103 protein-coding genes and 4 pseudogenes (2 of these 107 cut by a window edge) are annotated in these 113,716 nt (G+C 71.8%); 49 read left to right on the top strand and 58 right to left on the bottom strand.

Annotated elements, in window-relative coordinates; all coding sequences use genetic code 11:
• Positions 1–2,422: the 3' portion of a type VII secretion protein EccCa gene (eccCa, locus tag ABGB14_RS03190; protein WP_347641983.1), read on the top strand. Its footprint begins 1,574 nt before the window's first position; the window shows 2,422 of its 3,996 coding nt (coding positions 1,575–3,996); the start codon falls outside the window, past its left edge; it ends in the stop codon at positions 2,420–2,422.
• 41 nt (positions 2,423–2,463) lie between these two features.
• Here the strand turns inward: eccCa and ABGB14_RS03185 are convergent, their stop codons facing one another.
• The 8 genes from ABGB14_RS03185 to mycP all read right to left on the bottom strand — a co-directional run bounded on the left by ABGB14_RS03185 (position 2,464) and on the right by mycP (position 7,616).
• Positions 2,464–2,892 carry a YbaB/EbfC family nucleoid-associated protein gene (locus ABGB14_RS03185; RefSeq protein WP_347641982.1) on the bottom strand — a complete coding sequence of 143 codons (429 nt, stop codon included), beginning with the start codon at positions 2,890–2,892 and terminating at the stop codon, positions 2,464–2,466.
• Between the two features lie 25 nt (positions 2,893–2,917).
• Positions 2,918–3,745, bottom strand: a complete 828-nt coding sequence (locus ABGB14_RS03180; protein ID WP_347641981.1) for a hypothetical protein — start codon at positions 3,743–3,745, stop codon at positions 2,918–2,920.
• Positions 3,746–3,757: 12 nt separating this feature from the next.
• Positions 3,758–4,117, bottom strand: coding sequence for a hypothetical protein (locus ABGB14_RS03175; RefSeq protein ID WP_347641980.1), 360 nt, complete (start codon positions 4,115–4,117; stop codon positions 3,758–3,760).
• Between the two features lie 4 nt (positions 4,118–4,121).
• Positions 4,122–5,354, bottom strand: a complete 1,233-nt coding sequence (locus tag ABGB14_RS03170; protein WP_347641979.1) for a hypothetical protein — start codon at positions 5,352–5,354, stop codon at positions 4,122–4,124.
• Between the two features lie 10 nt (positions 5,355–5,364).
• Positions 5,365–5,700 carry a hypothetical protein gene (locus tag ABGB14_RS03165; protein WP_347641978.1) on the bottom strand — a complete coding sequence of 112 codons (336 nt, stop codon included), beginning with the start codon at positions 5,698–5,700 and terminating at the stop codon, positions 5,365–5,367.
• Positions 5,701–5,706: 6 nt separating this feature from the next.
• Positions 5,707–6,006, bottom strand: coding sequence for a WXG100 family type VII secretion target (locus ABGB14_RS03160; RefSeq protein ID WP_347622416.1), 300 nt, complete (start codon positions 6,004–6,006; stop codon positions 5,707–5,709).
• Positions 6,007–6,022: 16 nt separating this feature from the next.
• A complete protein-coding gene (locus ABGB14_RS03155; RefSeq protein ID WP_347641977.1) occupies positions 6,023–6,346 on the bottom strand; it encodes a WXG100 family type VII secretion target in 324 nt (107 codons plus the stop codon).
• A 109-nt stretch (positions 6,347–6,455) separates the two neighbouring features.
• A complete protein-coding gene (gene mycP / locus ABGB14_RS03150; RefSeq protein WP_347641976.1) occupies positions 6,456–7,616 on the bottom strand; it encodes a type VII secretion-associated serine protease mycosin in 1,161 nt (386 codons plus the stop codon).
• A 126-nt stretch (positions 7,617–7,742) separates the two neighbouring features.
• Between mycP and ABGB14_RS03145 the strand changes: the two genes are divergently transcribed.
• The 3 genes from ABGB14_RS03145 to ABGB14_RS03135 are packed head-to-tail and all read left to right on the top strand — an operon-like array spanning position 7,743 to position 11,400.
• Entirely contained in the window at positions 7,743–8,360 is a 618-nt protein-coding gene (locus ABGB14_RS03145; RefSeq protein ID WP_347641975.1) for a hypothetical protein, read from the top strand.
• Positions 8,361–8,383: 23 nt separating this feature from the next.
• A complete protein-coding gene (locus ABGB14_RS03140) occupies positions 8,384–9,607 on the top strand; it encodes a hypothetical protein (protein WP_347641974.1) in 1,224 nt (407 codons plus the stop codon).
• Complete coding sequence (locus ABGB14_RS03135; RefSeq protein WP_347641973.1) at positions 9,604–11,400, top strand: protein kinase; 1,797 nt, start codon at positions 9,604–9,606, stop codon at positions 11,398–11,400. The genes ABGB14_RS03140 and ABGB14_RS03135 overlap by 4 nt, the downstream gene beginning before the upstream one ends.
• 27 nt (positions 11,401–11,427) lie before the next feature.
• Here ABGB14_RS03135 and ABGB14_RS03130 read toward each other — a convergent pair whose 3' ends face one another.
• The 4 genes from ABGB14_RS03130 to ABGB14_RS03115 form a co-directional block, all read right to left on the bottom strand.
• Complete coding sequence (locus ABGB14_RS03130) at positions 11,428–13,635, bottom strand: DUF3488 and transglutaminase-like domain-containing protein (RefSeq protein ID WP_347641972.1); 2,208 nt, start codon at positions 13,633–13,635, stop codon at positions 11,428–11,430.
• The gene (locus tag ABGB14_RS03125) at positions 13,623–14,747 is read right to left on the bottom strand and encodes a DUF58 domain-containing protein (RefSeq protein ID WP_347641971.1); all 1,125 of its coding nucleotides are present in this window, start codon (positions 14,745–14,747) and stop codon (positions 13,623–13,625) included. The genes ABGB14_RS03130 and ABGB14_RS03125 overlap by 13 nt, the downstream gene beginning before the upstream one ends.
• Positions 14,744–16,915, bottom strand: coding sequence for a hypothetical protein (locus ABGB14_RS03120; RefSeq protein WP_347641970.1), 2,172 nt, complete (start codon positions 16,913–16,915; stop codon positions 14,744–14,746). Before ABGB14_RS03120 ends, ABGB14_RS03125 begins: the two co-directional genes overlap by 4 nt.
• Before the next feature lie 106 nt (positions 16,916–17,021).
• Complete coding sequence (locus ABGB14_RS03115; RefSeq protein ID WP_347641969.1) at positions 17,022–17,423, bottom strand: YbaB/EbfC family nucleoid-associated protein; 402 nt, start codon at positions 17,421–17,423, stop codon at positions 17,022–17,024.
• A gap of 187 nt (positions 17,424–17,610) precedes the next feature.
• Here ABGB14_RS03115 and ABGB14_RS03110 point away from each other — a divergent pair, with 187 nt between their 5' ends.
• Positions 17,611–19,632 carry a hypothetical protein gene (locus tag ABGB14_RS03110; protein ID WP_347641968.1) on the top strand — a complete coding sequence of 674 codons (2,022 nt, stop codon included), beginning with the start codon at positions 17,611–17,613 and terminating at the stop codon, positions 19,630–19,632.
• 154 nt (positions 19,633–19,786) lie between these two features.
• Entirely contained in the window at positions 19,787–20,524 is a 738-nt protein-coding gene (locus ABGB14_RS03105; RefSeq protein WP_347641967.1) for a hypothetical protein, read from the top strand.
• Here ABGB14_RS03105 and ABGB14_RS03100 read toward each other — a convergent pair.
• Positions 20,460–21,059: a hypothetical protein gene (locus ABGB14_RS03100; protein ID WP_347641966.1), complete on the bottom strand. Its 600-nt coding sequence runs from the start codon at positions 21,057–21,059 to the stop codon at positions 20,460–20,462. The two genes, ABGB14_RS03105 and ABGB14_RS03100, sit on opposite strands and share 65 nt — an antisense overlap.
• Positions 21,060–21,194: 135 nt before the next feature.
• On the opposite strand from ABGB14_RS03100, the gene ABGB14_RS03095 reads away from it, so the two are divergent.
• Together ABGB14_RS03095 and ABGB14_RS03090 are read left to right on the top strand one after the other, a co-directional pair.
• Positions 21,195–22,463 (top strand): serine hydrolase domain-containing protein, encoded by a 1,269-nt coding sequence (locus ABGB14_RS03095; protein WP_347641965.1) that lies wholly within the window; start codon positions 21,195–21,197, stop codon positions 22,461–22,463.
• A gap of 158 nt (positions 22,464–22,621) precedes the next feature.
• Entirely contained in the window at positions 22,622–23,059 is a 438-nt protein-coding gene (locus tag ABGB14_RS03090; RefSeq protein ID WP_347641964.1) for a hypothetical protein, read from the top strand.
• A 57-nt stretch (positions 23,060–23,116) separates the two neighbouring features.
• On the opposite strand, the gene ABGB14_RS03085 is transcribed toward ABGB14_RS03090, so the two are convergent.
• The 7 genes from ABGB14_RS03085 to ABGB14_RS03055 form a co-directional block, all read right to left on the bottom strand.
• Positions 23,117–23,887 carry an alpha/beta hydrolase gene (locus ABGB14_RS03085; RefSeq protein WP_347641963.1) on the bottom strand — a complete coding sequence of 257 codons (771 nt, stop codon included), beginning with the start codon at positions 23,885–23,887 and terminating at the stop codon, positions 23,117–23,119.
• Positions 23,888–23,892: 5 nt separating this feature from the next.
• Positions 23,893–25,170, bottom strand: coding sequence for a sigma-70 family RNA polymerase sigma factor (locus ABGB14_RS03080; protein ID WP_347641962.1), 1,278 nt, complete (start codon positions 25,168–25,170; stop codon positions 23,893–23,895).
• Entirely contained in the window at positions 25,167–25,499 is a 333-nt protein-coding gene (locus ABGB14_RS03075) for a YciI family protein (RefSeq protein ID WP_347641961.1), read from the bottom strand. The genes ABGB14_RS03080 and ABGB14_RS03075 overlap by 4 nt, the downstream gene beginning before the upstream one ends.
• A gap of 530 nt (positions 25,500–26,029) precedes the next feature.
• On the bottom strand, positions 26,030–26,476 hold the full coding sequence (locus tag ABGB14_RS03070; RefSeq protein ID WP_347641960.1) for a DUF6355 family natural product biosynthesis protein: 447 nt from the start codon (positions 26,474–26,476) through the stop codon (positions 26,030–26,032).
• Positions 26,477–26,887: 411 nt separating this feature from the next.
• Entirely contained in the window at positions 26,888–27,433 is a 546-nt protein-coding gene (locus tag ABGB14_RS03065) for an NAD(P)H-dependent oxidoreductase (RefSeq protein WP_347641959.1), read from the bottom strand.
• Entirely contained in the window at positions 27,430–28,755 is a 1,326-nt protein-coding gene (locus ABGB14_RS03060; protein WP_347641958.1) for an LLM class flavin-dependent oxidoreductase, read from the bottom strand. The genes ABGB14_RS03065 and ABGB14_RS03060 overlap by 4 nt, the downstream gene beginning before the upstream one ends.
• On the bottom strand, positions 28,752–28,916 hold the full coding sequence (locus ABGB14_RS03055; protein ID WP_347641957.1) for a hypothetical protein: 165 nt from the start codon (positions 28,914–28,916) through the stop codon (positions 28,752–28,754). The genes ABGB14_RS03060 and ABGB14_RS03055 overlap by 4 nt, the downstream gene beginning before the upstream one ends.
• A gap of 322 nt (positions 28,917–29,238) precedes the next feature.
• Here ABGB14_RS03055 and ABGB14_RS03050 point away from each other — a divergent pair, with 322 nt between their 5' ends.
• On the top strand, positions 29,239–29,571 hold the full coding sequence (locus tag ABGB14_RS03050) for a putative quinol monooxygenase (RefSeq protein ID WP_347641956.1): 333 nt from the start codon (positions 29,239–29,241) through the stop codon (positions 29,569–29,571).
• 138 nt (positions 29,572–29,709) lie between these two features.
• Here the strand turns inward: ABGB14_RS03050 and ABGB14_RS03045 are convergent, their stop codons facing one another.
• From ABGB14_RS03045 to ABGB14_RS03025, 5 genes are all read right to left on the bottom strand, one after another.
• The gene (locus ABGB14_RS03045; RefSeq protein ID WP_347641955.1) at positions 29,710–31,029 is read right to left on the bottom strand and encodes an MFS transporter; all 1,320 of its coding nucleotides are present in this window, start codon (positions 31,027–31,029) and stop codon (positions 29,710–29,712) included.
• Positions 31,030–31,139: 110 nt separating this feature from the next.
• On the bottom strand, positions 31,140–31,991 hold the full coding sequence (locus ABGB14_RS03040; RefSeq protein WP_347641954.1) for an SDR family oxidoreductase: 852 nt from the start codon (positions 31,989–31,991) through the stop codon (positions 31,140–31,142).
• 7 nt (positions 31,992–31,998) lie between these two features.
• Complete coding sequence (locus ABGB14_RS03035) at positions 31,999–33,090, bottom strand: hypothetical protein (protein WP_347641953.1); 1,092 nt, start codon at positions 33,088–33,090, stop codon at positions 31,999–32,001.
• Positions 33,087–33,626, bottom strand: a complete 540-nt coding sequence (locus ABGB14_RS03030; protein ID WP_347641952.1) for a UGSC family (seleno)protein — start codon at positions 33,624–33,626, stop codon at positions 33,087–33,089. Before ABGB14_RS03030 ends, ABGB14_RS03035 begins: the two co-directional genes overlap by 4 nt.
• 52 nt (positions 33,627–33,678) lie before the next feature.
• Entirely contained in the window at positions 33,679–33,912 is a 234-nt protein-coding gene (locus ABGB14_RS03025) for a hypothetical protein (RefSeq protein WP_347641951.1), read from the bottom strand.
• A 304-nt stretch (positions 33,913–34,216) separates the two neighbouring features.
• Between ABGB14_RS03025 and ABGB14_RS03020 the strand changes: the two genes are divergently transcribed.
• Entirely contained in the window at positions 34,217–35,071 is an 855-nt protein-coding gene (locus ABGB14_RS03020; protein WP_347641950.1) for an IclR family transcriptional regulator, read from the top strand.
• 108 nt (positions 35,072–35,179) lie between these two features.
• Here the strand turns inward: ABGB14_RS03020 and ABGB14_RS03015 are convergent, their stop codons facing one another.
• Positions 35,180–36,019 (bottom strand): SDR family oxidoreductase, encoded by an 840-nt coding sequence (locus ABGB14_RS03015; RefSeq protein ID WP_347641949.1) that lies wholly within the window; start codon positions 36,017–36,019, stop codon positions 35,180–35,182.
• Between the two features lie 78 nt (positions 36,020–36,097).
• On the bottom strand, positions 36,098–37,387 hold the full coding sequence (locus ABGB14_RS03010; protein WP_347641948.1) for an AMP-binding protein: 1,290 nt from the start codon (positions 37,385–37,387) through the stop codon (positions 36,098–36,100).
• Positions 37,388–37,686: 299 nt separating this feature from the next.
• Between ABGB14_RS03010 and ABGB14_RS03005 the strand changes: the two genes are divergently transcribed.
• From ABGB14_RS03005 to ABGB14_RS02995, 3 genes are all read left to right on the top strand, one after another.
• Positions 37,687–38,802 carry a zinc-binding dehydrogenase gene (locus tag ABGB14_RS03005; protein WP_347641947.1) on the top strand — a complete coding sequence of 372 codons (1,116 nt, stop codon included), beginning with the start codon at positions 37,687–37,689 and terminating at the stop codon, positions 38,800–38,802.
• A gap of 17 nt (positions 38,803–38,819) precedes the next feature.
• On the top strand, positions 38,820–39,824 hold the full coding sequence (locus tag ABGB14_RS03000) for an amidohydrolase family protein (protein ID WP_347641946.1): 1,005 nt from the start codon (positions 38,820–38,822) through the stop codon (positions 39,822–39,824).
• A gap of 212 nt (positions 39,825–40,036) precedes the next feature.
• Positions 40,037–40,954 (top strand): ABC transporter ATP-binding protein, encoded by a 918-nt coding sequence (locus tag ABGB14_RS02995; protein ID WP_347641945.1) that lies wholly within the window; start codon positions 40,037–40,039, stop codon positions 40,952–40,954.
• 47 nt (positions 40,955–41,001) lie between these two features.
• Here the strand turns inward: ABGB14_RS02995 and ABGB14_RS02990 are convergent.
• A pseudogene (locus ABGB14_RS02990) lies at positions 41,002–41,073 on the bottom strand (hypothetical protein); the annotation flags it as partial.
• A gap of 180 nt (positions 41,074–41,253) precedes the next feature.
• Between ABGB14_RS02990 and ABGB14_RS02985 the strand changes: the two are divergent.
• The 6 genes from ABGB14_RS02985 to ABGB14_RS02960 all read left to right on the top strand — a co-directional run bounded on the left by ABGB14_RS02985 (position 41,254) and on the right by ABGB14_RS02960 (position 47,415).
• Positions 41,254–41,910, top strand: a complete 657-nt coding sequence (locus ABGB14_RS02985; RefSeq protein ID WP_347641944.1) for an ABC transporter substrate-binding protein — start codon at positions 41,254–41,256, stop codon at positions 41,908–41,910.
• A gap of 218 nt (positions 41,911–42,128) precedes the next feature.
• Positions 42,129–43,340 (top strand): ROK family protein, encoded by a 1,212-nt coding sequence (locus tag ABGB14_RS02980; protein ID WP_347641943.1) that lies wholly within the window; start codon positions 42,129–42,131, stop codon positions 43,338–43,340.
• Entirely contained in the window at positions 43,337–44,146 is an 810-nt protein-coding gene (locus ABGB14_RS02975; protein ID WP_347641942.1) for an ABC transporter permease, read from the top strand. The genes ABGB14_RS02980 and ABGB14_RS02975 overlap by 4 nt, the downstream gene beginning before the upstream one ends.
• On the top strand, positions 44,143–44,916 hold the full coding sequence (locus ABGB14_RS02970) for an ABC transporter ATP-binding protein (protein WP_347641941.1): 774 nt from the start codon (positions 44,143–44,145) through the stop codon (positions 44,914–44,916). The genes ABGB14_RS02975 and ABGB14_RS02970 overlap by 4 nt, the downstream gene beginning before the upstream one ends.
• A 64-nt stretch (positions 44,917–44,980) precedes the next feature.
• A complete protein-coding gene (locus tag ABGB14_RS02965) occupies positions 44,981–45,949 on the top strand; it encodes an aliphatic sulfonate ABC transporter substrate-binding protein (RefSeq protein WP_347641940.1) in 969 nt (322 codons plus the stop codon).
• A complete protein-coding gene (locus tag ABGB14_RS02960; protein WP_347641939.1) occupies positions 45,946–47,415 on the top strand; it encodes a sulfatase-like hydrolase/transferase in 1,470 nt (489 codons plus the stop codon). The genes ABGB14_RS02965 and ABGB14_RS02960 overlap by 4 nt, the downstream gene beginning before the upstream one ends.
• Before the next feature lie 44 nt (positions 47,416–47,459).
• On the opposite strand, the gene ABGB14_RS02955 is transcribed toward ABGB14_RS02960, so the two are convergent.
• Entirely contained in the window at positions 47,460–48,326 is an 867-nt protein-coding gene (locus ABGB14_RS02955) for a fumarylacetoacetate hydrolase family protein (protein ID WP_347641938.1), read from the bottom strand.
• 203 nt (positions 48,327–48,529) lie between these two features.
• Between ABGB14_RS02955 and ABGB14_RS02950 the strand changes: the two genes are divergently transcribed.
• Positions 48,530–49,171, top strand: a complete 642-nt coding sequence (locus ABGB14_RS02950) for a hypothetical protein (protein WP_347641937.1) — start codon at positions 48,530–48,532, stop codon at positions 49,169–49,171.
• Here ABGB14_RS02950 and ABGB14_RS02945 read toward each other — a convergent pair.
• Positions 49,161–50,336, bottom strand: a complete 1,176-nt coding sequence (locus ABGB14_RS02945) for an Ig-like domain-containing protein (protein WP_347641936.1) — start codon at positions 50,334–50,336, stop codon at positions 49,161–49,163. The two genes, ABGB14_RS02950 and ABGB14_RS02945, sit on opposite strands and share 11 nt — an antisense overlap.
• A 155-nt stretch (positions 50,337–50,491) precedes the next feature.
• Between ABGB14_RS02945 and ABGB14_RS02940 the strand changes: the two genes are divergently transcribed.
• From ABGB14_RS02940 to ABGB14_RS02930, 3 genes are all read left to right on the top strand, one after another.
• Positions 50,492–50,887 (top strand): hypothetical protein, encoded by a 396-nt coding sequence (locus tag ABGB14_RS02940; protein WP_347641935.1) that lies wholly within the window; start codon positions 50,492–50,494, stop codon positions 50,885–50,887.
• An 86-nt stretch (positions 50,888–50,973) separates the two neighbouring features.
• A complete protein-coding gene (locus ABGB14_RS02935; protein ID WP_347641934.1) occupies positions 50,974–52,518 on the top strand; it encodes a ubiquinol-cytochrome c reductase cytochrome b subunit in 1,545 nt (514 codons plus the stop codon).
• 723 nt (positions 52,519–53,241) lie between these two features.
• Positions 53,242–54,669, top strand: a complete 1,428-nt coding sequence (locus tag ABGB14_RS02930; RefSeq protein WP_347641933.1) for an alpha/beta fold hydrolase — start codon at positions 53,242–53,244, stop codon at positions 54,667–54,669.
• Positions 54,670–54,883: 214 nt separating this feature from the next.
• Here ABGB14_RS02930 and ABGB14_RS02925 read toward each other — a convergent pair whose 3' ends face one another.
• From ABGB14_RS02925 to ABGB14_RS02905, 5 genes are read right to left on the bottom strand one after another with little or no spacing between them, the layout of a single operon-like run.
• Positions 54,884–57,679, bottom strand: coding sequence for a DUF5682 family protein (locus ABGB14_RS02925; protein WP_347641932.1), 2,796 nt, complete (start codon positions 57,677–57,679; stop codon positions 54,884–54,886).
• Entirely contained in the window at positions 57,676–58,791 is a 1,116-nt protein-coding gene (locus ABGB14_RS02920) for an AAA family ATPase (protein ID WP_132641624.1), read from the bottom strand. Before ABGB14_RS02920 ends, ABGB14_RS02925 begins: the two co-directional genes overlap by 4 nt.
• Positions 58,792–58,802: 11 nt before the next feature.
• Positions 58,803–60,104 carry a VWA domain-containing protein gene (locus ABGB14_RS02915; protein ID WP_347641931.1) on the bottom strand — a complete coding sequence of 434 codons (1,302 nt, stop codon included), beginning with the start codon at positions 60,102–60,104 and terminating at the stop codon, positions 58,803–58,805.
• On the bottom strand, positions 60,101–61,615 hold the full coding sequence (locus ABGB14_RS02910) for a hypothetical protein (protein WP_347641930.1): 1,515 nt from the start codon (positions 61,613–61,615) through the stop codon (positions 60,101–60,103). Before ABGB14_RS02910 ends, ABGB14_RS02915 begins: the two co-directional genes overlap by 4 nt.
• Entirely contained in the window at positions 61,615–62,133 is a 519-nt protein-coding gene (locus tag ABGB14_RS02905; protein ID WP_347641929.1) for a hypothetical protein, read from the bottom strand. The genes ABGB14_RS02910 and ABGB14_RS02905 overlap by 1 nt, the downstream gene beginning before the upstream one ends.
• Positions 62,134–62,350: 217 nt before the next feature.
• On the opposite strand from ABGB14_RS02905, the gene ABGB14_RS02900 reads away from it, so the two are divergent.
• Complete coding sequence (locus ABGB14_RS02900; protein ID WP_347641928.1) at positions 62,351–62,992, top strand: GntR family transcriptional regulator; 642 nt, start codon at positions 62,351–62,353, stop codon at positions 62,990–62,992.
• A gap of 81 nt (positions 62,993–63,073) precedes the next feature.
• Here the strand turns inward: ABGB14_RS02900 and ABGB14_RS02895 are convergent, their stop codons facing one another.
• Positions 63,074–63,421, bottom strand: a complete 348-nt coding sequence (locus tag ABGB14_RS02895) for a luciferase family protein (RefSeq protein ID WP_347641927.1) — start codon at positions 63,419–63,421, stop codon at positions 63,074–63,076.
• Between the two features lie 267 nt (positions 63,422–63,688).
• Here ABGB14_RS02895 and ABGB14_RS02890 point away from each other — a divergent pair, with 267 nt between their 5' ends.
• Positions 63,689–65,389: a glycosyl hydrolase family 18 protein gene (locus ABGB14_RS02890; protein WP_347641926.1), complete on the top strand. Its 1,701-nt coding sequence runs from the start codon at positions 63,689–63,691 to the stop codon at positions 65,387–65,389.
• A gap of 46 nt (positions 65,390–65,435) precedes the next feature.
• On the opposite strand, the gene ABGB14_RS02885 is transcribed toward ABGB14_RS02890, so the two are convergent.
• The gene (locus ABGB14_RS02885; RefSeq protein ID WP_347641925.1) at positions 65,436–66,272 is read right to left on the bottom strand and encodes an aldo/keto reductase; all 837 of its coding nucleotides are present in this window, start codon (positions 66,270–66,272) and stop codon (positions 65,436–65,438) included.
• A gap of 130 nt (positions 66,273–66,402) precedes the next feature.
• Here ABGB14_RS02885 and ABGB14_RS02880 point away from each other — a divergent pair, with 130 nt between their 5' ends.
• Positions 66,403–67,968 carry a M28 family metallopeptidase gene (locus ABGB14_RS02880; RefSeq protein ID WP_347641924.1) on the top strand — a complete coding sequence of 522 codons (1,566 nt, stop codon included), beginning with the start codon at positions 66,403–66,405 and terminating at the stop codon, positions 67,966–67,968.
• 47 nt (positions 67,969–68,015) lie between these two features.
• On the opposite strand, the gene ABGB14_RS02875 is transcribed toward ABGB14_RS02880, so the two are convergent.
• The 5 genes from ABGB14_RS02875 to ABGB14_RS02855 all read right to left on the bottom strand — a co-directional run bounded on the left by ABGB14_RS02875 (position 68,016) and on the right by ABGB14_RS02855 (position 73,431).
• On the bottom strand, positions 68,016–69,377 hold the full coding sequence (locus tag ABGB14_RS02875; protein WP_347641923.1) for a sulfatase-like hydrolase/transferase: 1,362 nt from the start codon (positions 69,375–69,377) through the stop codon (positions 68,016–68,018).
• A gap of 83 nt (positions 69,378–69,460) precedes the next feature.
• Positions 69,461–70,267 carry a carbohydrate ABC transporter permease gene (locus tag ABGB14_RS02870; protein WP_347641922.1) on the bottom strand — a complete coding sequence of 269 codons (807 nt, stop codon included), beginning with the start codon at positions 70,265–70,267 and terminating at the stop codon, positions 69,461–69,463.
• On the bottom strand, positions 70,267–71,148 hold the full coding sequence (locus tag ABGB14_RS02865) for a sugar ABC transporter permease (RefSeq protein WP_347641921.1): 882 nt from the start codon (positions 71,146–71,148) through the stop codon (positions 70,267–70,269). The genes ABGB14_RS02870 and ABGB14_RS02865 overlap by 1 nt, the downstream gene beginning before the upstream one ends.
• Positions 71,145–72,416 carry a sugar ABC transporter substrate-binding protein gene (locus ABGB14_RS02860; RefSeq protein WP_347641920.1) on the bottom strand — a complete coding sequence of 424 codons (1,272 nt, stop codon included), beginning with the start codon at positions 72,414–72,416 and terminating at the stop codon, positions 71,145–71,147. The genes ABGB14_RS02865 and ABGB14_RS02860 overlap by 4 nt, the downstream gene beginning before the upstream one ends.
• Positions 72,417–72,429: 13 nt before the next feature.
• The gene (locus ABGB14_RS02855; protein WP_347641919.1) at positions 72,430–73,431 is read right to left on the bottom strand and encodes a LacI family DNA-binding transcriptional regulator; all 1,002 of its coding nucleotides are present in this window, start codon (positions 73,429–73,431) and stop codon (positions 72,430–72,432) included.
• Between the two features lie 328 nt (positions 73,432–73,759).
• Between ABGB14_RS02855 and ABGB14_RS02850 the strand changes: the two genes are divergently transcribed.
• The 3 genes from ABGB14_RS02850 (at position 73,760) to ABGB14_RS02840 (ending at position 77,351) form a co-directional block, all read left to right on the top strand.
• Positions 73,760–75,190, top strand: coding sequence for a multicopper oxidase family protein (locus ABGB14_RS02850; protein WP_347641918.1), 1,431 nt, complete (start codon positions 73,760–73,762; stop codon positions 75,188–75,190).
• 119 nt (positions 75,191–75,309) lie between these two features.
• Positions 75,310–76,716: an APC family permease gene (locus tag ABGB14_RS02845; protein ID WP_347641917.1), complete on the top strand. Its 1,407-nt coding sequence runs from the start codon at positions 75,310–75,312 to the stop codon at positions 76,714–76,716.
• Positions 76,713–77,351, top strand: coding sequence for a GPP34 family phosphoprotein (locus ABGB14_RS02840; protein WP_347641916.1), 639 nt, complete (start codon positions 76,713–76,715; stop codon positions 77,349–77,351). The genes ABGB14_RS02845 and ABGB14_RS02840 overlap by 4 nt, the downstream gene beginning before the upstream one ends.
• Before the next feature lie 6 nt (positions 77,352–77,357).
• On the opposite strand, the gene ABGB14_RS02835 is transcribed toward ABGB14_RS02840, so the two are convergent.
• Together ABGB14_RS02835 and ABGB14_RS02830 are read right to left on the bottom strand one after the other, a co-directional pair.
• Positions 77,358–77,702: a hypothetical protein gene (locus ABGB14_RS02835; RefSeq protein ID WP_347641915.1), complete on the bottom strand. Its 345-nt coding sequence runs from the start codon at positions 77,700–77,702 to the stop codon at positions 77,358–77,360.
• A gap of 16 nt (positions 77,703–77,718) precedes the next feature.
• The gene (locus ABGB14_RS02830; RefSeq protein WP_347641914.1) at positions 77,719–79,473 is read right to left on the bottom strand and encodes a hypothetical protein; all 1,755 of its coding nucleotides are present in this window, start codon (positions 79,471–79,473) and stop codon (positions 77,719–77,721) included.
• A 316-nt stretch (positions 79,474–79,789) separates the two neighbouring features.
• Between ABGB14_RS02830 and ABGB14_RS02825 the strand changes: the two genes are divergently transcribed.
• Positions 79,790–80,440, top strand: a complete 651-nt coding sequence (locus tag ABGB14_RS02825; RefSeq protein ID WP_347641913.1) for a hypothetical protein — start codon at positions 79,790–79,792, stop codon at positions 80,438–80,440.
• Between the two features lie 32 nt (positions 80,441–80,472).
• Here ABGB14_RS02825 and ABGB14_RS02820 read toward each other — a convergent pair whose 3' ends face one another.
• A complete protein-coding gene (locus ABGB14_RS02820) occupies positions 80,473–81,600 on the bottom strand; it encodes an ROK family transcriptional regulator (protein WP_347641912.1) in 1,128 nt (375 codons plus the stop codon).
• 73 nt (positions 81,601–81,673) lie between these two features.
• Here ABGB14_RS02820 and ABGB14_RS02815 point away from each other — a divergent pair.
• Positions 81,674–81,985, top strand: a pseudogene (locus ABGB14_RS02815) (Gfo/Idh/MocA family oxidoreductase); the annotation flags it as partial.
• Here ABGB14_RS02815 and ABGB14_RS02810 read toward each other — a convergent pair.
• Positions 81,949–82,074 (bottom strand): hypothetical protein, encoded by a 126-nt coding sequence (locus ABGB14_RS02810; RefSeq protein ID WP_347643148.1) that lies wholly within the window; start codon positions 82,072–82,074, stop codon positions 81,949–81,951. The pseudogene ABGB14_RS02815 and the gene ABGB14_RS02810 overlap by 37 nt on opposite strands.
• A 32-nt stretch (positions 82,075–82,106) precedes the next feature.
• On the opposite strand from ABGB14_RS02810, the gene ABGB14_RS02805 reads away from it, so the two are divergent.
• Positions 82,107–82,703, top strand: coding sequence for a hypothetical protein (locus ABGB14_RS02805; RefSeq protein WP_347643147.1), 597 nt, complete (start codon positions 82,107–82,109; stop codon positions 82,701–82,703).
• Positions 82,704–82,706: 3 nt separating this feature from the next.
• On the opposite strand, the gene ABGB14_RS02800 is transcribed toward ABGB14_RS02805, so the two are convergent.
• Genes ABGB14_RS02800 through ABGB14_RS02790 form a run of 3 tightly spaced genes read right to left on the bottom strand, consistent with a single transcriptional unit; the run spans position 82,707 to position 86,189 of the window.
• Positions 82,707–83,819: a 5-methyltetrahydropteroyltriglutamate--homocysteine S-methyltransferase gene (locus tag ABGB14_RS02800; protein WP_347641911.1), complete on the bottom strand. Its 1,113-nt coding sequence runs from the start codon at positions 83,817–83,819 to the stop codon at positions 82,707–82,709.
• Between the two features lie 6 nt (positions 83,820–83,825).
• On the bottom strand, positions 83,826–85,331 hold the full coding sequence (locus ABGB14_RS02795) for a long-chain fatty acid--CoA ligase (protein ID WP_347641910.1): 1,506 nt from the start codon (positions 85,329–85,331) through the stop codon (positions 83,826–83,828).
• Positions 85,332–85,382: 51 nt separating this feature from the next.
• Positions 85,383–86,189, bottom strand: coding sequence for a PaaX family transcriptional regulator C-terminal domain-containing protein (locus ABGB14_RS02790; RefSeq protein ID WP_347641909.1), 807 nt, complete (start codon positions 86,187–86,189; stop codon positions 85,383–85,385).
• A 122-nt stretch (positions 86,190–86,311) separates the two neighbouring features.
• Between ABGB14_RS02790 and ABGB14_RS02785 the strand changes: the two genes are divergently transcribed.
• The 8 genes from ABGB14_RS02785 (at position 86,312) to ABGB14_RS02750 (ending at position 95,102) form a co-directional block, all read left to right on the top strand.
• On the top strand, positions 86,312–87,508 hold the full coding sequence (locus ABGB14_RS02785; protein ID WP_347641908.1) for an ABC transporter substrate-binding protein: 1,197 nt from the start codon (positions 86,312–86,314) through the stop codon (positions 87,506–87,508).
• Positions 87,509–87,511: 3 nt separating this feature from the next.
• Positions 87,512–88,267, top strand: coding sequence for an ABC transporter ATP-binding protein (locus ABGB14_RS02780; protein WP_347641907.1), 756 nt, complete (start codon positions 87,512–87,514; stop codon positions 88,265–88,267).
• Positions 88,264–88,923 carry an ABC transporter ATP-binding protein gene (locus ABGB14_RS02775; protein ID WP_347641906.1) on the top strand — a complete coding sequence of 220 codons (660 nt, stop codon included), beginning with the start codon at positions 88,264–88,266 and terminating at the stop codon, positions 88,921–88,923. Before ABGB14_RS02780 ends, ABGB14_RS02775 begins: the two co-directional genes overlap by 4 nt.
• A 48-nt stretch (positions 88,924–88,971) precedes the next feature.
• Positions 88,972–89,832 carry a branched-chain amino acid ABC transporter permease gene (locus tag ABGB14_RS02770; protein ID WP_347641905.1) on the top strand — a complete coding sequence of 287 codons (861 nt, stop codon included), beginning with the start codon at positions 88,972–88,974 and terminating at the stop codon, positions 89,830–89,832.
• Entirely contained in the window at positions 89,829–90,818 is a 990-nt protein-coding gene (locus ABGB14_RS02765) for a branched-chain amino acid ABC transporter permease (protein WP_347641904.1), read from the top strand. Before ABGB14_RS02770 ends, ABGB14_RS02765 begins: the two co-directional genes overlap by 4 nt.
• A 58-nt stretch (positions 90,819–90,876) precedes the next feature.
• Positions 90,877–91,317 carry a VOC family protein gene (locus tag ABGB14_RS02760; protein ID WP_347641903.1) on the top strand — a complete coding sequence of 147 codons (441 nt, stop codon included), beginning with the start codon at positions 90,877–90,879 and terminating at the stop codon, positions 91,315–91,317.
• A 39-nt stretch (positions 91,318–91,356) separates the two neighbouring features.
• On the top strand, positions 91,357–94,116 hold the full coding sequence (locus ABGB14_RS02755; protein WP_347641902.1) for an AAA family ATPase: 2,760 nt from the start codon (positions 91,357–91,359) through the stop codon (positions 94,114–94,116).
• A 134-nt stretch (positions 94,117–94,250) separates the two neighbouring features.
• Positions 94,251–95,102, top strand: coding sequence for an alpha/beta hydrolase (locus ABGB14_RS02750; protein ID WP_347643115.1), 852 nt, complete (start codon positions 94,251–94,253; stop codon positions 95,100–95,102).
• 86 nt (positions 95,103–95,188) lie between these two features.
• Here ABGB14_RS02750 and ABGB14_RS02745 read toward each other — a convergent pair.
• Together ABGB14_RS02745 and ABGB14_RS02740 are read right to left on the bottom strand one after the other, a co-directional pair.
• Positions 95,189–95,296: pseudogene (locus ABGB14_RS02745) on the bottom strand (restriction endonuclease); the annotation flags it as partial.
• A gap of 387 nt (positions 95,297–95,683) precedes the next feature.
• Positions 95,684–96,853 (bottom strand): transposase, encoded by a 1,170-nt coding sequence (locus ABGB14_RS02740; RefSeq protein ID WP_347643114.1) that lies wholly within the window; start codon positions 96,851–96,853, stop codon positions 95,684–95,686.
• Positions 96,854–96,938: 85 nt separating this feature from the next.
• Here ABGB14_RS02740 and ABGB14_RS02735 point away from each other — a divergent pair.
• Positions 96,939–97,031: pseudogene (locus ABGB14_RS02735) on the top strand (transposase); the annotation flags it as partial.
• Between the two features lie 386 nt (positions 97,032–97,417).
• On the opposite strand, the gene ABGB14_RS02730 reads toward ABGB14_RS02735, so the two are convergent.
• The 3 genes from ABGB14_RS02730 to ABGB14_RS02720 all read right to left on the bottom strand — a co-directional run bounded on the left by ABGB14_RS02730 (position 97,418) and on the right by ABGB14_RS02720 (position 99,925).
• On the bottom strand, positions 97,418–98,314 hold the full coding sequence (locus ABGB14_RS02730; protein WP_347641901.1) for a CPBP family intramembrane glutamic endopeptidase: 897 nt from the start codon (positions 98,312–98,314) through the stop codon (positions 97,418–97,420).
• Positions 98,315–98,493: 179 nt separating this feature from the next.
• Positions 98,494–99,087 carry a hypothetical protein gene (locus tag ABGB14_RS02725; protein ID WP_347641900.1) on the bottom strand — a complete coding sequence of 198 codons (594 nt, stop codon included), beginning with the start codon at positions 99,085–99,087 and terminating at the stop codon, positions 98,494–98,496.
• Between the two features lie 85 nt (positions 99,088–99,172).
• Entirely contained in the window at positions 99,173–99,925 is a 753-nt protein-coding gene (locus tag ABGB14_RS02720) for a class I SAM-dependent methyltransferase (RefSeq protein WP_347641899.1), read from the bottom strand.
• Between the two features lie 193 nt (positions 99,926–100,118).
• On the opposite strand from ABGB14_RS02720, the gene ABGB14_RS02715 reads away from it, so the two are divergent.
• The gene (locus ABGB14_RS02715; protein WP_347641898.1) at positions 100,119–101,285 is read left to right on the top strand and encodes a hypothetical protein; all 1,167 of its coding nucleotides are present in this window, start codon (positions 100,119–100,121) and stop codon (positions 101,283–101,285) included.
• Here ABGB14_RS02715 and ABGB14_RS02710 read toward each other — a convergent pair.
• On the bottom strand, positions 101,246–101,746 hold the full coding sequence (locus ABGB14_RS02710) for an Lrp/AsnC family transcriptional regulator (RefSeq protein ID WP_132508840.1): 501 nt from the start codon (positions 101,744–101,746) through the stop codon (positions 101,246–101,248). The two genes, ABGB14_RS02715 and ABGB14_RS02710, sit on opposite strands and share 40 nt — an antisense overlap.
• 154 nt (positions 101,747–101,900) lie before the next feature.
• Between ABGB14_RS02710 and ABGB14_RS02705 the strand changes: the two genes are divergently transcribed.
• From ABGB14_RS02705 to ABGB14_RS02690, 4 genes are all read left to right on the top strand, one after another.
• A complete protein-coding gene (locus ABGB14_RS02705; protein WP_347641897.1) occupies positions 101,901–105,296 on the top strand; it encodes an indolepyruvate ferredoxin oxidoreductase family protein in 3,396 nt (1,131 codons plus the stop codon).
• A gap of 2 nt (positions 105,297–105,298) precedes the next feature.
• Positions 105,299–106,438, top strand: coding sequence for an acyl-CoA dehydrogenase family protein (locus ABGB14_RS02700; protein ID WP_347641896.1), 1,140 nt, complete (start codon positions 105,299–105,301; stop codon positions 106,436–106,438).
• Between the two features lie 425 nt (positions 106,439–106,863).
• Entirely contained in the window at positions 106,864–107,265 is a 402-nt protein-coding gene (locus ABGB14_RS02695; RefSeq protein WP_347641895.1) for a helix-turn-helix transcriptional regulator, read from the top strand.
• A 587-nt stretch (positions 107,266–107,852) separates the two neighbouring features.
• Positions 107,853–108,071 (top strand): hypothetical protein, encoded by a 219-nt coding sequence (locus ABGB14_RS02690; protein WP_347641894.1) that lies wholly within the window; start codon positions 107,853–107,855, stop codon positions 108,069–108,071.
• Positions 108,072–108,149: 78 nt separating this feature from the next.
• Here ABGB14_RS02690 and ABGB14_RS02685 read toward each other — a convergent pair whose 3' ends face one another.
• Complete coding sequence (locus ABGB14_RS02685; protein WP_347641893.1) at positions 108,150–108,605, bottom strand: hypothetical protein; 456 nt, start codon at positions 108,603–108,605, stop codon at positions 108,150–108,152.
• 254 nt (positions 108,606–108,859) lie between these two features.
• Here ABGB14_RS02685 and ABGB14_RS02680 point away from each other — a divergent pair, with 254 nt between their 5' ends.
• On the top strand, positions 108,860–110,002 hold the full coding sequence (locus tag ABGB14_RS02680; protein WP_347641892.1) for an NADAR family protein: 1,143 nt from the start codon (positions 108,860–108,862) through the stop codon (positions 110,000–110,002).
• Between the two features lie 86 nt (positions 110,003–110,088).
• Positions 110,089–110,826: a phosphotransferase gene (locus ABGB14_RS02675; RefSeq protein ID WP_347641891.1), complete on the top strand. Its 738-nt coding sequence runs from the start codon at positions 110,089–110,091 to the stop codon at positions 110,824–110,826.
• A 28-nt stretch (positions 110,827–110,854) separates the two neighbouring features.
• On the opposite strand, the gene ABGB14_RS02670 is transcribed toward ABGB14_RS02675, so the two are convergent.
• Together ABGB14_RS02670 and ABGB14_RS02665 are read right to left on the bottom strand one after the other, a co-directional pair.
• Positions 110,855–112,384 carry an AbgT family transporter gene (locus ABGB14_RS02670; protein WP_347641890.1) on the bottom strand — a complete coding sequence of 510 codons (1,530 nt, stop codon included), beginning with the start codon at positions 112,382–112,384 and terminating at the stop codon, positions 110,855–110,857.
• Between the two features lie 131 nt (positions 112,385–112,515).
• Positions 112,516–113,565 (bottom strand): Lrp/AsnC family transcriptional regulator, encoded by a 1,050-nt coding sequence (locus tag ABGB14_RS02665; protein WP_347641889.1) that lies wholly within the window; start codon positions 113,563–113,565, stop codon positions 112,516–112,518.
• A 73-nt stretch (positions 113,566–113,638) separates the two neighbouring features.
• On the opposite strand from ABGB14_RS02665, the gene ABGB14_RS02660 reads away from it, so the two are divergent.
• Positions 113,639–113,716, top strand: partial view of an amidohydrolase family protein gene (locus ABGB14_RS02660; protein WP_347641888.1) — the 5' portion only. It continues 1,395 nt past the right edge of the window; 78 of the gene's 1,473 nt are visible here — the first part of the coding sequence; it begins with the start codon at positions 113,639–113,641; the stop codon falls past the right edge of the window.

Below are 113,716 nucleotides of genomic sequence, written 5' to 3'. Positions count from 1 at the left end.
CCTCGGCCTCGACGCGCTGCCGCACGTCTCGGCCGTCATCACCAACCTGGAGGACGAGCTGCCCCTGGTCGACCGCATGCACGACGCGCTCCACGGCGAGATGGTGCGCCGCCAGGAGCTGCTGCGCGCGGCCGGCAACCACGCCTCCCTGCGCGACTACGAGCAGGCCCGCGAGCAGGGCGCCGACCTGCGGCCGCTGCCGACGTTGTTCATCGTGCTGGACGAGTTCAGCGAGCTGCTGACGGCCAAACCGGAGTTCGTCGAGCTGTTCGTGATGATCGGCCGGCTCGGCCGGTCGCTGGGCGTGCACCTGCTGCTGGCCTCGCAGCGGCTGGAGGCGGGGCGGCTGCGCGGGCTGGACACGCACCTGTCGTACCGGATCGGGTTGCGCACCTTCTCGGCGGCCGAGAGCCGGGCCGTGCTCGGGGTGGCGGACGCGTACTCGCTGCCGCCCGAGCCGGGCAACGCCTACCTCATGTTCGAGACCACCGGCATGACGCGGTTCAAGGCCGCGTACGTGTCGGGGCCGCACCGGGCGGACGCGGCGCGCAGGCAGACCGTGTCGGCACGCTCCGGCCACCGCGGGAAGATCGTCTGGTACGGCCCCGAGCGGGTGCCCATGCCGCCGGTGGCCGAGACGCCCCCGCCCGAGGACGACGCGGAGAAGCAGGGCAAGCAGGACAGCCTGCTGGACATCGTGGTCGGGCGGCTGACCGGCCAGGGGCCCGCGGCGCACCGGATCTGGCTGCCGCCGCTCAAGGAGCCCGCCTCGCTCGACCGGCTGCTGCCGCCCATCCAGGCCACCCCCGGGCACGGGCTCACCGCGGCGGGCACCGGGCAGGAGCGGCCTGGGCGGCTGCACGCCGTGGCCGGCATCGTGGACAGCCCGTTCGACCAGCGGCGGGACCCGTACTGGCTGGATCTGTCGGGGGCGGCGGGCAACGTCGCCGTCGTCGGCGCGCCGCAGACCGGCAAGAGCACGCTGCTGCGCACGCTGATCACCTCGCTCGCGCTCACGCACACGCCCAAGGAGGTGCAGTTCTACTGCCTGGACTTCGGCGGCGGCACGCTGTCGGCGCTGTCCGGGCTGCCGCACGTGGGCGGCGTCGCCACCCGGCTCGACGCCGACGCGGTGCGCAGGACGGTGGCCGAGATGAGGACGCTGCTCGACCGCCGCGAGCAGCTGTTCGTGGAGCGCGGGATCGACTCCATGGCCACCTACCGGCGGATGGTCGCCTCGGGCGCCTACGAGGGTGACGGCTGGGGGGACGTGTTCCTCGTGGTGGACGGCTGGGCGATCGTGCGCCAGGAGTACGAGCAGCTCGAACCCGACCTCGCCGACCTGGTCACCCGCGGTCTCGGCTTCGGCATCCACGTCGCCGGCACCGCCAACCGGTGGATGGAGTTCCGCGCCTCCGTCCGCGACCTGCTCGGCACCCGGCTGGAGCTGCGGCTCGGCGACACGTTCGACTCCGAGATCGACCGCAAGGCGGCCGCCAACGTGCCCGAGCGGGCTCCGGGGCGCGGGCTCACCCGCGAGGCGCTGCACTTCCTCGCCGCGCTGCCGCGCATCGACGGCCGCTCCACCGTGGACGACCTGTCCGACGGGGTGAGCGGCCTCGTCGAGGCCGCGGCGGCCGCCTGGCACGACCACCCGGCCCCGCCCGTGCGCCTGCTGCCCTCCCTGCTGCCCGCGCACACGCTCCCGCGCGGCACCGGAGACCCGGCCGCGGACGGAGCCCGCGTGCCGATCGGGATCGACGAGGCCGCCCTGGCGCCGGTGTCGCTGGACTTCGACGCCGACCCGCACTTCGTGGTGTTCGGCGACACCGAGAGCGGCAAGACCAACCTGCTGCGCCTGATCGCCGGCGGCATCGCGAGCACGCACACACCCATGCGGGCGCGGTTCGTCGTCATCGACTACCGGCGCACGCTCCTCGACGCCACCGACACCGAGCACCGCATCGGCTACGCCGCCTCCAGCACCGCCGCCGCCACCCTGCTGAAAGGCGTGCAGGAGGTGCTGCAGACGCGCCTGCCGCCGCCGGACCTCACCTCGGAGCAGCTGCGGACGCGCAGCTGGTGGACCGGGCAGGACCTGTACGTGATCGTGGACGACTACGACCTCGTGGCCACCTCCGGCAACCCGCTCACCGTGCTCGGCGACCTGCTGCCCCAGGCCAGGGACATCGGCCTGCACGTGGTGCTGGCACGGGCCATGGGCGGGGCGGGACGCAGCATGCTCGACCCGGTCGTGCGGCGGCTGAAGGAGATGAACTCGCCGGCCGTGCTGCTGTCGGGGCCCAGGGACGAGGGCCAGCTGTTCGGCAACGTACGGCCGCGCAAGCTCCCGGTGGGGCGCGGCCTCTACGTGGACCGGCGGTCGGGCGAGAAACTCATCCAGACCGCCTACCTGGGCTGAGGGATCCCCTGAGGGCTCGCAGGCTCGGTGTCCGCCGGGGCTCAGCCGTCGAGATCGCGCTGGATGCGGGCCAGCTCGGCCGTCGCCTGGTCCATGGCGGCCTCGTACGCCTCCCGCGCCTCCCTCATGCGCAGGTCGGCGGGGTTGGCCTCGGCGGCCAGGTCGAGCGGGCCCTCCCCCAGGACGTCGCCGAGCAGCTCGGCCGATCTGGCCTCCATGTCGGCCAGCGCCTCGGCGATCAGGGCCAGGATCGTCTCGGAGAGCCGCTGCGAGCCCCACCGCATGGCGCGCGGGTCGATGTCGAGGCCCGTGACGCCCCGCGCGGAGCACTCGACCGTCACCAGCTTGGCCTGGTCGCGCGCGATGCCCTTGACGGCGAGCACCTGCTGGTAGAGCTCGTCCATCTCGGCGGCGGGCCGCTGCGCCTCCGCCACCAGCCGGTCGATGGCCTCCTCGTCGAACGCCGCCATCACCCCGTCATCCTTTCCCGTGCCATCATGCGCTCTCCGCGGGCCCGGTCTGATGCTCAGTCCCGGATCCGGGCAGACCCGCGCTCCCCGTAGATCCAGGCAGACCCGTCCCCGTGGACCCGGGCAGACCCGCGGTTTCCGCGGATCCGGGCAGGCCCGTGGTCACCTGCGGTGAGGTCTCCAGCCGGGTGTCGCTGAGCCGGCCCGCGACCGCCGACTGCCCCATCGTCCCGGCGGTCACCGCGACCGTGCCGCCCACCAGCGCCTGCTTGGCCGGAGACATCCCCGCCAGCTTCTGCGCCACCTTGCCGAGCACGCCCTTGCCGCCCTCGGCGAACGTTCTCGCCCTGGCCGCGATCGTCGCGGCCTGGTGGTCCGCCCTGCGGCCGAACCCGGTGGCGGCCACCTCGGCGGCCACCCTGGTGAACGGGTTCACCGTGGCGACCCTGTGCATCACGCCCGCCGCGAGGATGCCCGCGCCGGTGGCGAAGACGGCCTTGCCGAGGACGTCGTACACGTTGGCGGTGACGCGCAGGGTGTCGGCCGTCGCCCTCGGCGAGGCGACCTTCTGGGCGGCGTCGTCGGAGTAGGCCAGCACGGTGTTCTTGTACAGCTCGGCGCTGCGGGCGGACCACTCGACGCCGCGGGTGGAGGAGTCCACCACGCCGGGGTGCCGCTCCAGCGCCGCGGCCAGCCGCTCCCACCCGTCGGCCGCCGCCTGCTGCTGGGCGGTGTCGCCGTACATGAGGGGCAGGATCAGCGTGGCGTGGCGGGCGCGGTTCCAGCCCAGGAGCGTCGAGCCGGTCATCGCCATGGCCGAGCCCTCGATGACCGACCACGGTTGTTCAAGCACGGGGTCTCGCTTTCACGCCTGGGTGCCGGGCTGGGTCTGGGATCGCGGGCCGGCCGGCATGCCGGCGGCCAGCCGGGCGGCGCTCGCGTCGCCGTCCGTGTAGCCGTTGGCGGTGCTGTACGCCTTGTCGTGGATGTCGGCCACCTGGTCGCGCTTGGCCGACAGGTATCCGCGCGCGGCCGCCTTGACGTCGTCCAGGGCCTGCCCGAGCGACCCGCCGAGCAGCCCGAAGGCGCCGTACGCCCCGGAGGTGAGCTCGACCTGCCCGATGGCCCGGCTCATCTCCTCCAGGTCGTGCATGGGCGCGGCGGCCATGTTCCGGCCCATCGCGCGGATGGACTCCACCTGGGCCGCGACCGAGTCCTGGCTCATGCTCTCACCCCACCACCGGAGGGCCGCCGTCGATCGCCGGCCGGAAGAAGTCGTCGTCGCCCTTCGGCGCGAGCGAGCGGCGGCCGGCCCGCCCGTCCTGCGGGACCGCTCCGCCCATGGGCATGAACGGCACTCCGCCGCCCGCCGTGACGCCCGCCTCGCCTCCGGCCACGGGTGCCCGGATCGCCGGCGGGGTGGCGCCCACGACCGGCACGGTGCCCGGCCGCACGGAGGGGCCGGTCTCGGCCGCGACGCTCCTGGCCCGCGCCGGGTCCCCGGTGGCGGACGGATCGTGGCCCGTGGCAGGGGACGGCCCGCCGTCGCGCCTGAGCGCGGGCACGGAGGCCGTGACGGGCGGGGGCGTGCCGAACGCGGGCGGGTGTCCCGCCTGGCGTCCGTCCTGGCGGGCGACCGCCGGAGCCGCCGTGCCCGGCCGCGCGGCGCCCGCCCCGGCCGCCGTCGTGGTGGGGGCGGCGTACGGCGCGCCCGCGTTCGCCGGCGGCCCGCCACCGGTGCTGCCCGGCACCGGCCCGCCGCCCGGGTGGCCCGCCGGCGAACCGGCGGGCGCGGGCCGGGAGCCCGGCGTCGCGGCCAGGTCGGTGGCGGCCCGCCCCGCGCCCTCGTACGGCGGGACCCCGTGGTCACCGCTCCGCAACGGCGTCGCCACCTGCTGGGAAGGCGGCAGGTACGGCGCCGGCGAAGCCAGTTCGGCGTCCCAGGGCAGCCGCTCCGGCAGAGCCGTGTGCGCCTGGTGGTAGGCGCCGTTCAGCTTCGTCATGAACTCCCGCGCGTCGGCGTCGGGATCGTTGGCCGGCATCGACTGCCCCGCCCCCATGCCACTGGCCTCCACCCAGTACGTGCGCTGCTCCGTGGCCTGGTCGTAGCGTTCCTTGGCCGAGACCAGCTCGCGGCTCACCAGATCGAGCGAGGGCGGCACGCCGTCGACGCCGTCCCGCAGCGCCTGCAGGTACGTCTGGAGCCGCTTCATCCGGGCGAGCATGGCCCTGGCCGACTCCCCGCCCCAGCTGCCGTCGGCCACCAGGCGGGCCGCGCTGTCTCCCAGCGTCGTGATCGTGGTGGTGAGCAGCTCGGAGGCCGCCCTGTAGGCGTCCGCGACGGGCCCGAACTCCTCCGGCCTGGTCCCCATGACCATCCGCCGGATCTCCTCGCGCCCGCCGTACCCGTGGACGTTCCCGCCCTGGAGGCAGCCGTTCCTGATCGGCTTCGGTTCCGGCAACGCGTTTCCTCTATTCCTTGCCCGGCGCCGCGCCGGCCCGCTGGTCGGCGTCCAGCACGGTGCCGGCGGTCTCCGCCAGGTCGTCGACGACCCGCTGGACCTGCTCCATGACGAAGTCGAGCGAGTCGCAGGTGGCCACCCTGGCCCGGACCACCGTGCCGGCGTACCCCTGGGCGATGTCCCAGTCGCCGGGAGCCGCCGGGGAGAGATCGGGCACCTGGTGCTTGGCCGCCTCCAGCCGGGGCAGCAGCTCCCTGGTCAGTTTGCCGGCCACGTCGAGGAGCACCTCAGGCTTGCACCTCACCGTGTCACCCGCGGTGGCCGGGTCGATGAGCGGCTCGTCCACCGTGGCTCAGGTGCCCCAGCGGCGCATGTTGGCGTGCTCGGCGTCCCGCATGATCTGCGTCGCGTCCTGCAGCGCGGGACTGAAACGCTGCATGGTGTCTCCCATGGACACCACCGCGCTGTTCCACTCGCTCTTGGCCGCCAGGTAGACGTCCTTGGCGGCGCCGTCCCAGGTCTCCAGGATCTTCAGGTCGCTTTCCAGGTCGGTCAGCTCGCCGGTCAGGTTCGCGTAGGCCCGGCCCAGCTCCGCCGCGATCTCATCCATCTCGTCGAAGTTCGCGAGGATGATCTCTCCGCCACCGGTCATGGTGATTCTCCGTTCGTCAGACTTGGCCGGCGCTCAGCGCGGCCTTGAGCCGGGCTGCGACGTCGCTCGCGTTGGTGTTGGCCTCGTCGTACTGGATGCCCGAGCCCTTCAGGTTCTCCGCGATCGTGTGCAGCGCGTCGATGACCCTCTTGAACTGCGGGTTCCACTCGTTGAGCACCTGCGTGAAAACGGTCGCCGACTGGCCCTGCCAGGCGCCGCCGAGCGTCGCCGGGATCTGGGTGAGCCGGTTGTGGATCTGCATGATGTTCTGGTGGGCGATCAGCGCGCGTTCTGCGGCGCTGTGCTGGCTGCCCGCCTCATAACGTGTGGGCTCTGGCACGTGCACCTCTCGGTCTCGTGGCCCGGAAATCGACCGGGTTCCCGTACTTTCCGATCAACGTAAGTTGGGGCGGACGAGGCGGGCCACCCTTTCAACTTTCCTGTAAGTGTCACTGTGCTCCCCGCGCGTTCCCCGCGCGCCAGCCCCGGCGACGGGCTCTGGGCAGCATCAGCGCCAGGAAGACCACCAGCGTGGTGGCGCCGAGCGCGCTCGCGGCGATCCCGATGGCGATGGCCTGCTTGCGGGCGTCCGGCACCGGCGCTCTGGCCAGCACGATCGGCGGCGCGGCGGCCCTTTCCCCGGTGGGCGGGGTCACCGAGGTGACCGCCAGCAGCGGGTTGATCAGGCCGGCTCCGGTGCCCGCCGCGCCTCCGCCCTCGGCCGTGCGCTCCAGCCTGCGCTTGATCTGCCAGTGGTCGAGTTCCGGGTGCCTGGCTCTGACCAGCGCGACCACGCCGGACACGAACGGGGCGGCGAAGCTGGTGCCGTCCAGTTCCGTACGGTAGCCGCCGCCGGTCCAGGCGCTGGTGATCCCGGCTCCCGGGGCGGTGACCGAGATGCGGGTCACGCCGTTGGAGAACTCCGACTTCGCGCCGTCGGGCGAGGCCGAGCCAACCGCGATCACTCCGGGATACTCCGCCGGGTAGGCCGCCGCGACGGCGCCGTCGTCCTGCTTGACGTTGCCCGCGGCCGCCACGATCACCGCGTCTTTGTCCTGCGCGTACGTCACGGCCGCCTTCAGGTCCGGGTGGTCCTGGGCCTGCACGGACACGTTGATCACGTCGGCGCCGAGGTCGGCGGCCCGCCGGATGCCCCTGGCCAGCCTCGCCACGTCGCCGGAGCGTCCCTCCGTCTGCTTGATCGACAGGATTCTCGCGTCGGGCGCGACCCCCATCACGGGCACGCCGCGCGAGGTGAGGTCACGTCCGGCGATGATCCCGGCGACGGCCGTGCCGTGGCCGACGCAGTCGCGCCTGTCGGTGCCGGTGAGATCCTCCTGCCGGACGACCACTCCGGACAGCTGGGGGTGCGTGGCGTCCACGCCGCTGTCGACCACGGCCACCGTCACGCCTTCGCCCCTGGTGAGCCGCCACACCCGCTCGAACCGCAGCCGCTGCTGCGGCCACGGCTCGCCGGTGACCTCCGCCACGCCTGGCTCGGGTTCGCAGCGCACGACGGGAGTGGTCGCGGGGGTGGGGGCGGGCGAGGGGGTGGGGCTGAGGGCGAGTGCCAGGCCGATGGCCGTGGCGCCGGTCCAGGGAAATGGCACAGTACGGAGTCTGGCGATATTTCCGTTTTGTGGTCACTCTCTTATAAATATCTTGAAATAAGGCCTTGCCAGGTCGGGCCCGGGATAGGCAGGTGTCGGCAGGTTCGTCGACGTGGAGAGTGAACAGTGGGGACACCTCAGGCCGAGGGCGGCGACGCGCACGGCGACCCCAGGGCGGGCCTGGGCCTGTCGGCCGAGCAGCGTGACGTGCACAGCTACACCTCCCCCAAAACCGGGCTCACCACGGAGCGGACCGAGGGCCCCGGCAACGTCGAGGAGGCGTACGCCGACCACATCCACTTCCGCCGCAACGGCGACTACCCCGCCGAGCCGCCCGCCCCTCCGGCCCAGCAGGAGTACGCCGACCTGCTCGCCCGCAACCGCATCGACCCGGGCACGGCGAAGGACGAGCTCTTCATCGAGGTCGGCGCCTACGAGGACCCCGCCTCCGGGAGGACGCTGCCGACCTCCCCGGTGGAACAGCTCCGGCGCGATCTCGAACGCCTGCAGGGCGAGACGGGCGGGCAGAGCCTCAAGGTGCGCCTCACCCTCGCCGCGCTCAGCGAGCGCGACCTCGGCGCCTGGCAGGCCGCCGCCGACTTCAAGGCGACCACCGACAGGGCGCAGCTCACGCTGGGCTCGGCCGTCGAGCGCGTCTACTCGGTGTACGCCGCCGTGCTGCAGGCGCTCGACGAGACCGTCAAGACCGCCAAGAACGCCGACCAGGCCGCCACCGGCGGCTGATCCCGCGCAGCGACGAGGGGACGATGACCGACTACTACGTCGAACCGCTCAAGGACACCAGGGCGCCGCAGATCGAGGACACGATGCCCGTCGGCGGCGACGGCAACGGCGACGCGGAGAGCAGCGACGGTGTCTCCGCGCTCATCCAGAGCACCGAGCCGGACCGGGTCGCCGAGGCGGGCCGGCAGTACAAGGCGATCGCCGACATGTGCGAGGAGTCCGTGGAACTGCTGCACAAGCAGGCCGGGTCCATCGCGGAGACGCTCGGCGGCGAGACCCTGGAGCAGGTCTTCAAGACCGTCGGCGAGCTGCAGAAGGACCTCGCGCGCATCGCCTTCGCCGCCCGGTCCGTCGGCGAGCCCCTCCGCTGGTACGGCGAGGAGGTGCTCCCCTGGTTCCACGACAACGTGCCGAGGACGGGGGGCGTCGGGCTCGACGACTCGGTCGGCGACTTCTTCGGCACCGACACCAACGCCCACGCCCTCGCCCGGCACCACCTGCGGCAGCTCAACCGCTTCATGGGCGAGGCGTACAACGCCATGGGCGATTACGTCGAGCAGCGGTCCAGGGCGCCGCAGACCGGCATGACCGGCGAGTACGGCCCGTTCGGCCAGCAGCCGGGCCTGGGGTCGATCGGGGGCCCGTACTCGGGTCTGGGCTCGCCGTACGAGTCGCCCGGTCTCGGCGGCACGCCCGGGCTGGGCGGCCCGGACGTCCCCGGCCTCGACGACCCGTCCCTGCGGGACCCGTCGCTCAAGGACCCGTCCCTGCAGGATCCGTCCCTGCAGGATCCGTCACAGCAGGATCCGTCACAGCAGGATCCGTCGCTCAAGGACCCGTCACTGCAGGACCCGTCACTGCAGGACGCCGCCCGGAACCCCGACCTCAGGACTCCGGACCTGAAGACCCCCGAGATCAGGTCGCCGGACCTGCCCCAGACCCCCTCCCCGACGGACCTGTCCGCGGTACCGCAGACCTCGCCCCAGAACCTCGGGAGCACCCCCGCCACGGGGCCGAGCGCGCCCTCCGGCAGCGCCCCCGCCACGCAGCTCGGGAGCACGACGGCGCCGCCCCCGGCCGGCGGGCGGGCCGGGGCGGCCGGCATGCCGATGGGCATGATCCCGCCCCTGATGGGCGGCGCCGGGCAGGGCGGCCAGGGGCGGGATCGGGAACGCGCCACGTTCCCGCTGGTGGAGGACGAGGCCTTCGAGACCGATGACATGGGCGGCCCGTCCGTGATCGCATGACGGTGATCACCGAGCGCGTCCGCGGCTACCGGCTGCTGGAGCGGGCCGGCCAGGACGGCCCCTGGGCCGTGCACCTGGCGCGGCCCGCGGCGGCCGGGGCCGACGTGCTGGTCAGGACGCTCGCCTGCCATCGGGTGGACAGGCGGGCGCTCAAGCGGATCGTCCGCGGATTCGGCTTCCCCGAGGCGCTGGCCGCCCACGCGGGCGTCATCCCGGTGCTGGAGGTCGGGGCGACCGGGGACGGGCGGCCGTACCTCGTGACGCCGGTGCACGAGGGTCTCACGCTGGCCGAGCGGCCCGGACGGAGCCTGCCGATGCCGCCCGCTCAGGCGGCGGGGCTGCTGCGGTCGGTGGCGGGCGCGCTCGCGGCCACCCACGCGGTGGGCGGCGTGCACGGGCGCGTCAAGCAGGAGAACGTCATCGTGACACCCGGCGGGGTGGCACTCACGGGGTTCGCCATGTCCGCGCTGATGTCCATCGTGGAGCTGCCCGACGGGACCGTGCCCTCGGTGCACGCTTCGCCGGAGGAGCTCGAGGGCCGCGCGCCTTCGCCCGCGTCCGACGTGTACGCGCTCGGGTCGATGGTGTACGAGCTGCTCGCGGGGCGGCCCGCGTTCCCGCTGGACGGGCCGGCGAGCACGGCCAAGTTCACGCTCGGGGTACTGACGGAGAGCCCTGCGCCGCTTCCCGCCGGGGTGCCGCGCGAGCTGGCGGATCTCCTGGCCAAGGCGATGTCCAAGGACCCCGCCGCCCGCCCGGCCGCCACGGACCTGGCCGCCTTCACCGTCGGCGCCACGGGACGAGCGCCCGCGTCCGCCCCGGCCCCCGGCCCTCCGCCCGCGCCCGCCGGAGGTGCCGGGGCGCCGCTCAGCGGGGGCCCGTCCGGTCCGGGGCTGGACCTGCCGCTGCCCCGCCGCCCCGCCGACCGGCCGTACGCCGTGGCGGCGGATGGTGAGGAGGACCCGGAGAGGTTCGAGCGCTCGGCCCCCCGCGAGCTGGTCTGGACGGTGGACCACGACCGCTCGCAGGTGAGGCCGCCCGCCGGTCCTCAGCCTTTCCTGCCGCCGCCTCCCGACGTCCCCTCGGAGGAGGCGCCCCCGCAGGAGCAGCCCGCCGGCAGGAGGGCTCCGCTGTTCGTGGCGGGCGCGTCGGCGCTGGCCGTGCTCGTGGGCGTGGGCAGCGTGGCCCTGGCCATGAGCGGCGGCTCCGGCACCGAGGTGCAGCAGCGGCAGCGCGTGGCCGCCACCGCCCCCGGCGACCCGGACCCCGTCACCCCGCCTCGGGCTGACCGGCAACCGTCGGCCGTCCCGCAGACCTCCCATCCGGACTCACAGCCGGACTCACAGCCGGGCCGGACCTCGCAGCCGGAGGAGTCGCGCGCGCGGTCACGCCCGGCGACGTCGCCGCCCGCCGACCGGCCGGTCACCGACCCGAAGGACGTCGCCGGGTACCGTCCGAAAAGCCTCAAGGTGGTCGCCGACAACGGCACCACGGTGACGCTGGCCTGGAGGGCGGTGCGCAAGAGCGGCTACCCCACGGTCGTGCAGCAGGCCCCTGGCGATCGCCTGATGTCGGCGACCGGCGACGCCGGCACGTACACCGTCGGCGGCCTCGACCCGGCCACCGGCTACTGCTTCAAGGTCGGCGCCGTGGTCGCCCTCGGCCAGCCCTCGTCCGTCGCCTGGTCGCCTGCGCTGTGCATCCGCGGGGCCACGGAGGCGGACCCGCGCGGGCATGACGACGAGACCCAGCCTCCCATCGTGCTCCCCCCAGCCACCCCGCCCCCATCCTGACCGCGCTCCACCGCCCCGCCGGCAGCCTCAGCCGAGCAGGGATCGGGGAGACAGGCGGCGGGCGAGCCGGCCCGGCAGCCAGGGCCGCTTCCTGACCAGCCGGTCGACCTCCGCGCAGTGCCGCCAGGCCAGGTCGGCGTCGGCTTCGTCCACGGGCGCGTCACCGAACGTCGCGAGGTTCGCCAGGTCGGCGAGCGCCGTCAGCGGCTCCCGCGCCGGCTCCCCCAGCACGGACTCGGCCCGTACGGCCACCTCGCGCGCCGTCAACGCGCCGGAGCGCGGGATCCCGGCTCCGCGCAGCCGGAACACGGTTTCCCGCCACGCGCCCGTCACCCGGGCCGCGGGTGAGGAGCCGCGGCGGCGGCGCATTCGCCGCACGGGCGGCACGACGGCGACGGCCAGCAGGTACGCCAGTGCCACGCCTGCCGCCACCGCCACCCAGACGAGCGGCCCGGCCGGGGAGTCCCGTTCCGCGGGCTCCGGGGTCGGCGCCGGGGTGGGCCGTCCGGCCGCCGTCGGGGTCGGCTCGGGTTCCGAGGCGTCGCTGTTGATCGCCTGCTCGATCTCCTTGGCCTGCTTCGGCGTGCCCTCCGCCACGTCGCCGCCCCCGCCCGAGCGCGTACGCGAGGGCGTCGGGTAGAACGGCACCCATCCGATCCCCTCGAACCCGACCTCGGCCCAGGCGAGCACGTCCCCGCCGCGCACCTGCCGCACGCCGCCCCCGGCGGCCCTGCCGGGGCGGAAGCCGACGACGATCCTGCTGGGCAGGCCGATCGAGCGGGCCAGCAGCGCGAACGACGCGGCGAACTGCTCGGTCGTCCCCCTGCGCGACTCGGTCAGGAAGAACTCGATGGCCCGGTAACCGTGCCCGGGCGGCGCGGTGACGTCGTTCTCGGCGTGCTCGCGCAGGTAGGTCGCCAGCCGCGCGGCCTGCTGGGCCGGGCCGCGCGCCCCGGCCGTGGCGCGGCGGGCGATCTCGGCGAACCGTGCGCGCTGCGGCGGCGTGCTTCCGCCGGGGCCGTCCGGCAGGCTGACCAGGGCGGGGTCAGCGAGCGGGGTCACGTTCCGCAGCTCGCCGGAGACGTAGCGGCGGACCCCCGACGTCACCTCGTACGTCATGCCCTCCCCCGCCTGCGCGCTGGCCAGCATGCCGGTGGCCGGGTCGACCACGATGCCGGCCCCCTTGGCCAGCAGGGGACGGTCGGCCGCGGGCAACCACGGGCCGGGGAGCCGCTGCAGGGTGAGCCGCTGGCGTACGGTGTCGCGGGCGCCGTCCTGGCCGGGCACGCGCCCGCCCGTGGGGACGAACCCGGCGTTCGACGCCCAGGTGACGCCGTCGAACGTGTCGAGGACGGCCAGCCGCAGGTTGGCGTCGGAGTCGGTGCTGACGGTGAACAGCTCGCGCTGGGGGTGCTGCAGCCACGCCGACACCTGGTCGAGGGCGCTCACGCCGGAGATCGGGCGCGGCGGGGGCTGTTCGACGAGCCGGCGCACGTCGAACGGGCGATCCGCCATGGGCAGGACGGGCGCCGTCACGACGGCGGCCGGCACCAGGCAGGCCACCAGCAGCACGCCCACCGCGCAGGTCCACGCCGGCCGGCCCGCCCTGACCAGCGCGAGCAGCAGCGCGACCCCGGCGAACACGGCCGCGTACGGCACCACGGAGCCGGTCCCCGCGACGCCGAGCACGACGGCGGCGGCGAGCACGGGCAGCCCGGCCACGGCGGGCAGCAGGACGGCCCCGGACCGCAGCGCGAGCTCGCACCCGGCCGTCGTGCCCGCCCACACCAGGAAGCTGACCAGCACGATCGCCGGGCTGTCCGGGGCGGCGGGAAGGATGGTGGTCAGCAGCCAGCCGGTCGCGTCGCGCACGCCGAGCAGCGCGGCCCGCGCACCGGCCGGGCTGGGCACGACCCCGAGCCACGCCTCCGCCCGGTAGAGCGTCGCCGACACGGCCACCAGCCAGGCCAGCACGTTCACCGGGATCGTGCCCCACAGCGGCAACCGCCCGGACAGCAGCAGCGACAGCATGCACGGCGCCACGGCGGCCAGGGCGACGACGGGGAGCAGCGCGGCCGGCGGGAACACCCCGTCGAACGCCAGCCCGGCCGTCGCCACGAGCAGCGCCACGACGACCGCCGACCCCGCCCTGCGCGCGGGCGATCCGGCGGCCGCCGGGGCCGGTGCCGCGTCGGGGGCGGAGGACGTCCGTGGCGGGGTGGTCAGCGTGGCCATGCGGCCGCCAGCTCGTCGAGGTCGCCGGCTTCGAGGACGGTCACCCCCGCCGCGGCCGGCGGCCCGCCGTCGCGCGGATCCCCGACGCGGACGAACACCACCCGGTCGAAGCGCCGCCGCACCGCCGCCGCGTCGGCCAGCGCCGCGTACGTGCCGCTGACCAGCACCAGCGCCCCGCCGGAGCCGGCGCGGCGCAGGGCCTGCACGGGCGGCTCGGCCCGCGGCTCGCGCTCCACCAGCGCGAGCCGGTCGAGCACCTCCTCCGCCTCTCCGGGGGAGCCCTTGGCGTGCAGCAGCTCGCCCGCCCCCGTGAGCAGGCGCACGGGGAAACGGTCGCGGGTCACCGCGCACGCCACCGACGCCGCGATGTCGACGGCCAGCTCGAACTCGTCGTCCCCCTCGTACGCGGAGTGCCGGGTGTCGAGGACGGTCACGGTGCTGGGCAGGTTGACGTCGGTCAGTTCCTTGACCATGAGCACGCCGGTGCGGGCCGTGGAGCGCCAGTGCACGTGGCGCAGGTCGTCGCCGACCACGTAGTCGCGCAGCCCGTTGAAGCCGGCCGCGCCGTTCGGCGCCGACCGGGAGGCCAGGCCGTCCAGGTGGCGCCGCCGCCCCGAGGCCGGCGGCCGGAGCGGCACCGTACGCGGCCGGACGAGCAGCAGGTCGGGGCGCCCGTACGCGACGGAGCGGCGGGCCAGGCCGAACGGGTCGGTGCGGTCCAGGCGCAGGGGCCCGACGGGGGTCTCGCCGCGCCGCCGGGTGGGCAGCCGGTACGACACCGTCCGCGCCGTGTCGCGGGCCAGCGCGGGCACCTCCACGGCCACCGCCGTGCCCCGGCAGGTGTCGCGGGCCACCAGCCCCGCGTGCCGCCACCGGCCGGTGTTGCGTACGTGCAGGATCGCCACGGCCGGTTCGCCGCGCGCCACCTTCGCCGGGGTCACCTCCCGCCGCACGTCGAGGCCGGCGCCCCTGAGCGTCCACAGCGCGCCCGCGCCCACGGCGGCGATCCCGGCCACCGCCAGGACCGCCGCCTGGGCGTACCCGAACGGCGCCCCCACGGCGTAGACCAGCGCCGAGGCGGCGGCCAGGCCCCAGCCCGCCCTCGTGATCACTCGCACTCCCAGAGCGGGGCGGCGGGGAAGCCCCCCTTCGGCGTGTCCATCAGCACGTCGTTCAGCCAGCCGCTGCCCCTGCTGGACTCGACCTTGTTCCAGACGTTGCTGCTCATGCCGGTGTCGGTGTCGGTGTAGGAGGCGCCTCTCTGCTGGCAGACGACGGTCATGGTGATGTACTCGCCCTTGGGGATGCGCCCCGCCTCGCCGCCCGGGCCCGGTCCCGGCCGGATGAGCGTGTTCCTGTGGTCGTTGTTGGCGTTGCGGAACTGGGCGGGCGGCGGCCGCAGGTCGGCGGTCGCCTCCGCGCGTTCCTGGCTCTCGCCCGCTTCGTTCCTCGCCCGCAGCGTCCACGTGTAGGACTGGCCGTTCTTGAGCCCGGTGACCTCGGCGCCGGTGCCGCCGGGCTCGGCCGGATGGTCGCCGGGGCCTTCCAGCGTGTACGTGACGCCGCCGTCCCTGGCGTTCTCCGGAGCCGACCAGGTCAGGTCGGCGCCGTGGTTCTTGCCCTTGGCGGTGAAGCCGGCCGGCCTGCCGGGCGCGACGCAGGGACGTACGGGGATCGACGGCTCGGACACCGCCTCGCCGCCGTCGTACTCGGCGGCGACCCTGAACGTGTACTCCTGGTCGCACCGGCCGCCGGTGATGCGGAACTGGAAGGGACCGTCCGGCCCGGCCTCGGCCGGGGTGACGTCCGCCCCGGGAGGCGCCCCCTTCAGCGAGTAGCCGGTGACCTCGCCCTGGCCGGGGGGCGTGAAGACGACCTCCATCCAGCCGGGCCCCGAGTCGGCCGTGACCGACCTCGGAGGGTCGGGGGTGCGCGTCGGGGTCGGCGTGGGCGTCGGGGTCGGGGTCGGCGTCGCGGTGGTCTCGGTGGGGGTCGGCCTGGAGGTCGGGGTCGACGTCGGGGTGGCGGTGACGGTCACGGTCGCCTGCGCCGTCCCCGACCTGGTCGGAACCGACGTCGGCGTGCCCGTGGGCTGCTCGGCCGACCGGGTCGGCTGCGCCGCCGTGGGCGTGTAGGTGGGGATCGGCAGGGGCGTGGGCGTGTCCTTCTGACCGAGCGCCTCGTCGTACTTGCCGACCCGGCGGCCGCTGCCGTCCTTCTCGATGACCAGGGCGGTCTCGCTGAACTGGTCGTTCACCCAGAGCAGCCCGTCCTTGACGAACACCTCCAGCGGCCCCGCCTTGCCCGTGACGACCTTCTCCGGCTCGAACTTCTTGGCCACGGTGTCGTACACGATGAGCCGGCCCGTGCTCTCGTTCGGGATGTAGATCCGCCGGCCGAGCGCCTGCGGCGGGCCGAGCTTGCCGCCCTTCACCGCGACGGTCGTGAGGGCGCCGCTGGAGGTGTTCACCAGGACGAGCGCGCCCTGCGCGGGCGCGAGGACGGGCACGATGTCGCTCTCGGCGACGGCGGGCACCAGCAGGCCGGCGGTGCCCGCGTCGGCGACGGTGCTGGGCAGGCTGACCTGGAGCCGGGTGCCGGTGGAGCCGATCACCATGGCGGAGGCGGCGGCGGAGTTGGTGACCAGCGGCACGCCGTTCGCGATCGTCAGCGTGAGCGGGTCGCCGGGCTCGCCGACCTTCACGGCCTTGCCCTTCTGGGCGCCGTTGACCTGGACGAGCGTGCCCTCCTCGGGGACGGGCACCCAGAGTGTGCCGTTCCTGTCGATGCCCGCCTGCCCGAGCGGCGGCTCGAGGCTGATCGGCGTGCCGATCGTGGCCACGGTGAGCGGGTCGAGCTGCTGGACGGTGCCGCCGCGCGGGTCGACGGCGTACGCCTTGCCGGCCGCCATCACGACCTCCGTCCCGGCGGCGCTCAGCTTGCCGGTCTGGGCGACCTCCAGCTGGGTGGAGTCGACGCGGCTGACCTTGCCCGTGGTCTCGTCGACGACGAGCACGTTGTCGCCGTCCTGCACCACCTTGAGCGCGTCGCCCTCGGCGGAGGCGAGGTCGACCCGGCCGTCCACCTGCCCGGACAGGCCGTTGGCGTGCACGACCTCGCCGTTGAGCGCGCTGGCCAGCCAGGCCCCCACGTCGGAGAGCTCCGGCCGGGCGCTCGACACGCCCGTGCCCAGGAACAGGCCGGCACCCACCAGCACGGCGACGAGCGCCGACGCGACGACTCCCGCCGCGCGCCGCCCTGCCGCGCTACGCCACCTCATGGCCACTTGTTCACATCCCGCGAGATTCCGCACATACGTGTCCGCGGACACACTAGGGGCGGGCTCGTACCGTGTTCCGTCCCTTCAAACAACCTGGAAATGTCGCTCAGCGCGCGTCGCGCTGCCGGTCCTCCAGCGCGCGGAGCTGCTCCTCCATCGACGCCTCGTACGACTCCAGCAGATCGTTGAAATGCTCGTCGGGGAGGTCGGAGCCGAGCGTGCCCGCCATGACCGCCTCCACCTTCCGCGCCACGTCGTCCTGGGCCTCCTGCGCGGCCCGCAACATCGCCTCGGCCAGCCGCCGGCTGTCCATGCGCATGGCGCGCGGCGCCAGCTCGACCTCCGTCAGGCGGCCCGAGGCGCCGACCGTCACGCGCACCTGGCCGTCCGCCGCCGCGCCGTGGCCGACCGCCACGTCGATCTCGCTCCTCAGCTCCTCGACGCGGGCCAGCATCTCCTCCGCCCGCGCGGTGATGCGTTCCAGGTCCTCGGGGTCGAAGTCGTTCACCGTACCTCCCGGCTCTCTGCGGGGAGAGTACGGCGGGCGGACTCCACTTCGGAAAAAGTTGAAGAGTGCAAGAAGTCGTTGCATTTATATCCACATCAATGGAACATTTCCCCGGAGTGGCCGGCAGGGAAAACGCCTCACCGAGCGGCGTGCGCGCACCTGCTCCAGGCGTCGGAGAGGTGTTCGTGTGAGTCAAGGGTTCGTGTCCGTCGGCCCCGGCGGTCTCGACGAGCTCGGCAAGGCGGGAAAGGCGTGCGCCGACACGGCCGCCGCGCTGTCCGGGATTCTCCGCGGCTTCCAGGCCGGCGCCGCCCCTGACGTGGACACGTACGACCTCATCGAGGAAGGCGCCGCCGAGTTCGCGAAGGGCTACGAGGCGTTCCTCAACGGCCTGTCGTCAGCCCTGTGGCAGCGCGAGACGATCATGCGGCAGCTCGGGGAGGGGCTGCGGGCGGGCGCCGTCTCCTACGACGCGGCCGACAGCGGCCAGGCTGGGGCGCCGCCGGTGGTCCAGGCCGTCGAGCCGCCGTCGCCCGGCACGGTGTCGATCATCTGGAACGCCACCCTGGACATGCTCGGGATGGGCGGCGCGTACGAGGAGCGGCTCGCCCAGATGCGCGAGAGCTGCCTGGCCACCGCAGAAAGCCTCAGGAGCATCCACGACACGCACGTCTCCGCGATCGAGGCGCACGTGCAACGGGCGGACTGGCGCGGCGACGCCGCCGACGCCTTCCGCGAGACCTGGCGCACCCGCGTGAACCCGCCCGAGGGGAACGCGGAGACGCCTAGCCTCGCGGCCCTGGCCGCGCGCGGCGACGAGGCGGCCGCGATCGTCGACAACGCGATCAAGGCCACCCAGGAGACCAAGAAGTACGTCACCCTGCTCATGGCCAGTCTCGGCGTGGCCGTCGGGGCCGGCGCGGCGCTGAGCCTGGGCGCGAGGGCCATCAACAGGCTGGCGGCGCGGCAGGCCCTCGGCAGGGTGGCGCTCCTGCTGTCCGGCCGCCACGCCAAGCTCGGCGCCATGCTCGTCCGCGTCGCCGAGAAACTGGCCTTCCGCTCGGGCACGAGGCTCCTGGGCGCCAAGGAGGCGGGGCGCGCGGCGCTGTCGGCGTACGCGAAGAACTCGGCGCTCGTGGCGGGCACCAACTACGTCAACTCCAGCCTGGCGAACACCCTCAGAGGGAAAGAGGACCCGTGGGGGGTGAACGTCAAGATGGCCGGCACCCTGGCGGGCCTGTCGGTCCTCGGCGGAGGGGTCGGCTTCGTGAAGGGCCTGGCCCCCGTGGCGCGGCTGGCGCAGAACCACCCGATGGCGTTCGCCGTCGGGCTCGAAGGGGCGCTCAACGCGGGCGCCAGCACCGGCCTCAGCCTGCTGTACGACGGCAAGCCGCTGGGGGCGGCGCTGAAGGACGGCCTGACCGTCGGCGCCGTGAGTGCGATCTTCGGCGGCGGCTACGCGCGTCTGCTGCGCGACAGGACCGGCCTGCGGCACCACGCCTTCCACAAGGCGGACAAGTGGGATCTCAAGCTGTCGGCGGCGGACCCGTCGAAGCCGCTGACGCCGATGAACGCGCGCTTCACCCCGCGCCACCTCTTCTCCTGGATGGACCCCGCCAAGCACGGGTACGTGCCGGTCGTGGGGAGAGGCGCGGGCGACCCCGCGACCGTCTGGGCGCCGAAGAACAGCGTGTCGGCCAGGGCGCGGGAGTTCCAGCTGTGGAATCCCCAGCCGGCGCTGAACAAGATCAGCACCTGGCCCAGGGCCGTGCAGGCGCCCGCGCAGGGGCTGCTGAACTTCAGCTCCAAGCCGGTCAGCGCCTTCCTCGACGGCTCGCCGTTCGTGAAGGGCCGCCTGCTGGGCCTCCTGCCCGGAACGATCTCCTACAGCCTGGTGCCGCGCGGCCAGGTCGACACGCCGGCACTGTCCGTCCCCGAGCACGACGACTGGACGTCCGGTGCTCCCGCCCCGCAGCCGGAGCAGGCCGTCCCCGAGACGCCGCCCACGCTGGGCGGCGGGGAGCGCGTCGTGGCGCCCGGCGACACGCTGGGACACATCGCCGTGGACGAGTACGGCGACCCCCGGCACGCGCGGACCGTCTACGAGGCCAACGACGACATCGACGGCATCACCCCTGATCACATCGAACCCGGATGGCGGCTGGACATCCCCGAGATCCCCACCGGCGAGAGGCCTTCCGGACCGTAGGAGCACGCTGATCCGGATCGAGCCGCAAACGCTGCTGACCGCCGGCGCGCTCTGCCACGAGGCCGTGCCCCGTAGGCGCCACCACCCCGCTTTGACAATTAGCCGTTTCTTGAAGTGATACCTCCCGTCAGGGATGGCCGCTAGCCTCGGCCGAATGTTCTCCGCTATCAGGAAGTCCGCGATGGCCGTGGTGGCGCTGGCCATGGTGTTCGTCGCCGGCGCCGCACCCGCGAACGCCGCCGGTCTGGGCACGTACGGCGATTTCTCCCGCATGTTCGACAAGAGCGCCGGCCAGTTCTGGTCGGGCTCGTGGCGCAACCAGTGGGCATGGGAGCCGAAGGGCGGCAACGTCTCGCACATCAGGTGGGGCGACCCGGCCAAGTGGCCGCCGGCCAACTACGAGAAGTTCGAGCGCGTCGGCGACTGGGTGAAGCTCGACGGCTACGGCAACAACGAAGGCATGCTCAAGCAGCGCGTCACCAGGGAGCAGATCGGCGACGTCAACTGCAAGAACATGAAGCCGCTGCTGTCGCTCGACGGCAAGCAGCACTATGTGAAGTGGACCATCCAGCCGGAGGCGTACTGCCTCGAGGCCTGGGGGAAGATCCTCATCCCCGGCGGCACCGACGTGGACTTCTACCACAAGCAGGTGTGGTTCCCGCCGTCCGGCCCCACCTGCGCCAACAAGTACTTCGCGGGCCGGACCTGCATCAAGCAGTTCGAGATCTGGAAGGACAACAACCGGGGCAACGGCGACGTCGGCGGGCCCCTGGAACTGCGCCACCAGCGGGACAACATCTTCGCCAAGGGCATGGGGCCGGCGTTCATCATCCACAACTACTTCCCGAACAACGGCTGGCAGGCCGAGCTGCGCCAGGCCTGGACCTACTGACCCCACCGACCCCCGCGATCCGGCGCTCAGCCCGTGCGGCGGGCGACCAGCGCGAACCGGCGCGCGGTCGCCCGTAGCGGGCGGCCGCGCGCCATGTCGTCGTGCAGGGCGCGCAGCCGGCCGCCGCGTCCAGGTTCCAGTGCGCGTCCTCGTGCGGGGGCCCGCCCAGCGCCGCGTTGAGCTCCTCCAGGTCGCGGCCCTCAACCTGCTGGGTGACGAACGTGCCTCCGGGTGCCAGGAGGCGGCGGACCTCGTGCGGGTCGTACGCCTCGTGCCGGTTGACGATCAGGTCGAACGCCCCGGTGGGCAGCGGCAGCGCCCCCTCCCCGCCGGCCGCCACCACCTCGACGCCCAGCGCTTCGAGGCGGCGGCGGGCGACCGGCACGTTCGGCGGGTGCCCTTCGGTGGCCACCGTGCGCGGCGACAGCGGGGCCAGCGAGTCGCCCGCCGTCGTCATGCGGCCGTCGAACACGGCGAAGTCCCAGCCCTCGAACGGCGTGGCCAGCGCATCCTGGATCAGCTCGTCGTACCCCATGCCGCGATCATGCCCGCTCTTCCGTCTCGCCCCGGGTCAGGGCCGATGTCATGACGCCGGGATGACGCGTGTCATATCGAGGCGGTGACTCCCCTGACTGCCGGCCACCTGCCCGGATCCACCAAGATATTGCTCATGATCTCCCCTCGAATGCGACACACCAGGCGGCTGGCCGCCGCAGCCGCGCTGCTCACCACGGCGACCCTGATGGCCCCGGGCACGGCCGCGGCCGCTCAGGATCCCGCGCTCGACCGGCAGGCGCTGCAGCAGTCGCTGGACGCCGCACACAAGGCGGGGATGTACGGCATGCTCTCGACGGTCCGCGACGGGAACCGTACGTGGCAGGGCGCCACCGGCGTCGCCGACGTGACCACCAAGCGGCCGATGAACCCGAGGATGACGCACCGGGTCGGCAGCATCTCCAAGACCTTCGCCTCCGTGGCCGTGCTGCGGCAGGTGGAGCGCGGCACCATCGAGCTGGACGCCGCCATCGGCCGCTACCTGCCCGGCCTCGTCCCCGGCGAGCGCGGCGAGCAGATCACCGTGCGGATGTTGCTCAACCACACCAGCCACATCGCCGACTACTTCGCCCCGGCGTTCCCGTCGCTGCTGGAGGGCAGGACCGACAGCCTGGACGAGCACCGTTTCCGCTCGATCAAGCCGGCGGAGCTGGTGCGGATGGGCCTGGAGGGCACACCGACGGGTGAGCCCGGCGCGACGCCGGGCTCCTACTCCAACACCAACTACGTGCTCATCGGGCTGCTGCTGGAGAAGGTGACCGGCGAGAGCGCCGAGCGCCACATCACGCGCAACGTGATCCGCAAGGCGGGCCTGCGGCACACGTCCTACCCGCGCACGCCGCGCATCCCCGGGGCTCACTCGAAGGCGTACGAGTCGTGGTACGGGCTGATCGACCCGCCGCGCGACTACAGCGTCTACGACATGTCCTATGTGCGCACCGCCGGTGACGTGGTGTCCACGATGGACGACCTCAACCGGTTCTACCGGGAGCTGCTGCGCGGGCGGCTGATCGGCGCGGAGCAACTGGCCGAGATGCAGAAGACGGTGCCCGTGAGCGTGGGCGGCGGATACCTGATCTACGGCCTCGGCCTCTACGCCGCCGACCTGCCGTGCGGCCGGTTCTGGGGGCACGACGGAGCCGTCTTCGGCATGGGCGCCCAGTCGCTGTCCAGCCCGGACGGCAACCGCCAGATCTCGTTCGGCATGAACCTCATGAAGTACCAGAAGATCGGCGATGACGGCCAGCTGGAGCCCAGTGAGATCGACACCGCGATGGCGAACCACCTGCTCTTCGCGCTGTGCGGGAAGGGCGGCGCGACCGCGAAGTCGGAGAAGAAGCCGTTCGTGCCGCTTCCCACGAGCCGGATGGCCGTCAAGCGCTGACCGCCCGCTTGGGCACGGCCAGGCCCACGCAAGGTGCTTCATTTGTGGATTTGTCCACACACGCTTCATGTGTGGATTTGTCCACAGATGATCGCGGCGAGTCTCCGTAATGTCCCTGGTGCCGGGAACGACCGGCACACGACACGGGGAGGAACCCAATGCGTAAGACCCTTGCGATCGCGACCCTGGCCGGCTCGATGGCCGTCACCGGCATCGCTCTCACGCCCGCCGCCCAGGCGGCCACGCAGTCCACCTCGTCGACCACGGTGTCGACCACGGTGCCGACCACTGGCGCCTCCTACGGCGGCAGCTGGGGCAAATTCTTCTCCAGCGACCACAAGGCGTACACCTTCGGGAAGACCTGGAAGCGGCACGGCAAGGTCCACACGAAGTGGTACGGCGTCGACAAGCGCGGCGGCAAGAAGGCCTGGGTCTGGTTCGAGGTCTACCAGAACGGCCACTGGAAGAAGTTCAACAGAGCCTGGGACGGCAAGGTCGCCGGCAGCTGGAGCGGGCGGGGCATCACGAGGGCCTACACGTTCACCTGCTGGGCGGGCAAGTTCGACAACTGCGGCCGCAAGTACCGCATCTACTAGACACTGCCACAGCGCGATCATCGAGGCCCGGCGGCCACCCGCCGGGCCTCGACCATGTCAGGAGAGGAAGGACCGGAGGTGCGGGGCCAGCACCTCCCACGAGACGTTGTGGTCCTGACCCTGCAGCACCGTGTGCCGGGGGGACGGCAGGAGGTCCACCAGCGCCTCGGCCGCGGCCAGGCTCCACGCGCCGGTCCCGGAACCGGTCAGGATCAGGGCAGGCGCCTTGACATCGGCCAGCTCGGCCGGCGGGCGGCCGTCACCCATGATCGCGGCGTCGTAGGCGAGGGTCGGGGCGATCGCCTCCATCGACGCCCACATGGGCGCCTGCCGCATCTGGCCGATCATGCCCGGCGGCATGCCCACGGAGCTCAGGAAGAGCGCCATGGCGTCCCCGCGACGGCCGTCGGCCAGGCAGGCGGCCAGCTCGGCGGCGTACGCGCGGGCCCGCTCGGGGGCACCGGCGTCGAGCTGGAACGGCGGCTCCCACAACGCGAGCCGGGTGATCGGCACCCCCTCGGCCGCCGCGCGCAGCGCCAGCACCGCGCCGGAGGAGTTGCCGAACACGGCCGCGGAGCCGCCCGTCGCGGCTATCACCGCGGCGAGGTCCTCGATCTCGCGCCGCACGTCGTACGGCGGGGTGTCGCCGCTGTCGCCCCGCCCACGCCGGTCGTAACTGATCACCGTGTGCCCGTCCGCCAGCAGCTCGGCCAGCGGCGCGTGGACGCCCCTGGCGCAGGAGGCGCCGCTCACCAGGACGACCGGGCTGCCCGAGCCCAGCAGGTCGAAAACGATCTCGGTTCCGTCGGCGGAACGTGTGGAGGTCATGGTCACTACCCCTTCCGGTGGTCCGTTTCGCCCTCCCCACGAACGGCGGGCGCCCCGGCGGACACCTCGCCGCAAGAAATCCCGGCGAGACGCCGGGCGAGGTAGCGGCGTTCCGGCTCGGTCGGGGCCAGCGGCAGGGCCTCGCGGTAGGCGGCGGCCGCCTCGGCACGGCGGCCCTGGCGGCGCAGGAGGTCGGCGCGGGCGGCGGGCAGCAGGTGGTAGCCGCCCAGCTCGGGCGCGAGCGCCTCGACGAGGGCCAGCCCGCGCGCCGGATCGGCCATCCCCACGGCGACCGCCCGGTTCAGCCGGACGGCAGGGGACGGCACGAGCGCCTCCAGCCGCTCGTAGAGCGCCGCGATCTCGGCCCACGGAGTGCGTTCGAAGGAGTCGGCGCTCGCGTGGCAGGCGGCGATCGCGGCCTGGATCTGGTACGGCCCCGCCCGGCCCTGGCGCAGCACGCGCTCCAGCATGGTGACCGCCTCGCCGATGCGCTCGTGTTGCCACAGGGAGCGGTCCTGCTCTTCGAGCGGCACCAGTTCGCCCGCGTCGAGCCGGGCCGGGCGCCGGGCGTCGTGCAGCTCCATCAGGGCCAGCAGGCCGGCCGCCTCCGGCTCGCCGGGCAGCAGCGAGACGAGCATCCGCCCCAGCCTGATCGCCTCGTCGGACAGGCTCCGCCGGATCAGGTCGTCACCGGCGCTGGCCGCGTACCCCTCGTTGAACAGCAGGTAGAGCACGCCCAGCACCGTGGTGAGCCGGCCGGGCAGCTCCGCCGCGTCCGGGACCCGGAAGGGGATGCCCGAGTCGCGGATCCTGGCCTTGGCCCGGGTGAGCCGCTTGGACATCGTGGCCTCGGGGACCAGGAAGGCGCGGGCGATCTCGGCCGTGGTCAGCCCGGCCAGGGTGCGCAGCGTCAGCGCCACCCGCGACTCGAACGGCAGGGCGGGGTGGCAGCTGGTGAACATGAGCCGCAGCCGGTCGTCGCCGTACGCCTCCTCGCCGTCCCCCGGCCGCGCGGGCCCGGTCACGGCCAGCTCGCGCAGCTTGGCCGCGCCCACGGCGGCCCTGCGGAGACGGTCGATCGCCCGGTTGCGGGCGGTGGTGGTGAGCCAGGCGCCGGGCGCGGCCGGCACACCGTCGGCCGGCCACCGCTGGAGCGCCTGGGTGAAGGCGTCCTGAGCGCACTCTTCCGCCAGGTCCCAGTCGCCGGTCATCCGGATGAGCGTCGCGATGATCTGCCCCGACTCCTCCCGGAACAGCGCGTCGGCCGTCTCCCGGACGTTCACGGCAGCAGCGCCCGCACCTCAATCGTGCCGTGCCGCGCGACGGGATGGGCCATGGCCGCTTCGAGCGCCTGCTCCCGGGTGGTGCACTCGATCAGGCTGAACCCGGCCACGACCTCCCTGGCCTCGACGAACGGGCCGTCGGTGAGCAGGACCTCGCCGTCACGCGCCCGGACCGTGGTGGCCCCGGCCGGCGCCTCCAGACCGCCGGTCTGCACCAACCGGTCCCCCTGGGCCTCGGCCCACGCCTTGCAGTCGGGCAGGAAGCCGGGATCGGCCAGCATCGCCTCGTGGGCCTGCTGATCTCCGCAGATGAGCAACAGGAACTTCATGCTCAGAGCCTAGGCCCCCGGTCGCGGCGGCCGTTGACGATCATGCACGGGATGGGATGTGCCGGATCGAACACCCCGCGATGGTGGGCGTGCACCATGTCGTCGCGTTCACCCGCCGGGACGTGGTCGCGGAAGGCCGCCCATTCCTCGGGGAACAGCCGCGCCGCCCCCCGATAGTGTGCGCAGCATGGCCCCGGTTTCATGAACCGCCAAGCCGCTACCGCGGCGGAGAGGCCATGCGAGAAGTCTACGATCACGGCACCGGGCGCTACCCAGATCGACGAGCTGACGGCTATACGTACCCGGTTACGTGAGACGGCATGGAGCTTAACCCAGATGGGCTCGAACTCACCGGCTGCTGTAGACGGATCTTCGAGAAAAAGAGGGATCGGAAGGACCACCAAGCGATTCAGATAATTGGCAAGGCGGCCAGCAATGGAGCGGGCCGCCTTGCCAATTATCGCTCACTCGCATGAATGGCTAAGGACGCGCAGCGAGACTTCGAGCTGGGCCTGAGTGGGTAGGCTTTGTCAACACCCGCCGATGTCCTTCGCACCGCGTATGTCGCCGATGCCTGTCCCACTTTGACCCAGAAGGGTTACCGACTTAGGCGGAGTGCACCTCGTGCTGTCGTCCATCCAGACAACATCCACGCTGATTTTTATCTTGTAGATTGTACAGTTCCGCCAATAGGCGTACGGCCCTCCCGGGCTGTATTCGGTGAAATATCCGCATCCGCTGGGCGGAGTATCGGCACTCGCGGTACCTGTAGCGGTTACACCAGCGCCGATCACCAGCGCCGAAAGCATAACAGCCTTTGGAATGAGCGTTGTTAAGCGCGCCTTCATTTCTTCTCCATCCCCTTTCTTGGCTTGACCCTGTGAATGAATCTCGGATGATGTCAGCCCAATCGATGCCTCGGGCTTCTGTGCTCGCGCATAGATGCCGCGCCTCGCTGGCCATGAGTAATCATCCACGATTACTGTCATAAGTTCGTCATAACCGTGACACGACGAGAGGGGATGGGATGAATATGAGTTCAGAACCTTTCGCCCGCGGCCAGCCGTTGGGAGGTGATCTACGTGCCAGAGCAGCGCCCTCGTCGACGCCCGGCACGGTGGCCAGAACCCGCGTGTAACCCCTCACAACCCAGTCCCTCTTGAGGCGAAAGGCGCTGATCACTAAACCCTACGGTAGAGACATCGGGGTAGTGGACGCGCTACGTCGAGCGTCCCCGTCTCGTAGGGCTCCACCGGTGGATAGAACGTCCTTTGACCCATGGGCTCCCAGACATACCACCCGGCCCTGGGGCCGCGTATGGCGTACGCCGTGGTACCGGACCCCGGCGCACGCCGGCCGCCCCGGTCGGAGACGGGGCGGCCGGACGCTCAGGGGTGGGCGGCGAAGCGGCCGACATCCTTGCGCACGGACTTGAGGGCCCCGGCGACCTGGGGCGCGACCCGGTCCGCCCAGGGCGCCAGCACCTCGCCCAGAGCCGGGATCTGCGATTCGAGCACCGCCAGCCCCGGGCTGGGCACGGCGGCGCCCAGCTCCACGAGCAGCGGCCGCAGGTGCACCTCGACCGCCAGCGCGTGCCGGGGGTCGCCCATGACGAGCAGCGGCAGCGCCACCGTGCCCGCCAGCGCGTCCGGCGGCAGGCGGTCGAGGAAGGACTTCAGCAGCCCGGTGTACGTGCCCTTGTAGGTGGGGCTGGCCACCACCAGCACCTCCGCCTCGGTCACCAGCTCCCGCGCCACCTCCACCCCGGCGTGCGAGCCGGGCGCGAGCAGGTGGGGCCCGAGCGCGGACAGGTCGACCACCTCGTGACGCCCCTCGCCGCCGAGCCCGCGGGAGATCGTCCCCGCGGCCTCGGTGGCCACGGCGAGGGTCCTGGAACCCGCCCGGGGGTTGCCCACCAGCGCGACGACGCTCATGGGGCCACCGCCGCCGCGCGCCGCGCGTGCGGGGACGGGGGTCTGGCCAGGCCGTAGTTCTCGCGTAGCGTGCGGCCTTCGTACTCGTGCCGGAACAGGCCCCTGACCCGCAGTTCCGGCACGACGTGGTCGACGAAGTCGGACAGGCCGCCGGGCAGGATCGGCGGCATGATGTTGAACCCGTCGGCCGCGCCGGCGAAGAACCATTCCTGCAGCTCGTCGGCGATCTGCTCCGGCGTGCCCGCCACGACGCGGTGGCCGCGCCCGCCGGCCAGGCGGCCGATCAGCTGCCTGACCGTGAGGCGGTCGCGCCTGGCCAGGTCGACGACGAGCCGGCGGCGGCTCTGCGCCCCCTCGTTCTCCGCCGGCACGTCGGGCAGCGGCCCGTCCAGCGTCTCCTCGGTGAGGTCGAGCCCGGTCATCCGGGACAGCTGCCGCAGCCCGTACGCCGGGATGATCAGATCTTCCAGCTCCTTCTCCAGCCGCAGCGCCTCGCGCTCGGTGGAGCCGATGATCGGCGAGATCCCGGGCAGGACGAGCAGGTCCTCGTGCCGCCTGCCGTGGGCGGCCAGGCGCCGTTTGAGGCCGGTGTAGAAGTCCTGGGCCTCCCTGAGCGTCTGCTGCGCGGTGAAGACGGCCTCGGCGTGGCGGGCGGCGAACTCCGTGCCGTCCTCCGACGACCCGGCCTGGACCAGGAGCGGATGGCCCTGCGGGGGGCGCGAGGTGTTGAGCGGGCCGTTGACCGCGAAGTGCTCGCCCACGTGCTCGATCGGGTGGATCTTGCGGGTGTCGGCGTAGTGGCCGCCCGTGCGGTCGCGCAGGACGGCGTCGTCCTCCCAGCTGTCCCACAACTTCCTGGCGACCTGCAGGAACTCGTCGGCCCTGGCGTAGCGGTCGGCGTGGGAGGGGCGCTCGACACCGAAGTTGCGGGCCTCCGGCTCGCCGGCGGAGGTGACGATGTTCCAGCCGGCCCGGCCGCCGCTGATGTGGTCGAGCGAGGCGAACTTGCGGGCCACGTGGAAGGGCTCGTTGTACGTCGTCGACACGGTGGCGATGAGACCGATGTGGGAGGTGACGGAGGCCAGGGCCGACAGCAGCGTGAGAGGTTCGAGCCGGTCGAGCGCGTTGTGCCGGATGTTGCCCAGGGCCAGGCCGTCGGCGAGGAAGAGGGAGTCGAGCGTGCCGCGCTCGGCGATCGTGGCGAGCTCCTGGTAGTGGCGGACGTCGGTGAGTCTGGCCGGCTCGGTGCGCGGGTGCCGCCAGGCGGCCTCGTGGTGGCCGACGCCCATGAGGAAGGCGTTGAGGTGCAGCTTGCGGGTCACGTGGTCCTCCGCCCGTCCTGCTCGTCGGGCTCCGCGGGCTCCGCGAGCTCGGCGAGCTCGGCGAGGTCCACGACGGCGGCGAGCTCGGCCTCGTCGTCGGGCAGGTCGTACCAGTGCACGTCGCCGGGAAGCCGGAGGGTGTCCTCGGTCTGGTGGGCCATGGGTGCTCGCGCCTTTCGTTGCTGTGGCCGCGTCGCGCGGCGGGTGCCGGCGTCCGGCGGGCACCCCTGGGCGGTTCTGCGAGTGATCACGATGGTTCCTCTGGAGAGAAGAGAGGTGGGGCGGTGGTACGTGATCAGCGACACTGCGCGCTGGCGACGTGGCAGAAGTCCACGTGCGGGCGGCGGGTCAGATGAAGGCCCTGGCTCATGCCACGAAGGTACGAGCCCGCACCCCTGAAGTCAATATTCCCTACTTGATATAACGGAAATATTGGGGCCGATAGGCTCGGCCCGTGGCGCCGCCGACCGTTGGAGCAGTCAAATGATCTTCATCACCGCCAAGTTCCGCGTCCTGCCCGAACACGCCGACCGCTGGCCGGAGATCACCGCGGAGTTCACCGAGGCGACCCGCGCCGAGCCCGGCTGCCTGTGGTTCGACTGGTCACGCAGCCTCGACGACCCCACCGAATACGTCCTGGTCGAGGCCTTCCGCGACGACCAGGCCGGCGCGGACCACGTGGGCTCGGCCCACTTCCGGCAGGCCCGGCAGACACTGCCGCCCCACCTCGCCGAGACCCCGCGCATCGTCAACACCACCGTCTCGCAGGACGACTGGTCGGAGCTGGGCGAGATGGCCGTGCCCTCCCGCGACTGAGCCGGGCGCGCAGCCCCGGCATGCGGGCGCGCGTCCGGCCTCCTGATTCCCGCCGCGGATCCGCACCGGGCACGAACGTACGCCGCGCGGGAGGAGGCCCGGCGCCCCTCGCCCCCGCGCGGCGCGATGGTGCCCGGTTCAGAGCTCGGGCGCCACGACCGGGGCGGCGACCTTCTCGGGCTTCCGCACCGAAGCGGTGTACCTGATGCCGATCACGGCCACCAGGCTCACCGCGCCCAGCACGGTCAGGAACACGGCGACCGGCATGGACGAGCCGTACGCGGCGTACAGCGCGGGGAAGGCCGGGGTGACGGCGCCGGCCACGGTGCCGCCGGCCGCGTACGCGATGGAGATGCCGCTGTAGCGGACCCTGAGGTCGAACATCTCGCTGAACAGGCCGCCCTGCGCGCCGGCCATGATGCCCTGCACCACCGCGGCCACCAGGAACGCGATCAGCGCGGGAACGGTCTCGCCGGTGTTGACCATCGCGAACATCGGGACCGGCCACGCCACCGCCGTGATCGCGCCGACGATGTAGAGCCGCTTGGCGCCGAAGCGGTCGGACAACATCGCCGACACGATGATCGCGATGATCCACACCGAGGACGAGGCCAGGATCAGGGTGAGCAGCGTGTTGCGCTCGAAGCCGGCCACCTGGGTCCCGTAGGTGAGCATGTACACGGTGACCGCGTAGCCCACCGCGGGCGGCGCGATCGCGGCCAGGCCGCCCAGGATGAGGTTGCGCGGGTGGTGGCGCAGCAGCTCGGCGAAGGGCACCTTGCTGATCTTCCGCTCCTGCTTCGCCCTGGCGAACTCGGGCGTCTCCGACAGGCGGAGCCGTACGACGAAGCCGACGATGACCAGCACCGCGCTCAGCAGGAACGGGATGCGCCAGCCGTAGGAGAAGAACGCCTCGTCGTCCATGCCGGAGACGGCCAGGAACGCCAGGTTCGAGGTCAGCACGCCGATCGGCACCCCGAACTGGGCGAAGCTGCCGTAGACGGCGCGACGCCCCGGTGCGGCGTTCTCGGTGGAGATGAGCAGCGCGCCGCCCCACTCGCCGGACACGCCGAAGCTCTGGACGAGACGGAGGGAGACCAGCAGCAGCGGCGCTCCGATGCCGATGGCCGCGTACGTGGGAAGCGTCCCGATGAGGAAGGTCGAACCGCCGGTCAGGATCAGCGTGAGGACGAGCATCGACTTGCGGCCGATCCTGTCGCCGAAGTGACCGATGACCGCGGCCCCCAGCGGCCTGACCAGGAATCCGGCGGCGAACGCCGACAACGACGCGAGCGTGGCGGCCTCGGGCGACGCGTCCGGGAAGAACAACCGGGGGAACACCAGTGCGGCGGCGGTGCCGAAGATGAAGTAGTCGTACCACTCGATCGACGTGCCGATGAAGCTGGCGGCGAAGAGCCCTCTGGTGGATGGAGGCTTGGACGTGCCGTTGTTCGTCATGGGTGGCACTCCTCAGAGCGGGGGTGGGGTGTCGGCGGTTTGCGGAGTTGTAGGGACCGTATTTCGCCCGGCGCCGTAGATCGTGGGTCATCTGCGGCACCCGGCCTACGTCATCTGTCGCGGTCGCGGCCGTCCGGGGCAGCGAGGGGCGGCGGCCGCCGTGGCGGCCCGCCGTCGACGTCGAGGATGTGCCCGGAGATCCACCGGGCCCGATCGCTGAGCAGGAACAGCGCGGCCTGGGCGACGTCCCAGGCGGTGCCCTCGGTCATGAGCGCGGTGCTCTCGCGCCGCCCCGCGCGTGCCTCCTCGGGCATGTTGGCGGCGGCGAACGACCCCCAGATCATGCCGACCCGCACGCCGTTGACCCGGATGCCCCGAGGGCCCAGCGTGGCCGCCGCGCCCTCGGTCAGGTTCTCCAGCCCCGCCTTGGCCAGGGAGTAGACCATGCCGGGCCCGCGCGCCCGCACGGTCACCGAGGAGATGTTCACGATCGACCCGCCGCGCGGCAGCACGGGGACGGCGTGCCGGGTGACCTGCCAGGCCGAGGTGAGGTTGACCGCCATCAGCTCGGCGAACCGGTCAGGGGTGACCTCGAACAGCCCGGCGGGGTCGCCCGAGGCCACGTTGTTCACCACGGCGTCGAGCCCGCCGAGGCGAGCGGCCGCCGCGGCGACCGCGGCGGCGCACGCCCGGTCGTCGGTCACGTCCGCGACCACGGGGACCGCCTCGCCGCCGTCCTCGCCGATCAGCTTCACGGTACGGCCGGCGGCCGCCGCGTCCCGGTCGAGCACCGCGACGCGCGCGCCGTGCGCGGCGAGCACCCGGGCGATGGCGTGGCCGACGCCCGGCAGCGCGCCGTTCTGCCCGGCCCCGGTGACCAGGGCGGCCCGGCCGGCCATCCACCGCGCACCGGCCCCGGCGAACGGATCAGCCAGCGGGTCGGCCGGCGGGTCGTCGGACATGAGCTCCTCACGCCTCCGGGGTCGTCGCGACGTCGCGTGGCGGCTCGACCCTGGCCGAGATGCCGGACCAGTTGGAGAACACCCGGACCACCATGGAGATCCCGGCGTTGCGGGCCCCCGCCACGACGATCGGCAGGTTCTTGGGCGCGCCGTCGGCGAAGTACCGGTGGAACGCGCCGGGATCGCCGTCGTCGCTCTGGCGCCGGACGTTCCCGTGCACGTGGTTCTTGCCGGCCCTGGCCAGGTCGGCCTCGGACCGCCCGCACCGCTCGATCAGCCAGTCGCGCACGCCGGCCTTGCTCATTCCGGCCGCGGCCAGCAGCTGCGCGTGCTCGGGACAGAACACCACGCCGGCGCTGGCGTGGCGGAAGATCCAGCTACCGGTACGCGAGATCGTGTCGGCGAAGTCGCCGAGCAGCGCCTCGGGGTCGTCGGTGTGCCGGTTGTCGACGAACTCGCTGGTCCTGAGCAGGGTCGTGGAGACGGCGCCGACGCCGGCGGCCACCCCGCCGTCCACCGAGAGCGGCTCCCACGGGCTCTCCTCCTCGTTCTCGGCGATGCACATCGCCCACCGCCCCGGGATGCCCTGGGTCGCCTGCTCCAGCACGTGCGGCACCACGCCGAGCGCGTTGCGGACGATCAGCCCGATCGCCCTGGCCACGGTGGCGTTGGCGCGGAAGCCGGGGCCGAACACGCCGCCGGCGCCGTTGAAGCCGAGACGCCGGCGTGCCGGGCCGTTGACCACGATCAGCGGCGCGGGGCCACTGGTGCTCTGCCAGCCGCCGCCCACGGTGGAGCGTTCGGCCATCAGCGCGTCCCAGGCGGCCAGCACCACCGGGAAGTATTCGGGCCGGCAGCCCGCCATCACCGCGTTGACGGCGGCCAGCTCGACCGAGACCTCCCGCTTGAGGTGGTCGAGCCGGCCGATGACCTCGTCGGCGGGCCGGGACGTGGTGGCGAGGAACGTGTCGACCAGCTCGCGCGTCGCCGGCACGACGGGCAGGCCGTCGGTCCAGCCCTGGTCGTACATGTACTCGATGGACGTGTACGCGCCGTCCAGGGCGTCGGTGACCTGCCCTTCGAGGGTGCCGCCGGTCATCGGGCGGGCTCGCGGACCCGGTTCGCCACGCCGGCGAGCAGTTCCGTGGCGCGCTCGGCGACCTGCTCGGCGTTCAGCACGGCCACCGGATGCGGCGTCAGCAGGATCTCGAAGTTCTCGTCGCCGTGCACGCCGGCCATCGCGCGCGCCGTCACCTCGAAGGCGTCGCTGACGATCACCGCGGCGGGGATGCCCGCCCGCTCGAACGCGATGCCGTCCGCCGCGGCCGACGCGCTGCACGAACCGCAGTCGCCGACGCCGGTGATCACCACGTCGCTGACCGCGGCGATCTCCCTGAGCATCGGCTCGTCCACCGGGAAGGCGACATGCGGCTTGGTGCGCTGGATCGTCACCACCGCGCCGTACCGGTCACGGAGCAGGTCGCCGAGCCCGGCCAGCAGCTGCGCGGCGTTCCGCTTGGTGTTGGTCAGCAATCCGACGCGGGCGCCGGCCAGGCTGGGCACCCGCCTGGCGGCCACCGCCGCGTGCGCGGGCCGTACGGACAGGCCGGTCGGGTCAAGGATTCGGTCGAACATCCCTCAGACACCTCTTCTCATCAGCTCAGCGCCTCGCCACCCGCTCGGCCCATCACGCCGGTGCGACGTCGCCGGGGTAGGACAGCCGGATGCCGTCGGGTCCCACGCCGAGGATCGGCGCCAGCATGCTCACCATCATGTTCTTGGGGACCAGGCAGTCGGGGCAGCTGCCGGCTCCGGCGGTGATCCGCACGTCGAAGGCGGAGCCGGCCTCCTCGACGCTCAACTGGTAGCCGTCGACGGCCAGGGTGGACCGGATCTGCTCCAGACGTGTTTCGTCGCGCATCTTCGCCTCACTCGTGATCGGGGCCGCCGGTACGTCCTGCGGGGGTGACCGGGTGCGACTACGACCCTGCTCAGAGCAATGTAGACCGTGGCATTACAGAAGAAATCTCGACTTTCATGACACGGAAGGGCTAGTGGTATTTCGTCCGTATGCCCTGATGGCCTTCCGCACGGGAAACCCCTTTTCCGTCCAGCGGAAGGGATTTTCGACCAGTTTGGGCTACTATCGAAAGGCTGTCCGTTTATGTAGCCTGGGTAACGCCCACGTAACTAGGTCAAGAATTAACGGACAGGCAGGTGAATTGGTGACTGTCCTGGCAGACAAGTCTCTCGAACCCCATCGCCTGACATCGGCCCAGCGCGTGCTCTCCATCCTCGGCGTCTTCGACACCGAGAACCTGGCGCTGTCCCTCAGCGACATCAGCCGCAGAACCGGACTCACGCTCAGCACCACCCACCGGCTGCTCAACGAACTACGCCGCTGGGGCGCGCTGTCCCGGCACAGCGACGGAAAGTACAGCATCGGCCTGCGCATCCTGGAGCTAGGCACCCTGGCGCCGCAGGGCGGCCAGCTGCGCGAGATCGCGCTTCCGTACCTGCACGACCTGCAGCACGCCACCCGGGGCAACATCCACCTCGGCGTGCCGGAAGGGCACGACGTCATCTACGTCGAGTCGCTGCGCGCCCGCGACACCGTCCCGGTGCCGAGCAGGCTGGGCGGGCGCTGGCCCATGCACGCGACCGGCACCGGGCTGGTGCTGCTCGCCCACTCCTCCCAGGAGTTCCAGGAGGAGGTGCTCGCCTCCAAGCTGCGCCGCTACACCGAGCACACGCTCACCGACCCCGACGCGCTGCGGCACTTCCTGGCCGAGGTCCGCACGTCGGGCGTCGCCATCGTGCAGAGCCAGCTCACCCACGACGCGATGGCCGTCGCGGTGCCCATCCGCGGCCCTCGCGACCGCGTCGTGGCCGCGGTCGGCATCACCGTGCCGCTCGGCTCGCCGTCCCCGCACTCCCTGGTGCCCGCGCTCGCCGCGACCTCCCGCAGTATCTCCCGCGCCCTCGGAGCGCCCTCGGCCGTCACCGGCGCCGGGGTGCCGCGCCAGACCGCGCACTGGCAGGTGCGCGAGGTCAAGTACTCCGGCTCCGCGGGACGCTGAGGGCCCGCAACCCCCGGGAAACCCGGTCGAGAGCCCGCGCCCGCGGGAAACACGGACGCGCCGGGAGCGGCCCGCTCCCCTGATGCGGGCCGTTCCCGGCGCGTCCGGTCACTCCCCCATCGGGACGGAGGTGACCGGCTCGACCGGGTAGCGGTGCGGAGGACCGCCCTCGACCGGCAGGATGTGCCCGGAGATCCACCGGGCCCGGTCGCTCAGCAGGAACAGCGCGGCGTGCGCGATGTCCCAGGAGGTGCCCTCGGTCTTCAGCGCGGTGCCCTCGCGGCGCTGCTCGCGCATCTCCTGGGTCATGGAGCCCTTCGCGGCGAACGCCCCGTAGATCGCGCCGACCGCGATGCAGTTGACGCGGATGCCCTGCGGCCCGAGCGTGGTCGCCGCCCCCTCGGTCAGGTTCTCCAGGCCGGCCTTGGCCACGCAGTAGATCAGGCCGGGCCCGCGCCTGCGCGCCCCGACGGACGAGATGTTCACGATCGAGCTGCCGCGCGGCAGCACCGGGACGGCATGCCGGGTGATCGACCACGCGGACTTGAGGTTGATGTCCATCAGCCGGTCGTAGTGCTCGGGGGTGGTGTCGAACAGCCCGCTGCGGTCGCCGGCCGCGACGTTGTTGACCACCGTGTCGAGCGCGCCCAGGCGGTCGGCCACCTCGGCCACGGCCCCGGCGCAGGCCCGGTCGTCGGTCACGTCGGCGACCACGGAGATCGCCTCACCGCCCTCCCCCACGATCAGCTTCACCGTGCGCTCGGCGGCCTCCTCGTTCCTGTCGAGCACCGCGACGCGGGCGCCGTGCCTGGCCAGCACCCGGCAGACGGCGTACCCGACGCCCGGGTAGGAGGTGTTCTGGCCGCCCCCGGTGACGAGCGCGGTGCGCCCGGTCATCCACCGGGGACCCGCGCCGGCGAAGGGATCGATCATCGGATCGTCTGACATTTCCTGCTCCTGTCCTGGTGTGCCTGACCGGCCCGGCGGGGGTTGCCGGGCCGTGCGCCCGCGGTCGCCGGCGGTCCGTCAGCCGCAGACCCGGGTCAGGCGGGACTTCATCTCCGTACGCTCCAGCGAGCCGGGCGGGACGAGGACGACCGTGGCCCGCACCGTCAGCCGGGCCCGGATCAGCTCCTCGATCTCCTGCCGCAGCCGCTCCTGGTCACCGGGCTCCTCGCCGAGCTCGACGTCGACCCGCAGCGGCGGCTCCACGCGCGGTCCCGGGCCGGGAAGGACGACCTGCACCACGCCGTTCGTCCGGGGATGCAGGGTCTGCGCCAGATCGCGGATCGCCGTGGGGAACACGTTCACCCCCAGCACGATCAGCATGTCGTCGGTACGGCCCACACACCGGATGAGCGGCGCGCCGTCGCCGGCGAGCCCGGTCACCAGCACGCGGTCCCGGGTGCGGAACCGGACGAGCGGGCAGCACTCGCGGTCGACCGAGGTGTAGACGAGCTCGCCCGTCGCGCCCGGCTCGGGGTCGATCGGCTCGCCGGTGTCCGGGTCGATGAGCTCCACCACCACGTGCCGGCCGCCGGTGAACCGCATGCCGCCGGCGCCCGGAGGCTCGGCGAACAACACCGGCGCCATGTCCGCGTTGCCCAGGCCCTCGGTGACGCGCGCGCCCCACTCCCGCTCCATACGCTGCTGGAACGCGGGCTCGCCGCCCCCTGGCTCGCCCCCCACGAAGATCTTGGTGATGCCGAACTCCTTGGGGTCGCGCCCCAGCTTGCGTACGTGCTCGGCCAGGTAGCGCACGTAGGAGGGGGTGGCGTGCAGCGCGGTGACGCCCAGGGACTCCAGCGCCTGGACCGCCTTGTCCGACGCCCCGGTGCCGATCGGGACCATCGTGCAGCCGATGTGCTCCAGCGCGTCCCTGATCGGCAGCCCGCCCACGAACAGCGTCAGCCCGGAGCCGTGCAGCACGACGTCCTCGCGCCGCGCGCCCATGGTCGTGAACGCCCGCGCCACCATCTCGGTCCACGTCCCGGCGTCACGCCGGGTCACCCCCACCCAGCTCGGCTTGCCGGTGGTGCCGGTGGAGGCGTGGACGCGGATCACGTCGACCATGTCGACGCCCGCGTGCCGGCCGAGCGGGGGCGAGTCCGCCTGGGAGTCGCGCAGGAGTTGCTTGTCCGTGAAGGGCAGCTTGCGCAGATCGTCGAGGGAGACCAGCGCCGACGGATCGACCCCGTGCCCGGCGAACAGGTCGGCGTAGAACGGAGAGCGCGCGGGCAGCCCGGCGAGCTGCGCGCGGAGCATCGCGGTGACGGTCTCTCGGTCCTCTGCCGCGACGAAGCCGGGTTTGATCACTGATGGTCCTTCCGGGAGGTGGGAGTGCCGGTGCTCGGATACTGGCGGCGGAGTCACGCACGGACGGCCGCGGCGCATGAGTCGTAGTCGAGGCGATGCCTCTGAGCAATGGCCAGCGGTGCTCCACTATGCCCAGCGGGCCGGCCGGCGGGCCACCTGACTTTCGCGTCGCGGAAAGCAAATGCGCGGCCGTGAACAGCGTTCATGAATGCTTTCCGCGACGTGAAATCCTCGTCGCGTTCCCCTGCCGGCGCCGCCATCCTGACAGCGAAACCCACCAGGAGGAAGGCCCCCTTTCGATGGCAGACACGGTACGCGCGGCGGTGCAGGTCGCCCCGAACAAGATCGAGGTGCGCGAGTTCCCCCGCCCGAGGATCGGCCCGGACGACGGCCTGCTCCGCGTGGAGGCCAACGGCGTCTGCGGCAGCGACGTCGAGATCTACAGAGGACACCTCGGGTCGATGGACCAGGACGATCCGAAGCCGTTCGTGCCCGGGCACGAGCCGATGGGCATCGTCGAGGAGGTCGGCGAGCGGGCCGCCGAGCGGTGGGGCGTCAAGCCCGGCGACCGGGTGGCCGTCGAGATCATCATCCCGTGCCACTCCTGCCGCAGGTGCCTGACCGGGCGCTACCAGTCGTGCCCCAACCGCAGGCCGGGCCACGGAGTCGCGTCGCTCGACGTGGCGCCGTCGCTGTGGGGCGGGTTCGCCGAGTACATGTACCTGTCGCCCCGCACGATCCTGCACCCCATCGACCCGGCCCTCCCCGCCGAGGTGGCCGCGATGTTCAACCCGCTGGGCGCGGGGGTGCGCTGGGCCTGCCACCTGGGCGGCGTGGGGCTGGGCGACACCCTGCTGGTGCTCGGCGCCGGGCAGCGCGGCCTCGCCGCGGTCATCGCGGCGCGGTCGGCCGGCGCCGGCCCGATCATCGTCACCGGCCTGGAGGCGGACGCCCACAAGCTGGCCCTGGCCCGCGAGTTCGGCGCCGACCACACGATCGTCGTCGACGGCGAGCGGGCCGAGGACACCGTGGAGCGGGTCCGCGAGATCACCGGCGGCGAGATGGCCGACGTCGTGCTGGAGCTCACCCCGATGGCCGCGGAGCCGGTCACCGACGCGCTGCTGTCGGCGCGGCACGGCGGCCGGGTGGTGCTGGCCGGGCTCAAGGGCCGCCGCGAGATCCCGCTGCGCACCGACCTGATCATCAACCGGGCGCTGACCGTGATCGGCGCGTTCGGCGTGGACAACCGCGCCTACCGCGAGGCGATCGGCATCATCGAGTCGCGCCGCCACCCTCTGGAGAAGATGCACACCCACTCCTTCGGGCTGGACGACACCGTCCTCGCCATCGAGACCCTGGGCGGCGGCGTGCCGGGCGAGGCCGCCGTGCACGTCACGGTCCACCCCCACTCCTGAGGTCTCCGAGGTTCGCCGTGCTTGTCGACGCCCACGCCCACCTGCTCCCCCGCGACTACCCGGCCGGCGCCCCCGCATGTTTCCCGCGCATGGAGCCGATCGACGGCGCCACCGCCCGCCTGCTGGTGTTCGGCGCCACCCGGTTCCGCGCCCGCGAGGTGTTCTTCGACGCCGAACGCCGGATCGAGGCGATGGACGCCTCCGGCGTGACCGCCGAGGTGCTCACGCCCATGCCGCCGCTGCTCCGCTACGACCTGCCGCCCGCCGACGGGCTGTCGCTGGCCCGGCACGTCAACGAGTACACCGCCACGCTGTGCGCCGCCGGCCCCGGGCGGCTCATCGGCTTCGGCATCGTGCCGATGCAGGACCCGGACGCCGCCGCCACCGAACTCAAGGCCGTACGCGAGGCAGGGCTGCTCGGCGTGGAGATCACCTCCCACGTCCTGGGCGCCTCCATCGGCGACGAACGTTTCCTGCCGTTCTTCGCCGAGGCCGAACGGCTCGACCTGCCGATCTTCGTGCACGCCCTTCCCGCCCCGACCGACCGGCTGCCCCGCTCGGCCACGGGCACGTACGTCGTGGGGCTGGAGGGCACGCTGGCCGCCGCGTCACTGATCACCGGCGGCACCGCCGCGGCATGCCCGGACCTGCGCGTCTCCTTCAGCCACGCCGCGGGCGGCTTCCCGCTCATGGTCCCGCGCGCGCAGTATTTCTGGGGCGGTACCTGGAACGAGGAGCCGCCGATCCCCGAGCGGGCGATCGCGCACGCCGAGGGCCCGTCGCCGCTCGGCCAGGCCCGCCGCTTCTACTACGACTCGATGGTCTTCGACCGCCGCGCCCTTCGCTATCTCATCGACTTGCTCGGGCACGACCGCCTGCTCGTCGGCTCCGACTTCCCGGCCATGGAGCGCGAGGACCCGGCCGGGCGTACGCTGCGCTCCCTCGACCTGCCCGAGGCCGTCCTGGCCGACATCACCTGGCACAACGCCTACCGCTTCCTGGGCGTCGACCCGCCCCGATGAGCCGATCCGCGCTGGTCACCATGCCCGTGTCACGGGCGCGGCGAAATCTTTTCGCAGGGCGAAAGGGCTGTGGCGGGCCGATTTCGACCAGCGCATAGTGGCGTGACAGGAGTCACACCAGGCCGCGGCGATCCGCCGCGCGCCGCCGGACCCTTTCTCACCACGCGGGCCGCCCTCCCCAGCAACTCCCCGATGACGAAGGAGCGACGACGGTGCCGTCCCCACCGCTGCTCGAAGTGAATGATCTCTATGTCCGTTTCCCCACTCCTGCCGGACCGGTGAACGCCGTCGCCGGTGTCTCGTTCACGGTCTCGGCCGGCGAGACGGTCGCGGTGGTCGGTGAGTCGGGTTCCGGCAAGAGCGTGTCGTCGCTGGCGCTGCTGGGGCTGCTCGGCTCGGGCAACATCTCGGCGGGCTCGGTGCTGCTGCGGGACGAGGAACTCGTGGGAGCCGCCCCCGAGCGGCTGCGGCAACTGCGCGGCTCCGAGCTCGCCATGATCTTCCAGAACCCGATGAGCTCGCTGGACCCGCTGTTCACGATCGGTGACCAGCTGGTCGAGGCGTTGCGGGCGCACCGGCCCGTGACGCGCGGGGCCGCCAGGGCGCGGGCCGTGGAGCTGTTGCGGGAGGTCGGGCTGCCGGATCCGGAGCGACGCGTACGTGCCTATCCGCACGAGTTGTCCGGCGGCCAGCAGCAGCGGGTCATGGTGGCGATCGCCCTTGCGGGCGAGCCGGCGCTGCTCATCGCCGACGAGCCCACCACGGCGCTGGACGTGACCGTCGAGGCGCAGATCCTGGAGCTGCTGCGCACGATGCAGCGCGAGCACGGCACGGCGCTGCTGCTCATCACCCACGACATGGCGGTGGTGGCGGAGATGGCCGACCGCGTCGTGGTGATGTACGCCGGGCGGGTGGTGGAGCAGGGACCGGTGGCGGAGGTGCTGCGCTCGCCGCGCAATCCGTACACGCGGGCTCTGATCAACGCGGCGAACGCCTTGTCGAGCCGTCGCAGCGTGGCCTGCTGGGAGGAGAACGACCAACGCGCCTGCCCGTCCGGGTCGTCGGCGCGGATGTGTTTCAGCTCGGCCGACTGCTCGCCGTACCGGACGCTCACGCCCGCCCTGGCGTAGGCGGTGCGCCGGTGCTCCAGAGCGGCGTTGTACAGCTGCCGGTGGTCCTCCAGGCACGCCGCCAGCGCCGCCGCCTGCCGGGCCGTGGGGCGCAACAGGAACCGGAACGACCTGCGCACACCCCACCCCCCATCACGTTTCGTAACGACACCGCCACGCTACCGGCTGCCGCCGACAAAATCAGGAAGGACATCCGTGATGCGCAGACCCGACCGGTCAGGGCACACTCGGGCCTTGACGGCCCTCCCGCTCCCGATTCACCCGTCGCCTCAAGGCGACGGTCCCCTCGGGAGGATCTGATGGAGGCCGTCGACTGGGACGGCATGGGCCGGAACATCCGGGGCCGGTACAACCTGACCTCGCTGGTCCGGCCGGACATCTCCACCGCCGCGCTGAGCAAGGAGGAGGTGCTGAAGCTCAGGCCGTACAGCCCGGAGAACGCCAGGAAGCTGCTGACGCAGGCCGGGCTGCCCAACGGGTTCAGCACCAAGCTCATGGTGCAGCGCGTGGACGACGAGGACGTCCGTGAGGCGCAGTGGATGCAGGACGACCTCGCCAAGGTCGGCATCACGATGGAACTGGAGATGGTCGACCCGAGCACGGGCATCGACAGGCGCCGCAACCACGACTTCGCGGTGGCCAAGGCGCTGCGCGGCGTGCACCTGCCCGACCAGGTCTGGCGGGACTTCGAGCCCGACTCGCTGGAGAACTACACCCGGATCGACGACAAGGAGCTGTACGAGCTGCTGGACCGGTCGCGCACCGAGCTCGACGACGACAGGCGCGACGAGATCTACAAGCAGATGCAGATCCGGATGGAGGCGGTGATCCGCCAGGTCTACTACCCGATCCAGAAGTTCGACTACTCGATCTACAGCGAGCGGGTGCGGGCTCTGTACGACAGCCCGATCTATCAGGGCAAGCGGCTCGCGGACGTGTGGCTGAGCGATTCGTGACGCCGGGCCCGCGCCTGGCGGCGGCCGCCGGGTGCCTCCCCCGGCGGTCGCCGTTCCTCGCGTTCACGCCGCGCCAGGCGCCGTTACGTGAACGTTATAGCCCGCCCTCGGGCCCTCTGGCGTCCGCTTCTTCGCAGGTCAGCGCAGCGAGCGTGGTGGCAGGACGGATTTTTCCGGGTTATTGACGAAAAAGACGGTGAGTAGGCAGACTCTGCCGTATGTCACAACCCGGTGGCCCCCTGTCACAGCTCCGGCGCGGGCACGAGGAGCTCGTGCTCGGGCTGCTGCGCAAGCACGGCCCGCTCAGCCGCGGCGAGCTCGGCAGGCGTTGCGGGCTGTCCCGTACCACCCTGTACGACATCCTCGCCGAACTCGTGGCCGGCGGCGCGGTCGTCACCGCGAGCGAGCGGGAGACGCCGCGCGGGCGCGGCAGGCCGGCCGAGACCCTGACCCTCAACCCGGACGCCGGCCAGGCGATCGGCATCGACTTCGCGCGGCGCGGGCTGCACGTCGCGGCCATCAACCCGGCGCACGAGATCGTCGGCTCGGCCAGCGAGCCGCACGACGCCGACCTGCCGTGGGAGCAGCGGGTCGAGCTGGCCGGCCGGCTCGTCGGCTCGCTCACCGGCGGCACCCTCAGCCTGGGAGCGCTCAGCGCGATCGGCGTCGGCGTGGTCGGCCCGGTCGGGGAGCCGGCCGGGCCGCATCCGGCGCAGGTGCTGCTGCGCGAGCGGTTCGGCGTTCCGGTGCTGCTGGACAACAACACCAGGCTCGCCGCGCTGGGCGAGGCGATCTGGGGCGCCGCGGCCGGCGTACGGGACGTGCTGTACCTGCGCCTGTCCCACGGCGTCGGCGGCGGGCTGGTGGTCGGCGGGTCGCTGCACCGCGGCGCGTACGGCCTGTCCGGCGAGTTCGGCCACATCACCGTCGACCAGGACGGCGCCCGCTGCGACTGCGGCGGCACCGGCTGCCTGGAGACCGTCGCCTCGATCAGGGCCGTCCTCGACGCCTACCGCGCCGCCGGCGGGCGCGCCGGCGACGTGCCCGAGCTGGCCAAGGCGGCCGGGGCGGGCGACGCGGCCGCGCTGGCCGTGCTGGACGGCGTGGGCGCCGGCATCGGCGGTGTGCTCGCCGCCCTGTGCAACGCGATCGGCCCCAGCGTGATCGTGGTCGGCGGCGAGCTGGCGGAGACCGGGAGCGCGCTGATGGACCCGATCGAGCGGGAGTTGCGCGCCCACGTCATGCCGATCTCCCGGCACCGGGTGAGCCTGCGCCGCGCCACCCTCGGCGAGGTCGCCGGCGCCCTCGGCGGCATCGCCCTGGTGCTGCACGAGTCCCCGCTGCTCTCGCGCTATCCGGCCGGCCCGGAGCTCGCGGAGGACCTCCCGACGACCCAGCCCGGCACGAGACCGGCGAAGGAGAACCCATGACCCAGCTCACCGCGCTGGGCAAGTCACCCGCGGCCCCGGCCGCACGGCGCGGCGCCGGACGCCCGCGGCGCGCCATCGCACTCAACCTGATCGCGGTCGTCATCGGCCTGCTCGTCTGGACGCTGCTGGCGTCGATCGGCGTGCAGGGCCTGCCCGGCCCTCTGCAGGTGGCGGCCAAGGCGGGCGAGCTGATCGCCGACGGCACCCTGCTGGACGACGCGCTGGCCAGCCTGCGCAGGGTGCTGCTGGGCTTCCTGCTCGGCACCCTGCTGGCCGTCCCGATCGGCTTCCTCATGGGCTGGTACGCCACCGCGCGCGGCCTGCTGGAGCCGTACGTGCAGTTCTTCCGCACCATCCCGCCGCTGGCGATCATTCCGCTGGCGATCGTGCTCATGGGCATCGGCGAGGTGCCGAAGGTTTTCGTGATCTTCCTGGCGTCGTTCCTGTCCAGCGTCGTGGCGACGTTCCAGGGCGTGGTGGACGTGGACAGGACGCTCATCAACGCGGCCCGCGTGCTCGGCGCCTCCGACCGGACCATCTTCCTCAAGGTCGTGGTGCCGGCCTCCACGCCGTTCATCCTGGTCGGCATGCGGGTCGGTCTCGGCTCGGCCTGGGGCACGCTGGTCGCCGCCGAGCTGATCGCGGCCCAGGAGGGCCTCGGCTTCCGCATGCAGCAGGCCCAGCTCTACTACGACCTGTCCACGATCTTCGTGGGGCTGATCGCGATCGGCCTGCTGGGCCTGCTGATGGACCGGCTGCTGCTGCTGGCCGAGCGGCGCCTCACCGACTGGCAGGAGCGCAGATGAACACCAAGATCTCCTTCACCGACGTGGTCAGGACCTACCCGATCAAGGACGGCACGTTCACCGCTCTCGACCGGGTGTCGCTGGACATCGCCGACCGCGAGTTCGTCACGGTCGTGGGCCCGTCGGGCTGCGGCAAGAGCACGCTGATGAGCATGGCCGCCGGGCTGGTCGAGCCGACCTCGGGCGAGGTGCTCGTGGACGGCGTGCCGGTCACCGGCCCCGGGCCCGACCGGGGAGTGATCTTCCAGCAGTACGCGCTGTTCCCGTGGCTGACGGTGCGCAACAACGTCGAGTTCGGGCTGAAGCTGGCCGACATCCCGGCCGCGGAGCGCCGGCGGCGGGCCGAGCGGGCGATCGAGCTGGTCGGGTTGTCCGACTTCGCCGACGCGCTGCCCAAGACGCTGTCCGGCGGCATGAAGCAGCGCTGCGCGATCGCCCGCGCGTACGCGGTGAACCCGCAGGTGCTGCTCATGGACGAGCCGTTCGGCGCGCTCGACGCGCTGACCAGGGTGCAGCTTCAGGACCAGCTGCTGGACACCTGGCGCCAGGAGCAGCGCACGGTCATGTTCATCACCCACGACGTGGACGAGGCCGTCTACCTGGCCAGCCGGGTCATCGTCATGGCCGCCAGGCCGGGCCGCATCCAGCAGATCATCGACGTGGACCTGCCGTACCCCAGAACGGAGGAGATGCGGCTGTCGCCCGAGTTCGGACGGATCCGCAACGAGGTCTGGCACGCCGTCTACCACCAGGCCCCGGCCGCGGCCTGACCCCACCCTGCTTCCCGCCCAGGGCCCCGGCCCGCAGACACCTCCCGGAAAGGACTGATCCGCCATGCGTTCTCTTCGCCGCGCCCTGACGGCCGCCTCGGCGGTGAGCCTGTTGACGCTCTCCGTGACCGCCTGCGGCGACGACGGCTCCACAGTCAGGTTCGGCTACATCAGCGACTACAACGGCGCGAGCCTGCTCGCCATCGCCGACAAGCAGGGCCTGTGGGACAAGCAGGGCCTCACCCCCGACATCAAGGTCTTCACCAACGGGCCGCTGCAGATCCAGGCGCTCGGCTCCGGCGACCTCGACTTCGGCTACATCGGCCCTGGGGCCATGTGGCTGCCCGCCACCGGCAAGGCCAAGGTCGTCGCGATCAACACGCTCGCGTACGCCGACCGCGTCATCGGGCGGCCGGGCGTCAAGACCATGCGGGACCTCAAGGGCAAGAAGGTCGGCGTGCCCGAGGGCACGTCCGGCGACATGGTGCTCAACCTGGCGCTGGGGAAAGCGGGCATGACCGCCGAGGACATCCAGAAGATCCCCATGGACCCGGCCACGGTCGTCTCGGCGTTCTCGGCCGGGCAGATCGACGGCGCCGGGATCTGGTACCCACTGATCGACACGATCAAGCAGAAGGTTCCGGACACGGTGGAGCTGGCCAGCACCAAGGAGTTCCCGGACAGTTCGTTCCCGACCGCGTTCGTCGGCGGCACCGGCGTGGACCGGGAGGTCACCCGCAAGGTGATCAAGGTGCTGCAGGCGGCCAACGACTGGCGGGCGGCACACCCCGAGGAAGCGATCACCGAGGCGGCCGCGCTGCTCAGGCTCGACGCGGCCAAGGTCAAGGCCGACGCGGCGAACGTGCAGGTCATGAGCACCTCCGACCTGGTCGCCAAGACCAAGGACGGCACGGTCGCCACGTGGCTGAACAGCCTGAGCGACTTCTTCGTCAGCACCGGCCAGCTCAAGTCCCGCCCGGATCCGGCGACCTACTACACCGGCGACCTCTACACGGAGGCCTACACCAAGTGAACCTGCTGTTCCTGATGACCGACCAGCACCGCGTCGACACCCTGGGCTGCTACGGCAACCCGCACGTGGCCACGCCCAACCTGGACCGGCTGGCCGCGACCGGCACCCGGTTCGACCGGTTCTACACGCCGACGGCCATCTGCACGCCGGCGCGGGCCAGCCTGCTCACCGGGCAGGCGCCGTTCCGGCACCGCCTGCTGGCGAACTACGAGCGCAACGTCGGCTACCTGGAGGACCTGCGGGAGGACGCGTTCACCTTCCCGGAGGCGCTGAGGGAGCGCGGCTACCAGCTCGGGCTGATCGGCAAGTGGCACGGCGGCACCAGCCGCAACGCCGCCTCCTACGGCTTCGACGGGCCCGACCTGCCGGGCTGGCACAACCCGGTCGACCACCCCGACTATCTGGCGTACCTGGAGGAGCGGGGGTTGCCGCCGTACCGGATCTCGGACCTGATCCGGGGCACCACGCCCAACGGCAACCAGGGCAACCTGCTGGCGGCGCGGCTGCACCAGCCGGTTGAGGCGACGTTCGAGCACTACCTGGCGACCAGGGCGATCGAGCACATGGAGCGCTACGCCGCGGACGGGCGGCCGTTCTTCCTGGCCACGCACTTCTTCGGGCCGCACCTGCCGTACCTGCTGCCGGACGAGTACTTCGACATGTACGACCCGAGCCTGGTGGAGCTGCCGCCGTCGATCGCGGAGACGTTCGAGGGCAAGCCGCCGGTGCAGCGCAACTACAGCGCGCACTGGACGTTCGACACGATCCCCATCGAGGTCACCCGCAAGCTGATCGCGGTCTACTGGGGTTATGTCACGCTGATCGACCAGCAGATCGGCCGGATCCTCGACCGGATGGACGAGCTTGGGCTCACCGGCCGGACGGCGGTGTTCTTCACCGCCGACCACGGCGAGTTCACCGGGGCGCACCGGCTGCACGACAAGGGCCCCGCGATGTACGAGGACATCTACCGGATCCCCGGCATCGTCCGCATCCCCGGCCAGCAGCCGCAGGTCAGGGACGAGTTCGCCACGCTCACCGACTGCACGGCGACGATCCTGGAGCTGGCCGGCTGCGACACGAAGCCGGCCGTGGACAGCCGCAGCCTGGCGCCGATCGTCCGCGGCGAGCGCCCGGCATGGCCGGGCGAGCTGCTCGCCGAGTTCCACGGCCACCACTTCCCCTACCCGCAGCGGATGATCCGCGACGACCGCTACAAGCTGGTCGTCAACCCGGAGTCGGTCAACGAGCTGTACGACCTGCACGCCGACCCGCACGAGCTGAGCAACCGGTACACCCATCAGGAGCTGGCCCCGGTCCGCCGCCGCATGATGCGCCGCCTGTACGACCTGCTGCGCGAGCGCGGCGACAACTTCTACCACTGGATGACCCCGATGTACGACATCGGCGCCCTCGACTACGACCCCACGCTGAGCTCCTTCGAGAAGGAGGGCAGCGCGGGCTGAGAGCCACGCCGCCCCGTGACCGGGCGGGGCGGCGTGCGAGGAGGTCAGCGCATGGCGTCCAGGCCCCTGACCACACCGGTCGTCAGCGTGCCGACCTCGGAGACGGCGATGCTCACCGTGTCGCCCTCCTGCAGCGTGAACGGCAGGTCGGGTACCAGGCAGGTGCCGGTCGCCAGCACCGCGCCGTCGGGGAAGACGTCGGCGCGGAACAGGTAGGAGGCCAGATCGTCGAGGCGCCGGTTGAGCTGCGAGGTGTTCGCCTTGCCGTCCCACACCGTCTCGCCGCCCCTGGTGATGGAGAGCGTGATGTCCAGCGCGTACGGGTCGGCGACCTCCCACGCGGGCCTGATCGCCGGGCCCACCGCGCACGCGCCCAGGTAGATCTTCGCCTGCGGCAGGTAGAGCGGGTTGACGCCCTCGATGGTGCGCGAGCTCACGTCGTCGACCACCGTGTAGCCGACGATCTCCCCTGAGGCGTTGAGCACCAGCCCGAGCTCCGGCTCCGGCACGTCGATCTCCGAGTCGGCGCGCGCCGAGATGCGCCCGCCGTGCCCGGAGACCTTCCACGCCGCCGACTTGAAGAAAAGCTCGGGTCTTTCGGCGTCGTAGACCAGCTCGTACACGTCGGCGGCGCGCTCGCTCTCGACGACCCTGGCCTCGCGCGAGCGCCGGTAGGTCACGCCCGCGGCCCACACCTCCATCCGGCCGTCCACCGGAGGCAGGATCCGCACGTCCGCGGAGGCGTGGCGAGGGCCGTCGGCGCCCTCGCACCGCACTCGGAACTCGGCGGACGGGAGCCCGAGGAGCTCGCCGACGGTGGTGACCCCGGACAGCTCCACCACCTGTCCACCGTCGTCGACGCCGACCGCGTCCGCGCCGGTCAGAGGGTTGGCGAACCGTACGATCTGCATGCCTGCTCCTAGCTCGATCAGACGAGGGGCGAAAATGTCATCCGATGAATTGTCCCCTATTCAGTCAAGTGAGGGGGTTTGTCCGCCCGGTTTCTGGGCCCGACGACATCGCCGGGCGAACACCATGGAGAAGGGCCGCACTAACCGTAGTTGACCAGGTACGCTACGTGACGCCGGACCGTACGGATCGATGGCGGTGACCAGTGACACAGGACGGCGCGCTCGGCGCACGGGAGGAGCCCGGGGCGCGGGGCCGGTCGCTCAGGAGGGCCGCCGGCTTGCTCTTCCCGGCCGCGACGGGCGTGACCGGCAACCTGGCCACCGGCAACCTGGGCGATCCGTGGTCGTGGGGCGCGCTCGCGGCGGTGCTGGCCGTGCACGCCGGTCTGCTGCTCGCCGGGCCGTCGCGGTGGTTCGGCGGGCCGGTGCGGGCGGCGGCCGTGTCACTGGTCGCCGTCGTCGTGACCGGCTTCCTGGTCCTCGCACCCGTGTCCCCGGGCGAGGCGCCCGCGTGCGCGAAGGCCGATCCCCGCACGTCCATCAAGCCGCCGATCCAGGACCCCGACCTCGGGGTGACCTGGGAGAGAGGCTTCGCCTGCGCGAACGCCGGAGGAACGGTGCACGCCGGGCCGGGCGCGGCGACCGCGAAGGTCGGGCGGCTCGACCGGGAGGGCCCCGACGTCTTCCTGTGCGTGGTCGAGACGGGCGACGGACATTGGTACCGCACCGTGGCCGACGAGCCGTGGGCGCACGGCGGGTGGGGATACATCTCCGAGGCCCACGTCAGGGCCGAACACCCCGTCCCCGGCATGGTGCCCTGCCCGGAGGCGGGCGTCAGCCGTTGACCGGGGTGCCGAGCGCGCTGCCGGCCAGCCAGTCCTCCCACGACTTCGCCCACGGCGTCGGCCCGTTGCCGAACCGCAGTTTCCTCGACGTGCCGGTGACCTCGATGATGTCGCCCCGCTGGGTGAACTCGTAGAACCAGCGGGCGTTCTCCGGGCTGGCGTTCACGCAGCCGTGGCTGACGTTGCGGCTGCCCTGCGCGCCGGTCGACCAGGGAGCGGCGTGGAAGAACGTGCCGCTGTAGGTCATCCGGACGTTCCACTTCGTACGGATCCGGTACTCCCCCGGCTTGCCGACGGTCGCCGAGTCCATGACGATCTCCGGCGCCTTCTCCTGGGCGATCATGACGCCCGAGTAGCTGTCGTCGCCCGGCTTGCCCAGGCTGACCGGCATGGTCCTGACGACGTCGCCGTTCTTCCGCACCACCGCCTTGTGAGCTCCGGCGCTGACCTTGGTGATGTGCTCGGGCCCGACGGTGAAGGTCAGCCTGCGGTCCTTGGCGCCCCACAGGCCGTCACCGGCCCGTACGCCCGCCAGATGCGCCACGACCGTCACCTGCTCCCCCACCGGCCAGTACGCGCGCGGCCTGAACTGCACCTCGCGGTCGCTCACCCAGCTCCACGCCCCCTCGACCGGCTGGGACATCCGCACCTCCAGCGACCGCTCGACCGCGGCCCGGTGCTCCTTGCCCGTCACCGGCCGGGACAGCAGCAGCTGCACGGGCATCCCGACCCCGACCGTCTCGCCGTCCAAAGGCGAGATGCCGCTCTTCAGCACGCGCTCCGGTTCGAGCGTGGTGAACGTCGCCCGGCCGGTGACCGGCCTGCCGTCGGTGCCCGTCGCCCGGGCGCTGACCGTGTACGTGGTCGAGGGCCGCAACGACCACCGGGGCCGCCACGTGCCGTCGGCGCCCACGGAGCCCCGCACCTCGCGTCCCCTGGCGTCGGCGACGCTCACCGCGCCGACCTTGCCTCCGGTGGCCTTGACGCTGACGCCGGTGTCCGGGGGGACCTTCCCGGCGCCGTCCGCGGGCGTGATCGACAGCTTGGCCGCCGGTTCCCGCTCCCCGTCCGGTGCCTGATCGCCGCCTGCCGTGCATCCGGCGCTCAGGAGCACCGCCGCCGTGAGGGTGCCGGCGAGCGCCCCGCCGGTCCGGCCGTTCCGCATCGCTCATGCCTCCCGTGCCTGGCAGATAGGGGTCGTGGTGCCAGATGGCCTACCTGCCCGGAACGGGCGGGACCCATGCGGCCCGGAGCCGTCGTGGCGCTCCGGCCGGGTGATGAGCTTGCCACCGCGTCCGGCCGCCGAGGATCATTCATCGGGTGGACTACTACCTGATCGCCGCCACGGCGGGCGGCCCGTCACCGGCGGCGATCCTCGTCGAGGAGTTCGTCCTCTGCGACGACTACACCGCCGCCGGCATCGACACCGCCGCGTGGCGGGCGGCGGCGCAGGCGTACGCGCGGCTCGGCGGCGGTGAGCTGCCTGCCGAGCCGCAACTGCGGGCACGGTCCGAGCGCCAGCCCCTTCCCGGGGACAGGCCGCTCGACCTGGGCACCTCGCCCGGCGCGCGCCGCTACCGCATCCTGTTCGCCGGGGAGTTGGGCACCGGCGCGCTGGCGAGCGCGCGCACGGCGCTCGGCGCGCTGCTGCACCACCACCGGCAGGCGATCCGCGCGCTGGGGCTGATCCCCGTCACGATCGAACGCTTCGCCTGAGACCGATCACCCGCCGGGTGTCACATTCTCCGCGTCTTCTTCGTCTAGATGGGTGACGAGCCCATCGAGACATAGGCGGATTGACGATGAAGGGCAGCTCACTGGCCGGAGCACTCGACGACCGGATCGGCGGGGCCGGCTGGCTGAAGAAGGCGATGCGCAAGGTCTTCCCCGACCACTGGACGTTCCTGCTCGGGGAGATCGCCCTCTACGCGTTCGTGGTCGTGCTGCTCACAGGCGTCTTCCTCACGTTCTTCTACAAGCCGAGCATGCAGGAGGTGGTCTACGACGGTTCGTACGTGCCGCTGCAGGGCGTCGCGATGAGCGAGGCGTACGCCTCCACCCTGGAGATCAGCTTCGACGTGCGCGGCGGGCTGCTGATGCGGCAGATGCACCACTGGGGCACGCTCGTCTTTCTGGCCGCCATCGTCGCCCACATGCTGCGCAACTTCTTCACCGGCGCCTTCCGCAAGCCCCGCGACCTGAACTGGCTGATCGGCGTGGCCCTGTTCGGCCTGGTGATGCTGAACGGGCTGTTCGGCTACTCGCTGCCCGACGACCTGCTGTCGGGCGCCGGTCTGCGCATCCTGCACGGGGTCACGATCTCCGTGCCGCTGGTGGGCACGTATCTCGCCATGTTCCTGTTCGGCGGGGAGTTCCCCGGCGGAGACATCATCTCCCGGCTGTACAGCCTCCACGTGCTGCTGTTCCCCGCGCTGCTGCTCCTGCTCATCCCGCTGCACGCGATCGTGCTGACCTGGCGGCAGACGCACACGCAGTTCAGGGCGAAAGGGCTGAACAACCGGGTGGTGCGCGGCGCCCCCTTCTTCCCCACGTTCCTGGCGAAGACGACGGTGTTCTTCCTGTGGGTGCTGGCGGTCATCACGCTGCTGGCGACGCTGTTCCAGATCAACCCCATCTGGCTGTACGGGCCGTACCTGCCGAGCACGATCAGCGCGGGCTCGCAGCCCGACTGGTACATGGGCTTCCTGGAGGGCGCGCTGCGCATCATGCCGCCGTGGGAGTTCACCGTCTTCGGGTCCACGGTGACCATGAGCGTGATCATCCCGGCCCTGGTGGCACCGGGACTGCTGTTCACGGCGCTGGCGCTCTACCCGTTCCTGGAACGCTGGATCACCCGTGACCACACCGTGCACCACCTTCTCGACCGGCCGAGGGACGTGCCCGTACGCGCCGGCCTCGGCGTCGCCGGGATCGCCTACTACGGCGTGCTCTGGCTGGCCGGCGGCAATGACGTGATCGCCTCGACGTTCCACATCTCGCTGTACGCCACCACGTGGATCTTCCGCGTCGCCATCTTCGCCGCGCCTGTGCTGGGCTACGTGATCACCCGGCGGATCGCCCTGGGGCTGCTGGCGCGCGACCGGCACACCGTCGCCCACGGCGTGGAGACCGGGGTCATCGTCCGCGGCCACGACGGCGCGTACAGCGAGATCGAGCGGCCGGTCACCGAGGAGGAGACCGCGGTGCTCGTACCCGCCGCGCGGCCCGCCCTGCCCGGTGGAAACGGCTCGGGCAACGGCTCCGGTAAGAGCCGGGACCACGGCGAGGTGCCGCCACCCGCCGGCCGCAGGGTCCGCGACGCCCTCCAGCGCTCCTGGAACCGCTGAGCGGCCCCTCACCTGCGCCCTCGGCTGGGCGCCTGATCCAGCCGCGTTCTTCCGGTGCTGTGGTGTTCGTCGAACCGCTGCCGGGCGGCCGCCGTATCTCCTCGTGTGAGCGTTGATCGCGCTTGAACGCCGAGCGGAGAGGAAGCGGCACCGGCAGCGGGGACACCGCGCGGGCCGGGCGGGCCGGCCTGCGCGGGCTGCGGGCGGGGGTGTTCGCGGTCGTCTGCGTGTTCGCCGCACTGGGCCTGCACGTGCTGGCCGGAGGCCCGGGCGCCCGCCTGGGAACCGTCGCCGCCGCGACCCTGGTGACGGGTGCGGGCGCGTTCGTCCTCGCCCGGCGGCAGCGGTCCCTGGGCACGCTGCTCGCCGCCTCCTTCGCCGCACAGTACGGAATGCACCGGCTCTTCAGCTCCGGCGACGCCGCCTTCTCCAGCCATCATGGGAGCGGGCATCTCGCCGGCGCCGGGATGGTGCTGGCCCACGTGCTGGTCGCGAGCGTGTCGGCGTGGTGGCTGCTGCGCGGCGAGACGGCGCTGTTCACGTCGGTGTCCCTGCTGGCCTGTTCGCTGCGCGGGCTGTGGCGCCGGCCGGCGACCCGTCCCGTACCGCCCCGCACGCCCCGCCCCGGGCAGATCGGCCCGTGGGACGGTAGTCCTGGCACTACCTCCAGGACGGGCCGCCGCACGATCGAGATCCGGCGGCGCGGCGGCCAGCCTGGGAGGCATGCATCTGACAACGACCAGCCTCCTCCTGCTCGGCTCGCTCGCCGTCGTTCCCTCCTCCCAGGCTCTCGGCTGGGGGACGTGCCAGGGCGACGACCGCCCCAAGGAACTGGAGTGCGCCTCCATCCAGGTGCCGCTCGACTGGCGGAAACCGGAGGGCCGCGCGCTGACCCTGCGGATCGCCCGCCTGCCCGCGACCGGGACCAGCAAGGGGACGGTGTTCAGCATCCCCGGCGGGCCGGGCGGGTCGGGCATCGACGACCTCTCCTACCGGGGCGGGAACTTCTCCGGCCTGCGCAAGCGGTTCGACGTGGTCAGCTTCGAGCCGCGCAACGCCACCACGTACGGCAGGCTGCCGGTCAGGTGCTTCGGCACCGGGCCGTGGCTCACCCGGCCGGACACGCCCAGCGCGTACGCGAAGCTCGGAGCGAAAGTGCGGCGCGGCGCGCAGGAGTGCAGGAAGCTCGACCCCGCCTTCTTCGACCATCTCGACTCGGCTTCCGTGGCGCGGGACATCGACGCCGTCCGCTCCGCGCTCGGGGACGAGCAGCTGAGCTTCGTCGCCACGTCGTACGGAGGGGTGCCCGCCGTCGCCTACGCCCGGTTGTTCCCGCAACGGGTCCGGGCCATGTACCTGGACGGGGCCGTCAACCAGCTGCGGGACGCGGCGACGGACGCCCGCGTGCGGTACCGCACGTACGAGGCGCAGTTCGAACGCTTCCTGACCTGGTGCCGGACGGTGGACGTGTGCGGCGAGAACATGGGCGAGCGCTGGCGGAAGCTGGTCGCGAGCGCGGACCGCGCGCCGATCCCCGTCAAGGGCCGGCCGGACGGCGAGGCGGTCGCGTACAGCGGGTTCGACCTGCAGGTGGCCGCGATGCCGAACCTGGTCGGGCCGGGCCCCGCGCCCGGCTATCCGCGCTGGCGGCAGCTCGCCGCGGCCATGCGACAGGCCGAGCGCGGGGACGCCGCCGGGTTCGCGAGCTATGTCGACGCCGGCGTCGGAAGCCTGAAGCCGCCGTCGTTCGTTGGCATGAACGCCACCCAGTGCGCCGACGGGCTGCGCTTCAGCGGCTATCGCGAATACCGGGCCGTGCGGGCGATGGGCGAGCGGGTCTCCCCCAACCTCGCCGGCATGGGGCTGTGGCACCGCCTCGGGTGCACGGGCTGGCCCGTGCCGGTGACCAACCCCGCCAAGCCGCTGCCGTCCGGGCTGCCGCCGTTCCTCGGCGCGGGCACGTGGACCGACCACGACGACACGGCCGACATCGTCCGCAGGGTGCCGGGGTCGGCGACGGTCCGCTTCGACGGGCACGGCCACGGGCTCTATCTCACGGGCAACGCCTGCGTCATCGCCCACGCCGACGCCTACCTCACCGACCTGCGCCTTCCCGCGCCCGGCAGCACCTGCCACCCACCTGCGTCATGACCCCGGCCGGGCTCCTGGGCCAGGCAACGAAGCGAGCCCGCGACGGCGAACCACCCCTCAGACGGCGGACACGACACCCCGCGCCAGGGCCCGGCCACCTCCTGCGAGGCGGCCGGGCCCTGGTCTCGGCGGAGGCACCGCGACCCCGCGCCACGACCTGCGCCGCAGCCGCCCACGGACGGTGCTCGCGTTCCCGCACGGGAGAAGCGAGGCGTCAGGCGAGCAGCCCCGCGACGGCCAGGGCGGGTTCGGGATGAGCCGCCAGGAGGGCGGTCACCTCGGGTGCCGCGCGCCCGCCACCCGAGCCGGGGTCGCGCCACTCACCCTCGCACCCGAGCAGCGCCGCCACCCCGTCGCAGGCCGCCGGATGCCCCATGAGCAGCTCCGCCACCGGCCCGGACGCCACGGGCGCGCCGGCGTCGGCGGGCTGGGGACGGGCCGACCACGGCGGCACCCAGGAGTCCACCGCAGGCAACGAGGCGGGGAACGTACGGCCGGCCTCCCGGACGAGCACCGGCACCAGCTCGGCCGCCCCGGCGCGCAGCGTGGTGATCAGCTTGGGCAGCCACGGCAGCAGCACGCTGTCGGGAAGCCGCCCGAACGCCTTGGAGATCACCTCGACCACGAATCCGGACAGCGCGGGAGCGGGCTCCATCGCCTGCACGAACCCCATGATGTACTGCGGGACCGACGGGATGACCAGCGGGTTGGCGAGCAGCTCGTCGCAACGAGCCCGCAGGTCGGCCATCGTGAGCAGCCCGAGCTGCGTGTGCGCCGCCCACAACAGCGCCACCTTGGCCGGAGCCTCCGGATGCGACTGCTGCACGGCCAGCTCCAGCTGCGCCCGGTCGCAGCCGAGCGCCAGCGCGAGGCTCTCCATCGTGAACAGGAAACCCAGCATGGCTCCCACCTGCCGCACGCCGGTGTCGTCGTCCACGAAGGCCGTCGGCAGCAGCGTGCAGTAGTGGGCGTAGCCGGCGGTCACGAACGCCCCGCACCAGGCCGGCAGCTCGGGCTCGTTGGCGCGGTAGTACGCGAGCAACCGCCGGATCCTGCGCAGCACCTCCGGCGCGTCGTCGACGCCGCGCTCGGCCGCGAGCAGCTCGACGGCGCGCGCCCCCAGCTCGTCGGCGAAGCGCCGGCTGCCGAGGAAGAGCACCGCGTCCTCGACCGCCGCCAGCGCGACGGCCGCGGTGGCCTTGGGGTCCCACACGGAGCGCCGCAGCCGCTGCTCCAGCACCTGCTCGATGGTGACGCCCTCGTAGCCGAGCTCGATGATGGAGCGCTGGTGCCTGCCGAACGCGAGGTCCCAGCTCTCCTGGATCGACCGCTCCCCCAACCCGCGCTCGCCCATGATGGGACGTACGGCGTCGTCAGGGAGGAGGTAGCGCAACATCCAGAGCAGGTCGGAGCAGGGCACCAGCCCGGGGTGGGCGTTGAGGTCGATCAGCGCGCGCTGGATCGTGCGCTTGTCCAGGTCGAGGCCGAGCGGCGCGAGCCGGTCATAGACGTTCCTGGCCAGCGGCGGCAGGGCGTCGTAGCCCACCTCCCCGACGCGGTCGCCGCCGAGCAGGATCTCGCACAGGCGGCGCACGTCGCGGCGGCCCGGCACGACGTCCTTCTCGATGCAGGTGACGGCCGCGTCCTGGAAGTCGTAGGGGGTGGGCCTGGCCCTGTTGCGCAGCCCGGCCAGCAGGATCGACGTCTCGAACACGGCGATGGCGTCGGCCGTGCTGGCCAGGTAGCCGTTGCGCCGGGCCAGCCGGACGATGTCGACGCACCAGCCGAGCAGCTCGGCCTCGTCGAGCGCGTCGAGGGCGGGCGGCCGGGACAGGAACCCCGTCAGCCGGTCGGCGGGCGCGACGCCGGCCTTCGGCGGCGGCAGCGTGACCCGAGCTCCGCGAGCTCCGCGAGCTCCGCGGGCTCCGGCGCGTTTGCGCGTGCCCTTCTGGCCCGCCAGCTGGAACGGGGTCAGCTTGGTGCGGGTGACCGCCTTCGCCCAGGTCGCCGCCGCGATCGACACCGACCCCGGCGCCAGCCCGAACTGCGCCTCGATGGCGGAGTGGCTGGAGGGGATGAGCCCGTACAACCATGTCGTGCCGGTGCGGGGGCTGATCTCGAACGTGGCCGTGGAGTCGAGGCCGAACTCCTCGACGCGGCTGGCGGCGTGGAAGGCGCCGCAGACGTAGAGGCAGTCGCCGGGGTCGGCGCCGCTGGCGGCCAGGTGCTCGCGCATGCGGGTCCACATGTAGCGCTCGCGGTCCTCGTCGACGGCCAGCCGGTCGCCGTCGGGGGTGAGCCGGCGGAACAGGCTGCCGATCAGCACCATGACCTGGCGGTAGGTGTCGTAGTCGGCCTCCGAGAGCGGCTGCTCGACATACTGATCCCACCACTCCGACCAGTGGCGCACCTTGCCGTGGTGCAGCAGGTGCTCCTCCAGCTCGGCGAAGCGCGGGCGCAGGTCGCCGATCTCGACGCCCACCGCGTCGCCGTGCAGGCCGGCCTCCTCCTTGCGCTCCTTGGCCTCCTCCTTCGGGGCCCACTGGAAGACGTGGTCGGTCGAGCGGTCGACCAGCACCAGCTCGACGCCGGGCGTTTCGAGGGCGTAGGCGATGGCCTGGTATTCGGCCGACGCCTCGGTGATCGGCGCCACCACGCTGAGCGGCGCCCACGACTTCGGGAAGCCGTCGAGGTCGGTCGCGAACGCCTGCACCGCCACCGGCAGCCGGCAGTTGCGCAGCTCGGTCAGCAGCGGCTGCAGGTCTTCGCACAGCTCCAGGTAGATGACCTTCGGCTGCTTCTCGCGCAGCCGCCGCACCATCGCCAGCGCGGACGCCGGCGAGTGGTGGCAGACCGGGAAGATCTCCAGCTTCTCGCGCAGCGCCCTGTCCACGTCGTCGACCAGCCCCGCCAGGATGCCGGACACGGCCACGGGGCTGTCGGCGAACGCCGCGGCGGCGTCGAGCAGCTGCTCGCGGAGCGAGCCGAACGTGCTCGTCTGGTCGATCATGAGAGCGTGGCGATGGCCTCGCGGCCGCCCTCGAGGAACTCCGGCCACTGCCCGCCGTCCTTCTTGCTGCGGGGCTCCACGACGCCGTGCCAGTATTTGTTCAGGATCGCCAGGTCTTCAGGGCTGCGCCGGGCCAGCGAACCGACCAGCGAGCCGGCGAGCGTCTGCGCGCGCAGCGTGCGGTCGCCGAAGAAGTGGCTGTGCAGGATGGCGTCCTCCAGCACGCCGATCTGCTCGGCCGTCGACAGCGCCGACTCCAGCTTCTCGTCGTCGCTGGTGGCCGAGGCCGCGGCGGAGCGCAGGTCGGCGAAGCTCTGCAGCAGGATGTCGAGCAGCGTGGGCGGCAGGTCCAGCTCGATCCGGTGGCGGCGCAGCAGCTCTTCCGTACGGAAGCGGACGATCTCCGCCTCGCTCTTCTTGTTGGTCACGACGGGGATGCGCACGAAGTTGAAGCGGCGCTTGAGCGCGGACGACAGGTCGTTGACGCCCCGGTCGCGGCTGTTGGCGGTGGCGATGATGGAGAACCCTGGCTGGGCGAAGACGATGTTGTCGTCGTCGAGCTCGGGGATGGAGACGTATTTCTCCGACAGGATCGAGATGAGCGCGTCCTGCACGTCGCTGGTGGAGCGGGTCAGCTCCTCGAAGCGGCCGATCACGCCCTGCTCCATCGCCGTCATGATCGGCGAAGGGATCATCGAGTCGCGGGACTGGCCCTTGGCGATGACCATGGACACGTTCCACGAGTATTTGATGTGGTCTTCCGTGGTGCCGGCGGTGCCCTGGACCACGAGCGTGGAGTTGCGGCAGATGGCCGCCGACAGCAGCTCGGCCAGCCAGCTCTTGCCCGTGCCCGGATCGCCGATCAGCAGCAGGCCCCGGTCGGAGGCCAGGGTCACGATGCTGCGCTCGACGAAGCTGCGGTCGCCGAACCACTTCTGCGCGATCTCCCGGTCGAGCCCGTCGGAGCGCTCGGAGCCGAGGATGAACAGCCGGATCATGCGCGGGCTGAGCCGCCACGAGAACGGCTTGGGGCCGTCGTCGACCGACTCCAGCCAGTCGAGCTCCTCGGCGTATTTCACCTCTGCGGGGGCGCGCAGCATATCGTCACTCATGCGGGGGTCTCCTAGGTGAGGAAGTTCTTGAGCTCGGACACGAGCTTGCGGATATGGCCCGAGAGCACCGGGGTGCCCAGGTCCTTGAGTTTCTGGCGGTACCACGGGTCGACGCTCTGGGAGCCGGAGCTGTTGACCGAGCCGACGGGGATGAACTTCACTCCCGAGCGGTGCACCGCCTCGAAGTCGGTGATCAGCGAACGGTTGTCGTAGAAGTCGGAGATCCACACCATCACGGTGTTGCGCGGATCGGAGATCTTCGGCCTGGCGACGGCCATCGCGGCCGTGCCGTCGGTGCCGCCGCCGAGCGTGGTGCGCAGCAGCACCTCGAACGGGTCGTGCACCCACGGGGTCAGGTCGAGCGCCCGGGTGTCGTAGGCCACGAGGTGCACGTCGACCTTGGGCAGGCCGGCGAAGATCGACGCCAGGATGGTGCAGTTGACCATCGCGTCCACCATCGACCCCGACTGGTCGACGACCACGATCATGCGGGCGGGGGTGGTGCGGCGCGCGGTCTGCTTGTAGTAGAGCCGGTCGACGTAGAGGCGTTCGTCCTCCGGGCTCCAGTTGGTGAGGTTTTTCCAGATGGTGCGCTCGACGTCGAGATTGCGGAAGACCCGCTTCGGCGGCACCGACCGGTCGATCTCGCCGACGCTGGCCTTCTCGACCTGGGTGCGCAGCACCTCGGCGACCTCGTCGACGAACCTGCGGATCAGCGCCTTGGCGTTGGCCAGCGCCACCCCTGACAGGTTGTGCTTGTCGTGCAGCAACTGCTCGATGAGCGACATGCTGGGCGTCAGCTGCTTGGACAGGACCGGGTCGGCCAGGACCTCGCGCAGGTGCATGCGCTTGACCAGGTCGCCCTCGATGCCGGCGAGCACCGCGGCCAGCTCTTCGTCGCCCACGCGGTGGCGCAGCCCGCCGGGCTCGCAGCCCATGCCCTTCTCGAACCAGCCCGCGTCGCTCTTCCAGCTCTCCAGCCGGCTCGCGGTGACGTTGCCCGTGCCGGTGGCGAAGACGTTGAGCAGCAGCTTGGAGACCAGGGCCGCGCGGCGGACCTCGGCGCCCTGCTCGTGCTCCTGCTCCGCCATCAGGTCCTGCAGCTCGTCGCCCAGGCTGGGGAAGCGCTGCACCAGGGTGTCGACCGACACCCCGGGGTCGAGCAGCGCGGGCGGCAGGCCGAGGTCCTCGACGATGGCCATGCTGGCCGTCTCGAGCGCCGGCTGCTCGTCGGGGCCGAACAGCCGGGACAGCAGGCGCCAGTAGAGCACCTGGCGCCGGGTCATGTCGGCGTCGTCCAGGATGTCGGTCATTTCCGCAGCAGCCGTCCCGCTCGTTCGCGCAGCACGGCGACCACGTCGCCGGCCCTGGCCTCGGCCTTGACCACCTTGGGGTCGGTGGGGCCCATGGCCCAGTCGCCGTTGTGCGCGGCGACCGGCTTCTTCTTCACCGTGGCCTGGACGGCCAGCGGTTGCAGCAGCCAGCGGCCGTCCCAGCGCATCAGCCCGATGCACGCCGAGGAGGCGGCCACCAGCTCGGGGGTGAGCGGGCCACCGCGCGGCAGGCGGTCGAGGTCGAGCGGCAGCGCGCGGCCTCCCCCCGCCGGCATCAGGCCGAAGGAACCGCTGTCGACGGAGTAGCCCTCCAGGAAGACCGGCTCGGCGATGCGCACGGGGTGGCGGTCGAGCGGCGGGACCGCCGGAGCGCTCGCCCCGGACAGCGCCACCCGCGCCGTCGTGAACGGGTCGGCGGGCTCGCCCGCGGCGGCCCGGTCGTCATGCCACACGAGATCGCCGCCCGGCGACAGCGGCATGTCCGTGATCTCCAGGCTGTGGTGACCGGCCAGCGCGCCCAGCAGCACCGGATGGCCGCCCATCAGCCGCCACACGGCCGGGCCGACGATCGTGTCGACCTTGGCGGCCGCCACGCTGGTGCGCACCAGCGTGGAAGGGCCGCCTCCCGCGGGCTCCAGGACGCCGTGCACCTGCGCCCGCACCACGGTCGCGTGCTCGTGCACGTCGGCGCCGAGGATCAGCAGCCGCCCCGACACCCGCTCGGCGCCGCCCTGCCACGGACCCCGCTGCGCCAGCAGCAGGCCGCGTGCCCACAGGTCGGCCCACCTGCGCGCGGGCAGGCGGTCCATCGTCGCGACCGGGCTCGACGCCCGCAGCTCCGCCGCCAGGCCGTCGAGCAGCACCGCGAGCCCGCGCAGCTCCGGCACGGCGAGCAGCGCCTCGATCGTCTGGTCGGCCGAGCCGGCGAGGTCGTGGTCGACGCCACGCCACCCGACGATGGCCAGCTCGCGCAACCAGACGCGGCAACCGTCGAGCAGATTGCCGGCTGCCGGCCCCCCACCGGCCGAACCGCCCGACGCCGCCTGACGGTCGGACGGATCGCCCGACGCGCCTTCACCATCGGGCAGACCGCCCGGCGCCGCCTGACCACCAGGCAGATCGCCCGGGGCGCCCTGGCCGTCCCGGGCCGGCTTCCAGGGGGTGCGGGATCTGCCCGAAGCCGTGTCGAGACGGCCTAGCAGGGCGTCGTGGACCGCGCCGGACAGTGCGGCGCGCCCGCCGGCCAGCGCCGCCAGGTGCTCGTCGCCGACCGATCCCGCAGCCACCTTGCCCGCCGCCTCGCGCACCCGCTCGCCGATCGGGCTGGCCGCCAGCGCGCCCGCCAGGGCGGCCAGCGCACCGGCCGCCTCCTCCCCGACCCTGGCGAACCCGAGTGCGAGCGCGTCGTCGAACCCCGCCACCAGGCCGAGCGCCTCGCCCGCCCCCTCGGGAGCGCCGGCGAGCACCTCTTCCAGCTGTACGTCCAGCATCAGCGCGCCGCTCCCGTCTCCGCCGCCGTCGAGGGGAACCAGTGCAGCTCGACCAGCGGGTCGGTGCTGTCGGGCACCTCGAGGTAGGCCAGATGGCGCAGGAACCTGCTGAACACCACGGCCGCCGGGGTGCGCTCGGGCTGCCCGTGGAGGCAGCTCATCAGCGCATCACCCTCCGGCACCTCGACCCGCAGGTAGCGGGCCACCCGGTCGGTGCCGTACTGCACGACCGCCTCGTCGGCCAGCATGCGGATGTGCTTGCAGGCGTGGCCGTGCAGCGCGCCGCACGGCCGGTTGTTGTTGGTGCTGCAGCTCAGCGCGTGGGTGCCGGCGGTGATCGAGGAGACGTAGACCCGCTCGATGTCGGATCCGCTCGACACGACCCCCTGCAGCCGCCCGTCGGCCAGCTCGACGAAGGGCACCTTCGCCAGTTTGCGCGGCGCGACAGGCGGCACCACACGCACCACGCTGCGCCGCTCCCACGCGGTTTCGTCCGCGTTCACGTCGTCCGGGTCCACGACCTCAGAACCTCCCGCCCCAGCCGGTGCGCGGGCGCGGGCGGGAGTGCCCACGCCGCCGCGAACGGCTGATCATGGTCCGGGAACTTACCCCACACGACCGACAGAACGGGGCCGAACGATCACAGGCTTCGATCCCGCGGCACACCCACGCGCGGGGCGGGTTGTCGATAATATTGCTGACCAGGATGGGTTCGTACGGCATCAGGAGGATCGCATGGCCCCAGGGTCCCCGCAGGAGGAGACGCTGACCGGCCGGGTCAGGGCGGCCGTGCTCAACGGGGACTTCGTGCCCAACCAGCGGCTCATCGAGGCCGACGTGTGCGACCAGTTCGGCGCCACCCGGGCCGCGGTGCGCGAGACCTTCAAAGAGCTGGCCGCCGAGGGCCTGGTCGAGATCCTCAAGAACAAGGGCGCCCGCGTGCGGGCGGTCTCCAAGGCGGAGGCCGTCGAGATCACCGAGGTGCGGATGGTGCTCGAGGGCCTGTCGGCCGCCAAGGCCGCGGAACGGGTCACCCCCGAGCAGGGTGCGCGGCTGCGGGAGATCGTCGCCGCGATGCGCGCGGCCGTGGAGTCCCACGACCTCGACCGCTATTCCGAGCTGAACGCGACCCTGCACGCCGAGATCCGCGAGATCGCCGGCCACCGCACCTCGGCGGTGATCATCGAACGGCTGGGCGCGCAGGTGGTGCGGCACAAGTTCCGTCTCGCCCGGCAGCCGGGGCGGGCCTCGGTGTCGCTGCCGCAGCACGAGCTGATCGTGGCGGCCATCGTCGCCGGCGACCCCGAGGCCGCCCAGACGGCGATGCAGCAACACCTGCGCAGCGTCGCCAAGGCCCTGGAGGCCTCCGACGCCTGACCGTGACGGCACCACCGAGGCGATCGTCATCGCACGCCACACGGTGATTGGCGATGAAAGTGTCGACAATCGGCCGGCCGGCTACGCCACGTGCTCCTTGATCGCCACGCTGGTCAGGGCGAACAGCAGGTCGAGGTCGGGCTCCGCGTCGACCTGCACGGCCACCCAGTCCCGATCGGGGCACGCCTGCACCTGGCCGCACTCGCGCAGGTAGGGGGCCAGCCGGTCGATCGCCGGCGCCGTCAGGCGCACCTGGACCTCGTCCGCGCCGGCCAGTCGCAGGATCTCGACCCCGTGTACGGTGAACCTGGGGCCGCGCCGGGTGTCGCTCACCGCCAGCGCCGGCCACGATCGGAATTCGGCCACCGCACGGACCACGTAGGGTCCGTGGCGTTGAGCGGTCCGCCGCCAGGCGGTGATCCCTGCCACGCCTCAATGCTGAGGCACGGTACACCTCCACGTCAGCGACCGTTCCGCAACCGTTATCTACCCTCCGGGTGAGATCGCACGGCGCGCACGACCGGCCCGGTGAGCCGCGCGGAATGCGCTCCGCATTCTGATGAGATTTCACCATCTGTGCGGCGCGTATTGACGCCCTCCCAGCCTGCGGTTACCGTCCATTTTATAAGGAAACTTTACTAATAGTTTCCTGTGGCATCCCATCCCGTACACCCCCCAACCGGATGTCGGAGCATCATGAGACACACCATCCTGCGCAAGGCCCTCGCCGGGCTGGCGGCGTTACTGCTGCCGCTCACCGTCCTCGTCGCCGCCCCCTCCTGGGCCGCCTCCTCCTCCGCCGGCGCCGCCGCCATGGCCGACTGGTCCGCGTGGACGGCCTACACGGCGGGCACGCGCGTCACCTACAACGGCGTCACGTACGAATGCGTCCAGAGCCACACCTCCCAGCCCGGCTGGGAGCCACCGAACGTCCCCGCACTGTGGAAGCCCGTCAGCGGCGGCGGGGGCGACACCAGCGCCCCGAGCGTCCCGGGCAACCTCCGCTCGACCGGCGTCACCGACCGCAGCGTCTCCCTCGCCTGGAACTCCTCCACCGACAACGTCGGCGTCACCGGCTACGAGGTCTACCGGGGCGGCACCCTGGTCGCCACGGTCACCGGCACCACCCACACCGACACCGGTCTCAGCCCCGAGACCCGCTACGCCTACACCGTCAGGGCCCGCGACGCCGCGGGCAACCGCTCGGCCGCCAGCGGCGCCGTCAACGCCACCACCGCCAAGGGTGACGACGGCGGCGACCCCGGCGGCCCGGGCGACGGCGGGAACAAGGTGCTCGGCTACTTCGTGCAGTGGGGCGTCTACCAGCGCGGATACCACGTCAAGAACATCGACACCAGCGGCTCGGCGGCCAAGCTGACGCACATCAACTACGCCTTCGGCAACGTGCAGAACGGCCAGTGCACGATCGGCGACAGCTACGCCGACTACGACCGCTTCTACCAGGCGAACGAGAGCGTGGACGGCGTCGCCGACACCTGGGACGCCGGCGCGCTGCGCGGCAGCTTCAACCAGCTGCGCAAGCTCAAGCAGAAGCACCCGCACCTGAAGGTGCTGTTCTCGTTCGGCGGCTGGACCTGGTCCGGCGGCTTCACCCAGGCCGCTCGGAACCCGGCCGCGTTCGCCGAGTCCTGCTACCGCCTGGTCGAGGACCCGCGCTGGGCGGACTTGTTCGACGGCATCGACATCGACTGGGAATATCCGAACGCCTGCGGCCTGTCCTGCGACAGCAGCGGCCCGGCCGCGTACAGGAACCTCATGCAGGCGCTGCGCGCCCGGTTCGGCTCCGGCAACCTGGTGACCTCCGCCATCACGGCCGACGGCACCAACGGCGGCAAGATCGACGCGGCCGACTACGCCGGCGCCGCGCAGTACGTCGACTGGTACAACGTCATGACCTACGACTATTTCGGCGCCTTCGCCCCGCAGGGCCCGACCGCCCCGCACTCCCCGCTCACCTCCTACAACGGCATTCCGACGCCCGGGTTCCACTCCGACGCCGCGATCCAGAAGCTCAAGTCCAAGGGCATCCCGGCGAGCAAGCTGCTGCTCGGCATCGGCTTCTACGGCCGCGGCTGGACCGGCGTCACGCAGGCCGCGCCGGGCGGCACCGCGAGCGGAGCGGCACCCGGCACGTACGAGGCGGGCATCGAGGACTACAAGGTGCTCAAGACCCGCTGCCCGGCCACGGGGACCGTCGCGGGCACCGCGTACGCCCACTGCGGCAACCAGTGGTGGAGCTACGACACGCCGGCCACGATCGGCGGCAAGATGAGCTACTCGAAGAACCAGGGCCTCGGCGGCGCGTTCTTCTGGGAGCTCAGCGGCGACACCTCCAACGCCGAGCTGCTCACGGCCATGCGGAACGGCCTGGGCTGACCTGACCGTCGAGGGCCGGCCCTGCCATGGGCCGGCCCTCCCGGGTTCAGCCCAGCCCGCGCACCTGCTCGGCCGTCAGCGAGACGGCCGAGGCGGCGAGGTTCTCCTCCAGGTGGGCGACCGTCGACGTGCCGGGGATCGGCATCGTCACCGGGGAGCGGGCCAGCAGCCAGGCCAGGCTGACCTGCGCGGGCGTGGCGCCGACGGCCTGGGCGACGTGGTCCACCGGGCCGCCGGGCTCCGCCAGCCGGCCCTTGGCGATGGGGCTGTAGGGGATGAACCCGATGCCCTCCTTCTCGCAGTGCTCCAGCACCCCCTCGGAGACCCTGAGGGTGAGGTTGTAGCGGTTCTGCACGGTGGCGATCTCGACGACGCGCCGCGCCCGCTCCAGCTCCTCGACGCTCACCTCGGACAGGCCGATGCTGCCGATCTTGCCTTCGTCCCGCAGCGCCCCGAGCTCGCCCACCTGGTCCTCCAGCGGCACGTCCGGGTCGATGCGGTGCAGCTGGAGCAGGTCGATGCGGTCCAGCCCGAGCCTGCGCAGGCTCATCTCGACCTCCTGCCGCAGGTACGCGGGCCGCCCCACGGCCTCCCACTGGCCCGGCCGCGGCCGGACGAACCCGGCCTTGGTGGCGATCAGCAGCCGCTCGGGGTACGGGTGCAGCGCCTCCCGGATGAGCTCCTCGTTGACGTACGGCCCGTAGGAGTCGGCGGTGTCGATGAGCTCGACGCCCAGATCGACGGCCCTGCGCAACACCCGGACGGCCTCGTCGTGGTCGCGCGGCGGCCCCCACACTCCCGGACCCGTCAGGCTCATGGCGCCGAAGCCGAGCCGGCGGACGGCCTTGCCGCCGATGGTGAACGTGCCGGGCGAATAGGACATCAGGACCCCCTAGGTGCGACGTTCCAAGTCCGTGATTCAACGGATACCAGGCCCATCTTCCTATGACCCGGATTGATGCATACGTTTCGGGCTACGCGCGCGCATTCCACCTCACCTTCGAGGAGCAACCATGCGTTCTGGTTTACGCAAGAGCGTGCTCGGCGCGATCACCGCCGCCGCCGTGGCCCTGTCTCCCCTCGCCCTCCCCGGCACGGCCGCCGCCCATCCCGGCAACGGGCACGGGCATGGGCACGGGGATTCCGTACGCAAGCTGGTCAAGGCCGTCTCCGGCAAGAACGTCAAGAAGCACCTGCGGGCGTTCCAGGCCATCGCCGGGGCCAATGACGGCACCCGCGTCTCCGGCACCCGCGGCTTCGACGCCTCCCGCGACTACGTCGCCGGCAAGCTGCGCCGCGCCGGCTACCAGGTGACGATCCAGCCTTTCGCGTTCACCTTCGAGGGGTACGTCACGCCGCCCCTGTTCCAGCGGACCGGCCAGGAGCCGAAGACGTACACGTACGGGTTCTTCGCGGACTACGTGGCCATGGGCGACTCGCCCGCGGGCGAGGTCAGCGGCACGATCCAGCCCGTCGACCTGACGCTGCCTCCGGGTGAGGCCAACACGTCGACCTCGGGGTGCGAGGCGAGCGACTTCGAGGGGTTCGTCGCCGGCCGCATCGCGCTCATGCAGCGCGGAACCTGCAACTTCCGCGTCAAGGTGGACAACGCCATGGCCGCGGGAGCCGCCGGAGCCGTCGTGTTCAACGAGGGCCAGGAGGGCCGTACGGAGATCGACCTGAACCCGGTGCTCGGCGGGCCAGGCGTCACGATCCCGTCGTTCTTCACCAGCTTCGCGGTCGGCGCGGAACTGGCCGCCACGGCGGGCACCACGGTCACGATGAACTGGAACCCGGTCGTCGAGACCAGGACCACCTACAACGTGATCGCCCAGAGCAGGAAGGGCGACCCTCGCGACGTCGTCATGCTCGGCGCCCACCTCGACAGCGTCCAGGAGGGGCCGGGCATCAACGACAACGGCTCGGGCAGCGCGGGGATCCTGGAGGTGGCGCTCCAGATGGCCAAGACCAAGCCGAAGAACCAGATGCGCTTCGCCTTCTGGGGCGCGGAGGAGTTCGGGCTGCTCGGCTCGGCCCACTACGTCGCCTCGCTGACGGAGGAGGAGCGGGCCAGGATCGCCCTCTACCTCAACTTCGACATGATCGCCTCGCCGAACTACACCTACGGCATCTACGACGGCGACGGCGACGCGTTCGGCACCGCCGGTCCTCCCGGGTCGGCGGAGATCGAGGAGGACTTCGAACAGTTCTTCGCCCGGCGCGGGCTGCCGTTCACGGCCACGGCGTTCACCGGACGCTCCGACTACGGGCCGTTCATCGCGGCCGGCATCCCGGCGGGCGGCCTGTTCACCGGGGCCGAGGTGCTCAAGACCGAGGAGGAGGCCGCCGTCTTCGGCGGCACGGCCGGCGTTCCGCTCGACCCGTGCTACCACAGCGCGTGCGACGACATCCGGAACATCAACGACAGGGCGCTCGACGTGAACTCCGACGCGATCGCCACCCTGGCGGGCACGTACGCGTACGACACCGGCGGCATCGGCGACGCCCCGCCGGCACCGCGGACCGGGGCGCGCGGCGCCACCGGCCACGGGCACCGGCCCGCCGACTCGCCCAGCTGACACCACCGTCGGGACCGGCCCGGCCGGTCCCGCCACCCGAAGGACCGTCAGGGGCGGGGCTGGTGGCCGAAACGGGCAGGCTTGGGGCCGTGGAGGCGGACGGCGGGGTCGGTCATGCCCTGGTGGGGCCCGGTCAGCTCGGCGGCCGGCTCGATGACCGGCTCCGCCTCCCCCGCCGCCACGATCCGCCGTGCCAGCCGCTGCCGCAACCCCGCGGCGACCTCCGCGTGCGACGCGCGTCCCGCCAGGTTGACCAGCTCGTGCGGGTCGTTGCCCAGGTCGTACAGGGCCTGCTCGCGGTAGCGGGCGGCGGCCGGGACGTCCCAGGGGTCGGCGTCCTCGGCGACGGCGTAGTACTTCCAGCGCGACGTACGAATGCCGCGCCCCACCTCCGACTCGCTCACCTGGAAGAACACCTCCTCGGGCCACGGCGTGCGCGGATCGCGCACCAGCGGCAGGAACGAGCGGCCCTGCATGGACGCGGGCACCGGCAGCCCGGCGGCCTCCAGCAGCGTCGGCGGCAGGTCGACGGTGCTGACGGGACGGGAGATCGCCCCGCCCCCGTCGAAGCCCGGCCCGCGCAGCGCGAGCGGCACCCGCAGCGACGCGTCGTGGCAGGAACGTTTGTACTCGCCGTTGCGGGTCTTGAAGTGGTTGCCGTGGTCGGAGGTGTACGCCACGATCGTGTTGTCCAGCAGGTCCATGCTGCGCAGCGCGTCGAGCAGCCGGCCGAGCCCTTCGTCCAGGCGCTTGACCTGGCCGAGATAGCCGCCCATGTGCTGGTGGGCCGTGCCGCCGAGCGCGGCCAGGTCCTGCGGCATCCAGCGGCCCTGATAGCGCTCCTCGTAGCCGTCGGGGGCGGGATAGTTGTCCACCTCGTTCTGGTGGTGCGGCTCCAGGAACGACAGGAACAGGTAGAACGGCTCGTCGTGGTGGTCGGCGGCGAAGCGCACGGCCGCGTCCACGAGGGCGTCCGAGCGGTAGCCGGGCAGCAGGACCGGCTCGTTCGCCTCGTCGTACATGATCGTGCGGTAGGCGTCGGAGGTGTGCTCCAGCGCGTTCGCCGCCAGCCACGACCGGTAGCCGCCGCGCTCCTCCTCCGGCACCGGCTCGCTGCCGGACAGGTGCCATTTGCCGATGTAGCCGGTGGCGTAGCCGGCCTCGCCGAAGTGGTGCGCCAGCGTGCGCTCCCCGGCCGGCAGGACGCGGCCGTTGCGGTAGACGCCCGTCGTGGTCGGGTAGCGCCCCGTCTGCAACGCCGAACGGGCGGGCGCGCACACGGGCTGCGGGGTGAGCGCGACCGTGGCCTGCGTACCGTGCCTGGCCATTCTGTCGAGGTTGGGGGTGAAGGGTCCGACGGTGTCCCACCGCTGCTGGTCGGTGAAGACGACGATCACATTCGGGGGCACATTCGGGGGCACATTCGGGGGCACATTCGGGGGCACATTCGGGGCCACGTTCGGGCGCAAAAGGAACTCTCCTAACGGACTGACTATTTGATGCCGGTCAGCGCGATGCCACGCACGAAGTATCGCTGCGTGAAGATGAACAGGACGGCGGTGGGCACGAAGAGGATCACCGAGCCCGCGGCCGTGAGATGCCACAACGTGAAGTACTCCTGGTTGAACAGGGTGAGCCCGACCGGGATGGTACGCATCTCGGGCGTCGTCGTGGCCACCAGCGGCCAGAGGAACTCGTTCCACTGGAAGACGAACGTGAACAGCCCGAGCACGGCCAGCGCGGGCCGCGTCTGCGGCAGGATGACGCTCCGGTAGATCCGCAGCTCGGAGGCGCCGTCGATGCGCGCCGCGCTGATCAGGTCGTCGGGGATGGGCTGGATGAACTGCCGCATGAGGAAGATCCCGAAGGCGTCCATCAGGAACGGCGTGATCAACCCCTGGTACGTGTCGAGCCACCCCATGGTGGCCATCAGCACGTACAACGGGATCATCCGCACGAAGAACGGCACCATGAGCGTGGCCAGCAGCGCCACGAACAGCGTGTTGCGCAGGGGGAAGCGGAACTTGGCGAAGACGTACCCGACGAGCGGGTCGAACAGCAGGTGCGCGAGCGTGATCGCGCCCGCCACGACGAGGCTGTTGATGATGAAGTTGCCGAACGGCGCGCGGGTGAACAGCTCCGCGTAGTTGCCCCACTGGGGGGAGTCCGGCACGATGACCGCGTTCGCCGACAGCGTCTCCGCCTCGGTCTGCAACGACAGCGACACCATGTACAGCAGCGGCACCACGGTCGCGAGCGCGGCCAGCCCGAGCAGGATGTAGAGCAGCGGCTTGCGCATCAGTACGTGACCTCCCCGCGCCGCCCGGCCCGCAGTTGCACCAGCGTGAACGCCACGATGACGACGAGCAGCAGCACCGACTGCGCCGAGGAGTAGCCGAAGTCCCTGGCGCGGAAGGCGACGTTGAAGATGTGGAAGACGGACAGGTCGGTGGCGTCGCCAGGACCTCCGTTGGTGATGATGTACGCCTGCCCGAACGCCTGCAGCCCCGAGATGACCGCCATCACCGAGACGAACAACGTCGTCGGCGCGAGCAGCGGCAGGGTGATCCGCCAGAAGCGGCGCCACGCGTCCGCCCCGTCGATCTTCGCGGCCTCGTGGTAGGTCTCCGGAATGCCCTGCAGCCCGGCCAGGAACAACACCATCGTGTAGCCGACGCTCTGCCAGAGCGTGACGGCGGCGATCGTGAGCAGCGGTGAGGTGTTGAGCCACGTCTGCTCGGGCAGCCCGGCCGCGCCCAGCACCCGGTTGAGCACCCCGAGCTCGGGGTCGAGGATGTTGCGCCACAGCAGCCCGACGATCGCCACCGAGGTCAGGTACGGCACCAGCAGCAGCACCCGGAACACCACCCGGCCCCTGAGCGGCTGGTCGAGCGCCAGCGCCAGCCCGAGCCCGAGCACGATCGAGCCGGCCACCACGATCACCGAGAAGATCACCGTGACGAGGAACGAGTGCCGCACCGCCGGGTCGGCCAGGGCCTGCGTGTAGTTGCCCAGCCCGGCCCACTGGTCGGCCTGCGGCCCCGTGCGCAGGCTGGTGGCCATCACGTTGCCGATCGGCAGGTAGAAGAAGGCCGCGAAGAACAGGATCGCCGGGATCAGGAACAGGTAGGCGGTCCTGGCGTAGCGGCCGGAGAGGGTGCGTGGCCGCAACATCGTCATCGCAGGAAGCCCTCCGCGGCCTCGGCGAACGCGCGCAGGGCGTCGGCGGCCGGCTCGTTCTGGATGATGACCTGCTGGTAGACGACCTTGAGCTGCTCGTCCCACTTGCCGAGCTGGCCGGTCAGCCGCACCTGCTGGGTGGAGTCCCGGGCGGTCGGCAGGGCATCGGCGAACACCTTGATGGCGGCGTCCTGCTGCACCTCGGGCAGCTTGGCCCAGGAGACGCGCGGCATCAGCATGCCGGTCTCCTTCGTGGCGGCCTGCTCGACCTCGAGCGCGGTGATGCGCTTGATGAAGTCCCACGACAGGTCGGGCCTGGTGGCCTTGGCGGGCACCAGCATGCTGGTGCCCGCCGCCTGGGTGACCTGCTCCTTGTTCTTCAGCGGCGGCGCGACGCCGAGGTCGATGTCGGCGCTGGTCTTCCTGATCGGTTCGAGGTCCCAGGGCCCGGTGAGGATCATCGCGGCGCGCTTGGCGGAGAACAACTTCTGCGGGCCGGAGTAGTCGGTGCTGGACACCGGCACCGGGGCCACCTTGTGCTTGTGGATCAGGTCGGCCTGGAACTGCAGGGCGGCGATCGCGTCCTCGATCGGCGTCATGACCTTGCCGGTCTCCGGGTCGAAGGGGGTGACGCCGGCCTGCATCATCCACGGCCAGATGTAGCCGTGGTCCTGGTTGAGCGCGACACCGTGCACGCCGTCCTTGGTCAGCTTCTTCGCCGCGGCGAGGAACTCCTCCCAGGTGGTCGGCGCCTCCACCCCGGCCTCGCTGAGCATGCCCTTGTTGTAGAGCAGCGTGTTGCAGGTCAGGTGGAGCTGCACGCCGTACACCTTGCCCTGGTAGGAGTTGCGCTCGACGGCGACCGGCTGCCAGTCGGAGGGGAAGCCCATCGCCTCGCCGTCGCGGTCGACGTAGTCCTGCAGCGAGCGGGCGTTGCCGGAGATGGCGAACTCCTGCACCCACCCGCCGGGCTCCTCGACCACGTCGGGCACCGTGCCGGAGGCGAAGTCGGCCAGCAGCCTCGTGCGCAGGTCGGGCCACTGGTATTTCTGCAGGTTGACCTTGACCTTGTTGGCCTGCTCGAACTCGGCGATCACCTTGCGGTAGGCCTGGTAGTCGTGGCCGGCGTTCCAGTAGACGGTGAAGGTGCCGGGGGCGGCGGTCTGCGCGGGCGGCGCTCCCGCGCAGGACGACAGCACCGGCACCGCGGCGGCGGCGGCCAGGCGGAGCAGGTCGCGGCGGGTCATGTGGGGGGCGTGGGAAGACATCTCGGATTCCCTTCTAGGAGGAGCCCCGCCGCAGGAAGGTCCAGGAGCGGACGATCTCGCGGGCGGGCGGCGGCTCCTCGGCCTGGAGGCGGTCGAAGAGCAGGCGTGCGACGTCGGTGTAGTCGTGGCGGAGCGGGCCGACGGTGCTGAGCTGCGGATTGCTGATGAGACCCTCGTCGATGTTGCCGACGCCGACGACGGCCACGTCGTCGGGCACGCGCAGCCCGGCGTCCCTGGCGGCCCAGATCACGCTGATCGCGGCCCGGTCGGAGGCGGCGAAGATCGCGTCGGGGCGGTCGGGGGAGCTCAGGAGCTCGGCGGCCGTCTGGTAGGCCGAGACGCGGTCGTCCGCGCCGGAGGTGACGATCCGCTGGTCGACACCGTGTCGTTCGAGGGCGGTGGTGTAGCCGAGCAGCCGTCCCGCGGGTCTGTCGCGGTAGAGCTCGAAGCGGTGCGCCATGAACGCGATGCGCCGCCTGCCCTCCGCCAGCAGGTGCTCGACCGCCTGCGCGCACGCCTCGGTCTCGGGGGTGCGGACGACGTCGCAGCCCTCGAGCCCGCTCTCGTTGCTCAGCACCACCATCGGCAGGCCGGTGGCGGCGAGCCCGGTGAGCAGGTCGTGGGTGAAGTGGTCGCCGACGACGTTGACCAGCGCGCCGTCGGCGATGCCGCCGCGCAGCACGTCGACGGCCGCGGTCGCGCGCGCCTGCGAGTAGACCGTGAGCGTGACCACGGAATAGCCGCGGGCGTCGGCCATCTCGTGCAGGTCGGTGGCCAGCCGCTCGTCGCTGGGAACGCCGCCGAGCGAGCTCAGCACCAGGCAGACGCGCTGCGTGCGGCGCTTGCGCAGGCTCCTGGCGGCCTGGTTGGGGGTGTAGCCGAGCTGCCGGGCGGCCTCGAGCACCCGCTTCCTCGTCTCGGCGGCCACGGGGCGGTCCCGGCCGCTGAGCACGTAGGAGACGGTCGCCACGGACACGTTCGCCAGCTCGGCCACCTGTCGTGCGGTGGGTCTCATGTTAGTCGAATAACCTAGCATTTCCGACTGGAATAAGGGGAATCTTTCTGGGCAAACATCGCGATCACGGCTGGAGTCGAGGGAGCTGCACGCCTCGGCGTCTCAGGCGTGTGAATCGATTAACACCATAGTTTTCACCACCCCGCCCGATCAATAGGCGGGCGCGCCCGGAGTTCCAGCCCTCTGCCCGATCCCCAGCGTGGCGAAAGGCGTTTTCTGTCACTCTCCGTTACCTTTCCAGGTGAACGGGGGAGGATCTGTGGAGAACCGAGCAATTGGGCGAGTATCACGCCGGACGTTCGTTACCGGCACGTTCGCGGCTCTGGGGTTGGGCGCGGCCCTGGAGGCGCCGGCGGCCGGCGTCGCGGCGCGGCCGCGCGGGACGGTGCTGCGGGCCGGGCCAGCCAAGGTGAGGCTGGGCAAGCGCACCGTCTCCACCTGGGCCTACAACGGCCTGCTCCCCGGCCCGCTCGTCAGGGCCACAGCCGGCGAGACGGTCGCCGTCCGGCTGGTCAACGACCTGCCCGCGCCCACCACCGTGCACTGGCACGGCATCAGGATCGACTTCCCCATGGACGGCGCACCCGGCTTCTCCCAGGACCCCACCCGGCCCGGCGGCACCTTCGACTACGTCTTCCGGGTGCCCGACCCCGGCACGTACTTCTACCACTCGCACGTCGGCACCCAGCTCGACCGCGGGCTGTACGGCCCGCTGGTCGTGGCCGACCCGCACGAGCCGCTCCGGTACGACGAAGAGTTCACGATCGTGCTCGACGACTGGCTCGACGGCATCGACGGCACCCCCGACGACGCCCTGCGCCGGCTGAACTCCTCCACCGAGCACGACGACACGCTGCGCAGCGAGGCGCTGGGCGGCGTGGCCGCGGAGATGCGCCACCCGCTCTACCTGATCAACGGCCGCCCGCCGGCCGCCCCCAAGACGCTCGCCGGCTCTCCCGGGCGGCGCGTCAGGTTCCGGGTCGTCAACGCGGCCGCCGACACCGCCTTCCGGGTCGCGCTCGGCGAGCACCGCATGACCGTCACCCACGCCGACGGATTCCCGTGCTCGCCCGTCACCGTGGACACGTTCGTCATCGGCATGGGCGAGCGGTACGACTTCGTCGTCACGCTCAAATCGGGCGCGTTCCCGCTGGTGGCGCAGGCCGAGGGCAAGGGCGGGCGGGCGTACGCGGTGGTGCGGACCTCGCGCGGGGCCGACACGCCGCCGCCGCGGGTCAAGGTGCCGGAGCTCAAACGACGGATGCTGAAATATCAGGACATGGACGCGCGGCCCACCGACCACCTCCCCCTCCCGACCAGAGCCGTCGCCGTGACACTCGGCATGCGCGAGTCGGGCAACGAGTGGACGCTCAACGACCGGCTCGCGAGCGACCCGCTGCGGCTGCGCGTCGAAACGGGCGAGACCCTCAGGATCGTCCTGGACAACCAGTCGCCCATGTGGCACCCGATGCACCTGCACGGCCACACCTTCCAGCTGCGCGCCCGCGGGCGGTCAGGGCCGCGCAAGGACACCGTGAACATCAAGCCGCGCGAGCGCCTGCACATCGACGTGCACGCCGACAACCCCGGCGAGTGGATGTTCCACTGCCACAACCTGTACCACCAGGAGCAGGGCATGATGGGCGCCATCGGCTACGGCCAGGCCCCGCCGCTGCGCCCCGGCATGATCCACGGCGGACACTCCTCCGGCGAGGAGAGCCACTCTCCTGGCAGGAAGGGCCGCCAGGGCGGCCGCTGACGCGCGCCGGCACTGCCATGTGGCACATCACCGTGATCACTCTTGCGACCCGGCACCGGGCTACGCGAGGATCGCCGGACTGGATCCCCGCCCTGCATGACGACACGGAGAGGCTTGTCGTGCGCGCTTCAGAGAACATCGAGCAGTTCGGTTACCGGCAGGAGTTACGCCGCGGGGTCGGGTTGACCGACCTCGTGTCCTACGGCCTGGCCTTCATGGTGCCGATCGCACCCTTCGCGATCTTCGGCCTGGTCTATGCCCGCTCCGGCGGCATGCCGGTACTGGCGTACCTCGTCGGGATGATCGCGCTCCTCTTCACCGCCGCCTCGTACGCGCAGATGGTCAAGGCGTTCCCCCTGTCGGGCTCCGTCTACAACTACGCCGGTCGCGGCATCGCCCCGCCGGTCGGGTTCATGACCGGATGGATGGTCCTGCTCGACTACATCCTCGTGCCCTGCCTGCTCTATCTGGTGGCCTCGCTCGCCATGAACGACCTCGTGCCGGACGTCCCCGTCTGGGCCTGGCTGATCGTCTTCGTGGCCGTGAACACCGGGATCAACCTGCGCGGCATCCGCATGACGGTCAGGCTCACCCGCCTGATGATCGGCTTCGAGCTGCTCGTCCTGGGGCTGTTCCTCGCCGTGGGCCTCTGGGCGCTGCTCCAGGGCAAGGGCCACGGGTTCAGCCTCTCACCGCTGTTCAACCTACAGACCTTCTCGTGGCCGGTGATGTTCGCCGCGGTCTCCGTGGCGGTTCTGTCGTTCATCGGCTTCGACGGCATCAGCATGCTCGTCGAGGAGTCCACCGGCGGCTCGGCCCAGGTGGGCAGGGCGATGCGGGTGGCGCTGCTGCTCGCCGGTCTGCTCTTCGTCACCCAGGTCTGGGTCGCCTCCCTGCTGGTGCCCGACCCCGGCGGGCTGCTGGTCGAGGACAGCGGCACCGCGTTCTACGCCGCCGCCGCCGTGGCGGGCGGCGCATGGCTCAAGGACGTCACCCTGACGGCCACCGCGCTCTCCTGGGGCGTGGCCAACACCATGGTCGCCCAGGTCGCGGTGTCGCGCCTGCTCTACGCGATGGCGCGCGACCGGCAGCTCCCGTCGTTCCTCGCCAAGGTGTCGGTCAGGCACTCGGTTCCGGCCAACGCCATCGTCTTCGTCTCCCTGCTGTCCGTGGGCATCGGCCTGTGGATGTCCAGCCGCTCCGACGGCGTCGACCTCCTCACCAGCCTGATCAACATGGGCGCCATGGCCGCCTTCATCGTCCTGCACGTGTCGGTGATCGTGCACTACGCGCTGCGCCGCGGCTCCGACAAGCTGTGGTCGCACCTCGTCGCGCCGCTGATCGGCATGGGCATCCTGGTCTTCGTGGTGATCAACGCCAACGTCCTCGCCCAGGTGGTGGGCCTCGCCTGGCTGGGCGCCGGCGTCGTGGCACTGGCCGTCCTCTATGCCCTGGGCCGCCGGCCGGCCCTGGACGGCATGCCCTCCCAGGCTGGACGGGAGCCGACGAGGACCTCCGCTCCATGAGCGCGCTGCCCCTCCACCAGGACCTCTACCTCATCGCCCACGACCAGTCGGGCAGGCCCCTGATCCATCAGTCGTCGATGTCGCTCGGGCTGGCCGGCGCCGTGCTGCTCGACCTCGCGCTCGGCGGGCGCGTCGCCGTCGCCAAGGGCCATGCCGCCGCCACCCGGCGCGCTCCCACCGGCGACGCGATCGCCGACGGCCTGGTATCCCTCCTCCTGCGCCACCACGCCGGCAGGGAGCTCAGGTATCTGCTCAAGAAGACGGCGGACGGCATCCACGACCGCACCCGGGAGGCGCTGCTCGCCTCGGGCGTGCTGGTCCAGGTGAGCGGGCGCCGGCTGGGCGTGCTGCCGTACACGCGCTACGAGCCCGCCGACATCGCCTCGATCGTGCGGGCCTCCGCCGGGGCGCGCTCGGCGGTCGAGGGCTGGAAACAGCCGGACGCACGGTGCGCCGCGCTGTGCGGGCTGGTGGCCGTGCTGCGGGTCGAGCAGGAGCTCTATCTGGACCAGCCGGGCGCCCGGCTGGTCGCCCGCCTGCGCGAGATCGCCCGCGAGAGCTCCCCCGTGGTCGGCGAGGTGGTCACGGTGGTCGACGCGCTCGTCGGCGAGGCCGCCGTCGCCGTCTACCGCTGACCGGCCTCAGGGGAAGAGGGCGCGGAGTTGCGAGACCACCTCGACGACGGGCGCCACCTCTGCGGCGCGGACCGAGAGCCGGCTGAGCGCGTCGAGGATGCGCGACCGGTCAGGCTCGGTCTCCGCCAGCTCCTGCCGGATGTCACCCGCGTCCCTGCGCGCCCGCGCCGGCTCGGCGAGGTCGGCCTCGTGCGCCGCGAGCAGGCGCTCCAGCCGTTCCAGGAGCGCTCCCGCCTCGCCGCCCGCCGGATCGCCGCCGTTGACGACGACCGCGCGGGCGTGGACGCCCATCGCGATCGGCCCGCTGATCCGGCCGTCGCCGCTGACGTGCACGCCGTATTCGTCGCCCATGGGATCTCCTCGCTCGTCACGCGCCCGGCCGGGCACTGGTGTGGACGGTCGCCGACGCGTGCCGGCCGAAGGCGATGGGGCCGCTGACCGAGCCGCCCGCGCCCACGGACACGGTGTTCATGGTCACGCTGGCCGCCTGCAACCGGTAGGCCCCCGTGTCGACCTCGTGATCCTCCAGGAAGTCGAGGACGGCCTCGGTGAGCCGCTGCTCGATCATCCGGGTGTATTTCGCGACGTCGAGCACCTGGATGTAGGTCTGCAGGTCTTCGCTCGCCCCGAGCTCGCGGACGCTGAAGCGGGCGCCGTAGGGATAGACGATGTGTTTGTGCGGGTCGGGCGTCATCAGGCTCTGGCGCACGGCCTGCACCGCGGTGCGGGCGACCCGCGCGGGGGCGGCCAGCACGTCGCGCAGCAGCCGGAGCTTGAACATCTTGACCCCCTCCCACGCGATCCGCACGCCGGTCATCGTCGGCAGCTGGTCGACCACGTGGTAGGCGCCGAGGGCCGGCGGCAGAACGGTGACGACGAACTGGGTGTAGAGCATCCGCCCCTCGACCGCGAGGTAGATGAAGGCGGACGTCAGCGCCTCCTGGTCTTCCGCCGGGGCGACGAGGTTGCCGCTGGGGTCGCGGATCTCCTGGCCGTCGTTGTTGATGGTGAGCCGCTGGTAGTAGCGCACGCCGCCCTGGGGGTGGCGGATGATGGCCTCGATCTCCTCGGGCGTGACCTCGCATTTCGGCAGGCCGTGCTGGCCGATCATGGGATGCGCCGTCCTGGTGCGGTCACCGTGCCAGTCGCTGACCGTGAAGATGCCCCTGGTCACCACGTGGTCGCCGATGTCGAGGCGCTGGATGCCCTCGTTGGGCCGCAGGACGCGGTCGCGCATGTCCTTGAGGCGCTCGCGGACGAACGCGTGCAGCTCCACCGGGTCGATGTCGACGGGGTCGTTGCGCCGCCTGCTCACGTGGTCGTGGCGGACGCGGTCGAGCTCGACGGCGATCGACCAGCTGCGCTCGATGGACCCGGCGCCCATGAACGCGTCCTCGTTGGCGTACATCGTCACGTTGCCCCACTGGGCCCTGCGGATGTAGTCGAGGCGGCGGGCCGTCTTGGGGTGGGTGACCCCGGTGACCGGCTCGGGCGTGCCCGGCCTGAGCGTGCCGGCGAGCGTGAGGTAGATCGCCACGCGGTAGACCACGACGATGGCGAGCGTGGCGGCCGGGATGAACAGGATCTCGACCAGCGTGCTCCCGCCTCCGCCGGATGAGGACTCCGGCTCGTACGCGCTGGAGTAGGTCGAGCCGGAACCGGTCAGGTCGTCCAGCATCGGGGCCAGGCCGTACATGAAGGGCCACAGGACGACGAGCGCCCCCGTGAGCAGGATCGTCACGCGCACGCGCAGCGGCGCTCGGCGGACGCCGTCGACGGTGAGCAGGACGAAGGGGACGAGGACGAGCATCCACATGATCGTGGTGAACGGGGTGAGCAGCAGGCCGGCGGCGAACAGCAGGGTGATCATCCCGTCGCGGACGGTGAGGATCGCGCGGGCGCGGCGGCAGTGGTGGAGCACCGGCATGAGGTCGAACCCGCCGTAGGAGGGCGGGATCGCACGATAGGGGTCGAACAGCAACTCGTCGAGCACCCGGTCGCGGAAGCCGTTGTCGAGGTAGGCGGCGGCGCAGAGATAGCGCGTGGCGTTGCTGACGGGCGGCGGGCCCGATGACGAATCCGCGGTGCGCCGGAATTGCGCGGACGAGCTGTCTACTGCCATGTGTTCCGCCCTTCCTTTTACGTTCGGAACCGACCCTAGGGGAGCTTGTTCAAATAGTCTCGGCGTCAGCAAAGCGCGCGCAAAAAGGTGTAGGACAAATGCAGCATTTCGCCGGAATTGATGAAATATGCGGGAGGACGCGTTGACCCACGACCCCGGCTCCAGCTGCCTGTGCGGACGATGCGGGTCTGACGTCGGCGGCCTGCTCCAGTGCCCGCGCTGCCGGGCCCGGCTCTCCTCCCCCGCTACACCCTCGCCGGGCACGCACCGCCCCGGGCCTTACCGTCCGCGGCGGCGCGCACCGCTCTGGCGTCGGATGCCCCTGCTCACCGGCCTGGCCGCCGTGAGCCTGGTGGCCGCCGTGAGCTGGTGGGCCGTCGCCGGCCGCGCCCCGGCGCCCGCCGGGACCGCCGGCGCGGGACAGGCCGGGGCGTCCGAGCCCGCGGGGGACGCGCTCCCGCCGGCCGCCGGCGAGACTCCCTCCGCCTGGCCGCCGGCCGACCCCACCCCCTCGCCGGGCGCGGCGGCGGAGCAGCAGGCCGGAGCCCTGAACGACCTGCTGTCCAGCAGCAGCTCCGCACGTACCAGCCTCTCCGAGGCGATCGAGCGCGCGCGGAGGTGCGAGCGGCGCGGGCGCGACACCATCCAGGACATCACCGACCGCCGGCGCGGGCAGCTCACCGACGCCCGCGCGCTGGATGTGACGGCGCTCGAGGGCGGCACGGAGCTCAAGGACGCCCTCGTCGACGCGCTCAGCGCCTCGTACGAAGCCGACGCGGCGTTCCTCGCCTGGGCGCGGCGGCAGAGCGGCGGAAATTGTACGGGCTCCACCGCCGGCGACCGCGACTTCCGCCGCGGCATCGACAGATCCGAAGACGCACAGGCGGCGAAAGTCCGCTTTTCCGAAATGTGGCGCTCAATAGCGACGAAATACGATTTGACCGCCTGGAAGCCGGACCACATCTGACGTATCGATATTCGCAGCGCGGGGCCGCTGTGTTACAGCTGGCTCACGAGCGCGGTGCGGCCGTCGAGCACGCGGTCCTCGACGTCGTCGAGCGCCAGGCGTACGGCGCCGAGCACCACTCCCTCGTCGCCGAGCGCCGACATGCGCACCTCGGGCGTGCGGATGCACCAGCGGTCGAGCTCGCGCCTGAGCGGCTCGATGAGCACGTCGGCCGAGCGCGAGAAGCCACCGCCGACCACGACCATCTGCGGGTCGAGCGCCAGCACCAGCGCGGAGGCGCCGAGCGCCAGGTCCTTGACGTAGCGGCGGACGGCCGCGGCGGCGGCCTTGTCGCCGGCCCGCGCGGCGGCGAACACGTCGCCCGCCTCGCCGCTGGCGGCGCTCAGACGTTCCTGCGCCCGGATCCACCCGAGCACCGGCAGCGCGCCGATCTCGCCCGAGGCGTTGGCGAAGCCCCTGTGCAGCTTCCCGTCGATGACCAGGCCCGCGCCGGTGCGGAGCCCGGCCAGCAGGAACACCATGTCCTTGGCGTAGCGGGCCACGCCGCGCCAGCACTCGGCCAGCGCGGCGAGCTTGCTGTCGTTCTCCACCAGCACGGGGCCGGGGGCCAGCCGGCGCACGTGCGCGGCCAGGTCGACGCCGGTCCACTCGGGCAGCGCCTCCGAGAGCAGCACCCGGCCCGCGCCGTCGACCAGGCCGGTCGTGCCGACGCCCGAGGCCCACACGTCGCCACCGGCCAGGCCCGCCCCTTCCAGGCATTCCGCCGCGGCCCGGTCGACCGCCTCCAGCCGCTCGACCCGTCCCATCCCGGGCGTGACGGGCACGCGGGCGCTGTGCAGCACGGCGCCGTCCAGGTCGGCGACGACCGCGCGGATCTTGTGGCGGCCGATGTCGACGCCGAGCACCCGCCCCGCCTCGGCACGGAAGCGGTAGCGCCTGGCCGGGCGGCCCACGCCCCCCGCGGTGGCGCCCGCCTCGGCGACCCAGCCCTTGTTCAGCAGCTCGCGGACGACGTCCTCGGTGGACGCGCGCGACAGGCCCGTGCGCTTGGCGACCTCGGTGAGCGTGAGCGACGGCCCGCCCTGCAGCGTCTTGATCACGGCGAGCGCGTTGAGCTGCCTGAGCCGCGACAGGTCACCACCGCTCAGTCCGCCGGCCATCGGTCCCCCTTGCTGTCAGCTTTCCCAGACCGAATAATGATGCTTTCCATGATATTTCTTCGGCGAAGGTTCCATGACTGAGGTGACTCTAGCCGTCGTCGGCGGCGGCCTGCGAGGGCTGACCTACACGCGCCGCGCGCACGCCACGGGCGCCGGGCGGGTGGTGGCGGTGGCGGATCCCGACCCGCTCCGGCGCGCCCTCTTCGTCGAGGAGTTCGGCATCGCGCCGGAGCGGGCGCACGCCGGCTGGAAGGAGCTCGCGGCGGGCGGGCGGGTCGCCGACGCGGCCGTCATCGCCACCCACGACCAGCTGCACACCGAGCCCGCGGTGACGCTGGCGGACCTCGGTTACCACACTCTCCTGGAGAAGCCGATGGCCACGAGCGAGCCGGAGGCGGCCAGGATCGCCGACGCGGCCCGGCGCAACGGCATCCTGCTCGCCGTCTGCCACGTGCTGCGGTACACGCCGTACACGCGCCTGGTAGTGCCACGACATCGACTGGCTGGTGCACCTCTTCGAAAGGCAGCCCGCCCGGGTCTCGTCGTTCGGCTCACTGTCGCGCATCCACGCCGGCGACCGGCCCGCAGGGGCTGCCGACCGGTGCCTCGACTGCCCGGTGGAGCCGTCGTGCCCGTACTCGGCGCCCCGGCTCTACCTGGGCTGCCTCGGCGATCCGTCGAGCGAGTTCTGGCCGCTGTCGGCCGTCACCCCAGGCCGCACCGAGGAGGACGTGCTGGAGGCGCTGCGCACCGGCCCGTACGGACGCTGCGTGTACGCGTGCGACAACGACGTCGTGGATCACCAGGAGGTCGTGATGGAGTTCGGCGACGGGGCGACGTGCTCGTTCACGATGAGCGCGTTCACCCCCATGGAGCACCGGCGCACGCGGCTGTTCGGCGCCCACGGATACGTCGACGGCGACGGCGGCGTGCCGCGCGTGGTCGACTTCCGTACGGGCGCCGAGGAGCTCGCCGCCGTGGCCACGGGTGACGCCACCCTGCTCCGGTCGGACGCGGCCGAGAGCCTGATGACGCACCGCGTGGTGTGGGCCGCGGAGCAGGCCCGCCTCACGGGCAGGGTCGTGACCCTCCAGGGATCCTGACGCTCAGCCCCAGATCTCCTGGGCGGTCTCCACGATCAGGGCGAGCTTGGCGAACTGCTGGTCGGCCGTGAGCTGGTTGCCCTCGACGGTGGAGGAGAACCCGCACTGCGGCGACAGGCAGAGCTGGTCGAGGTCGACGAACTTCGCGGCCTCGTCGATGCGCCGCTTGAGCGTGTCCTTCGACTCCAGCTCGCCCGACTTGGTGGTGACGAGCCCGAGCACCACCATCTTGCCCGGCGGCACGAACCGCAGCGGCTCGAACCCGCCCGACCGCTCGTCGTCGTACTCCAGGAAGAACCCGTCCACCTTCAGCTCGCCGAACAGCGCCTCGGCGACGAAGTCGTATCCTCCTTCCGCCGCCCAGGAGGAACGGAAGTTGCCGCGGCACATGTGCGTCGTGATCGTCATGCCGTCGGGCTTGCCGGCGAGCGCGGCGTTGATCTGCCGGATGTAGCGCAGGTGCATGTGGTCGGCGTCGTCGCCGCGCGAGGCCAGCTCCGCCCGCTGGGCCGGGTCGTTGAGGTAGGCCAGGCTGGTGTCGTCGAACTGCAGGTAGGTGCAGCCCAGAGCGCCGATCCTGCGCACCTGCTCGGCGTAGGCGGCGCTGAGGTCCCGCCAGAACTCCTCCACGTCGGGATAGACCGCGGGGTCGATGGCCGCGGGCCCGCCCCGGTAGTGGACCATGCTGGGCGAGGGGATGGTCAGCTTGGGCACGACGCCGGCGCCGCGGACGGCGAGCGTGTCGCGCAGGAAGGCGAAGTCGTCGGCGAAGACGGGCTCGTTCAGCTTGATCCGGTCGTGGACGCGCAGCGCCGCCGGGGTGAACTCGATGTCGCCCTGCTCGTTGTGGAAGCGAACCGTGATGTGCTCGTCGGAGGCCTGGCCGATGCCGCCGAGCTGGTAGATGAAGTCCATGTGCCAGGAGGCCCGCCTGAACTCACCGTCGGTCGCGCTCCGCAGCCCGGTCTCCTCCTGGCGGCGTACCACCTCTCTGATGGCCTCGTCCTCGGCCTCGCGCAGCGCGTCGCCGGTGAGGCTCTCGCGGGCGCGGAGCAGCGCGGGCGGGCGCAGGAGGCTGCCGACGTGGTCGGCGCGGAACGGGGGTGTGGTGTGCACTGCTGATCATCTCCTCGGATGGAGGCCGTGGTCGGGGCCCCCGTAGAGCGTGCGGAGCGGTGCTTTGAGCAGCTTGCCCGCCGCGTTCTTGGGCAGTTCGGCAACGATTTCCAGATATTTCGGGATCTTGAAGCGGGCCAGCCGCCCGTCCAGGTGCGCCAGCAGCTCGGCGGGGTCCGCCTTCGCGCCCGGCCGCGTCACGACCAGGGCCTTGCCGACCTCCCCCCACCTGTCGTCGGGCACGCCGATCACCGCGCACTCGGCGACCGCCTCGTGACCGTGAAGGACGCTCTCCACCTCGGCGGGGTAGACGTTCTCGCCGCCGGAGATGATGACGTCCTTGAGCCGGTCGGAGATGCGTACGTAGCCGTCCTCGTCGGCGACGCCGACGTCTCCTGAGCGGAACCAGCCGTCGGGCGAGAGCACCTTCGCGCTCTCCTCCGGCCGCCCCCAGTAGCCGGGCATCACGTTCGGGCCCTGGACGTACACCTCGCCCGGCTCGCCCGGCGCCGCCGTGGAGCCGTCGGGCGCGACCAGGCGGACGTCCGAGAAGAAGCACGGCACCCCGGCCGTGCCCGCCTTGGCGATCGAGTGCTCGGCCCCCAGGAAGAGGGCGCCGGGCGCCGTCTCGGTCATCCCGTAACCCTGCAGGAACGTCAGCCCCCGCTCCTGGTAGGTCCTGATCAGCGGCTCGGGCACCGGCGCGCCGCCGCACAGCAGGTGGCGCAGGCTCGACAGGTCGGCCCCCGCCCAGCGCGGCGAGCTCGTGAGGAAGCCGAACATCGACGGCACCCCGAACATCACCGTGACCCGCTCCGACTCGATCAGGTCGAACGTGCGCTCCACGTCGAACGACGGCTCCAGGATCGCCCTGCCGCCCTTGAGCAGGGTCGGGATCAGCGTCTGCGCCAGCGCCGCGATGTGGAACATGGGGGCGCTGACCAGCGTCACCTCGTCGTGCGCGAGCGGCACGTCGACGAGCAGGTTGACGGTGTTCCACGTGAGGTTGCCGTGGGTGAGCATGGCGCCCTTGGGGCGGCCGGTCGTGCCCGACGTGTACATGATCAGGCACACGTCGTCCTGTCCCACGGGCTCGTCGACGGATTCGGCCGACCCGCTCCGCAGGAACTCCTCGTACGTGTCCGGCCGGACGTGCCCGCCGGGGAGGTCCGCGCCGTCCTGCCCCTCGCCCAGCACGACGATCCGGGCGCCGGCGTCCTCGATGATGTAGCGCAGCTCCGGCGTGGCCAGCCGGGTGTTGAGCGGGACGAACACCGCGCCGAGCAGCCCGGCGGCGAAGAACGTCTCCACCATCGAGGGCTGGTTGGCCCCCAGGAAGGCCACCCGGTCGCCGCGCCCCACGTCGAGACCGGCCAGTGCCGAAGCCAGCCGGTACGAACGATCGCGCAGGTCACGATAGGTGTGGTCGCGCCCGCGGTAGCTCAGCGCCACCCGCTCGGGCGTCATGCGCGCCCTGCGTGCCGGCCACGAGCCTGTCCCCTGATTCCGCATCGGCACTCCTTGACGCTCAAGCCCTCAAGCTAGGCCAGATCACGATCGCTGTCACCGTTCTGCCCAACTTTCGTCGGCGACCGTGTCGAGGAGCCCGTCCGCGACCGCCACCGCCTCGGGCCTGAACCGCTCGTGCAGCGAGTGGCAGACCCGCTGGGCCTTCTCCGCGGGCCAGTCGGTCGGCAGGTAGCGCAGCGGGAGCCGCGGATCGGCCCTGATGATCTGCAGCCAGCCGGTGAGCAGCATCAGGGAGCGGGCGAGGTCGTCGGGCGCCTCCGGCGCGGGATCGGCCCGGTCCCAGCGGCTCAGGAACTCCCGGTAACGATCGCCCAGGCCCTCCAGGTCGTACGCCTCGCGTACCAGGGTGTGCATGTCGGTCGGGCGCCTCGGCTCGGCGCGGAAGACCTTCACGTTCGCGCCGAGATCCTCGACCACCTGGGCGGGATCCACCTCGCCGGGCGCGATCCAGAGCCCGTTCTGCAGCGGCCCGAACCCGGCCCAGATCAGCCGCGAGCGCAGCTCGTGCCGCTGCCGCTGCCACGACTCGGGCAGCGAGAAGCCGATCAGCGTCCAGCGGTCGTCGCCCGCGTCGTTGACCACGCCGCTGTGCCAGATGCGCCGCTCGCCGTCCCTGAGCACCTCGGCGCTGGTCGGGGTGAGGCCGAAGTACATGCGGCGGCCCGCGCGGCGCCGGCGCAGCAGGCCGCGGCGGACCATCCGGGTCAGCGTCGAGCGCGTGGCCTCCTCCGAGATCCCCACCCTGGCGAACGCCTCGATGAAACTTCTCGACGCGACGCAGACCCCGCGACCGTATACGTGATCTCCAAGAAAGGTGAGAATCACCGATTGAGGCCGCATGGCAGCCCTCCTCAGATATTCGGCAATCTATTGACAGCCGTAATGTACCTGCCTACATTCAGGCCACACGCGACGGCTCCCTAGAGACCGAGCCGCCTCACGCAGTTGGCACGGAGGTCCTGATGCGCAGGTTGCTCCCGTCCCTGGCCGTCCTCGTGCTCGCCGTCGCCGCGTGCGGCGGCAGCGGCGGCGGCGGTGACGGACCAGGCGCGCAAGATCCGATCAAGGTGGGCCTCATCGTCTCCCTGACCGGCAACTACACCCCGCTCGGCAGCGAGGACAAGAAGGCCGTCGAGCTGGCGGTCGAGCAGGTCAACGCGCAGGGCGGGCTGCTCGGCCGCACCGTCGAGCTGGTCACCCGGGACGACAAGACCGCGCCCGACCAGGGCATCGTGGCCTACAACCAGATCAAGGGCGAGATCGACGCCCTGATCGGCCCGGTGTTCTCCAACTCGGCGCTCGCGATCGAGCCGCTCGCGCAGCGCGACAAGATGCCGTACCTGTCGCTGGCGCCCACCCAGGAGCAGGTCGAGCCGATCAAGCCGTACATCTTCGTCACCCCGGCCCTGTCCAGCATGTACGCCGAGCGCTACCTGCAGTACATCCAGGCCGAGGGCATCAAGACGGTAGCCGTCGCCTGGGACTCCAAGAGCGCCTATTCGGTCTCGGGACACGAGGCGATGGTCGAGCTCGCCCCCAAGTACGGCGTGACGATCGCCGTCGACGAGTCGTACGAGACCACGACCTCCGACTTCAGCCCGCTGTTCCAGCACGTGCGCGACTCGAAGGCCGAGGCGCTCGTCTTCTGGGGCTCGGGCGCGCCCGGCGTGACCGCCGCCAAGCAGTACGTGGCCTCCGGGCTCAAGACGCCGCTGTTCCTCACCGCTTCGCAGGCCAGCAAGCTGTGGCTGGAGCCGATGGGCGACGCCGCGGAGGGCATGACCGTGCAGAGCGCCATCGGCGTGGTCGGCGAGCACCTGCCCGACGGCAAGCAGAAACAGGTCATCGAGCAGATGGCCACGCCGTACGAGCAGAAGCACGGTTACCCGCCGCCGCAGTTCGCGCAGGACGGATACAGCGCGAGCCTGCTGCTGTTCGAGGCGGTGAGGAAGGCGAACAGCACCGACAAGACCAAGATCCAGCAGGCTTTGGAGACCATGGACCTGATCACGCCGAACGGCCGTTTCCAGTACTCCCCCACCGATCACTCCGGGCTCTCCCCCGACTTCATCTCGGTCAACACGGTGAAGAACGGCCAGTTCGTCCCCACCGAATGGGCCAAGGACGAGCTCGCCAAGACCGTCGCCGCGGCGGGGTAGCGCGTGCTGGAGGTCACCGGGGTGTCCCGATCCTTCGGGGGCGTCTACGCCGTCCGCGACGTCTCGCTGAGCGTCGCGGACGGCGAAGTCTGCGGCGTCATCGGCCCGAACGGAGCCGGCAAGTCCACGCTGTTCAACCTGATCACCGGCCATCTGGCGGCCGAGCACGGCCGCATCTCGTTCCTCGGGCACCGCGTCGACCGGCTCGCGGCGCACCGGCGGGCCAGGCTCGGCATGTCCATCGTCTTCCAGGCCGCCCGGGTCTTCCGCGGCATGACGGTCAGAGAGAACGTCATGGTGGGGCTGCACGGGCGCACCCGGGCGGGGTTCGTCTCGGCCGCGCTGCGGCTGCCGCGGCACCGGCGCGACGAGCTGGAGATCGCCGCCGAGGCCTCGCACGCCCTCGAACGCGTGGGCCTGGCCGAATGGGCCGACCGCCCCGCCGACCTGCTGCCCATCGGCCAGCAGCGGGCGCTGCAACTCGCCCGCGCCCTGTGCGCCGAACCGAAGCTGCTGCTGCTCGACGAGCCCGCGTCCGGCCTGCGCGGCAACGAGCGCGAACGCCTCGCGGCGCTGATCGAGGAACTGCGGGCGAGCGGCCTGACCATCCTGCTCATCGAGCACGACGTGGCCTTCGTGACCCGGCTCGCCGACCGCGTCGTGGTGCTCGACCTCGGGCAGGTCATCGCCGAAGGCACCCCCGCCGAGGTGCGGGCCGACCCGCTGGTGCTCGCCGCCTACCTCGGACAGGCCTCATGATCGACGTCAAGGACCTGGTGGTCTCGTACGGCACCGCGACCGCGCTCGAACACCTCACCCTCACCGTGCGGCGCGGCGAGATGGTCGCCCTGCTCGGCCCGAACGGCGCCGGCAAGTCGACGCTCGCCAACACCCTCGCCGGCCTGCTCAAACCCTCCTCCGGCACCGTGGAGGCCGGCGGCCGGGTCGCGCTCATCCCCGAGGGCCGCCAGCTCTTCCCCGACCTGACCGTGGCCGACAACCTCGCGCTCGGCGGCTGGCGCTCCGGGCAGCGCGACCCGTCCCTCGTCTACGGCCTGCTGCCCCGGCTCGCCGAGCTCGCCGGCCGGCGGGCGGGCGTGCTGTCCGGCGGAGAGCAGCAGATGGTGGCCTTCGGGCGGGCCATGATGTCGCGGCCCGACGTGCTCGTCGTGGACGAGCTCTCCCTGGGCCTGGCCCCCAACGTGACCGCCGACCTGGCCGCGCACCTCGCCGCGCTCAACACCGAGCAGGGGCTGACCGTGCTGCTCATCGAGCAGAACGCGCGGCTGGCGTTCGAGCTGTGCCGGCGGGCGTACGTGCTGGAGTCGGGGCGGCTGGTGACCGAGGGCGAGTGCGCGGTGCTGGCCGACGACCCGCGCGTGGCCAGCGCGTACCTGGGAGGGGCCATCACATGAGCGCACCCGGAAAGGCGGTCACATGAGAACGCGCCGGGAGGCGGCCGCATGAGCGCCTTCCTCACCTATCTCCTGAACGGCCTGGCGGTCGGGTGCGCGATCGCGCTCATCGGCAGCGGCCTGGTCGCCATCCACCGGGTCACCGGTGTGGTCAACTTCGCGCAGGGCACGTTCGCCGTCGTCGCGGGGCTGTGCACGTCCTCGCTGCTCGGGCTCGGGTTCCCGCACGGACTGAGCGAGCTGGCCGCCGTGCTGGCCGCGGCGGTCGCGGGCCTGCTGACCGGGCTGGCCGCCATCGGCAAGCGCGGCACCACGCCGCTGTCGGCGCTCATCGTCACGCTGGGCGTCGGCGTGCTCGCCTACGCCGTCGAGATCATCCTGTGGGGCGACCAGCCCCGCTCGGCGCCCGGCCTGGCCGGCTCCGTGACCCTGGCGGGCGCGCGCATCCAGACCCAGCACCTGCTCGTCATCGGCGTGACCGCCGCCACGTTCGTGCTGCTCGCGCTCTTCTTCGGCCGCACCTACCTGGGCAAGGCGCTGACGGCCTGCGCCTCCAACCCGTACGCGGCCCGCGTGGTCGGCATCGACGTCAGGAAGATGGGGCTGCTGGCCTTCGCGCTCGGCGGGCTGCTCGGCGGCATCGCCGGGGTGCTGGTGACGCCGCTGCGGCCCATCTCGTTCGACACCGACGTCACGCTCATCGTGAACGGCTTCGCCGCCGCCGTCTTCGGCGCGCTCACCCGGCCCGTCATCACGCTCATCGGCGCGCTGGTGCTCGGCGTGGCCGAGACCATGGCCGCCGGCTACGGCTACGGCTCCCACCAGCTGGAGGTGGCGCTGGGGCTCATGCTCGTCGTCATGATCGTCCAAGCCAGCCGCCGCTCGGCCATCTCCCTGGAGTCCACATGATCAGGCTGCCGCTGAGAACCGGTGCCGGGCTCCTGATCGCCGCCGTCACGCTCGCCCTCCCCGCGGTGCTCGACGACAGCGCGCTGGCCGTGTACATCCTGCTCGGCCTGGCCGCCATGGTCACGGTCGGGGTGTCGCTGCTCATGGGGTACGCCGGGCAGGTCTCGCTCGGCCAGGGCGCCTTCTACGCCATCGGCGCCTACACCGCCGCCCTGCTCGCCCTGAACGGCGTGCCACCCCTCGCGGGGCTCGTCGCCGCACCCGTGGTCGCCGCGCTGTCGGCGCTCGTGATCGGCACGCCGCTGCTGCGGCTGCGCGGACACCATCTGGCCTTCGCGACGCTGGCCATGCAGCTCATCCTGCTCTCGCTGGCCGGCCAGCTCGAGTTCACCGGCGGCGACATCGGGTTGCAGGCCATCCCGCCGTTCTCCGTCGGGTCGTTCGAGGCGGCGGACGCGGCCACGTACGCGTACCTGACCTGGGCGGGGGTGGCCCTGGTGATGCTCGTGACGCACAACGTCATCACCTCGCGGCCGGGCCGCGCCCTGCGCGCCCTGGCCACCAGCGAGACCGCGGCCGCCTCCTCGGGGATCCCGGTCGGGCGCTACAAGCTGGTCGTGTTCGCGCTGTCGGCGGCCTTCGCCGGGCTGGCGGGCGGCATCTACTGCTTCTACACCGGCTACGTGGCGCCGGGATCGTTCCCCGTGCTCATCTCCATCCAGTACATCGTCATGGCCGTCGTCGGCGGGCTCGGCACGATCTGGGGCGCCGTCGTCGGAGCGAGCGCGATCACGCTGCTCCTGCAGGTGCTGAACACCCTGGGCGCGCTGCCCGGCATGCCGACGTACGCGCCGAGCGTGCTCTCGTACGCTGTCTACGCCCTCGTCCTCATCGTGGTCGTCCTGTTCCTCCCCCAGGGCCTCCTGCCCGCCGTCGCCGGCCGGCTGCAGGGGAAGCGGCGAAGCACTCCCGTGGAGAGCCGCTGACGCGCGCCGGGCCGGCCGTCGGTAGGGTGGCCCGCGACACGTCGAGGAAGGGTGTGACATGCCGCACGAGTGGCCGGAGTGCCTGCCGGTGGGGGCGGTCCGCTTCGCCCGGCCGACAGCCCGCTTCGAGGACTGCCTGGTCTTCTACCGGGACGTGCTCCAGCTCCCGGTGATCGCCTCGTGGCGGGGGCACACCGGTTACGACGGAGCCGTCTTCGGACTGCCCGGGACACCCGTCCACCTCGAGCTCACGCAGCACGGCGAGACACCCGAGATCCCGGCCCCGTCCACGGAGAACCAGCTGGTGCTCTACCTGGCCGGCCACGAGGCGGTGGCGGCCGTCGTCGAGCGGCTGGCCGGTCTGGGGCACCGGCCCGCGCCGCTGGACAACCCCTACTGGGCCGAGCGGGGCGCGGTCGCGTACGCCGACCCTGACGGGTGGATGGTCGTGTTCGCGCCATGGATCTTCGGCCAGGACCCCGTGCCCACCGTCGCCTGAGGCTTTCTCTCCCGTCGCCCCCGGGCGACACTGGACGACATGTCCAATATCGCACCCGTTCCCGTGTTGCGCGGTCGCGGCGAGGAGGAACGTGCCCTGCTCCGGTTACTGGACGGCGCCCGCTCGGGTTCCGGCGGGGCGTTGCTGCTGGTGGGAGCGCCGGGAATGGGCAAGACGGCGCTGCTCGACCTGGCCGCCGCGCACGCCGCCCGCGACTTCCGCGTGCTGCGGGTCGCGGGCGTCGAGCCGGAGTCGCGCCTCCCGTACGCGGGGCTGCACGGTCTGTTGCGCCCGGTCGCCGCGCACGCCGCGGCGCTGCCGCAGGCGCAAGGGCGAGCCCTGGCGGAGGCCATGGAGTCCGGGACGCAGGCCGGGCTCGCCCTGCCCGCCGCCGTCCTCGGCCTGCTGTCGGCGGTGGCGACCCGGCGGCCGGTCCTGGCCTGCGTGGACGACGCGCATCTGCTGGACCCGGCCAGCCGGGAGGTGCTCGCCTTCGTGGCGAGGCGGGTGTCGCACGAGCCGGTGGCGCTGCTGTTCACCACGAGAGCGGAGGGGATGGACGGCGTGCCGGTCCGCGTGCTGGGCGGGCTGGACGAGGTGGCCGTGCGGGAGCTGGCCGACGACCTGGCGCCCGGCAGGATCGCCGGCGACCTGCTGGCGGCGCTCGACCAGATCGCCCGCGGCAACCCCCTCGCGCTGGCCGAGCTGATCGGCGGCCTCACCCCGGACCACTGCGCGGGCCTGGCCGTCCCGCCCACCGCGCTCCCCCGTGGCGGGCGGCTGTGGCACGAGCACGCGGGCCGGCTCGCCGCCCTGCCCGAGGACACCCGGCGGCTCCTGCTGCTGATCGCCGCCGATCCCGGCCTGGACGTGGCGACCCTGATCCGCGCCGCCCGCCCCGGCTGCGCGCTCACCTCGCTGGAACCTGCCGAACGCGCGGGCCTCCTGCACACGGCAGGTGACCGTTACGACTTCGACGATCCGGCGGTACGCGCGGTCGCCTACCACAGTGCTCCGCTCGCCCGCCGCCGCCACGCCCACCGCGTACTGGCGACGCTGCTGGAGGAGCAGCACGCGGAGACTCCCGAAGTCCGGCTGCGGGGGACCTGGCACCGGGCCTGCACGCTCGACGAACCGGCAGGACGGGACACGGAACGGCTGGCCGGCGAGTTGGCCGCGGCGGCGCTGGAGGCCCGGCCATCAGGTGACGGCCGTCCCTGCGGGCCGGAGCCGTACCTCGCGCTCGAACGCGCCGCCGAGCTCACCGGGCACGGTCCGGCCAAGGCCGAGCGGCTGGCCGCCGCCGCCAGGCACGCGTGGATCGCGGGACGGCCCCAGGTCGCCCGCGCGCTGCTGGCCAGGCTCCGCTCGCTCACCGCGCCCGACGAGGTACGCGGCCGCGTACAGCTCCTGCACGGCAGCCTGGAACTGCTGCGCGGCGAGACCGGAAGCGCCCGCGAGGAACTGCTGGCCGCCGCGGCCCGCCTGCTGACCAGCCACCGCACGCTGGGCGTGCGCGCGCTCGTCAGGGCCGCCGACGCCAGCTACCGGGCGGGCGACAACCGGGCGTTCATCGCGATCGCCCGCCAGGCCGCCGCGCTGCGCCGCCCCGACGACGCCGCCCCGGCCCAGCTCATGTTCGAGTATCTGGCGGGCATGGCCTCCACGTTCAGCGGCTCGCACCAGGAGGCCGCAGGGCCGCTGCGGCGGGTGGTCGAGCTGGCCGGCTCCGTCCGCGATCCGGCGGTGCTCGTGTGGGCGTGCGTGGCGAGCCTGCTGCTCGGCGAGGACGCCACCGCGCACCGCCTGTCGGCCCGCGCGGTCGAGGCCGCCCGGGTGCGCGGCGCCGCCTCCGCCGTGCCGCAGCTGCTCGAGTACATGATCTACCCGGAGATCTGGATGGGCAGGTACGCCTCCGTCGCGACGACCGCGGCCGAGGGGCTGCGTCTCGCCCAGGACACCGGCCAGCTCAACACGGCGGCCCAGCACCTGGCCTGGCTGGCGATGACGGCGGCCGTCGAAGGCGACAGGGAGACCTGCCGGGTGCGTGCCGACGCAGCGATCGAGCTGGCCGACGCCCACGAGCTGGGCATCGCGGGCGCCATCGGCACCTGGGCGCTGGCCTGCCTCGATCTGGCCGCCGGCCGCCCCGCCGGCGCCGCCGCCCGGCTGCGCGCCGATCGGCGTAACAACCACGTCGTGATCCGCGTCATGGCCACGCCGCACTTCATCGAGGCGTCCGCGCGCACCGGCGACCGCGAACGGGCCGCCGCCGCGCTGCGCGTACTCGATCGCTGGGTCGGCAGCACCCGCAGCCCCGACCTGCGCGCGCTCGTGGCCCGCTGCCGGGCGCTGCTCGCCGCGCCCGGCGAGGCGGACGAGCTGTTCCGCGAGGCGCTCGACCTGCACGGGCAGGGGGTGTGCGAGTTCGAGTCGGCACGCACCCGCCTGCTGTACGGCAGCGCGCTGCGCCGCGACCGCCGCCCGGGCGCCGCCAGGAACCACCTGCACGCGGCGCTGGAGACGTTCGAACGCCACGGCGCCCGCCTGTGGACGGAACAGGCCAGGACCGAGCTGCGCGCGTCCGGCGACCCGGTACGCCTCACCCGGCCGGACACCACGCGGCAGCTCACGGCGCAGCAGATGCGGATCGCGCGCATGGTCGCCGAGGGCGCCACCAACAAGGAGGTGGCCGAGCGGCTCTTCCTGAGCAGGCGCACCGTCGAGCACCACCTCAGGAACATCTTCGACCGGCTCGGCGTCCGCTCCCGCGTCGAACTGGTACGCCTCATGTCCTGATCGGAGACCGGTGATTTCACCGATGCACGGCTGACTCCGCATCCGAACAATGGCGACAGACAGCAGTCACCCCCACTTCGAGCAGGGAGTAAGACGACGTGCAGCTCACCACCCCCCACCGCAGCGCGCGAACGTTGACCAAGCTCGCCCTCACCCTCGCACTCCTCGCCGGCGGCCTCGCCGCCGCTCCCGCCGCCCAGGCGGCCGGCCCGTACGAGCGCGGCCCGGACCCCACGGACGCCTTGCTCGAGGCGAGCCGCGGCCCGTTCTCGACGTCCCAGCGGAGCGTCTCCTCGCTGGTCGGCGGCTTCGGCGGCGGAGAGATCTACTACCCGGACGACACCAGCCAGGGCACGTTCGGGGCGATCGCCATCTCGCCCGGCTACACCGCCAGGTGGTCGAGCCTCGACTGGCTCGGCCCGAGGATCGCCTCGCACGGCTTCGTGGTGATCGGCATCGAGACCAACACCATCTACGACCAGCCCGCCAGCCGGGGCCGCCAGCTCCTCGCGGCCCTCGACTACCTGGTGGAGGACAGCCCGTCGACGGTCCGCGGCCGCATCGACCCGTCCAGGCTGGCCGTGGCCGGCCACTCGATGGGCGGCGGCGGCTCGCTGGAGGCCGCCGACGACCGGTCCTCGCTCCAGGCGGCCGTCCCGATCGCGCCGTGGAACCTGACGAAGAGCTGGTCGGGCGTGCGTGTCCCCACCATGATCATCGGCGGGGAGAGCGACAGCATCGCCCCCGTCTCCAGCCACTCCGAGCGCTTCTACGAGAGCATCCCGTCCTCGTCGGAGAAGGCGTACCTGGAGCTCAACGGCGCGAGCCACTTCTTCCCGCAGATTCCCGACACCACGATGGCCAAGTCGATGGTGGCCTGGCTCAAGCGGTTCGTCGACGACGACACCCGCTACGAGCAGTTCCTGTGCCCGCCGCCCAGCGGGCCCGCCATCGAGGAGTACCGCGACACCTGCCCCAGCTCCTGACCCCTCGCCCGGTGGCGGCCGCCTTCATCGGGGCGGCCGCCACCGGCGTGGTTGGACCCCGTCCGTGGAATGGCAGCCGAGCGGTTTCAGCCGCGGGCTGGTATGCGAAAGACCCGACGGCCGTGCCAGCTGATGTGGTCCTGTTCGACCGCGTCCAGGCCGGGCTGGGATCCCTGGCCCGGTCTTCCCGGGACATGGTGCTCGCTCTGGCCGGCCGCCCCGCCAGCTCGGGCCATGTCCTTCCTTGACCCCTGGGCTCGCCTGGAAACACCGAGGAAACAGCTCAGGGCCAAACATGTCGCCATTGAGGGGGACGCGCGGGAGCCGACCGATTCTCCTCGAATTTCAGCGGGACCACCCGATCGAAAGGACCATGAATGCGATACCGACTCACCTCTCTGGGGGCCGCCGTAGCCGTTGCCGGCTCGGTGATCGCCTGCGCCCCGGCGGCGGCATCCGCGCAAGCCGGCGCGGGCGCCCTGGCCGCCCCGCCCAGGCAGTGCGAGCCCGTCAGCTTCTCGGCCGTAAACGACCGAGCTTGCAGCTCCTCGCCGTCGATGGCTTCGACGGTCTGGTCCGCGTTAGGCAGCGTGACTCACTGCCCAGCCCGTTTCACCGCGTGAGGCGATGTTGCGGGCTGCGTTGACGTCGGCGTGCTCAGCGAAGCCGCACGACGTGCAGGAGAAGGTGGCCTGGTCGGGCCGGTTGCGCCGGTCCACGTGCCCGCACTGCGAGCACTGCTGTGAGGTGTAGGACGGATCGACGTAGATGACGGCAACACCGGCCCGGGCCGCCTTGTAGTCGATGAAGCCGCCCAACTGGTGGAAGCTCCACCCATGCAGCGTGACCCGCTGGGGCTTGCGAAGCCGTACCCGCTCGCGGATGCCCTGGAGGTCTTCCAGAGCGATCCCGCGCCCGGTGCGTTCCGCCTCGGTCACGATCTGCTTGGCGATCACATGATTGGTGTCGGCCGCGAAACGGGCCTCCTTGCGGCGACGGCGCTTGAGCAGCCGCTTGGCGGACTTGGTGGCTTTGGCCTGCAACCGGCGGCGCAATGCACGATGCCGGTGCCGCACCGCGTTCAGCCCTTTACCACTGCGCCGGACGCCGTCGCTGGTGGTGGCGATGTCGGCGATGCCCAGGTCCACGCCCAAGAACCCCTCCGGCGCGGCGGCCGGGACGTCGGGGACCTCGATGGTGGCGTGCAGGAACCACATCCCGTCCCGGCACACCAGATCCGACTCGCCACGGCGGTGGGCGGCCAGCAGGGCCAGATGCTCCTCTGAGCCGGTGAAGGCCACCCCTTTCAGCCGCCCGCCGGTCGTCCAGATCGACACCGTCCGCGCCTCATGCTGCCAGGACAGGCACCGGTCGTCATACGGCTGAGCCGCCAGCGGCCGGAAGGAGACCGGCTTGGCTTCGGCCTTGACCCGGCGCGGGGATCCGGGCCTGCCCAGATTCCCCCCGGCCAGGTTGGCGTGCAGCGTGCGATAGGCGTCGCACACCTTCTTGATCACATGCTGGGCGGCCTGGGCCGCCAGCCCGAACTCCGCCTTGACCTGATCGTAGGCGTGCCTGCGCAGATCGAAGTTACGGAAACAGCGGCGCTGGAACGCCAATGCCGCGACCAGATTCGCCGCCCGGTTGACGGCGTCCAGGGTCGCCTCCAACGCCGCCGCCTGCTGCGGCGTCGGCAGCAGCTTCACCTGCACCACCAGTTTCACAATCGAACACACTATCAAGGTCCACATCACAGCGCGGGGAAACCCGAACCCGATATCCGCGCTGTGCAAGGAGTTTCCAGTCCACATCCGCCGCTATCCGTGGGACAGCCGGCTCTGGTCCCCCTCGTATGTCGCCGCGTCCTGCGGCGGGCCACCCCTGTCGATCACCAAGGAGTACATCGAGAACCAGAAGCGGCCAGGCTGAGCCACCCCCACAGACGGCTGTCAGAGCACCGCTCGGGCCTGGCGGCCCTCCCGCGCTGTCGTTTCCTCCCGGGCGTAAACGCCCGGGGTTCCACGCCAGATCACGCTGAAGAACGGAACCGTCTGCATCACACTGCTCCAGAGCCCGCAGCGCATCAGGGTCACCTACAACAAGACGGGCGGGTCGCCCGTCACCGCACGCGTCGGATACAGGAGCAACCAAACAAGCACCGTCAAATGGGACTCCACGTGGTACACCGTGTTCGCGGGGCGGAGCATAACCAGGACCTGGAACGTCAGTTATCCGTGCGACCGTAAATGGATCGGGGCACTCCAGATCAACGACGGGAGGACCTTCGAGACGGCGGGGGCCGACTGCTGAAGCGGTCAGGCGGGGAGCTTGGCGCGGCGGGGGCGCCGCCGGATCCGGCCGGTACGTGCCGCCCGCCGCAGCAGCACGATCGTGGGCGCCAGGCAGACCAGCAGGGCGAGCAGGCTGGCCTCGGGCCCGAAGGCGCCGCCGGTCAGCGCGGACGGGCCGGAGAGCGTGACGTTCAGCAGGCCGTGGGGTGGCATGTCCGATCCGGAGATCATGACACCGAAGACCCCGGCGTGGGTGAAGTTCCAGGCGAAGTGCAGGCCGATGGGCAGCCACAGCGAGCGGGTGGCGATGTAGGCGGCTGCCGTCATGGCCCCGCCCGTCAGGGCGATCGCGAGCGCGCCCCACAGCGTGGCGTTGACGTTGACCAAGTGTGTCGCACCGAACAGCAGCGTGGATACGACCAGGGCGATCACGCTGCCGACACGTTCCTCCATGATGCGGAACAGGGCCCCGCGGAACAGGAGTTCCTCGGCGACGGCGACGCTCGCCATCATGCCCGCGCCGCCGAGGAAGCCGCCGAAGGAACCCCAGGACACGCCCTGCCAGCCGCCGAACACCGCGATCAGCGCCATCAGCACGGTGAACAGGCCGGACCCGAGCAGCGTCCCGCGCAGCAGCTGCGACCCTCTGCCCGCCTTCTCGAGTTCGGGGACGGTCGGGCGGAGCTCGACGATCCGGCAGAGCCGGCGGTAGCAGGCCAGAGCGGCGACGGCCAGGCCGGCCCCCACCGGCAGGGCGAGCACCGGTACGGGCGCGACGAGCTGGTTGATCCCGGCGGTCGCCACCATCACGCCGAACAACGCGACCAGCAGGACGGGAAAGCGGAACGTGCGCAACCGGCGCCGGCCCGTGGAGAGGCCGGCTTGCGAAGGGGGGTTCTCCTGGTGCTCCGTGGATGCCACGACCGCGATCCTCTCGATCAGGTTCCCGCGGCGTTTTCCGCGGTCCCACGGAGGTTAGGGATCTGCGCGGGGCGTTCCATCCCCCTGCGACGAACAATCGCGGTAGCTCTCACGAGGGACGGCGATCTCGCTGCCACGGCCAGGACCGCTGCCGGCGCTCGATGAAGGGCGGCGCGGCCTCATGGGTCGGGCCGGCCGAACACGATCAGGCCGAGGGACGCGAGGGTGAGCAGGCCGAGCTCGGCTCCGGCGAGCACGGAGGCGTCCACACCGCTCACGGGCTCTCCGTCACCGGCCAACCGCGCGTCCACCCCTCCCTCGGGGTCATAGTGCACGCGGACGCGCTGGTTCACCCGCAGGATGAGGTCGGACTTCGTGATCGAAAGGGGGCCCAGGGCGTCGCAGGCCAGCCGGTGGACGTGAATGGCGGAGGCCCCGTTGAAGCCCTCCTCCTCGGTGACGGCCAGGACCCGGCACGTGGTGAACCGGCCGCGCTCGTGCAGCGCCCGCTCGCCGAACGCGGCCGGAACGGTACCGGCGAAGAACAGGGCGACGAGCCCGGCGACGACCATGCCAAGGGGGTGCGCCCCAGCCTTGGCCAGCAGGGCCACCCATCCCCCCGTCACCACGAGAGCAGCCACGACGAACGCCGGCAGTGCCCCTCCCCCTGCGCCGTCCGGCCCGGCGGTGATCGCCCAGGAGATGCCGGACACCGAAGCGGTGAACAACGACAGCAGCCCCACCATCGCGATGCATCTCAGAAGCCGCCGCACGTCTGCCTCCTCCGTCCGCTCACGAAAGAATCGCCCCGGCTGCGCACGATCGCGACACTCCGCACACCGGACAGCAGGCGGCCCTCTACGCCGATATCGCCGGCTGGGCCCGGCTACGGCGTACACACCTCATGACGAGGAACACGGGGAACCTGGCGGCGTCCGGGCGGGTCGCCGCCCACTCCCGGGCGGGCTCGGGCTCGTCCATCTCGTCCAGCCACAGGCCGTGGCGGCGCAACGTGTTGAGGTACGTCGACAGCGTGCGGTGGTTGGCGCCCACCTGGCGGCGCAGGGTCGAGCGCTCGCCGTCGGCCCGCCACCAGCCCTCCGCGTGATAGCCGGCGTCGCCCGGCCAGGAGCCGGAGACGCCCTGCCCACCGGGGAAGCATGGGTGCAGGAGGGAGCAGGCGAACACACCTCCGGGCCGGAGCCCGCGGGCGGCGGTCGCGGCCGCGCCCTCGAGGTCGTCGATGTCGGACAGGCCGAACGCGCACACCACGGCGTCGAACGCTCCCACCCCGGAGGGCTCGATCGCGTCGAGCGTGCCGGGCTCGGTCGCGTCGGCGTGGACGTAGCCGATGCCGAGCGGGCTTTCGCGCTCGGCCTCCCGCGCCCTCTCGACCAGCGCCGACGAGAGGTCGACGCCCACGACAGCGGCCCCGCGGCGGGCGAGTGCGCGGCTGATCCGGCCGTGACCGCAGGCGACGTCCAGCACCCGGCGGCCCGCGAGCGGCCCCAGCAGGTCGAGCAGGCGCACGGACGCGGGGTCGTCGACGTCGTCGGGCCAGCCGGCCGCGTAGAAGCCGGCGACGTCGTCATAGCGGGCGGCCTTCGGCATGACGCCGACCCTACGCGCCGCCGCGGGGCGGGCCGAGAGATGTTCGTCGAGCGCGGAACGGTCTCCCGGCAAAGAATGTGCCACGGCAGCGCATGATTCCGGTGTGCAGCCCGCCGCCGCCTCTGCGGCCGATAGAAAGATCGGCTCCGGGGTCGAGCAGGCACGGCGGTCAACGCGGGGGTAGGAGATGGGCATGGCCCGGGTGGCGGCGGTCATCGCGCTGGCCGCGCTGGGCGGCGGCGCAGCCGCTCCGGCCGTGGCGGGCGGATCAGCGGCGGGCGGATCAGCGGCGGGCGGACCGGGGGTGGGCGGACCGCCCTGGGCGAGCGAACCACCGTCGGCGAGCCTGCGCATCGGGCAGGCCGCCGTTCCCGACCCGCTGGTCATCGGCGGTCAGGCCGTCTACACGGTGACCGTCACGAACGCGGGCGACACGGCCGCCGAGGCCGTGACCATCACCGGCACCCTCGACGAGCACGTGGCCCCCGGCCCTCTCCCCGACGGCTGCGTCCTCAACGGCCGGACCATCACCTGCGGCGGGCCGGCCCTGACGATCCCGGCGGGCCGGAGCGTGACGCGTGCGTTCCCTGTCGTGATCGACCCCGAACTCTCCGACGGCACGGCGCTGTCCAGCCGGGCCGAGGTCTCCGCGTCGGGCGCGCAGGGCGACTCCGCGCAGTTGGTCACCGAGGCCAGGGCCGCCAGGGCCGACGTCACGATCACCAAGGCGGCGACGCTCACCGCCGGCGGCGCCATCGCCTACGCGGTGACGGTCGTCAACGAGGGGCTCACGCCGGCGACCGGCGTGACGGTGCGCCATCCGGGCGGCGGCGCGACGATCGCCGACCGCCCGCCGGAGTGCCCTGGAGGCGGGCCCGCCCTCGTCTGCCCCCTCGGCACGCTCGCGCCGTCGGAGCGCAGGACGTTCATGTTCACCCTCGCGCCCGGCGAGCCCGGTCTGGTCAGGAACTGCGCCACGGTCAGCGCCGACGGCGACGAGGCGAACACCGCGAACAACCGTTCCTGCACCTCCACCGCCGTGGAACCCGTACGGGCGGCCACCACGGACGGGCCCGCCCCCGACGAGCCGGCCCCTGCCGCTCAGCCGTCGAAGGTCGAGGACCCGGAGCCGAGGCCCGAGCCGCGCGCGGCCGCCCCCGGCGAGCGGGCGGGCCGGCACGAGCACCGATCCGCGGCGCACGGCCGGGCGCCGCGCGCGGAAGGGCTCGAAGACCCGCGACCGCTCCCCATGACCGGCGTGTCGATCTGGGTGCTCGGTCTCGGGACGGCGGTGCTGCTGGCGATCGGCCTGCTCGTACGCTATTTCTCCCGCCGCGACCGGGCCAGCGGGATGCCCTGATTCCAGCCGCTGCGCGGCGCCAGCGCGTCGCGCGTCCACGTCCCGAGCACGAGCAGCGTCTTCGTGCCCGTCACGTCGCCGGCCCTGCGCAGCCTGTCGATGACCTGCTGGAGGTGCCCGAGGTCCCGCACCCGTACGTGGATCAGCGCGTCGGGGTCGCCGGCGATCGTGAAGACCTCCTGCACCTCGGGCACGTCGGTGGCCGTGCGGACGATCTCGCTGACCGGGGTGGTGCCGGGGTAGCGCAGCTCGGTGAACGCCTCGATGCCCCATCCGAGCTTGGCGTAGTCGATCTGCACGGTGAACCCGGTGATCACGCCCAGGTCCCTGAGCCGGTCGACGCGCCGCTTGACGGCGGCGACGGACAGGCCGACCCGCTCGGCCATCTCGGAGAACGTCCTGCGCCCGTCCTCCCGTAGCAGGCGCAGCACCTGGTGGTCGATGTCGTCGACGTCGGGCATGCGAGAACCTTCCCCCTGGGCGCAAACATCTTCGGACATGAGGCATGCTGACGTACATTGTTTGCGTCTTACGCGTGCTTTCTCATCTCATACTTGCGCATCGTGTGCCGCATTGCTGTGCTGGGGATCCCACGTACGAAGCCAGGAGGTCCGCATGAGCCCCAGCGAGACTCCCGCCCCCGTGTCACTCGACGACAAGTACGCGGCGCTCGACGGCCGGGTGCTCATCTCCGGCGTTCAGGCGCTGGTCCGCCTGACGCTGGAGCAGCGCAGGCTCGACCGGGCGCGCGGGCTGGACACGCGGGCGTTCGTGTCCGGTTACCAAGGGTCCCCGCTGGGCGGTGTGGACCTGGAGATGGGGCGGGCGTCGCGGTTCCTGGACGACATGGGCGTGGTGTTCAAGCCGGGCCTGAACGAGGAGCTGGCGGCCACGGCGGTGGCCGGCACGCAGCTGCTGGACCAGGTGCCGGGCCGCCGCCACGAGGGCGTGACGGGCTTCTGGTACGGCAAGAACCCCGGCCTCGACCGGGCCGCCGACGCCATCAGGCACGCCAACACGGCGGGCACGGCCCCGCTCGGCGGCGCGGTGGCCTGGATCGGCGACGACCCCGGCTGCAAGTCGTCCACGCTGCCCAGCACGTGCGAGCCGATGTGCCAGAGCCTGGCCATGCCGCTGCTCGCGCCCGGCTCGATCGCCGAGATCATCGAGTTCGGGCTGCACGCGGTGGCCCTGTCGCGCGCGACCGGGCTCTGGGCCGGGCTGAAGATCGTGGCCGACATCGCCGACGCGTCCGCCACGGTCGACCTCGGCCCGCTGCGCGAGCACATCCCGTTCCCGGACCGCGCCGCCCGCGCGTCGTCCCCGATCCTGCTGGGCGCGGCGGCGCTGGACGCCGAGCACGACCTGCTGACCCGCCGCCTCGACCTGGCCCGCGCCTACGCCCGTACGCACCGCCTGAACCGGGTGATGGCCGGCGAGGGCAACACCGCGCTGGGGATCGTCGCGTCCGGCACGACGTACGCGGTGGTCCTGCGGGCGCTGGCCGACCTGGGCCTCGACCGGTCCGCCCTGGACGACGCCGGGCTGCGGCTGATCCGGCTCGCGATGCCGTTCCCGCTCGACCACGCCGAGCTGGCCGCGATGACGTCCGACCTCGACCGGGTACTCGTGGTCGAGGACAAGGTGCCGTTCCTGGAGGGGCAGCTCAAGCAGGCCCTGTACGGCCGCGACCGGGTGCCGGCCGTGCTGGGCAGGGAGCTGCTGAGCGCCCGCGGCACCCTGAGCGCCGAGGACGTCGCCAAGGCCCTGGTCGCCTGCCTGGACCCCGGCCGGCTGCCCCGGGCCTCCGTCACCACCGGCCCGGCTGCGAAGAAACCGCGCCCCCTGCTCCCCCTGGTCGCCGCGCGCACGCCGTACTTCTGCTCGGGCTGCCCGCACAACACCTCCACCCGCACCTCCGACGGGACGCTCGTCGGCGTCGGCATCGGCTGCCACGCCATGATCGCGCTGGACGGGCACGGGCGCGGCACCCAGGTCGGCATCACCCAGATGGGCGGCGAGGGCGCCCAGTGGATCGGGCTTGCGCCGTTCACCGAGGACCGGCACTTCGTGCAGAACATCGGCGACGGCACCTTCCACCACTCCGGCTCGCTGGCGATCAGGGCGGCGGTGGCCGCCGGGGTGACGATGACGTACAAGCTGCTCTACAACGACGCCGTCGCCATGACCGGCGGGCAGCGCGCGGAGGGCCGGCTCGACGTGCCCACGCTCACGCGGGAGCTGGCGCTGGAGGGCGTACGCCGCGTCGTGGTCACCACGCCGGAGCCGGAGACGTACCGCGGGGTGCGGCTGGCGCCCATCGCATCCGTACGGCACCGCGACGACCTGCCCGAGGTCGAGAAGGAGCTGGCCGCGCTCGACGGCGTGACCGTGCTCATCCACGACGACCGGTGCGCCGCCGAGGAGCGGCGGCTGCGCAAGCGCGGCAAGCTGCCCACGCCCACCGAGAAGGTCGTGATCAACGAGCGGGTCTGCGAGGGCTGCGGCGACTGCGGCGACGTCTCGACCTGCCTGTCCGTGCAGCCGGTCGAGACCGAGTACGGCCGCAAGACCCGCATCCACCAGGCGTCCTGCAACACCGACCTGAGCTGCCTCAAGGGCGACTGCCCGTCGTTCCTGCTGGTCGAGCCGGGCACCAGGCGGCCGCACCAGGCTCCGGCGCCGCCCGCCGAACCGCCGGAGCCCGCCGTCCGGGTGGGCGACGACGTGCTCATCAGGATGCCCGGCATCGGCGGCACCGGCGTCGTCACCGTCTCGCAGATCCTGCAGATGGCGGCGCACCTCGACGGCCTGCACACGGCCGGGCTCGAGCAGACCGGGCTGGCGCAGAAGGGCGGGCCCGTGGTCAGCGACGTGCGGATCTCGCCGCGCCCGCTCGCGGGCTCCGTACGCGCCTCGCACCGCATGGCCGACGTGCTCATCGGGTTCGACCTGCTCGGCGCGGCGGCCGACGCCAACCTCGCCGTGGCCGCGCCCGAACGCACCATCGCCGTGCTGAACACCTCCGTCGTGCCCACCGCCGCCATGGTGACCGGCCGCGCGCCGGTGCCTGGACACGCCGGCGCGGTCGCCCGCGTCGAGCCTGCCGTCAAGGCCGTCGAGTGCGTGGCCGCCCACGAGCTGGCCGACGTCCTGTTCGGCGACCACATGCCGGCCAACCTGCTGCTGCTCGGCGCCGCCTACCAGCTCGGCTGCCTGCCGGTCTCGGCCGCGTCCATCGAGCGGGCCATCACCCTCAACAGGGCCTCCGTCGAGCAGAACCTCGCCGCCTTCCGCTGGGGCCGCACCGCCGTGTCCGACCCCGCCGCGGTGCGCGAGATCACGGCGCCCCCGCCCGTGCCGGAAGGATTCGACGAGGTGGTGGCCGCGCGCGCCGCCGACCTGACCGGCTACCAGAACGCGACGTACGCCCGCACGTACGCCCAGGACGTGCGCCGGGTGCGCGCCGCCGCGGTCCAGCGCGCCGGCAAGCAGGCGGGCACCGAGATCGCCCTCGCCTACGCCCGCGGCCTGCACAAGCTCATGGCCTACAAGGACGAGTACGAGGTCGCCCGCCTCCACCTCGACCCGGCCGAGCAGGAGCGGCGCGAGCGCGAGTTCGGCGCCGACGCGGCCGTGTCCGTGCTGCTGCACCCGCCGCTGCTGCGCGCGATGGGCATGAAGCGCAAGATCAGGCTGCGCCGCTCGGCCCCCGTGCTGTTCCGCGGGCTGCGGGCCGCGCGGGTGCTGCGCGGGACGGCGCTCGACGTGTTCGGCCAGGCCGAGGTACGCCGCGTCGAACGCGCGCTCGTCACCGAATATCGTGATCTGGTGCGCGCCGCCCTGTCCCGGCTCACCCCCGGCACGGCCGCCGCCGTCACCGAGATCGCGGGCCTGCCCGACCTGATCCGCGGGTACGAGGACATCAAGCTCGCCCGGGTCGCCGACTTCCGCGAGCGCGCCAGGACCGCCCTGGCGCGGCTGGACGAGCCCGCCCCGACCCAGGAGTGACCGTGACCGTCGACCGCCTGCTTCCCGACCAGGACGCCAAGGACCTCATCGACCTGACGCGCGAGATCGCCGACAAGGAGCTCGCGCGCCGCGTGGACGAGCACGAACGCGCCGAGACCTACCCCGACGGGCTGTTCGCCACGCTGGGCGGCGCGGGGCTGCTCGGGCTGCCGTACCCGGAGGAACTGGGCGGCGGCGGGCAACCGTACGAGGTCTACCTGCAGGTCATCGAGGAGCTGGCGATGCGGTGGGCGGCCGTCGCGGTCGCGACCAGCGTGCACACCCTCGCCTGCTTCCCCGTCCACGCCTACGGCACGCCCGAGCAGCGCGAGCGGTGGCTGCCCGACATGCTGGCGGGACGCGTCGTCGGCGGCTACAGCCTGTCGGAGCCGCAGGCCGGATCCGACGCCGGCGCCCTCACCTGCAAGGCGGAGCGGGTCGAGACCGGCTACCGGATCACCGGCAACAAGGCGTGGATCACCCACGGCGGCATCGCCGACTTCTACGCCCTGTTCGCCCGCACCGGTGAGGGGTCGCGCGGCATCTCCTGCTTCCTCGCCCCCGGGACCGCCGAAGGGCTCTCGTTCGGGCGCCCCGAGGAGAAGATGGGCCTGCACGCCGTCCCCACGACCAGCGCCCACTGGGACGGCGCCGTCCTGGACGCCGACCGGCTCATCGGCGAGGAGGGGCAGGGGCTGCAGATCGCCTTCAGCGCCCTCGACTCCGGCCGGCTCGGCATCGCCGCCTGCGCCACCGGCCTCGCCCAGGCCGCGCTCGACGAGGCCGTCGCCTACGCCAAGGAGCGGCAGACGTTCGGCAAGCGCATCATCGACCACCAGGGGCTCGGGTTCCTGCTCGCCGACATGGCGGCCGGGGTGGACAGCGCGCGGGCGACGTACCTCGACGCGGCCCGCCGCCGCGACGCGGGGCTGCCGTACGGCCGGCAGGCGAGCGTCGCCAAGCTGGTCGCCACGGACGCGGCGATGAAGGTGACGACGGACGCGGTGCAGGTGTTCGGCGGGTACGGGTACACGCGGGAGTTCAGGGTCGAGCGGTACATGCGCGAGGCCAAGATCATGCAGATCTTCGAGGGCACCAACCAGATCCAGCGAATGGTGATCAGCAGGCACTTGGCCAAGTAGCGTCCGAAATGCGGAGACCCGCTTCCTTGTGAAGGGAGGCGGGATTCGCCAGCTACGCGGCAGTGGTACACCACCACCCCCTCCGGCGCTGAAGTCGCCAGCAAAGAGATCCATGAGGTTTTACAAGGCAAGCCCTCTCTCATCGAGTTGGGCCACCTGATGTGGCGGATCGAGCACGACAGGGTGATGGATCGGGATGTGAGGGCCCTGGGTAAGGGTCTCAGTGAGGCTCGCCTCAGCTACGGGGGCAACGAGTACCGCCTGCACTACGCCGTGCTTACAGATGGTGAGCACCTACTGCTCGGCCTCAAGTTTCACAAGAAGGGCAGCAACGGAGCCCAGCAACGGGCCATCGAGACCGCCCGGGATCGGCCAGCCGAATGGCGAAGCAGAATATAAGGTAGACCCGATAAGGGGAGGTAGGCGTGGACCGCGACATCGCCGCACTGCTCGGCATCGATTCAGACGACCCCGAGGTTCAGCGTGAAAGCGCAGCAGTCGAGCGAGACATGCGTCTCATCGAGACCCTGGTCGGAGTGCGCAAGCAACTCGGTCTGACGCAGGCTGACGTGGCCGCGAAGATGGGGCGCAGTCAGCCCGCCGTGTCAGACTTTGAACGGGTTGGCGGAGATCCTCGCATGTCCACGATCCGCCGCTACGCATTCGCGATCGGCGCCGAAGTGTGTCACGTCGTGAAGACACCCGACGTAGTCCCTGACACCACATCGGCCGCTGCCCGCGTCGTTATGCATGGGCCCGCAGGGGTCATTGATGGAGCCCTCACCTGTGGGGCGGGAGCGCTGGAGCTGAAAAGGGCTGCCTCGTGATAGAAGGTTTTCTTGTCCTGAGTGACGCCGCGAGTACAGACGCGGCGACCGGGAAGATCAACGTACTCGGAGCGGGTTGGTCTGTAACAGGGCCTACGGTGCCGATGGCAGCCGTTGTCGGCTTCTTGCGAGCTCCATGGGAGGAAGTGCGACAGAAAATCCGCTTCGTTGTTCGCCTGCAAGACGAGGAGGGACAGCCCGTCCGCCCCTTCACCAAGGGAGACGGGGCGCTTTCTTTCAGCGGAGAGTTCGCACCTGACATCGATCAGGCGGAACCCGTGGCGAGGCGAGTCCCGTTGAACGTTAGCTTCGCCATCCCCATTCCACCGTTGCCTCTAACCGCTGGCCATGTCTATGAGTGGAGCCTGGCGGCGAACGATGTCGAGGTCGCTTCCGTGAGCTTCGTCGTCAGAGCCGAAGCACCTACGAATGGTGCACGACAGGGAAAAACAGATGAGGCTCGCATCTCAGGTTCTAACGTCGGGTAACGGACCGCTGCCGGCATACGCCCTTGGAAGCCGATCAAGGTGTACGAGCGGCGGAGACGTGCCGCTTGACTGCGTAGTCGACAAGATCTGCTCGTCGAGATGATCGGCCCCAAGGGATGGAGCCGTGAGGCACGGGTGGCCTGGCTGGCCTGGACCTGCGTCGTCGCGGGTTTCTTTCTGGTCGATCTCGCCATCGACTACTTCTTCGAGGATCCAGGACAGATCACGGTGATCTACCTGACGATGCGCCCCCTGGCATACGCGGCCTTCTGGCTGGTCGGGGTCCTCGTGATCGAACGGGTCATGCGCTCCAAGTGATCGGACGGCTCACGTGTCGAGCGCGGACCGCTCTTACCCCTGCCCTGTGGCGCGATCAGGGCAAAGACCCCGAAAGGATCAGAGACTGTTGGTGCTCGGTTCCTGTTGACCCCGAATCTGAGTGCATCGAGAGAGGTCTTCGATGCCGCCGCCTTCCGGGATCATGCCCCAGAGGAACGGGACCAGGTAGTGAGGGGCTTCGCCCAGGAGCGCGGCCAGGTCGTCCTCGGCGACGGTGAGGGTGAAGGGTGAGCCCGGTTGCTCCGGGTTCCATCCCTGGTCGCGGGCCCTCCTGATGCATCCGGCGACGAGGACGGGACGGATCGCGATGGTTCGCTCCCCCAGCCAGTTGTCCGGCCGGGCGCAGGGAAGTGACACTATTAGAACGCCTCCCGGATCGTCGGCTCGCTCGACGGCGAAGCGGAGCGGGGTCCAGCCGTTGCCCTGGCAGTAGGTCGGCTTGTGGCGGACCCGCCAGCGGAAGACGGTGCCATCGACGGTGATGAGCCGCGAGCCCTTCTTCGGCATCGCCACGTGCGCCTCCTGCTCGGCTTGTTCCGTCGCTGTTTCGTGGGAGCACCGGAATCAGCGAGAACTGATGTGACTCGCCCGCAAGCGTACGCGCTGCTCGCCGTCCACAGGTGGGAGCGCTTCAGCGGTGCCCGGAAAAGACTTCCCGAGCAGATCCAGCGCCTGGTGATCAGCCGTCACCTGGCCAGGTGGCCTCTGAGATGATCACGGAACCGCGCGTTGAGCCCTGTTCGGGCGCAGGGCCTACGCTGGCTCGGATGATGAGGAATCGGACCTACCGCGTCGTCGACGGGGAGCGGATCGAGGGATACTTGCGGCCGATCTTCATTCGGAACGGCGGCGACTACTACCTGACCGATCTGAAGGTCTTCGCGGACGGTGCGATCTTCTTCTGGGAGTGGGGCGACCTCGACGGGCTCCGCGCGAAGCTCGAGGCCGGCTGGGTGGCGACGGCTCTCGAGGAGGGCGCCTGGGCGAGCGCGCATGATCTGGCACGCTGGCGGTTCGGCGAGGTCGTCTCCTGGACCACGGCCGAGGAACTGCTCGGGGAGGTCGTCGACGCGATCGACCGCCTGAACGGGCGTCCGGATTCCACGGACCGGTGCGTCGCGGCGGCGCTGCGCTATGTCGGCTCGCGCTCGGAGACCGACCGGATCGTGCTGCGCGATGCCTACCTGGCGATCCCGGCGCATCACCGGATCTACGCGCTCGGCGACATGGACGCCCGCGACATTCCGCTGCGCCTGCTCATCTCGGAGGCGGGCGAGACCTGGGACGAGTACGTGTTCTTCGAGTTCGAGGACGGCAGTGAGGCGTTGGACGAGGGCGGCGTCGTCACCGAGGACGGCCGGCGCGGGGCGTTCCGGTACTTCGCGGACTGGCGGGCGCCGCATCCGGCCGCGGAGGCGCCGCGGGAGGCCGACGGGTCCGCCGAGGCCGGATCGCCGACCGTGCACCTCAACTACGGCCGTCCCGTGGATCCGCGTGCGCACGGGCTGCGCAACGAGTTCCCGGCCGTGATCGAGGTCGCCGATGTTCTCTATCCGACGGTCGAGCACGCCTACTGGGCTCTGTCCACCGACGACGAATCCCTGCGCGAGCGCATCCGTACGGCGCCGGACTCCCAGGCGGCGCGTGCCATCGCGGTCGGGGCCGAGCGGCGGCCGCGTTGGGCGGACGTGCGTCTCGCGGTCATGGCCGATCTGCTGCGCGCGAAGTTCGTCCAGCATCCGGACCTGGGCGAGGTGCTCCTGGCCACGGGTGACGGGCGTCTCCATTACGGCTCCGCCAGTTCGCAGTTCTGGGACATCCGCGACTCTGCCGGGCGCAACTGGATGGGCCGGCTTCTCGAACTGGTTCGTGCCGAGCTCGTGGCCGGGCGGATCGGCTTGCGGCTCTGACCTCTCCCCTCAGCAGTGCGGAAGGCCCCGGTAGCGCGAATCAAACCCGTGGCGACGTCGGTGATCATTCCGTGAGAATGACCGGCATGGATGAGGTCGAGGTCGTCGTCGCCCATCGCCAGTGCGCGACCCTGCGTGTCGGCGACGTGTTCTTGAAGATCGACTCCGATCAGCGGCGTAGCGACGTCGAGGTCGAGGCGATGGCCAGGGCGCCGATCCCGACTCCGGAGGTCCTGTGGCGCAGGCCGCCCGTGCTCGCGCTCGCCGCGCTCCGGGGGACGGCGCTCGGCCGTCTCGGCGAGCCGTCGACCGCGTCGCGTGCGGCGTGGCGTGCGGCGGGCGCCGCCGCACGGACGTTGCACGACGCGCCGCTGCCGCCGTGGCCCGGCCGGAGCCTCGACGAGATCGCCTCGCGCCTCGACGGCGAATGCGAGTTGCTCGTCACGAACGGTGTCCTTCCCGCCGACCTGGTCACGCGCAACCGTGAGATCGCCGAGGCCGCGCTCCGGCCGCGGACCCCGGTGTTCGCGCACGGTGACCTGCAGATCACCCACGTGTTCGTCGACGGTGACGAGATCACCGGCGTGATCGACTGGACCGAGGCGGCCCCGGGGGACGCCCTGTACGACCTCGCCGTCCTGACCCTCGGGCACGAGGAGCGCCTGGGCGACGTCATCGCCGGCTACGGCGCCCCCGTCGACGTCGACGTGATCCGCGCGTGGTGGTCGTTGCGAAGCCTGCTGGCGATCCGCTGGCTGTTCGAGCACGGCTTCGACCCTGCCGCACCCGGCTGCGAGGTCGACGTGCTGAAAGCCCGGATGTGAGGCCGCACGCCCGGCGGCGGGTGGCCGATCAGGGGAGGTGGATCGGTGCGCCCGGGCCCACCGGCAGGCCGGCGAAGTAGAAGATGGCCAGCACGCCGGCCCACACCAGGCCGAACGCGGGCACGAACGGCAGGAGCCGGGACACCAGCGTGCCGAGTTTGAGGTCGGGCTCGTACTTCTGCGACGCGGCGAGGATGAAGTACAGGAAGATGTGCATCGGGGAGATCGCCTGGGTGATCGAGTCGCCGATGCGGTGGGTGGCCTGGATGATCGCCGGTGACAGCCCGAGCAGCATCAACGCCGGCACCATCACCGTCGACTCCAGCGACCACAGGCCGGAGCCCGAGGTGATCACCAGGTTCAGCACGGTGGACAGCAGCATGAGGAAGACCAGCGCGGGGAATCCGACGAGCCCGACGGCCTGCGCGGTGTTCGCCAGCTCCACCGCGAGGAAGGTGGCCAGCCCGCTCCAGGAGAGCACGCTCAGCGTCTGGGCCACGATGAAGATGAGCGTGATGAACCCGCCCATCTCCTTGATCGCCGTGGTCATCATCGTGTACAGGTTGCGGTCTTCCTTGGCCAGCCCGACCGCCCGGCCGTACGTGTAGCCGAACAGGAAGAACACCAGCGCGATGATCGGCACCAGGTTGCTCAGCAGCGGCGAGGGGATCAGCGAGCCGCCGGGGCCGCGCAGCGGGCTGCCCGGGATGAGCCAGGCCAGCACGACCAGCGCCAGGAAGCCGGCCACCGCGAGCCCGCTGGCCAGCAGTGCCCGCCGTTCCCGCGGCGTCACCTCGACGCTCGCGCCGTCCTGGCCCGCGTCGGTGGTGGTCGCCGGCAGCCGCGGTTCGAGCACCCGGGAGATCAGCAGCCCGCCGACGATCGGCAGGATCAGCCCGGCCGCGGCGCCGAAGTAGTAGTTCATGGCGATGTTGGTGGTGTAGCCGCCGGCTCCCGGCAGCAGGGCGGCGGCCTTCTCGGTGATGCCCGCCAGGCTCGCGTCCAGCGTGCCCATCAGGAGGCCGCCGGCGTACCCGGTGCCGAGGCAGGCGTAGGCGCCGATGAGGCCGGCGAGCGGATGCCGTCCGACGGCGCGGAACACCAGTGCCGCGAGCGGCGGGATGACCAGGAACGACGCGTCCGACATCACGTGCCCCTGGCAGGCGACGAAGGCCACCACGTAGGGCACCATCGAGCGAGGCACCCGGTAGAAGGCCAGGCGCACGGCGGCTTCCAGCGCGCCGGTGCCCTGCGCCACGCCCACTCCGAGCACCACGGTCAGCACGGGGCCGAGCGCCGGGAACTCGACGAAGTTGTCCACCGCCGAGTCGAGCAGCTGCACCAGGCCCTCGCCCGACAGCACGCTCTTGACCGGCGTCACCTCGGCCGCGCCGGGCAGCCGCACCGTGGCGCCGAGGGCGGCCGCGATCGACGAGGCGAGCGCGATCAGGACGAACAGCCCGAGGAACATGACGAACGGGTTGGGCAGCCTGTTGCCGAGCCGTTCGACTCCGCCCAGTATCCGGTCAAGGGTCGTGGGTTGCCCGGTCTTCAGCATGAGGGGATCCTTCGTCGGCCAGGGGGTGGCTCTCTTCGCTGTGCGATTTGCGAAAGTATGGCCAGCACAGTCATGGAGACCGGTTGATGGCCGGAAACCGTCATAAGGTACGGCTTCTCTGCAGGTATCGGTCAGGTCCCGATGAGCGCGCTCCCGCGGGAACCGTGCTCTCCCAGCGCCCACAGGTCCAGCGGAGTCGTCGACGACCAGCGGCCGACCGGGTCGAGGACGCGCCCGTACAACTTGACCTGGCGGAGCACCATCTGCCGGTCCACGATCGTGGCGTGCGGGAAGTCGTGGCGCAGCCGGGTGACCAGCCCGTGCAGGTCGGCCACGCTGTGCAGGCCCACGGTGAGCATGAGGTTGTTGGGCCCGGCGATCGCCGCGCAGGTGCGCGTCTCCGGCCAGCGCAGGAGCTGCTCGCCGGTGCGTTCGAGGTGGTCGTCCGGCATCGAGAGCCACAACACCGCCGAGTTGTGCCAGCCCGCCAGCCGCCTGGCCAGGTCGCAGCGGAAGGTGATGTCGCCGACCGCGACCAGCCGGTTGACCCGGCGTTGCACCGTGCGGGCGGACAGCCCGAGTTCGGCTTCCAGCTCGGCGAAACTGCGCCGCCCGTCCACGCTGAGCGCGACGAACAGGCGGCGGTCGATCTCGTCCATCGGCCGCGTCACCGCGGGCGTGGTCTTCGCCGGTCGCAGCCGGCCGGCCTGGTGCTGGTTCAGCACGCGCAGCCGCCATCGCCTGCTCAGGTCGAACGCACGGGTCGCGATGTGGGTGCGCACCCTCGCCACCCCGGGCTGCTGGGGCAGCCGGCGCAGGAGGTATTCGGACAGGCTGACCAGGTCGGGGGCGATCGCGATCGTCCACAGGTCGTAGGAACCGGCGATGTGCTGAACGGTGATCATGTGGGGTTGCCGCGCCAGCTCCGCGGCGACCTCGCCGGCGGCGCCCGCCTCGCAGGTCAGCTCCAGGAAGGCCACGCTCATGGTGTGCAGCTGGCGCTGGCCGAGGGCGACCGTGCACCACGCGAGCCGATCGTCCACCAGCCGTTTCCAGCGCCGGGCCGCGGTGGCCGGGTCCATGCCCAGCACGGCGCCGACCTCGGCCCAGGGCGCTCGGGGATTGACCTGGAGCGAGTCGATCAACTCCAGATCGTTCTCCCGCAACATGGCGGATTGCATGATGATAATGCTCCCTGAATGTCGGATTCATGCAGTGTAGGTCTAGGTCAAGCCAGATCGCGAAGATTGTTGGGTGAATGACCTACTGTTGCGCGGCGCCCGCGTGGTGGATCCAGAGACAGGGCTGGACGCGGTCCGCCACGTCGCCATA

It is taken from the genome of Nonomuraea sp. B10E15 (genome assembly GCF_039871615.1).
Taxonomy (GTDB): domain Bacteria; phylum Actinomycetota; class Actinomycetes; order Streptosporangiales; family Streptosporangiaceae; genus Nonomuraea.
This window is presented reverse-complemented; position numbering and strand designations above follow the sequence as displayed.

Coding starts and splice junctions, on each gene's coding strand:
- ABGB14_RS03100 (WP_347641966.1), bottom strand. CDS start 21,059: ATGGGGTACGACGAGCTGATCCAGGATGCGCTGGCCACGCCGTTCGAG.
- ABGB14_RS02675 (WP_347641891.1), top strand. CDS start 110,089: ATGGATGAGGTCGAGGTCGTCGTCGCCCATCGCCAGTGCGCGACCCTG.
- ABGB14_RS02925 (WP_347641932.1), bottom strand. CDS start 57,679: ATGATCGACCAGACGAGCACGTTCGGCTCGCTCCGCGAGCAGCTGCTC.
- ABGB14_RS02945 (WP_347641936.1), bottom strand. CDS start 50,336: ATGCGGAACGGCCGGACCGGCGGGGCGCTCGCCGGCACCCTCACGGCG.
- ABGB14_RS03005 (WP_347641947.1), top strand. CDS start 37,687: ATGGCAGACACGGTACGCGCGGCGGTGCAGGTCGCCCCGAACAAGATC.
- ABGB14_RS02910 (WP_347641930.1), bottom strand. CDS start 61,615: ATGCTGGACGTACAGCTGGAAGAGGTGCTCGCCGGCGCTCCCGAGGGG.
- ABGB14_RS02915 (WP_347641931.1), bottom strand. CDS start 60,104: ATGACCGACATCCTGGACGACGCCGACATGACCCGGCGCCAGGTGCTC.
- ABGB14_RS02920 (WP_132641624.1), bottom strand. CDS start 58,791: ATGAGTGACGATATGCTGCGCGCCCCCGCAGAGGTGAAATACGCCGAG.
- ABGB14_RS03095 (WP_347641965.1), top strand. CDS start 21,195: ATGATCTCCCCTCGAATGCGACACACCAGGCGGCTGGCCGCCGCAGCC.
- ABGB14_RS03085 (WP_347641963.1), bottom strand. CDS start 23,887: ATGACCTCCACACGTTCCGCCGACGGAACCGAGATCGTTTTCGACCTG.
- ABGB14_RS02855 (WP_347641919.1), bottom strand. CDS start 73,431: ATGAGACCCACCGCACGACAGGTGGCCGAGCTGGCGAACGTGTCCGTG.
- ABGB14_RS03065 (WP_347641959.1), bottom strand. CDS start 27,433: ATGAGCGTCGTCGCGCTGGTGGGCAACCCCCGGGCGGGTTCCAGGACC.
- ABGB14_RS02975 (WP_347641942.1), top strand. CDS start 43,337: ATGACCCAGCTCACCGCGCTGGGCAAGTCACCCGCGGCCCCGGCCGCA.
- ABGB14_RS02795 (WP_347641910.1), bottom strand. CDS start 85,331: ATGCGGAATCAGGGGACAGGCTCGTGGCCGGCACGCAGGGCGCGCATG.
- ABGB14_RS03035 (WP_347641953.1), bottom strand. CDS start 33,090: ATGACCGGCGGCACCCTCGAAGGGCAGGTCACCGACGCCCTGGACGGC.
- ABGB14_RS02840 (WP_347641916.1), top strand. CDS start 76,713: ATGAGCGCGCTGCCCCTCCACCAGGACCTCTACCTCATCGCCCACGAC.
- ABGB14_RS03045 (WP_347641955.1), bottom strand. CDS start 31,029: ATGACGAACAACGGCACGTCCAAGCCTCCATCCACCAGAGGGCTCTTC.
- ABGB14_RS02830 (WP_347641914.1), bottom strand. CDS start 79,473: ATGGCAGTAGACAGCTCGTCCGCGCAATTCCGGCGCACCGCGGATTCG.
- ABGB14_RS02880 (WP_347641924.1), top strand. CDS start 66,403: ATGCGTTCTGGTTTACGCAAGAGCGTGCTCGGCGCGATCACCGCCGCC.
- ABGB14_RS02870 (WP_347641922.1), bottom strand. CDS start 70,267: ATGCGCAAGCCGCTGCTCTACATCCTGCTCGGGCTGGCCGCGCTCGCG.
- ABGB14_RS02670 (WP_347641890.1), bottom strand. CDS start 112,384: ATGCTGAAGACCGGGCAACCCACGACCCTTGACCGGATACTGGGCGGA.
- ABGB14_RS02705 (WP_347641897.1), top strand. CDS start 101,901: ATGAGCCCCAGCGAGACTCCCGCCCCCGTGTCACTCGACGACAAGTAC.
- ABGB14_RS02770 (WP_347641905.1), top strand. CDS start 88,972: ATGAGCGCCTTCCTCACCTATCTCCTGAACGGCCTGGCGGTCGGGTGC.
- ABGB14_RS02715 (WP_347641898.1), top strand. CDS start 100,119: ATGGCCCGGGTGGCGGCGGTCATCGCGCTGGCCGCGCTGGGCGGCGGC.
- ABGB14_RS03015 (WP_347641949.1), bottom strand. CDS start 36,019: ATGTCAGACGATCCGATGATCGATCCCTTCGCCGGCGCGGGTCCCCGG.
- ABGB14_RS03175 (WP_347641980.1), bottom strand. CDS start 4,117: ATGAGCCAGGACTCGGTCGCGGCCCAGGTGGAGTCCATCCGCGCGATG.
- ABGB14_RS02790 (WP_347641909.1), bottom strand. CDS start 86,189: ATGCGGCCTCAATCGGTGATTCTCACCTTTCTTGGAGATCACGTATAC.
- ABGB14_RS02835 (WP_347641915.1), bottom strand. CDS start 77,702: ATGGGCGACGAATACGGCGTGCACGTCAGCGGCGACGGCCGGATCAGC.
- ABGB14_RS03090 (WP_347641964.1), top strand. CDS start 22,622: ATGCGTAAGACCCTTGCGATCGCGACCCTGGCCGGCTCGATGGCCGTC.
- ABGB14_RS02665 (WP_347641889.1), bottom strand. CDS start 113,565: ATGCAATCCGCCATGTTGCGGGAGAACGATCTGGAGTTGATCGACTCG.
- ABGB14_RS03030 (WP_347641952.1), bottom strand. CDS start 33,626: ATGTTCGACCGAATCCTTGACCCGACCGGCCTGTCCGTACGGCCCGCG.
- ABGB14_RS03120 (WP_347641970.1), bottom strand. CDS start 16,915: ATGAGGTGGCGTAGCGCGGCAGGGCGGCGCGCGGCGGGAGTCGTCGCG.
- ABGB14_RS02710 (WP_132508840.1), bottom strand. CDS start 101,746: ATGCCCGACGTCGACGACATCGACCACCAGGTGCTGCGCCTGCTACGG.
- ABGB14_RS02890 (WP_347641926.1), top strand. CDS start 63,689: ATGAGACACACCATCCTGCGCAAGGCCCTCGCCGGGCTGGCGGCGTTA.
- ABGB14_RS02720 (WP_347641899.1), bottom strand. CDS start 99,925: ATGCCGAAGGCCGCCCGCTATGACGACGTCGCCGGCTTCTACGCGGCC.
- ABGB14_RS03075 (WP_347641961.1), bottom strand. CDS start 25,499: ATGAAGTTCCTGTTGCTCATCTGCGGAGATCAGCAGGCCCACGAGGCG.
- ABGB14_RS03050 (WP_347641956.1), top strand. CDS start 29,239: ATGATCTTCATCACCGCCAAGTTCCGCGTCCTGCCCGAACACGCCGAC.
- ABGB14_RS02935 (WP_347641934.1), top strand. CDS start 50,974: ATGAAGGGCAGCTCACTGGCCGGAGCACTCGACGACCGGATCGGCGGG.
- ABGB14_RS02690 (WP_347641894.1), top strand. CDS start 107,853: ATGATCGGCCCCAAGGGATGGAGCCGTGAGGCACGGGTGGCCTGGCTG.
- ABGB14_RS03105 (WP_347641967.1), top strand. CDS start 19,787: ATGTTCTCCGCTATCAGGAAGTCCGCGATGGCCGTGGTGGCGCTGGCC.
- ABGB14_RS02980 (WP_347641943.1), top strand. CDS start 42,129: ATGTCACAACCCGGTGGCCCCCTGTCACAGCTCCGGCGCGGGCACGAG.
- ABGB14_RS02785 (WP_347641908.1), top strand. CDS start 86,312: ATGCGCAGGTTGCTCCCGTCCCTGGCCGTCCTCGTGCTCGCCGTCGCC.
- ABGB14_RS03140 (WP_347641974.1), top strand. CDS start 8,384: ATGACCGACTACTACGTCGAACCGCTCAAGGACACCAGGGCGCCGCAG.
- ABGB14_RS02755 (WP_347641902.1), top strand. CDS start 91,357: ATGTCCAATATCGCACCCGTTCCCGTGTTGCGCGGTCGCGGCGAGGAG.
- ABGB14_RS02965 (WP_347641940.1), top strand. CDS start 44,981: ATGCGTTCTCTTCGCCGCGCCCTGACGGCCGCCTCGGCGGTGAGCCTG.
- ABGB14_RS02970 (WP_347641941.1), top strand. CDS start 44,143: ATGAACACCAAGATCTCCTTCACCGACGTGGTCAGGACCTACCCGATC.
- ABGB14_RS02765 (WP_347641904.1), top strand. CDS start 89,829: ATGATCAGGCTGCCGCTGAGAACCGGTGCCGGGCTCCTGATCGCCGCC.
- ABGB14_RS03055 (WP_347641957.1), bottom strand. CDS start 28,916: ATGGCCCACCAGACCGAGGACACCCTCCGGCTTCCCGGCGACGTGCAC.
- ABGB14_RS02885 (WP_347641925.1), bottom strand. CDS start 66,272: ATGTCCTATTCGCCCGGCACGTTCACCATCGGCGGCAAGGCCGTCCGC.
- ABGB14_RS02825 (WP_347641913.1), top strand. CDS start 79,790: ATGCCCCTGCTCACCGGCCTGGCCGCCGTGAGCCTGGTGGCCGCCGTG.
- ABGB14_RS03135 (WP_347641973.1), top strand. CDS start 9,604: ATGACGGTGATCACCGAGCGCGTCCGCGGCTACCGGCTGCTGGAGCGG.
- ABGB14_RS02680 (WP_347641892.1), top strand. CDS start 108,860: ATGATGAGGAATCGGACCTACCGCGTCGTCGACGGGGAGCGGATCGAG.
- ABGB14_RS03025 (WP_347641951.1), bottom strand. CDS start 33,912: ATGCGCGACGAAACACGTCTGGAGCAGATCCGGTCCACCCTGGCCGTC.
- ABGB14_RS02760 (WP_347641903.1), top strand. CDS start 90,877: ATGCCGCACGAGTGGCCGGAGTGCCTGCCGGTGGGGGCGGTCCGCTTC.
- ABGB14_RS02740 (WP_347643114.1), bottom strand. CDS start 96,853: ATGTGGACCTTGATAGTGTGTTCGATTGTGAAACTGGTGGTGCAGGTG.
- ABGB14_RS02900 (WP_347641928.1), top strand. CDS start 62,351: ATGGCCCCAGGGTCCCCGCAGGAGGAGACGCTGACCGGCCGGGTCAGG.
- ABGB14_RS02930 (WP_347641933.1), top strand. CDS start 53,242: ATGCATCTGACAACGACCAGCCTCCTCCTGCTCGGCTCGCTCGCCGTC.
- ABGB14_RS02820 (WP_347641912.1), bottom strand. CDS start 81,600: ATGGCCGGCGGACTGAGCGGTGGTGACCTGTCGCGGCTCAGGCAGCTC.
- ABGB14_RS03130 (WP_347641972.1), bottom strand. CDS start 13,635: ATGGCCACGCTGACCACCCCGCCACGGACGTCCTCCGCCCCCGACGCG.
- ABGB14_RS02860 (WP_347641920.1), bottom strand. CDS start 72,416: ATGTCTTCCCACGCCCCCCACATGACCCGCCGCGACCTGCTCCGCCTG.
- ABGB14_RS02955 (WP_347641938.1), bottom strand. CDS start 48,326: ATGCAGATCGTACGGTTCGCCAACCCTCTGACCGGCGCGGACGCGGTC.
- ABGB14_RS03160 (WP_347622416.1), bottom strand. CDS start 6,006: ATGACCGGTGGCGGAGAGATCATCCTCGCGAACTTCGACGAGATGGAT.
- ABGB14_RS02775 (WP_347641906.1), top strand. CDS start 88,264: ATGATCGACGTCAAGGACCTGGTGGTCTCGTACGGCACCGCGACCGCG.
- ABGB14_RS02985 (WP_347641944.1), top strand. CDS start 41,254: ATGGAGGCCGTCGACTGGGACGGCATGGGCCGGAACATCCGGGGCCGG.
- ABGB14_RS03040 (WP_347641954.1), bottom strand. CDS start 31,991: ATGTCCGACGACCCGCCGGCCGACCCGCTGGCTGATCCGTTCGCCGGG.
- ABGB14_RS02865 (WP_347641921.1), bottom strand. CDS start 71,148: ATGACGATGTTGCGGCCACGCACCCTCTCCGGCCGCTACGCCAGGACC.
- ABGB14_RS03185 (WP_347641982.1), bottom strand. CDS start 2,892: ATGGCGGCGTTCGACGAGGAGGCCATCGACCGGCTGGTGGCGGAGGCG.